Genomic DNA, 115343 nt, shown 5'->3' with positions numbered 1-115343 from the left:
GGCATGATGCCCTCGATGGGCGACAGACCGTCCACGTCGCGGTCGGGCCGCGGAATCGACCCGAGGAGCGCCTCGGTGTAGGGGTGTTTCGTGTCGTGAAAGAGGTCGTCGACGGTCGCCTGCTCGACGATTTCGCCGAGGTACATCACGGCCACGCGGTCGCATATCTCGGCGACGACGCCCATGTCGTGGGTGACCCAGACGAACGACGTGTCGTAGCGGGCCGCGAGGTCCTTCACGAGGTCGAGAATCTGCGCCTCGACGGTCACGTCGAGCGCGGTGGTCGGCTCGTCGGCGATGACGAGGCTCGGTTCGCACGCGAACGCCATCGCGATGAGGACGCGCTGGCGCATCCCGCCGGAGAACTCGTGGGGGTAGTCGTCCATCCGGCGTTCGGCCTCGGGGATACCGACCTCGCGGAGGCGCTCGACGGCGATGGCCTCGGCCTCGGCCGCCGACACGTCGCGGTTGAGCCCGATAATCTCGCTCAACTGCTCGCCGACGGTGAACACCGGGTTGAGGCTCTCCGTGGGGTCCTGAAATATCATCGCGATTTCGCGGCCCCGAATGCGCTCGCGAATCTCGCGGCTCGACAGCATCTCGGGGTCCTGCCGCGGTTCGTCGTCGGGGTCGTCGCCGCGCTCGACGCCGACGAGCAGGTCGTCTTCGAACCGGACCTCGCCGTTGGCGATGACGCCCGGCGAGTCGATGAGGCGCATGATGCTCCGCGCCGCGACGCTCTTTCCGGCGCCGCTCTCGCCGACTAGGCCGAGCACTTCGCCGCGCTGTACCTCGAACGAGATACCGTCGACGGCCCGGACGGTCCCCGCGTCGGTGCGGAAGTGGGTGTGCAGGTCGCGGACGGTGAGTAGCGTATCAGACATTGGTCGTGGAGTGGTGGGGGGCGTCGGTGCGTGAGATGGGTGCCTCTGCAGAGCCGCGAGAGCGAGTTCCGACGCCGTCCCGGGGAGGGAGCGATAGTTCGGCGGGCGAGCGAGCGGCGGAGACCGGGCTACTCCCGGCCCCGCGGCGGACGGTCGGTGAGACGTGTGGTCCGTTCATCGTCAGTCGTTCGACCGCGGGTCGATTGCGTCGCGCAGGCCGTCGCCCAGCAGGTTGAAGCCGATGACCGTCGCGAGAATCGCGAGGCCCGGCCAGATACTGAACCACGGGTTGACGATCATGTACTGCCGCGAGTGGGCGAGCATCTGCCCCCACGACGGCGTCGGGGGTTGGACCCCGAACCCGAGGAACGACAGCGACGCGACGATGAGGATGTTCACGCCGACCTGCAGCGTCGACTGGACGAGCACCGGCGCGAAACTGTTGGGGATGATGTGGCGGAAGATGATGTGGCGGTCGCGCACGCCGGCGGCCTTCGCGGCCTCGACGTACTCCATCTCCCGGACGCTCAGCACCTGCGAGCGAATCAGTCGCGTGAACACCGGAATCGTCGTGATGGAGACGCCGACGATAGCGATGCCGAGTTCCTTGCCGAACGCGGACATGATTGCGATGACGAGGATGAGGAACGGAATCGCGTACAGCGATTCGACGAACCGCTGAAGCACGTCGTCCACCCAGCCGCCGTAGTAGCCGGAGACCGCACCGACGACCGTCCCGATGGTCATCCCGATGCCCGTCGCGATGAGACCGACCTGGACGGCGATGCGGGTGCCGTAGACCAGCCTGACGAGGATGTCGCGGCCGCGGTGGTCCGTCCCGAGCGGATGCGCCCACGACCCCGTCCCGAAGCTGTTTTCGATGCCAACCGGCGGAAGCAGGATGGTGCTTCCCGCCGGGTCGTTCTCCGGGTGGTACCAGAACGTCGCCGCGAACTGGTAGTCGAACAGGTCAGCGTCGATAGTCGTCAACAGCGCGACGAGCGTCACGAGCCCGATGACGTAGAGACCGACGCGCGACGCCGAGTTGCGCTTGAGCTGTCGAAGCACCTGCGAGGTGCGCGAGACGGCCGAGCGCTCGTCGGCGTCCGCGACGCCGCCCGTGCGGGCCGAGTCGCCGACGGCGGCCGTCGAATCACTCACCGGCACCACCCCCGTAGGAGATGCGCGGGTCGATAACCGCGTACAGCACGTCCACGACGAGCACGCCGAGGACGAACACGATGGCGAAGAATATCGTCGTTCCCATGATGAGCTGGTAGTCCTGCGCCCGAACCGCGGTGATGATGAGGTTCCCCATCCCGTTGATGTTGAAGACCGTCTCGGTCAGCACCGCGCCGCCGAGGGCGGTCGTCATCTGGATGCCGATGACGGTGAGCACCGGCAGTTGCGCGTTTTTGAACGCCTGTCGCCGGAGAATCGTCCGCTCTGAGACGCCGTAGGCGCGGGCGAGTTGGACGTAGTCCTTGTTGAGCACTTCGAGCATCGACGACCGCTCGATGCGCGTGATGGCCGCCATCTGGAGCGTCCCCAGCGTGATAGAGGGGAGTACCAGATGCGACGCCGCAGTCACGAGCACGTCCAGTCTCGACGTCGCCCCGTCGACCGACGCGGGGTCGGCCCACGGCATGATGAGCCCGCTCGGCGGCAGGAGGTCGCCGTAGTACGCGAACACGATGATGAGCAGCAGGCCGACCCAGAAGCTCGGGGTGCTGACGCCGATGAGCGACGTGACGCGGGCGAGGTGGTCGTAGCCGTTGTTACGGTTCTTGGCGGCGAAGATGCCCAGCGGAATCGCGGTGCCGATTGCGAGGGTGAAACTCGACGCGAGCAGCAGCAGCGTCACCGGGAGCCGCTCGAAGATTTTCTCCGTCACCGCGACCCCACCGTAGTGGATGCTCGTCCCGAAGTCGCCCGTCGCAACCGCCGCGAGGTACCTGACGTACCGGACGTACAGCGGTTGGTCGAGGCCGTACTTCGCGCGGGCGGCCTCGATAGCCGCCGCGTCGGCGGCCGGCCCGACGAGGATGCGAACCGGGTCGCCGGGTATCGAGTTGATGAGGACGAACGTGACCGTAACGACGAACAGCAAGACCGGAACGATTTGGAGTAATCGCCGTCCGATGTAACCGGTTGTCGTCATGGGTGGAGTGGATGGGGAGTGAGCATATAACGTTTGGTAACTGTTACCGACAGTACAACATCATCTGTCGACCGAGACGTTGTTGTAGCCGGTGAGGAGCCGCGGATTCTGCGGCGAGACCGGGTGGACCTGGAAGTCGCTGACGGCGGACTTCACGCCGTAAGAGTTCTTGTAGTTGAACGCGGGGAGGTGAACTTTGTCCTCCAGAAGCGTCGAGATGGCGGACTGGTAGAGCTGTTGGCGCTCGTCGCGGTCGGTCGATTCGCGCGCGCCCTTAATCTGCTCCATCACCTCGTCGTTCTTGTAGTAGACGCCCTGGTTCACGCCCTCGGACTCCTCGTGGAACAGGTTGAACATGAAGTCGTCGGGGTCGGGGTAGCGGACCCACCCGAGGACGTAGATGTTGTAGTCCGAGGCGTTGCCGGTGTACGCGCGGCTGAGCATCGCGCCCCAGTCGAGCCGTTCGACGTGGGCCTCGTAGCCGGCCTCCTTGATGCCGTTGGCGATGGAGAGGCCGATGTTCTCGCGGTTGTCGTCCGGCGGGACGATAATCTTCGCGTCCCAGTCGGCGGGGACGCCCGCCTCCTCGAACAGCGCCGTCGCCTGCTCGACGTCTTTGTCGTTCGGAATCTCCATCCACTCTTCGAGCGGCATGTCCCACTCTTCGACCATCGGCCCCGGAAGCGGGCCGTACTGGCGGAGTCCGGCCGGGTCGATGTAGCGGTCGACCGCGTCGTCCATCGAGAAGCTGTAGTCGATGGCCTCGCGGACGCGCTTGTCGGCGGTCGGGCCCTCGTTGCAGTTGAACGCGACGTAGAAGTACCCGACGCTCTCGATTTCGGAGATGCTCGTGTCTTCGGTGCTCTCGACGGTGTCCCAGAGCCGGGGCGGAATCGTCTCGATGACGTCCACGTCGCCCGTCCGGAGGTTGGTGACGCGCGTCGTCGACTCCGTGATGGGCGTGAACTCGACGCCCGCGACGTTGGGCAGTTCGTCGCCCCAGTAGTCGTCCCAGCGTTCGAGCGTGACGTAGTTGCTCTCTTCCCACTCGACGAACTTGAACGGCCCCGAACCGATGGGCTGTTGGGTGCTGAACGCCTCTTTGTCCTCCTCGCGGACGGCCTCCGGCACGACCTGGTGGGTGAGGACGTGCTGGAACATCGCGTAGGGGTTCGAGAGGTCGAACTGGACCGTCGTCTCGTCGATGGCCTCGACCGAATCGATGACGCTAAAGATGCCCAAGAGGGGCGTCTCCTCTTCTATCGGCGCGCGGAACGAGTAGGCCACGTCCTCGGCGGTGACCGGGTCGCCGTTGTGGAACATCGCGTTGTCGACGATTTCGACGACGTAGCGGGTGTTGTCCCGCTCGATGGTCGGCATGCTCGTCGCGAGGTTCGGAACCACGTCTGTCCCCTCGCCGTAGGTGTACAGCTGACTGAACACCCGGTTCGCGACGAGCGCGTCGGGGTTCGAAAGCTGCGTTATCGGGTCGAATCGGACGGGGTTCAGCGACTGTCCGATGTTTATCGTCGCGTCGGGGCTCCCGGAGGTCGTCTCCGTCCCGCCGCTCGTGGTCGTTCCGCCGCCGCCGTCGCCCTCGGTCGTCGTTTCGGAACCGGAGTCGGACGTACAGCCGGCGAGTAAGACGGGTATCGACGCACCCGTCGCTTTCAGTATGTTTCTACGCGAGACACTCTCTCTCATCATTGACGCCGAATCATTTCGGCATCACCATCATAAGCATTTGCATACTGTACATTCGTTTCCTCTTGTCCCCTCATACTGCCGCTTCGTGAAGTATTATATACGGCAACTGTGCGTATCTCCGTATGGACTCAACGGAGTCACAGTCACTCCTAGCGGAGATGACGTGGCAGGAAGCCGAAACCGCGTTCGACGAGGCGGACTTCGTCGTGCTCCCCTGCGGAGCAACCGAACAGCACTCGACGCACCTCCCGACCTCAGTCGACTCCATCCGGGCGGAGAACCTGACCGCGGAACTCGCCGCGGCGGCCCCGGAACACGACCTGAATCTCCTCGTTCTGCCGGTCCTCCCGTACGGCTACTCGGAGCACCACATCAACTACGCGGGGACCGTCTCGCTCGGAGCCGACACGTACCAGGAGATAATCATCGACGTGGGCCGGTCGGTCCAGCGCCACGGCGCGACCCGGTTTCTCGTCGCCAACTTCCACGGTGGCAACATCGAGCCGCACAAGCTCGCGCTCGACCGACTCCAGCGCGACCACGGACTCGACTCGTACTACGCCCACTGGACCGACTTCGCCCGCGACCAGTTAGAAGAGCGGTTCGGCACCGAGTGGGGTCACGCCGGCGAGTACGAGACGAGCGTCATCGAACACTACCGCCCCGAACTCGTCCACGGCGACCGCAAGACGCCGCAGACGAAGAAGAACCGCTACGAGGTCCGCCAGTACGTCCACTTCGACGACCTGACCGTCGAGGGTGGCCTCGGCGACCCGACGCAGTCCGACCCCGAGTTCCTCGAAGAGGTCATCGAGGCGACGACCGAGCGCATCCTGACGCATCTCCAGTCGGAATTGGAGTGACGCGAACCTCGGCGGCGAGGAGACGGACTGTAGCGAGCGAAAATGCGAACCGAAACGAGAGCTGATTTTCCCGACGACTACCGCTTACAGCGTGAGGTGGAACGGCGGTTCCGTCCCCTCCGGAAGCGCCGACTCGTACTCACCGGGCACCGATGCCTCGAACTCCTCGCGGGCCGACGCCACCAACGCCTCGTCCGAAAAGAGGTCGAGCGTCGTCGCCGCGAGGACTTTCGCGGCGTACACGGCCGCCTTCGACCCGAAGCTCCCGTTTGCGGCGACCGCCTGCCACGTGTGCGACGGCGTCCCAACCGGCCACGACGCCGCCCAGAACTGCGCGGTCGGCGTAATCCAGCTCACGTCGCCGACGTCCGTGGAGCCGTTGAGCACTGTCCCCACGTCGTAGGAGGGTTGGGCGTCGGGATACAGCACCGACGAGCGCGCCGCCTCGCGTCGGTCCTCCGGAAGTTGCGTCGTCCGCGCCTCGATGGTCTCGGCCGAGAGCGTCTCCTGAAGCTCCGCCGCGAACTCGCGGTCCTCGTCGGTGTACGGGATGGGACCGGCAAGTCGCATATTCTCCAGCAGTGTATCCGACAGCGCGTGATTCGCCACGTAGTCGTAACAGCCGGTGTGGAACCGCCGCGACACCGTCGTCTGGGTCATGAGCGCCGCGCCCTCGGCCACGTCGTCGAGCCAGTCGGTGATACGGTCCACCTCGCCGCGGGTCGGCGCGCGAACGTAGAACCACGCCGTCGCCTCCGCGGGGACGACGTTCGGCGCGCCGCCGCCGTCGGGGATGGTGTAGTGGATGCGGGCGTCGTCGGAGACGTGCTCGCGCATGAACTCTGACCCGGTGTTCAGCAGTTCGACCGCGTCGAGCGCGCTCCGACCCGACTGGGGGCTGTCGGCGGCGTGGGCCGACTCGCCGTGAAACGTGTACTCGACGGAGTTCATCGCGAGCGTCTGAGCCATGAACGGGGCGCTGAGGTGGCTCGGGTGCCACGTGAGCGCGGCGTCGAGGTCGTCGAACGCCCCGTCGCGGGCCATGAACACCTTGCCGACGAGTATCTCCTCGGCAGGACAGCCGAAGAACGTGACCGTCCCCTCGGCCCGGCCATCGTCGATGGCGCGCTTCGCGGCGAGGGCAGCACCGACGCCGGCGACTCCGAAGAGGTTGTGTCCGCAGCCGTGGCCCGGCGCGCCGGCCTCGACAGGTTCCCTGCTCGACGACACCGTCTGCGACAGTCCGGGGAGGGCGTCGTACTCGCCGAGGATGCCGACGTGCGGTTCGCCCTCGCCGTAGGTCGCGCTGAACGCCGTCGGCATCCCACCGAGACCCTCGGTGACGTCGAACCCGGCGTCGCGGAGAACCGACGAGAGCAACTCGGCTGACTCGGTCTCGTGAAGCCCGAGTTCGGGCGTCTCCCAGAGCGACTCGGTGAGCGAGACGAGTTCCGCCTCCAGCGACTCGACCGTCTCGAACGTCTCGTTGTGATTCATTGCGTCTCGTGTGCTTCGACTGGAGAAACCATAATAACACTTCCGGAGCGGTGGACGTTCAGGCGCCATATTCGGGTTAGAGATTGTGATTCACGAGGAGCGAATGTAAACGGTGGGAGACGCCGAAACCGAGAAAGCGGCGTAGCACCGGATATCCGGAACGTTCGAGCCGCTGTCCCCCGGTTTCGATTGTCTCGCTCGCCGAACCAACGACGGGGTGATATCCGCCGAATCGAGCACATATCGTGCGTATCGTTCACAAACGACTCGTTCCGGCGTCGGTACGCCCCAGATTCGTCATCTAGAAAATATCATTCGGGAGAGCCGAAAATACTATGTGTCGTGGTGACGACCCGCAGGTAATGACCACAAACGCGAACGACCGCTCGCTCAAAACGACGGTTACAACCCTCAGAATCGTCGAATTACTCCGGGAACGCGACGGTGCCGGCGTGACCGAAATCGCCCGTGAACTCGACATCGCTCCGAGTACCGCACACACCCACGTGACGACCCTCGAAGCACAGGAATACGTGGTCAAAGAGGGCGATACCTACCATCTCGGGCTTCGCTTCCTCGGTCTCGGGAACTTCGTCCGGACGCGGAAACGCCGTTTCGGGAAAGCCGAACACTACACCAACGTGCTCGCCGAGGAGTCCGAGCGGCGCTCCATCTTCACCGTCGAAGAGCACGGCCGAGGAGTGTACGTCCACACCTCGCCCGGAAAACACGGCGTCTGGACGCAGTCGACCGTGGGAAAGCGCGTCTACCTCCACTCGACGGCGAGCGGGAAGGCTATCCTCGCCAACATGCCGACAGAGCGGGTCCGCGAAATCGTCGAGCGAGTCGGACTTCCGAAGGAAACCGACCAGACGATTCACGACGAGGAGGCGCTGTTCGACGAACTCGCCGAAATCAGAGAGCGTGGCTACGCGCTGAACGTCGAAGAACAGATTGACGGCGTCCGCGCGGTCGGAGCCCCGGTCATGGGGCCGGACGGCGACGTGTTCGGCGCGCTGAGCGTCGCCGGCCCGTCCAATCGGATGAAAGGCGAGCAGTTCGACCGTCTCACCGAAGTCCTCCTCGGCATCGCCGAGGAACTCGAACTGAGCATCGCGCTCTCTTGAGCGCGGTCCGCGGCCTTCGGATTCACCCGACTCGTGACACACCTAATAGTGTAAATCGAAACAGGGCGCTCCGCTCGGAGTGCGTCTCGACGCGGGTGCGAAAAAACGAGAGATAAACCCGGCGGCGGCGACGTTACGCCGGTGAGTAGCGCGGGTAGTCGCTGTCGACGGCCTGCGCGTCCTCTTCGAGGAGGGCGACGGCGAGGTAGTCGGCGTAGTCCGCGAAGTAGTCGACGAGCCGCGAGATGCGGTTCGAGTCGATGGCCTCCAGCGAGTCGAGGACCATGAACGGAACCGTCTCGTAGACGTCGTGGATGAGGTAGCCCGCGAGCGCGAACACGAGGCCGGTCACCTCGCGCTCGGACTCGGAGAGGTGGGCGACGGAGTCCTCGTAGCTCACGCCGTCTTCGTTCGTCCGGATGACGTGGAGGTCGAACACCGACTTCTTGACCTTCTTTCGGCCCTCCCGAACCCGCTTTTCGGTGCGCTCGATCCAGATGCGGTCGAGGTTGTCGTACTCGAGCACGTCGAGCACGTCGTCCATGTGGGTGTTGAACTCCTCGACGGCCTCGGATTCGAGGCGCTTGATGCGCGTCCGAAGCTCCGCGAGTTCGTCTTCGATGTCCTCGCGGGCCGCTTCGAGTTCGTCGCGCTCGTCGAGTTTGCGCTCGATGTCAGCGATTTCGTCTTCGACGTCCTCGAGGTCGCTGCGGAGGCGACCGAGGTCGTATTCGAGCTGGTTCGCCTCGCGGTGGAGGTCGAGCAGGTCGCCGTGTTCCTCGCTTTCGAGTTCGTCGACGGTCTGTTCGAGCGAGTCGATTTCGTCTTCGAGGTCCGAGCGGTCGGATTTGAGCTCCTCGATGCGCTCTTGGCGCGTCTCGCGCTCGCTTTCGATTTCGGACAGGCGGCGCTCGATGCGGTCGCGCTCGCGCTGGCGACGCTCGTAGGTGGACTTCTCGTCTTCGAGTTCGGAGAGCTGTTCCCGGTGTTCGCGGTTGTCCTCGAGTTTGTCCTCGCGGAGCGTTCGGAGGCGTTCGAGCGTGCCCTCGATTTCGGACTTATCGACCTCGGAACCGCACGTCCAGCAGACGACCTGGTCGTCGCCGAGCAGTTGGTCGGTGACGCTGCCGCCGGAGTCGTCGGCGTCGCGGAGCGCGTCCACGACGTCCGAGGAGGTGCCAGAGAGCATCTCCTCGTTGAACTGAATCACGGACTGGAGCTCGTTGACGGTCGACTGAATCTGCTGGCGACGTGTCCGGAGGCGGCTGATTTCGGACTCGATTTCGTCGATTCTGCCGCCCGCGACTTCGGGGAGGTCCTCGGCGTCGTCCTCGAGTTCGTCCTCTTCCGATTCGAGCGCGTCGAGGCTCTGTTTTTCCGTCTCGATGCGGCGGTCCACGTCGTTGATGTCGCGGCGCTTGCTCCGGAGGTCGCCGAGCTTAGATTCGAGCTCGCTCTCGACTTCCTGCCGCTCGCTCACGCTGGCGTCGTACTCTTCGACTTCCTGTTCCTTCTCGGCGAGTTCGTCTTCCTTCTCTTCGATTTGGTCTTCGAGTTTCGTCCGCCGGCGTTCGAGTTGCGGCAGGCGGTCCGAGAGGTTGCTGAGCGTCGAGAGCTCGTCGGCGATGTCGCGTTTCTCCTGCTGGAGCGATTCGATCTGCTCGTTGATGGACTCGACGTCCACCGGACGCATGATGAGGTCGCGGAGGTCGTCGCCACGGGCGACGGCCTGTCGTGCGTCGTTCGTCTCGAGCAGGAATGCGAACAGGTCCGCGAGGTCCGGGTCGTCGAGGACGGGGTTCCCGCCGGAGATGACCGTGTCGCCCTGTCGCTCGAACGTTCGGGTGTACGTCTCGTCACCGATGGTGAGTTCGACCGACCCCTCGTCGGCGTCGCCCTTGAGCGCCACGTCGTCGCTGCCGTGGGCGGCCATGATAGACCGCAAAAGCGACGTTCGGTTCGTAGCGTTTCGACCCGCCAAGACCGTCACGCCCGGCTCAAACGACGTTGACAGGTTGTCGATGCCACCGATGTTCTCGACCGAAAGGTGGACTTTGGATTTCGACACTTGTTCTGAACTCATACCTTGACCCAATAGGTACACCAATATAAAATCATCCGTTGAATCGAACAGAATGTGACAGAACTAATTATGTAAGCCGCTAGTTCGACACGTCCTCGTCGCAGTCGCATCCACCCCGCCGGAGCAGTTCGATGACCTCGTACTGCGTCCCGCAGTCGCGGCAGTACACCTGCGTGTCCACGAGGACGTCGAAGTCGCCGAGCCGGAGCTTGCTCGTGTTACGGAGCGAACTCAGGCTCTGTTCGATGACCGCGACCAGTCGACCGCGGAGCCGCTGGATGGACTCGACGACGTTGTCGATTCTGTTCCCGGACGAGGACTCTTTCGAGACGCCGCGAATCTCCGTCAGATAGGTGTAGACCGCCTGGTGAGAGACGAAATCGGAGAGCAGTTGGTCGACGTCGACGCCGCGAGATTGGAGTGTGTTCTTCGCCTGAACGCGCATCCCTTCAGTAGTCTCGTCCCCGGTGAGGAGCGTGTAGAGGTTCTCTACCTCACCTTCGAGAACGTCCTCGCCCGCCTCGCGGAGCGCGGCGTCGAGCACCTTCTCGTTCATCAGGTCCGCGAGGTCACGGAGGCTGTCGCTGTCCTCGGGAGCCGTCCAGCGGTCGGCGAGGCGCTCGCCGAATCCGTCCAAGTCGTACGTCTCGATGACCCGTTCTACCTTGCTTAGGCGACGGTTCGTGCTTTGGTCGGTACCCATTACCCGTGATTCACACGGTAACGTAAAATATCTTCAGGTTTGGAGAGCGATTCGCCACACTCGGTGAGGCGCGTTCGTCAGAATTGAGCCGGACATGTCCGGTAATGTCGGATGAGATGGGATCGGATTGGGCGACTCACGCGAGACCGAGCAGTAGCGTGAAACGTGAGTCGAGAATGCAGATGCTACGTAACCGACGGGAAACAGCCGAAAAATGGAGCATCAATGGGACGTTGTGCTCGATGAGGTAGCCACCCCACGCGTTCATGAGTACCAGTTGGGCAGGCGTACTCGGTGGGGGCTACCGCGCGTACAGTATGACTGACGTACTGATGGCTATCGTGCTGGTTGCACGGGATGCTGATCACACATGGGTCAGATTGCTCCGACCATGTGCTACTATGAATCACACCTATATAATAATTATGTACTTGGCAACCGTTGTGAATCGGGTGTGAATCCCCGCCCGAATCCGCCGGTTCGACGCCGATGCTCGAAGGCGACCGGGAGACACCGCGGCGTCGGCGACGTTCCGCGGGCGGGTCGATACTGCTCGGCACGGATATTTCGAGCACCCCGGCTCCGCGCCGTCGCGTCAGTTCGCGTCGGGCCTCCGGAGCGACTGACTGCCGGGGGGTACTACGCAAAAGACGTCCGACGATGCCGGATGAGAATCGCCCGTAGTGACCGCCGATGTGAAACCGACGTGTTGAAAGCTAAAGCACCGATCTCGGCCGTACCAGTGTCCCGGACAGCAGTCGACGAAGGGGACGTATCGAAGCGGGTGAAACGGGACGCGGGCGGTGATGGTGGTGGTGGTGGTGGTGGTGGCGGTGAAACGCCTCGAAACCCGTCGAAATGCGCGCTATTGCTTGAGGTAGCCGCCGTCGATGGCGATTGACTCGCCGGTTATCCAGTCACCCTCCTCGGAGAGGAGCAAGACCGCGACGTGACCGACTTCTTCAGGCTGGCCGATTCGGTCGAGGATGTGCACGTCGAGCGTCTCCGCGAGGATTTCGTCCGGCGACTTGCCCGACTGCTCGGCGTGTTCGTCGAGCCACGCCTCGACCATCGGCGTCTCGACGGTGCCGGGCTTGAGCGCGTTGACGGTGATGCCGTGGTCGCTCAGTTCCTTCGCCAGCACGGTCGTGAAGGCGAGAACGGCCGCCTTGGACGCGCCGTACGCGCCCTGTCCGGCGAAGGGCCGCTCCGCGCCGACCGACGAGATGTTGACGATGCTCCCCTCGATTTCGCGGTCGACCATCCGGGCGGCGACGGCCTTGGAGACGAGAAACGTCCCCTTGGCGTTCACCTCGAAGTGGAGGTCCCAGTCGTCTTCGGTCGTTTCGAGAAGCGGGATGGCCTGCTGAACGCCCGCGTTGTTCACGAGGCCGTGGATGTCGCCGAGCGACTCGACCGCGGCGTCGACGGCGGTTTCGACGCCCTCGGCGTCGGTCACGTCGACCTCGTACACCTCGGCCTCACCGCCCGCCTCGCGGACGAGTTCGGCCGTCTCCGCGGCCACCTCGGGCTTCGTGTCGAAAATCGATACGTCGGCTCCCGCGCGGGCGCAGCGGACCGCGATACCGCGGCCGATGCCACGCGCGCCGCCGGTGACGACGATATGCCTATCTCTCAATCGGGTGTCTGTGTGCGTGCTCATAGTCGGTAGTACCGGGATATCGTATAAATAATTGCGCTGTACGGCGGCCGGTTACTCGTCGCGCTCGGCGACGACCGGGTTGGTAAGCGTGCCGATGCCCTCGATTTCCACGTCGACGCTGTCGCCCGGCGCGAGCAGTTCCGGCGGGTCGCGGAAGATGCCGACGCCGCCGGGCGTGCCGGTAGAGATCACGTCGCCGGGTCGGAGCGTGGTGATGTTACTGATGTACTCGACGACCTCGTCGACGCCGAAGATGAACTCGGAGGTGTTTGACTCCTGTTTCGTCTCGCCGTTGACGCGGCAGGCGACGTCGAGGTTGTGCGGGTCGAGGTCGGCCTCGGGAACGAACGTCGGCCCCATCGGGGCGAACGTGTCGTAGCTCTTGCCGCGGAAGAACTGTCCGTCGTCGAACTGGGCGTCGCGGCCGCTCACGTCGTTGATGGCGGTGTAGCCCGCGACGTAGTCGAAGGCGTTCTCGGCGTCCACGTTCTTGGCCGTCTGGCCGATGACGACGCCGAGTTCGACCTCGTAGTCGACCTCGTCGATGGCCGCCGGGTGGACGATGGGGTCGCCGGGGTTCGTGACGGACGTGCCGGCCTTACCGAACAGAAGCGGACGTTCGGGCACCTCTTCGTCCTGTTCTTCGGCGTGGTCGTGATAGTTGAGCCCGACGCAGACGATTTTTCCGGGGCGCGGGACGGGCGCGAGGAGCTTTACGTCCTCGACGGGGACCGACTGGTCCTCGGCGGCGTCCGCGGCGTCCTCGACGACGGTGAGGAAGCCGGGGCTGTTCAGGTTCTGGACGGTGACGTCTTCGCGGAGGCCGGAAAGCGGGACGACGTCGTCGTCGCGGTGGACGCCCCATTCGGGGGCACCGCCCGCGGTGTATCGAACGAGTTGCATCGTTACACTCTGCCACACCGTGATACGTAACTGTTGCGCTCTACGCAGCATTGCGACGGCGGGGATGGGTCCGCGGCCCGCCGACTACGAGTACGTCAGGTTCACCTCGATGACGTTCGCGCTCTTGAGGATCTGGTTCGGCAGTTCCTCGGTGAACCGCTCCTCGCGCATCCGGCTTTTCGGCCCCGAGACGCTCACGGCGGCGATGGCGTAGTCGTCCTCGTTGAGTATCGGCGCGGCCACACAGCGCATGCCCTTGACGCGCTCTTCGTCGTCGTACGAGTAGCCGCGCTCGCGGACCTGCTCCAGCACGTCGAACAGCTCCTCGCGGTCCGTGATAGAGCGGTCCGTCACCGCCTCTAACCCGTGGCGGTCGAGGATTCGCTCGACTTCCTCCCGCGGCCGGTTCGCCATGATAGACTTTCCGAGGGCCGTCGTCTGCAGGGGGACACGCATCCCCGAATGGGTGTCTAGCCGGACGGCGTCGGGGCCCCGCGACCGGTACAGGAAGACGCCGACACCGTGTTCCTCTATCATCAGGTTCGCGTGCTCGCCGGTCACCTGCGCGAGTTCGTTTATTTCGGGACGGGCGATTTTGAACACCTTCTGGCGGGACCGCGCGTGAGCGCCCAACTGGAGGAACCGCGTGCTGACGTAGTACGTGTCGCCCTCCTTGACGAGGTACTCCTGTTGCTCCAGGGTCCGCAGGTGGTCGTGAATCGTGCTGGTCGGCTTATCGAGCCGCTTGGCTACCTCCGAGACGCCCGCCCCGTCGAGTTCCCGCAGGAGGTCGACGAGTTCGAGCGAGATTTTGACCGCGTTGACCGGAACGTCCTTCGCCATAGTTGGTTATGAATCCTCATCCCTGAAATGTCTTTCCGCTATGGCCGGAAATAGCGTAGCCGTTACGAGCGACGAGCCGATGTGAGGAATATCTGAATTATCTGAATCATTTAGATAATTCAGATATTGTGGGTAGTCAGGTAGACGTATGACGCGAGGGTGGCAAAAAGAAAACGAGTGCCCGAGGGAGACGCGAGCGCGACCCGCGGGGCGTCTCAGCTGAACTGCGGGATGACTTCGTCCGCGAACAGCTCCATCCCGTCGGTGTCGGGGAAGTCGATGAACCAGCCTTGGAACTTCGTCACGCCCGCGTCGATGCGGCGCTCGATGGCCTCCGCGCACTCCTCGGGCGTTCCCATGATGAAGTACTCCCGAGCGTCTTCCTCGGTCACGATGGGCGCTTGGTCCTGATACTCCGCTTCGAACTGGATGGGCGTCATCAGATCGAGCAGGCGGTCGAACTTCTCCTCGTCGCGGGTGCAGATGACGTGGCCGTCCCACGAGTACTCGATTTCGTCGGGGTCGCGGCCGACGGTCTCGCAGTGGTCTTCGATGACGCCGATTTTGTGTTCGAGCGTCTCCACGTCGCCGTTGAACACGTCGGTGTTCCACACGTCGGCGTGCTTGGCGACGAGTTTGAGCGTGACCTCCTCACCCTGCCCGCCGACGAGGATGGGCGGGTGGGGGTCCTGTACGGGCCCGGGGACACAGTAGGCGTCCTCGATCTGGTAGTGCTTCCCGTCGAAGCTCGCGCCGTCGGTCCCGGCGGCCCACATGCGCTTCATGAGGCGGATGGACTCGTCGAGCCGCATCAGGCGCTCGAAGCCGTCGCGGTACTCCCAACCGTAGGCGTCGTACTCCGGCTCGTGCCAGCCCGCGCCGAGGCCAAGTTCCAGCCGCCCGTCGGAAATCACGTCGAGCGTGGCCGCCATCTTGGCGACGAGCGCCGGGTTGCGGTAGTCGTTACAGAGGACGAGCGAGCCGAGGTTGATGTCCTCGGTGAAACCGGCGATGGCCGACAGCAGCGTCCAGCACTCGTACTCGGCGTGGTCGCGGCCCAACAGCAGGTGGTCGGGTGCCCACACCGCGTCGAAGCCGAGTTCCTCCGCCTTCTGGACGCCCATCTTGGTCGTCTCCCAGTCGAGCGCCTCGTACTCCGGGGTGTCGCGGTGCGTCGGCTCGGTCCCCTCGTCGGGCGCGCCGGCGAAGACGGGGACGTTGTACTCGAAGCTGATGTCAGACATCGTTACTCGATGGCGAAGTGTTCGAGCGCTTCGCGGTTCAGTTGGGTGCTGACACCGGGTTCGTCAGGGAGCGGAATCGACCCGTTTTCGGGCGACGGCGGGTTCTGGAAGATGGCGTCGGCGTAGGTCGACTCGCGTTTCTCCTGACGCTCCTCGAACCACTCGGGGGTCGGGAAGTACTCCGCCATCGGCATGTTCGTGTGCCCGGCGATGGCGTGGAGCGTCGGGTTCGTACCGGCGTGCGGGATGACGGGCACGTCGTGGACTTCGGCCATGTCGGCGACTTTCTGCAGTTCCGTGATGCCGCCGACGCGACCCACGTCGGGCTGGAGGATGTCGACCGCGCCCTCCTCGAGGAGGTCCTCGTGGCCCCAGCGGGTGAACTCGTGCTCGCCGCCGGAAATCGGCATCGGCGCGGCCTCGCGGACCTCGGCGTAGCCGGAGATGTCGTCGGCGATGACCGGCTCCTCGACCCACGCCATATCGTACTTACCGAGGCGCTGGGTCATCTCCTTAGCGTACTTGACCGACCAGCCCATGTAGGCGTCGCCCGCGATTTCGATTTCGTCGCCGACGGCGTCGCGGACGGTCGCGACGATTTCCTCATTCTTCTTCATGCCCGCGCGGCCGTCCTCGGGGCCGTGGAGGAAGCGGAGCTTCATCGCGTCGAATCCTTCCTCGACGTACTGGATTGCCTCGCGCTCGAGTTTCTCCATGTCGACGGGGTGGAGGTTCGACGCGTAGGCGGGAATCTCGTCTTTGGTGGGGCCGCCGAGCAGTTCGTACACCGGCTTGCCGGCGTCCTTCCCGGCGATGTCCCACAGCGCCTGGTCGACCGCGCTGATGGCCATGACCGCGACCCCCTTCCGGCCGAACGGGAGCGTGGCGCGGTACATCTGTTCCCAGAGCAGTTCGCGCTGCATCGGGTCCTCGCCGACGACGATTTTCGAGAGCGTCTCCTCGACGACGGTGGCGATGGCACCGGTTCCCCAGTTGCCGACGCCGACGCCGGTGATGCCCGCGTCCGTCTCGACCTCGACGACCACGTCACCCACGGGGCCCATCCACTTGCGGCGGGCCTGCGGGTTCTCGCCGTCGACGTTGCGGTACTCGTCGTACTTGGACATGATGGTGACGAGCGGGAATTCGATGAACTCGCCCCACGACTCGTTACTGATTTTCGTCGCTGAGATGTCTGTAATCTCCATGATTTGTTTGGTACGACTTCACATCCAATCGGCACGGGTAAAATAGTTTCTGTCGTTGGGCGACCTGTGGCCCGGAGAGGCCGCTGGTTCGTCGGTCGGTCGGCCCGCCGTCAGTCGGTCGGTGAGACTCGAATCGGTCGGTGACGCGGCGGCGCCGCCTCGGTGGGATGCCTGCTGTCGTGTCGCTTCAGCCGTCGAACTGGAAGACCGGCTTGCAGGTCTCCGAGTCGAGGAACGCCTCGAACGCCTCGGCCGGGTCGTCGACGCTGTAGGAGGTGTCGATAATCTTGTCGACCGCGATTTCACCGCGCTCCATCAGGCGAAGCGCCTGCTCGAAGTTGGTCCACGTCGAGCCGTAGGAGGTGTTGATGTCGACTTCACCGCGGACGGTCGACGTGAGGCTGAGTTCGCTCGGGGAGTTCGGGATGCCGACGACGACGATTTGGCCGCCCTTACGGACCACGTCGTTCCCGGAGACGACGCCGCTGTGGTGGCCCGTCGCGTCGAAGACCACGTCGAAGCCGATGCCGTCGGTCTGGCTCTCGACCCGCTCGTCGAGGCCGCCTTCCTCCTGGAGGTTCACCGTGTCGATGCCGAGGTCTTCGAGCAGCGGGAGGCGATACGCCGCGTCCTGTCCGAGCCCGGAGACGACGACGTTCGCGCCGAGGGAGTCGGCGACGGCGGCGACGAGCATGCCGATGGGGCCCGGCCCCTCGACGAGGACGTTGTCGCCGGGCGTCGTCACCGACTGGTCGAGGACCGCGCGCGTGGCGATGCTCGTCGGCTCGGTGATGGCGGCGTGCCGGAGGGGAACGCCCTCGGGCACCGCGTGGACGTGCTCGGGCGTGACGGTGACGTACTCCGTGTACGCGCCGTCGCGGTGCATGCCCGTAATAGAGAAATTCTGGCAGACGTTGGGCTGGCCGTTCTGACACTGGAAACAGTGGCCGCAGTCGTGAATCGGCTCCTCGACGACCTTGTCGCCGACCTCGAACGTCTCGACGTTCTCACCGACTTCCGTGACCGTCCCGGAGTACTCGTGGCCCATGATACGCGGGATGGGAATCCACTCGTAGCCGCCGTCGTACTTGTAGGCGTGGGCGTCACTGCCGCAGAGGCCCGCCGTGTGGACCTTGATGAGCAGTTCGTCTGCACTGGGGGTGGGGACCTCTCGCTCCTGTGTCTCTACCGAGCGCGGCCCGGTCTGAATAATGGCTTTCATAGTTGCGAATAACTGTGTGGGTTCGTCTCGTTTACACCATGTGAACACACCGATTAATATGTTTGGGTGCGGGCGGAGAATTTCGGTGATGGCGCGGCTGAAGCCGCGGCTAAGTGGGCTTCGAAAGCCCGTACTATTCACGCGAGACTGGTGTCTCCAGACGTTCAACTCAGATTTCGACGCCGTCAGACTCGGACGACTGGGACTGCGACTGGACAGACGCGCGGTTCTCGATGCGCCGCCCCTTGCGCAGCGCTTCCGTCTCGGCGTCGAACAGGTAGACGTGTTCGGGCGCGATAGAGAGCGACAGCGTGTCACCGGACGACAGCCCATGGAAATCGCCGATTTCAGCTGTGACGTCGCCCATCGGTCCGTTCCCGTGGACGACTGCTTTCGTGCCGACCGGCTCGACGACGCGGACCTCCACGTCGAACGTCAGCCCGTCGGCGCGGCGCTTGCTCGTCTGGTAGAAGTCCTGCGGACGGAACCCGACGTTGACGCGTCCGGGCGGCACCTCCGTGTCGAGGACGTCGCTCGGCAGTTCGAAGCTCACGCCATCGAGTTCGACGCGAACGCCGTCGTCGGCGTCGGCGACGACGCCGTCGTAGATATTCATGTCCGGACTGCCGACGAACTGCGCGACGAAGAGGTTCGCGGGCTCGTTGAACACCTCTTCCGGACGCCCCAGTTGCTGGAGCGCACCGTCGTTGAGAACGGCGATTTTGTCGGCGATAGTCATCGCCTCCTCCTGGTTGTGGGTCACGTACGCGGACGTGATTCCGACCTCAGACTGCAGTTCGTCGATTTCGGTCCGCATCGTCTTGCGGAGCTTGGCGTCGAGGTTCGCCAGCGGCTCGTCGAACAGGAACAGCCGCGGCTCGCGGATGATAGCCCGGCCGAGAGCGACGCGCTGTTTCTGCCCACCAGAGAGCTGTGCAGGCTTGTTGTTCAGGAGCTGTTCGATTTCGAGCATCGTCGCGACCTCCTCGACGCGCTCGTCGATGTCCGCTTTCGACATTCCGTTGTCCTCCCGCTTGAGGCCGAACCCGAGGTTCTCCCGGACAGTCATGTGCGGATAGAGCGCGAAGTCCTGGAACACCATCGCCACGTCGCGGTTTCGGGCTTTGACGTCGTTGACGACGACGTCGTCGAAGCGAATCTCTCCGGAGGTCGGCGTCTCCAGTCCGCCGATCATCCGGAGCGTCGTCGTCTTCCCGCAACCGCTCGGTCCGAGCAGAACGAGGAACTCCCCGTCTTCGACGTCGATGTCGAGGCTGTCGACCGCGACGACACCGTCCTTGTCGGGGTCGCCGAAAATCTTCGTGACACCGTCTACTGTGAGGTGTGTCATTGTAAAACATTACCGTAGTGCGCCCCTTAAACCTAGCGACTGAGGTCGAAAATTGACCGCGTTGTGCGGCACCGAGAGACGGCGGACGGAAAGGGTGTTATCCCTTGATAGCGCCGCCGGTGAGTCCCTGCACGAAGTAGCGCTGGATGTAGGCCAGTCCGAGCAGGACGGGAAGCGAGATGATAATCGAGGCCGCGGCAACGACGTTCCACTGGGTGTTGAACCCCTGCACGAACGTCAGGAGCCCCGGGGGAACCGTATACCGCGAGTTGTCGAGGAGCGTCAGCGCGAACACCAACTCGTTCCACGCGAGGAGGAACGCGAAGATGAACGACGCGATGAGCGAGTTCCGCGCCATCGGCACGATGACGTACCAGAACGTCTCTATCGAGCTACACTGGTCGATGCGGGAGGCCTCGATAATCGAGTCCGGGAAGTCGTCGAAGAAGCCCTTCATCAGCCAGACGACGAACGGCGCGGTCATCGCGCCGTAGATGAGGATCAACACGAGGTGCGTGTTGAACAGGCCGAGCGCCGAGACGAGTTCCCACTCGGGGACCATGATGGCAGTTCCCGGGAACATCAGCGACGCGAGGAAGATACTCATGAGCGCGTTCTTCCCGACGAAGTCGCGGCGCGAGAGCACGTACGACGCGGCCGTCCCGAGGACGAGCGCGATTGCGCCCGCGCCGACGGCGACTTTCAGGCTGTTCAGCACGAGCGACAGGATGTCGATGTCGATAGCCGACGACGCCTGCCAGCCGAACAGGTTGGCGAATAGCGAGGTGTAGCCGCCCGCCTGAATCGACGACTCGACGACGAGCCGGAAGCCCTCCAACGAGAACTGGTTCGGGAAGACCGTCGGCGGAATCTGTTGAATCTCCGCGGTGGTTTTGAACGCCGTCACGACCATCCAGTACAGCGGGAAGAGGACGAACGCGAAGACGACGAGCGTGAGTAGCGCGACCGCCGTCTTACGGACGTACGTGCCCGCCGTGGTGTCGAACAGCCACGACTCGTTCCGCCGGAACTCGGCGGCCGGGTCGGAGTCTTGCGCCGCCATCAGACGTCACCCCGCACTTGGTCGTACACCTGGATGTAGTAGTACGAGAACACCAGCAGGACGACGAACAGGATGAGCGAGAGCGCCGACGCCAGCCCCACGTCGAAGTCGACGAACGCCGTCCGGTAGATCATGACCGGGAGCGTACTGCTGGAGACGCCGGGGCCGCCCTTCGTCATCACCCAAATCATCGAGAAATTCCTGATGTTGTAGATGAGCATCAGGAGGAACCCGATTGCGAGGTTGTACCGCATCATCGGGATGGTGATGAACCGGAACTGCTCCCACGGCGTCGCGCCGTCCATCCGCGCGGCCTCGTAGAGGTGCTCGTCGATACCCTGCAAGGACGTGAGCGTCAACAGCGCGAAAAGCGGTGCGAGCCGCCAAATCATCCCGATGATGGGCGGCCACAGCGAGAGCTCCGTCGAGCCGAGCATGACGATGTACTCGTCGACGACGCCGAGTTGGACGAGTAGTTCGTTGATGATGCCCTGCGACCCGCCGAACATGAACTGCCAGATGGACGCGCCGACGACCCGCGGGAGGACCCACGGGATGAGCACGATTGCGCTCGCGACGCTCGTGTACGGGAGCTTCTCGTGGAGGAGCCAGCCCATCAGGAAGCCGAGGACGATAGCGGCGGAGCTGCCGACGACGACCCACACGAGCGTGTTCCACAGGACCTGATGGATGGTCGGACTCGACCAGATTTCGGCGTAGTTCGCCAGTCCGATGAACTCGGCCTCACTGGGCGCGAGCAGGTCTTTGTTGAAGAAGCTCGAGTAGATTGCCTGCGCGATGGGGTAGAGGATGAACAGCCCGACGAGCGCCGTCACCGGCAGGACCGGGAGGTACACCTTGACCCCATCCGGAATCCGCTCGGAGACGCTCTCGAACGACCCTCTCGCCTGCTTCGAGTAGCTCATGGCCTCGTCTCACCACCACGGGCCCGCGGTCGTTCGAGCGACGGTTCGAGTCGCATGGTCAGGCCAGCTCCTCGTCGATGACTTCCTGAACCGATTCGTTGGCGGCGCTACAGGCCTCTTCGGCCGTCGCGTTGCCGAGGACGACTGGCTGGATGACCTCGGTGTTGATGATGCTCTGGACCGACGCGATGCCCGAGAACGACGGGAACCGCGAGGTGCGCGTGAACAGGTCGTCGTTCTCGTACAGCGTCACGAGGTCGCCGAACTGGCTCCGGAAGAGGTCACTCGGGTCCTCGAAGGCGCTTTCGAGCGTCGGGACGCGCCCGCGGATGCCCACGTCGTTCTCCGCGTCGTAGGTCCACGGCGCGAGCTGTTCTTCGGAGTTCCACCACTCGGTGAAGTCGAAGGCGGCCTGCAGTTCGGCCTCCGAGTCGGTGCCGTTGCCGAGCATGAACCCCTGCGCGTTCTGCAGGAGCAGGTCGCGGGGTTCGAAGCTCCCCGACGGGCTGTCCGGCAGCGGCGCGCGGGTGACGGTGTGACCCTCGCCGTCGAGCCACGCCTGCGGCGCGCCGGTCGTCTGGTAGACCGCGTTGGCGTGGGAGTACGTGATGAAGATGCCGGACTCGCCCTCGCGGAGGAGCCGTCCAGCTCCGATGTGGTCGTTCTCGGCCATCGAGTCGGGGAACAGCCCGGCCTCGGCGATGTCCTGATAGAGCCTGACGGCGTCGACAAAGCCGGGTTGGTCGACCGTCGCCTCCAGCGTCTCGGGGTCGAAGTACCGACCGCCGTTGGCGTAGACGAAGCCGATGAAATACCCGGTCGTCAGGCCGAAGTCGGTCCCCGGAGCGGTAATCGCCGCCGACACCTCGTCTAGCTCCTGCATCTCCTCGCCGAGTTGGATAAGTTCCTCCCAGTTGCGCGGCGGGCTGTCGAAGCTCGTCTGTTCGAGGTAGTCGGTTCGGATGTCCACGAACGGACCGAGGTCGGCGTAGCCGCCGGGGAGGCCCCACTGCCGCTCCCCTTCGGTGTCGCCGAGGCTGTCGTAAATCTGCGTGTCGACGTTCGCCTGGATGAACCGGCTGTTTATCTCCTCCAACTGGTCGGCAAACTGCTCTTGGTCGAGCGGCTGGATGGCGCTCGCACCGACGTAGTCCGGAATCTGCTGCGTCTGGCCGGCCATCACGTCCGGGAGGTTGTTGTTGGCCGCCGCGGACGCGATAATTTGGTACTTCTGTCCCCACTCTTGGTGCTGGTAGGTGACGTCGTGTTCGCCGTAACCGCTGTAGTGGTTACTGATGTACTCCCGTTCGGCAGGGATGCCGCCGAATAGCCAGAAGTCGAGCGACTGGGAGCCCGAACCGCCGCCACCTCCGCCGTTGCCACCGTCGTTTCCGCCACCCATACAACCTGCCAGCGCCGCGGTGAGACCCGCTCCGAGCCCAGTCACATAGCGCCGCCTGCTGAGCCGGTTCGATGAACTACTGCCTGTCATGGTGTGCCATTACAAACCAATATATTCATTATAATAAATATACCGGTGCAATCCGAGAGGCCGGGGGACCTAGTCGCCGGAAAGACGGTGAAAACACGCGACAGAGCGACGACGACACTCACCCGAGGTCGACGTGCCGCCGGAACGACTTCCCGGTCAGCCACGACCGGTCGGCCTCCGACAGCGAGTCGATCTGCTTGAGCCAGTTACACGCCTCGGCGTAGCTGGCAACGTCGCTGACGTTGGGGTAGTCCGAGCCCCAGACGACCCGCTCGCGCCCGAAGGTGTCGAGGAGCCACCGGACGTGGTCATGCATGTCGGCGTAGGGAAACGCCGAGTCCGACATGTGGACGATTTCCGAGACCTTCACCGCGACCGAGTCGTGTTCCGCGAGGTCGGCGAACCGGCTGAACGTGCCCTCGTCGGTGGGCGTCTCGGGACCGGCGTGAGCGAAGTGGTCGAACAGGTAAGTGAGTTCGGGATACGCCTCGACGAGTTCGAGCGCCTGGTCGAGTTGGCCGTGGTCGCAGAGAATCTGGACGGCGGCGTCGTGTTCGACCGCGGCCTCCCAAAAGGCGGTCTCCTCGATGCTCTCTCGGAGCCACGTCACGCTCGAGTCGAACGTCTCCCACATCCGGTCGTACGGGCAGGCCGCGCCGAGTCGGAAGCCGAGGACGCCGTCGGTCTCCATGCAGCGGTCGAGGCGCTCGACGGCGTCGTCGGCGAACGGGTCGAGCATCACGATGCCGTGGAGTCGGTCGTACTCGGCGGCGACCCGTCGGGTGTACCAGTTGTCCGTCCAGTCGCAGATAGGGTAGCCCACGACGACCGCCTCGTCCACGCCGTTTCGGTCCATGTCGGCGAGCAGGCGCTCGGCGGTGTAGACGGTGTGCACGTCGAAGCTGTCCACGAGGTCCAAGATGGGGCCGTTGGTCCACGGGTGCTCCGGGCTCGCGGCTCCCCACGCGTGGGTGTGGGTATCTATCATTACAGTCGATGACGGGCGACCCCGTACTAAATCTTACCCGCCGAAGAGCTAAGACGGGTGCCGTCGAATCGGGGGTCGTATGGCGCGAATCGCGTTCCACCTTGAGATAAAGGACGGCAAGCGAGAGGAGTACCGAACGAAACACGAGAACGTCCCCGAGGCGCTCGAATCCGCCTATCTGGACTCCGACGCCGGGCTACAGACCTACAGCGTCTTCGAGAAGGACGGCCACGTCTTCGGCTTCATGGAGGTCGACGACCCAGAGGCCATCCAAGAGGTAATGGACAACAGCGAGGCGCAAGCCGACTGGGCAGAGGTCATGAGCGGCATCACTGTCGAGACCGACGACAGTTGGATGGACGAAGTCTACCGGATGATCTGACGCTCGAAGGAGACAGTTGTCCGGCCATGGCGGAGCGCCCGCCATCCACAACGAATTTCTCACCGAGAATAGTACTGGACGAATTACCCCAAAGTCGAATTTACCCCGGAGTAGCGGCGCACAAATGGCCGTCTCCCGGAATAACCGTTCGCTCCGGTCCTTCCGGATACGTATCCGCCACTGGCGGAAACCCGGTGAGGCTCGAATCGACCGTGGAGCGTCACCCGCTAACCGAGTGGTACGACGGCTCGATGTACGCGATTGCCGTCCAAACGGGTTGCACGCCCCTAATCATTACTACCATAGAATTGTAATTTGGAATTATTTCTATGCGGAGTGTCACGGATATATGTTGGAGCACAGATTCGACCGGCCAGACGAGAAGACCACTGCGGGAGAGAGCAATAGAAAACCCGATACTGCACTATTTGGGCCTCTATCCTCGATATACGTCCGATTCAGCTCGATCCCCGGTGCCAGAAGCTCTTCCGGCCATGCCGGAAGACTGTCCGGCGTGAGCGACTGACCGACCGACCGCGGCTCACCACGACGTGATAGGGACCTCCCGGAGCGGCCCCGGAAGCGGGATATCGACCGTCGAATCGGTGTAGTGCGAGAGGTAGAACCCGACGATGATTTCGAGCGAGCGGGTCGCCGCGACGCCGGGCGAGTAGTTCTCCGCCGTCCCGTCGAGGAGGTCCTGCACGTGGGCCGCCGCGTTGGCGAACGACCCCTTGTAGTCCGATTCCCACGTCCACGCGCCCTCGATGCCGGGGAGCGGTCGCTCGACGTGTTCGCCGTCTTCGAGCGACCAGTAGCGCCACTCGCCGTCGTCGTTGTTCATGTAGAGTTTGCCCTCGGTGCCGATGAAACTCAGCGTCATCGAGGAGATGTCCCGCGGAATCGTGCAGTCCACGGTGACGAACGTGCCGTCGTCCATGACGACGTGTCCGCCGCCGCCGGCGTCGACGACCGACTCCGTGGCGTCCAGCGCGTCGAGCACCTCGTTCTCGCCGGTGATGTGGCCGCTCACCCGCGACGCCCGCGCGTCGAGGAGGTAGACGAGCGTGTCGAGGACGTGCGTGGAGTTCCGCATGAGTTCCATGCGGTACTGCGCGCTCACGGACTTCACGTCGCCGAGGATACCCTCATCGCGGACGAGGTCGCGGAGTCGGCGAAGCTTGTCCGTGAACCGGAAGGAGTGGTTGATGACGAGTTCCGTGTCGGTCTCCTCACAGACGGCGACCATCTCCTCGGCGTCGCTGACGGACGACGCGATGGGTTTCTCGCACCAGATGACCGAGGGGTCGGCCACGGAGCGCGCGGCGTCGACGACGTGGTCGCGGTGGAGGAACGACGGCGTGCAGACCGACACCGCGTCGAGGTCCTCGGCTTCGAGCATCGCCTCGTGGCCGACGTACCGGCGGTCCGCGGGGATGTCCCACGCCTCGCCGAAGGTGTCCAGCTTCGACTCGTCCACGTCGGCGACGGCGACGAGTTCGATGTCGTCGGTCGCGGCGTACCCGCCCGCGTGGCTCGCGTCGATTTTCTCTCTGCCGATGGCCTCCTCGTCGTGCATGCCGAGGATGCCCATCCCTGCGATGCCGCCCGTGCCGATGATGCCTGCGTGGTAGGTCATGTGTCTTCTGTCGCTCGCGTTCGTTCGTCAATGTTCGCCGGAGCGCATAACTGTGGTGCCGGCTCCGAAAGCGCCGAGAAGGATACCGGGGGTCGAGAGGTTCAGTCGAGCGCGGCCGCGGCCATGAGGAACCAGCCCTGCCCGTAAGGCGTGTCCGTCAGGGGTGCTTCGGGACCGCCCGGCGGCCCTGCGACGCGGTTGACCGCGCCCTCTTCGCCGACGACGCGGGAGACGGCCGCGAGCCCGTCTTCGGCGGATTGGCGGTAGGTCTCCTCGTCGAGGATGCCGAGGTCGATGCCGCGGGCGAAGGCGTAGGCGAACATGAGCGTCCCCGACGACTCCAGCGGCGTGTGGGGGTCGTCGACGAGGTTGTGCCAGAAGCCGCTGCCGTCCTGCAACGGGAGGAGCGCCTCGCAGTGCGACCGGAACAGGTCGAGGAGGTCGTCGCGCTTCGGGTGGTCTTCGGGGAGCCGTTCGAGCACGTCAGCCGACGCGGCGGCGGCCCAGCCGTTGCCTCGGGCCCAGAACGCGCCCTGCGGGTAGTGGTTCGGCTGTTCGACCCAGATGTGTCGGAACAGGCCCGTGTGACTGTCGCGGAGGTGCGCCGCGTGAATCAGAATCTGCTCGACCGCCTCGTCGAAGGCGTCGTCGTCGCCCGCGGCCGCGCCGTAGCGCGCGAGGAACGGGCACATCATGTAGACGGAGTCGATCCACAGCGACTTGATGCCCGCGAGTTCGGGGTCGTGGTGGGGGATGCCGCCGTCTTCGGTCCGCTCGAAGGAGAGAAGCGATTCGTAGGCGCGCTCGGCCGCGTCGAGGTAGCGGTCCTCGCCCGTGCGGTCGTAGAAGTCGAGGACGCCGTGACCGATGGCGGTGCTGTTGTTCGTGTTCATGCACTTCTTGACGGTCAGCTCCCAGCTCGCCTCGTACTCGCGGCCGTGGCTGAAAACCTCAATCGGGTAGCTCGGGCCGTAGCTCAACTGCCCGGCGTCGTTCTGGGTCGCCACCGCGGTGTCGACGAAGTGCTTCGCGCGCTCGACCGACTCGTCTCCGCCCTCGGCGAGCAGGCCGTTGATGGCGACGCCGGTAATCCACGATTGACCGTCGATGTCCAACGACCGGAGATACGACGCGGCGCGCTGGACTGGTGTAAGCTCGTCTGCTGGCATGGGTACAGTACCCACACGAATACGTGCGAGGATGAAAAATGTATCCCATGGCATCGCGCCACCACCGGACGGCGGCCGTGCGCGCCAGTCGGTCAGCCGGTCGGAAACCGAGGAGCGCTCGTTCGTCGCAGCAGACTCGTTCCCCAGGCGGGAACAAATATATACGGCTCGGGTTCGACTGTCACACCATGAGCCCCCAACCGAACAAACGCCCCGGCCGAACAATCCGCTCGGTCCAGATAGCGTTCAATATCATCGACCTCCTCCAGGAGGAGGCTGGCATCGGGGTGACGCGAATCGCCGACGAACTCGGCCACTCGAAGAGCACGGTCCACAGCCACCTCCGAACGCTCGAAGAGCGGCGCGTCATCGTCCGAGAGGGCGACGGTTACCGCCTCGGTCTGCGCTTCCTCGACGTCGCCTCGCACGTCCGCGACCAGATAGGCAACTTCGACATCGTCCAAAAGGAGGTCGACTCGCTGGCCGAGGAGACGGGTGAAATCGTCCAGTTCGGCGTCGAGGAGTACGGGATGGTCTCGTACCTCCACAAGGCGCAGGGCGAACACGCCGTCGAGACGCTGTCGCGGGTGGGAACCCAACAGCCGATGTACTCCACGTCGCTCGGCAAGACGATTCTCGCGTACCTCCCACCCGAGCGCATCGAGGAAATCGCGGCGGCGATGGAGTACGAACCCAAGACGGCGAACACCATCACCGGGCCCGAGGAGCTGTTCGAGGAACTCGAAACCATCCGCGAGCAGGGGTACGGTATCGACGACGAGGAGAATATCAACGGCCTGCGCTGCGTCTCCGCGCCGGTCAAGAACGACGAGACAATCCTCGGCGCGATTAGCATCACCGGCCCGTCGAGCCGGTTCACCGAGGACCGCCTGCACGGCGAACTCGCGGACTACGTCCGAAGCGCCGCGAACGTCATCGAACTGAACACGAAGTTCTCCTGAGCGCGCGGGGGCCCGCGGCTCAGTAGTTCTCGTAGATGGTCTTCACCGACGAGAAGAAGTCGAGGCCGGCGTCGCCCTGCTCGCGGTACGTGTTAGTGGACGAGTCCTTGTAGCCGCCGAAGGGGACGTGGAGTTCGAGACCGGTCGTCTTCTCGTTGATTTTCGCGACGCCCGCTTCGACCTCGTTGACGAAGCGCTTGCCCTCGCTGAGGTCCTGCGTGACGATGCTGGCCGACAGCCCGTAGTCAACGTCGTTGGCGAGGTCGAGCGCGTCCTCGAAGGAGTCGGCCTTGACGACCGCGAGGACGGGACCGAAAATCTCCTCTTGAGCGATACGAGCGTCGTTTTCGACGCCGGAGAACACGGTCGGCTCGACGAAGTAGCCGTCGTCGTAGTCGTCGCCGGAGAGTCGGCTGCCACCGGCTTCGAGCGTCGCGCCCTCCGAGGAGCCGATGTCGATGTATTCGAGCGTCGAGGACAGTTCGTTCTCGGAGACGTGCGGGCCCATGTCGGGGTCGTCGAGTCCGTCGCCGACGACGAGCGACTCGGCGTAGTCGGAGACGGCCGCGACGAACTCGTCGTACACGTCCTCGTGGACGATGGCGCGCGAGGTGGCCGTACACGACTGGCCGGTCGTGCCGAACGCGCCGACGCCGACGGTCTCGGCGGCCGCCTCGATGTCCGCGCTGGGCATCACGACGGTCGGGTTCTTGCCGCCCATCTCACACTGGACGCGCTTGAGGTCGACCGCGGCCGTCTCGGCGACCATCGTCCCCACGGCGGTGCTGCCGGTAAACGAGACGCCGTCGATGCGCTCGCTCTCGATGAGCGGACCGCCGACCTCGCTGCCGGAGCCGGTGATGGTGTTCGCCACGCCGGCCGGGAGTCCCGCGTCGTCGAGACATTCGAGGACGATGGAGACGACGCCCGGAGCTTCGGACGCCGGCTTGAGGACGACGGTGTTACCGGCCGCGAGCGCCGGGGCGAGCTTCCAGACCGGGATGGCGATGGGGTAGTTCCACGGCGTGATGAGCGCGACCGTCCCGAGGGGTTCGTGCTTCGTGTAGAGGTCCTTGCCGGGGGCGCTCGCGGACTTGACGGTGCCGCCGAAGTCCCGCGCCTTCGCGCCGTAGTAGTGGAAGATGTCGATGGCGCGCTGTACCTCGCCGCCCGCCTCGGAGCGCGTCTTGCCCTCCTCGCGGACGAGCACCTCGGTCGCCTCTTCCTTGCGCGCTTCGAGGTTGTTGCCGGCCTCGCGGAGAATCGCGCCGCGGGACGGGCCGGGCGTCGACGCCCACTCGTCCTGTGCGGCGACGGCCGCGTCGAGCGCCGCCTCGACGTCCGCTTCGGAGGACGCCGGGTGGACGCTGACGACTTCGCCGGCCGCCGCGGGGTTCGTGACTTCGAACGTCTCTCCCGACTGGGAGTCTGTCCATTCGCCGTCGATGAAGTTACCGTAGGTTCTCGACATTCGACCTAGCCATGCACACCCATCACTAAGTAAGCTTCTCATGCCGGCGGCGGTGGCCGCCACGCGTTCGTGACCGTCACAAGGCGCGAGAGAATCGAATTCGGGCGTTCGGAAGAGCTACCCACGAGCCGCCACCTCAGAGAAGGAACTGGAGGACGACGAAGAGCGTCACGACCGAGACGGCGGTGGTGGCGAACACGTTTATCGACGCGAGGTCGGCGTCGCCGCCGAGTTCGTTCGCGTAGATGAACGACGAGACGGCAGTCGGCGTCGCGAGCATCGTCACGCCGGCTTGGACCGTCGTCCAACTCGACGCGAGCGTCGAGAACACCGCGAAGGCGACGAGCGGCATCAAGATGACCTTGCTACCGACGACGGCCCCGACGGTGCGGAGGTCGAGCGACTCGGCGGAGACAGTGAGCGACGCGCCGATGGAGAGCAGCGCCACGGGGAGCGCGAGCGAGGCGAGCGCGTCGAGGCCCGTCACGAGAACCCCGGGGACGCCGAGACCGAGCCCGGAAAAGGAGAGCCCCAACACGAGCGCCGGGATGACCGGCGTCTTGAGCACGCCGATAAACTCCTCTTTGAACGACACGTCAGCGCCGTTGACGAGGACGAGAACGGTGATGGAGAGCGGGACGTGGGTGAGCGCGCCGACGCCGAGGATGACGCTCGCCTTCGCCGTCGTCAGCGAGCCGAACGTCGAAGCGACGAGCGGGAGGCCGAGGAAGCCGAGGTTAGAGTAGTACGACTGGACGATGGCGACGCTCCGAACCGAGTCCGGCGACACCCGGCGGTGGACGACCCAGCCGACGGCGAGCATGGTGAAGAGGACGAGCCAGAAGCCCAGAAGGAGCGTCGGCTCGATGACCTCGCGAATCGGCTGGTCGTACGTCGAGGTGAACACGAGCGCGGGGAGCGCGAAGGCGAACGCGAAGAACGTGAGCTTGTCGCGGCGGCTACTGTCGAGGAGGCCGAGACGCTTCGCTAGCGCCCCGAGGCAGAGCACCCCGAGCATGTAGCCCAGATTTGCGGCGACGGTCATACCCTCCCATCGAACAGGGGGGTCCTTCCGTGTTACGCTCGCGGAGATTTCGTTCGGAAAATTCGACTACGAGAGCGTCTGAGTCGCGCATATCCCGGTCAATCGTCCATGAGAGATTCGAGCTCGCGCGCGAGGCGCTCACCGATGCGAACCATCGCGTCGTCGCCGGGGTGAACGAGGTCGGTCGTCATCCCGCTGGCGGTCGGCAGGAGGTCGGGACCCTCCACGAGGTGGACGTTGTCGTAGCCGCACTCGGCGACCACGTCGCGAAGGTGCTGGCGGAACGTCTCGGAGAGCGTCGCTTCCTCGTGGTTCCGTTTGTATTCGCGCACGTGCGGGAACAGCGTGATGCAGGCGACGGGTTTCGTCGGGTTCGCCGCGGCGACGGTCTCGACCATATCCGCGGCCCGGTCGCGGAACTCGTCGGGCGAGAACCGACCGACCATGTTCACCGAAAGCGAGAGCGTCGCCACGTCCCAGTCGTCGCGGGCGGCGATGTGCTCGGCCATCGCGGGGTCGCAGTAGGCGGTCCCGCAGGAGCCGAGGTTTATCGGGTCCGCGCCGAGTCGCCGCGCCGTCTGATTGACGTACGTGAGCATCTCCGCAGAGGGGGCTTCGCCCTCGGTAATCGACGTGCCGTACGCGAGGTATCGGAGGCTCGGCACCTCGTCGGCGGTCGGCGGCCGCCGCGTGCCCTCGACGTCGTGGTAGTAGATGTGGCCGCCGCGGTGGTCGCCGGGGAAGACGAGTCGACACACGTCGGGCGCGTAGCGCATCTCGCCGGTCGCTTCGGGGTCGAGGTCGGAAAGCGACTCCGGGGGAGACAGTTCGACCGTCTTCGGTTCCGGCCCGAGCGTGAACTCCTCGCCTGTCGCCTGAAAATCCCCCCAGAACGGACGAACGAGGCTGTTTCGCTCCTCGGAGGAGAGCGTGATACGGACCGTCTCCTCCGGGACGAACCGAATCTCGGTCCCCGCCGGATGAGACATCCGCGTCTGCGCGCCGGTGTTCAGGCCGCTCCTGACTGCCTCCGGAACGCGGAGCAATCGAAGTCCCTCGCGGGGCCGAACCCGTTGGAGCGCCCTGACGTTGTGGAACTGAATGTCGTCGTGCTGGATATCGTCGTGCTGCATACCGTGTGAGTCTCGCACACGCCGCACCTACTTATCGCTACCTCCAGCGACCGACACGCGGCGGCGAGCGCGGCGAGATTCGGCGCGAGACGAGCCCTCGTCCGGCAGTCGGGTTCCCGAGGCGGGAAAATTACAGACATATGTTTGTAATTTATCAGTGGCTATAGCGCCGAATTCGCGCGTTCGCCGTTCGGAGCGGCGAGCCAAAAAGAACCGCAAACCAGCTACACCCCCGATTCAACGCAGTTAGAGGCTCGAAACGACCCGTTCGCAAGCAGGGAACGGGGAACCCATCGAGAGTGAACAATGAGGCACAATTCGGCGATTGTTCGTTCGCTAGTGGCGAACAAAATTGGGTGGGACGCGGACCGCGCGGCGCTCAGTCTCCGGAGGACTGTCCGCTCGGCTGCCCGAAGTGAGGAGTAACGCAGTTGTCACGGGTCGAGAGCCGGTGGTTACAAACGGACCGGTGAGCCGTGAAAACGGCTCGGCAGCGGAGTGATGACGGCGAGACGACGAAAAGTGGTGGTGGGGTGCGTCCGACCGATGCGGCCGGGTGCGTCAGACAGGTGTGGTGAGCGTGGTCAGTCGGTGTCGGTGCGGTCGGAGCCGTCGGTTCGCGCTCCGGTCGCAGTCGTCGGTTCAGTCGATGACGCGGGCGATACCGTCGTCGAGTTCCTCGTACAGTTCCTCGGCGCGGCGCTCGTCGGCGGCCGACAGCGACCGAATCGGCTCGCGGACGTTCCCGCCGTGCAGGCCGGCCAGTTCGAGGCCTTTCTTCACCGCGGAGACGCTGATCGCGCCGGGGAGGTCGTTGTCCTCGCCCGTCTCGCCGCGGAAGTCCTGGAACGGAAGCGTCAGGTCGCGAATCTCGCGGGCGTGCTCCCAGTTCTCCTCGGTGAGTGCCTCGAACAGCGCGAGGCCGATTTCCGGCCGGAAGTTACTGACGCCCGCGGAGAATCCCTCGATACCCTCGTTCCAGAACGAGACGGCGTACGGTTCCGCGAGGCCGTCCACCCAGACCACGTCGTCGTCCGCGGCGGCGACGGCGGAGCCGAGTTTGACCGGGTCCTCGATGGCGTACTTGACGCCGACGACGCCCTCGATGCGCGAGAGGTCGCGGAGGAAGGAGACCGAGGGGTCGAAGCCGCGGACGTAGGGAACGAGCGGCGTGTCGGTCGCGGCATCGAGCTTCTCGTAGTAGCGGAGCAGTCCGCGCTCGTGGACGTAGGTGTGGTCCGGCGGCATGACCATCATCGCGTCCACGCCGATGCGGTCGTAGGCTTCCATCAGGTCGGTCGCGGCCTTCGTCGACCCGCCGACGCCGGCGAGGACGCAGGCGCTGTCGGGGAGCGCTTCGACGCTCGTCTCCGTCACGTCGACGCGCTCCTGTTGGGACAGCGAGTGGTATTCGCTGATGTTCGCGGCCGCGAGGAACGACGAGATACCGTCGCCGGAAAGCGACTTCGCGTTAGCTTCGAGTTTGTCGTGTTCGATCTCCAGGTCGTCGTCGAACGGCGTGAGCAAGCCGACGGCGACGCCACGGAGACGACTACGTACACGGTCGTCTGCGAGTGGCATGGTACAGTCAATCTGAGTCAACCGTGATAAAGGCATCGTCAACCCCTGAATCCGATGTTCGCGCGCGAGAGCGCCCGCGAGTGGTCCATCCGCGAGTCAACAGTCAGGCGTTGTGAACTATCGAAACGGTCGGGGGTCGATTCCCGGTGGGCGAGAGACGCCGGCTCGAAGTCGGATTTCGCGGTCACCCATCAATTTATTACGATTTGGTCAGAGTAGATTCGTATGGACGTCTTGATGACCGGCGTCTATGGCCGGTGCGGCACCGCAGTCATAGACCACCTGCACGACGACGACGACTACGACTTCACGTACTTCAACCGCTCCGACCGTCCCGACGACCACCCCTACGGTGGCTACGACACCGTCGTCGGCGACGTGTCCGACTACGACGCCCTCAACGACGCCGCGGAGGGACAGGACGCCATGATCCACATGGCGGCGTACCCCTACACCGACGGCACGTGGGAAGACATCTTCGAGCCCAACATCATCGGGATGTACAACGCGCTCGAAGTCGCCCGCGAGAACGAAATCGAGTCGTTCGTCTTCCTCTCGACCAACCACGTCATGGGCGGCTACGAGGACGAGTTCTCCCCCGAGATTTACGAGCCGGGTCACGGCCTCGTCGTCGGCCACGACGACCCCGTCCGCCCCGACTCGTTCTACGGCGCGTCGAAGGCCTACGGCGAGGACATGGGCCGATACTACGTCGAGAACTACGAATACCCCAAGCAGTTCTACGCCCTCCGGGTGTGCAGCGTCCGGATGCCGGAGTACGACCACCCCTACGGCGACGCCGAGCAGGCCGTCGAGAACGGCGAGTTCGAGCGCGGGAGCGCCGAGTACGAAGAGACTGTCGGGCGCATGAAGGCGATGTGGCAATCCCGCCGCGACTTCGCCCACGAAATCGACTGCTGTCTGCAGGACGACAACGTCGAGTTCGGCATCTTCAGCGGCGTGAGCGACAACCAGCGCCGGTGGTACGACCTCGAACACGCCCGCTCGCAGATCGGGTACCACCCGCAGGACGACGGCGAGGAGTGGGATAGCCCGCCGGAGTAGTCCCGAACGTCCGAGCCACGTCCCGCTGTCTGTCCCGTCTGTCCCATTTTCGATTCTTCTGCCGACGCGTCGACGCTGACGCAAGCGAATCTGATTCTGCAATTAACTTTATGTGTATTTGTTAAAAACAGAGTCATGGGTATGAAAGACACACCCACAGCCAGCGATTCGAACCGAGCCTCGCTCACCAGACGAACCGCACTCGCGCTCCTCGGGGGCACGGGTGTCGCGGCGCTGTCCGGCACCGCGGCCGCCCAGTCCGACGACGAACGCGAGGGCGACGAGAGTCACGGGAACGGTCGCGGAAACGACGGAAAGCCGTGGAATCGAGACGTCGACGCGAACGGGAACGGCCTGTATAACCTCGCGTCGCTCGACGTGGACCACCTCTACACCTCGGCGCGCGACGCCGACGTCATCGTCTGGAAGGACGACGACGGGACGTTCCACGCGGACGGCGCGGACGGCGAAGTCGCGTCGGGAGACGGCGTCGTACCGGTCGCGCAGGCGGCCGTCGACAGCCTCACCGAGGGGCGGACGTGGAACGAGAAAGTGCTCATCGCCTCGCCCGGCGAGATTACTGGCGCGGACGGCAACCTCGAACTCCCGAGTTACACGACCCTCGACGCGCCGGCCACGCTCTCGATTCCGGACGGGGAGTCGGTGCCGCCGGTCGTCAGGGCCGTCGGCGCGGAACACGTCGAGGTAGAATCCCTCGTCGTCGACGGGCCCGCGGCGATGGGTATCCGACTCACCAGTTGTTCGAACGTCCGACTCGGCGACATCCGCATCACGGGCGTGACGAGCGACGGCATCCGTATCGACGGGCGGGGCGACGCGCCCCGGTCGACCGACATCCAGATGGGACAGATATACATCGAAGGGAACGGCCACCACGGCGTCGAGACCTACGGCGTCGACCGCATCCAAATCGAGCAGGTCGTCGGCAACGACCCCGCGAGCTGCGTCGTCCTCCTCAATGACACCGTCGACGCGACGGTGAACAGCGTCGTCGGCCTCGAACCCGGCGGGCCCGCGGGCTACGCGACGTTCCGCGTCGCCAACGGCGCGCACGACGTGACGGTCGGCGAGGTCGTCAGCCGCGGCGGAAATCGGGGCGTCTTCGGCGTCTCCGAGTGTTACGACATCACCATCGGCCACGTCAACATCGAGGGCGCGGAGGACCAGGGTATTCTCATCCAGAACTGCCGGGACTTCACCGTGCAGGGCGGCGTCGTCAAGAACACGAACGGCGACGGCGTCCGCATCGACTCGCGGAACGACGGCGAACAGCTTCCCGCGGAGGGTATCTCCATCAGCAATCTCCGGGTCTACGACGACCGCGACGAGCCGAAACAGACGTGGGGCATCCTCGAAACCGGCCCGGCGTGCAACCACAACCGCATCGTCAACAACGACGTTCGGGGCGGCGGGACGACCCGGAACATCGGGATTTTCTCGAACACGACGGTCGTTCGGGACAACGTCGGCGGCGGCTTCACCGACGGCGAGGTGACGCTCTCGGCGGGCGAGTCGCCCGCGGCCCGCGTCGAGGGAATCAGCGAGTTCCCCGACGTGACCATCCCGGGGAGCGTCGACGAACCGGAGGACTTCGAGGCGTCGGCGCTCTCGGTCCGCGCGAAGCCCGCGACGACGGGGTCGTCGGAGACGTACGCGTGGGAGAGCTACGTGGAGTGGAACGGTTCGGCCGGGAGTTGGGACCTCGTCTTCGAGTGGCGCACCGACCCCGGCGTCGACGTGACGCTCGACTACGTCGTGGACAAGACGCGCTGAAGCGGCCGTCGCACTCGGCGGCTGACGGCCGACGTAGACGACTGCCGACGGCTGATGACGAACGACTGCGCGGGTCGATAAATCCGAAAAAACAGGTGACGGGTCAGGCCGCCTCGACGACGCTCACTCGGTGTGAAGCGTCACGTAGCCGTCGAAGTTGAGAATCACGAACTGCGCGAGGTCGCCGAACAGCGCCTTCCCGGTCGGCGAGCGGTTCCGACCGAGGATGAACACGTGGTCTGCGCCCTCCTCTTCTGCGACTTCGATGACCGTCTCGGCGCGCTCTTTCTCACTAGCGATTCGCGGGACGATTTCGTAGGACACCTCGTCGTCGGCCCCGAAGACCTCTCGGGCGACTTCCTCGGCGTCGTTCATCGCGCCCTTGAACGCGTCCTGTTCCGTGTACGACGTGTGCTCGACGTCGCCGATGGTGTCGAGGACCTCCTGGGTCTCCTCGAACTCGTCTTCGGTGAGCGTGACGAGGAGGACGAGGTCGGCGTCCGCGCCGAGCGCGTGTTCTCTGGCCTCCCGGAGGAGGTCCGCGTGTAAGTCAGTGTTCTCGATGAGTACTAATCCTCTGTCCATGCACCTGCATTTCGTCTCGTCTTATCTAAGTCTACCGCAGGAACGGACGGCGCGGGCGGGGGTGGCGGGAGTGCGCGCCACCGGACCGCGCTCCTCTCCCCCGCGTGCGACGCGCGACTCGTCACCTGGCGGGGCAGTATACTGAAATACACCGCGGTACTCTACGTAGGCATGCCCGAAACGAGTCTCGCCGACGTGCTCCGCGACTACGAGACCCGGATGAAGTTCGTCCTCGTCATCTCGCTGGCCTCTATCGTCCTGCTACTCATCTCGCTCCCGTCTATCGAACCGGGAACGACGACCCACGCGCTCGTCTACCTCCAGCTGACGACGTTCGGCGGGTTGGCGGTCCTGATGCTCGGACTCCTCCTGTGGACGGCCAGAAGCGCGTGAGGGACGTTCATCGAACCCTGAAAGTCAGGAATCACAACTATGATAGTTATTTTCTCTGGCACGGCCAGTATGGACAAATCCAGTATCTATATTAACCGGGAGTATCATGATAGATGATACCGCATGGCTGGAAAGCGTTCAACCAACTGGAGTAGACGAGACCTTATCAAATACGGGGCAGTCGCTGGCACAGCGGGTCTGGCAGGCTGTTTCGATAGCTCAGGGCAGACGACGACCGAGGAGAGCACCGAAGGCGGCACGGACGGCGGAACGAGCACCGAGGGCGGGGCGACCCTCGCCGACGACACGCTCGACTACCCCGCGGGCCGACCCGCGACGGACGTGCAGTTCAACCGCTACAGCCTCGGCAACTACGCGCACACCCTGCAGGACCAACTGTTCGAGGAAGTCGCGCGCGGCTACGCCGACGGGACGGTCCGACCCGACCTGCTCGAAGACATGACCGTCGACGGGCGGACGCTCACGCTGACGTTCCCCGAGGGGTTCAAGTGGTGGAACGGCGACGACCTGACGGCCGAGGACTACTACATCGGCCTCGAAATCGACCGCCTGCAGTCGCCCGAGCAGTCGCCCATCGAGAGCAACACGCTGGTGGACGACTACACCATCGAGCGGACGTTCAAGACGGCCGTCTCGCCCAACCTCATGAAGGCGAACGTCGCCGAGACGTTCGTCAACACCCCGCGGTCGATCTACCGCGAATACCTCACGCGCTACGAGGAGGCATCGAGTGACAGCGAACGTGAGAGCGTGACGAGCGACCTCCTCGACATGAGCATCACGACCCAACAGCTCATCGACGAGGGACTCGGCAACGCGCTGTACCGCGTCACCGGCTTCAACTCCTCGGAGACCATCCTCGAGAAGTTCGAAGACCACCCGTACGCGAGCCGCACGGACATCCCGAACGTCCGCATCATCCCCGAGACGACCTCCGACGTGGAGTCGCTGTCGGTGAACGACCAACTCGACATGAACCCCGACGTGCTCATGTCGGAGTCCCAGCAGTCCCGGTACCCGGACAACATCGAGAACGTCTACCGGCTCAACTGGTTCCGCACCCAGAAGTTCACGTTCAACTTCAAGAACGAGCACATCGCGAGGCTTCCCGTCCGACGCGCCATCGTCAACGCGGTGGACTTCGAATCGATGGTCGCCGCGATGCGGCAGGCCGGAACCGTCGGCGCGCCCGCCGAGAACCAGACGGCGCTGCGCTCGACGATTCACGAGGAGTACCTCGGCTCGGACTTCGTCGACCAGCTCATCGACTACCCGGTCGGCAAGGACCTCGAAACCGCGACGCAGCTGCTCGAAGACGCCGGCTACACCAAGGAGAACGGGACGTGGGTCGACCCTGACGGCGAGTCCTTCACGTTCACCGTCCTCACGCAGAACAACAACACCCAGGTGCAGGCGACGAAGGTCTTCAACGACCAGCTCAACGCGTTCGGCATCCAGACGAAGATTAGCACGGTCAGCTCGACCGACTACTACCAGCGCCTCCAAACGTACGAGGCGGACATCTTCTGGATATGGCACGTCGCGAAGGCGCTGTGGCACCCGACGGCGTACTTCTCGAACAACTTCTACGGCATCGAGGTCGGCGACCCGTCCAGCGGGAACGAGACCGGCCCGACGGGCAAGCCGTTCACGACGACCATCCCGAGCGAGGTCGGCGCGACCGAGGTTTCGGGCAGCGGCAAGGAGATCCAGCCCGCACAGCTCATGAACGACCTGCCGAACTCCGAGTCGGCAGAACAGGTCAAAGAGCGGACCCGCGACCTCGTCCAGTGGTTCAACTACGCGCTTCCGGACTTCGTCTTCGTCGAGGAAGACTCCGGCTACTGGGGCGACACGCAGGACTTCTCCATGCCGACGGGCGACGACTACGAACTCAACACCAACCGGCCGGGCGAGTTCTCGTTCAAGAACGGATGGATTAGCTCGAACTCGGAGTAAGACGGCACCCCCAACGGGCTTAACCACCACAATTAAGCCCTCTCACGCTAGAAGCCAAACTATTAATAATGACACCAAAGTATTTGTTGAAACGTCTCGGGCAAGCGATACTGACGTTTCTCGTCACGATGACGGTCTCGTTTCTGCTGTACCAAGCCATGCCGGGTGGTCCGACGGAGGCGATGCGGAGCGTGATTCTCTCGCAGAGCGGCGGGAGCGTCGACATCGACCGACTGAACAGGATGATACAGCTCTACACGAACGTGAATCCGGACCAGCCGATGCACGTACAGTACTTCAACTACGCGTCTGACGTGATTCTCCGGCAGGACCTGGGCACTTCGTTCTTCAAGAACGAGAAGGTCACGACGCTCATCATGCAGCGCATCCCGTGGTCGATGTTCATCAGCGTCTACGCGCTCGCACTGGGCTACTCGCTGAGTATCTTCCTCGGCGTGATGACGGCCTACCGAGAGAAGTCGCGGTTCGACTCCACGGTGTCATCTCTCATCATCGGACTCAACTCGATTCCGTACTACATCGTCGGCGTCGTGCTCATCTACTTCCTCGCCATCCAGAACAACTACTTCCCGACGGGCGGCCGAATCGGCTCGGGAATCGCGGCGGGGTACAACCCCGAGTTCATGCTTAGCCTCGTGAAGCACGCGGCGCTCCCGGCGATTTCGATGGGCGCGCTCGCGACCTCCGGGGCGCTCGCCATGCGCGGCAACGCGATTCGCGTCCTCGGCGAGGACTACATCCGCGTGGCGCAGCTCCGCGGGCTCCGCGAGACCCGCATCGCCACGCAGTACCTCGGGCACAACTCCATCCTCCCGATGTACACGCAGTTTATGATCGGCATCGCCGGCGTCTTCAGCAGCGCCGTCATCGTCGAGGAGGTCTTCGCGTACCCGGGCATGGGTCTCCTGATGTTCGAGGCGGTCAAGACGCAAGACTACCCGCTGTTGATGGGCACGCTCCTCGTGTTCACGGCGATTTCGCTGACCGCCATCTTCATCGCCGACCTCACGTACACGCTCATCGACCCGCGCATCTCGGTGGGTGAGGAGTAACTATGAGCGAAACACATTCCGACTCGTTCGACCTGAAGGACCTCTACGACGAGGACATCGACCCGGACCCCGAATCGCGGGCCGACCGCGCAAAGCGGTTCCTCGAGATGAACGTCGTCGCCCCCGCGCGCATCGCAGTCGCCGACTGGCGCGCGCTCGTCGGCGGCGCGATTCTCGCGTTCTTCCTCCTCATGGGAAGCGTCGGCGTCTGGCTCGTCGAGCGGCCGACAAGCGGTGACGCTCCTGTTCTCGCCGCGCCGTTCGAATCGCTCGCGTACCCGCTCGGTACCGACGTGTTCGGCCAGCCGATTCACGCCCAGCTCATCCACGCGACGCCGGGCATGTTCAAGATGATCTTCGCGGGCGCGGTCGTGAGCGTCGGCTTCGCCGCCCTCGTGGGCGTCGTCGCCGGCTTCGAACACGGCACGCGCATCGACTCGTTCCTGATGACCGTCACCGACGTTGTCATCACGATTCCGGGCCTGCCGCTCATCATCGTCATCACGGCCATCTTCCAGCCCGAGAACCCCTACATCGTCGGGGTGTTCCTCGGCATCGACAACTGGCCGGGACTGGCGCGGACCGTCCGCTCGCAGGTGCTGAGCATCCGCGAAGAGTCCTACGTCGAGGCGTCCGAAATCATGGGCATCCCGCTGTCGTCGATTCTCCGGCGGGACATCCTCTCGCAGCTCATGCCGTACGTGATGATTAACGGGGCGCTCACCTCTCGACGCATCATCTTCGAGTCCGTGGGCCTGTACTTCCTCGGCATCCTGCCCTTCACCACGTTCAACTGGGGCGTGATGATGAACCTCGCGTACGAGGGCAACGCGCTCACCCGACCGGATATGCTCCCGTGGATGGTCGCGCCCATGGTCTGTATCTTCCTGCTGTCGTTCGGGCTCGTCCTGCTATCGCAAGGGCTCGACAGCCTGTTCAACGTCCGCCTCCGGGCACGCCACGCGAAAACCTCGAAGAAGAAAGGCACCTCGAAGAACAACCAATCGCAGGCGACCGGCGGGGACTGACCCCGTGCCAACACCTATTACCAGACGATGACTACCAATCAAACAATGCGAACGTCGAATCAGAACGACTCGGACCCGGACCAAGACGTCGTGTTCGAAGTCCGCGACCTGGAGGTCACCTTCGGGACCAACCGAGGCGAATCGAGAGTCGTCCGCAACGTCGACTTCGACATCTACCGCAACGAGACGCTCGGCATGGTCGGCGAAAGCGGCAGCGGGAAGTCGATGACGTCCTCCGCGTTGATGAACGCGGTCGTCAGCCCGGGCGAGACCTCCGGTGAGGTCACCTACTACCCGCCGGACGGCGGCGAGCCGATTTCCGTGCTCGACCTCGACGAAGAGGAGCTTCGGAAGTTCCGCTGGGGCGAAGTCGCCATGGTGTTCCAGGGCGCGATGAGTTCGTTCAACCCCGTCAAGAAGGTCCGCGGCCACTTCAAGGAGACCCTCGAAGACCACAACCGCGACGTTGAGGCTGGGCTCGAACGCGCTCGCCAGATTCTGGGCGACCTCTACTTAGACCCCGACCGCGTCCTCGACTCGTACCCCTACGAGCTGTCCGGCGGGATGAAACAGCGCGCGCTCGTCGCGCTCGCGCTCATCCTCGAACCGGAGGTGCTCGTGATGGACGAGCCGACCGCCGCGCTCGACCTCCTGATGCAGCGCTCTATCGTTTCGCTGCTCAAGGACCTCAAAGAGGAGTACGACCTGACTATCATCTTCATCACGCACGACCTGCCGCTTCTCACTAAGCTCGCGGACCGGCTCGTCGTGATGTACGCGTTCGACATCGTCGAGGTCGGCTCGACCGAAGAGATTCTCTACGACGCGGCGCACCCGTACACCCGGTCGCTCCTCAACGCGACGCCGGACTTGAACGCCCCCATCGAGGAGATGCAGTCGATTTCGGGCTCGAAGCCCGACCCGGTGACTAACATCCCGGGCTGTTCGTACCGGCCGCGGTGCCCGATGGCCGACGAGTCCTGCGCGGAGGCGGAACCGCCGATGGCGGACCGCGGCAACGGCCACCGAACCGCGTGTTTCTACCACGACGACGTGTCCGACGAAATTCCGATTCCCGCGATGGAAGCGGCCGAAGAGGGCGGTGAGGGCGAATGAGCGTCGATAACTCCATCCTCTCGGTGGACGACGTGTCGGTCCACTTCACCGATAGCGGCGGCTTCCTCGGCCTGTTCGGCGAGCGGCAGACGGTCCGCGCCGTCGACGGCATCTCGCTCGACATCGGCGAGAACGACGTGGTCACGCTCATCGGAGAGTCCGGCTGCGGCAAGTCGACGCTCGGAAAGGCCATCATCGGCGCGCAGGAGCCGACCCACGGCTCGATTACCTACCGCGGACAGGACATCTGGGAGGCCAAGAACAGCCGCAACCCGGACATCCCGTTCTCGGAGATTCGGCGGTCCCTCCAGATTATCCACCAGGACCCCGGCAGCGCGCTGAACCCGAACCAGCGCATCCTCACCTCGCTGATGCTCCCGCTGAAGAAGTGGAATCCGAACCTCGGCGAGGAAGAGCGCAGAAAGCGCGTCTACGCGCTCCTCGAACGCGTCGGGCTCACGCCCGCCGAGGACTTCGTCGAGCGGTTCCCCCACCAGCTCTCGGGCGGCGAGAAACAGCGCGTCGTACTCGTTCGGTCGCTGCTCTTGAACCCGGACGTTATCCTCGCCGACGAGGCCATCAGCGCCCTCGACGTGAGCCTCCGGGTGGAGATGATGGACCTGATGCTCGAACTGCAGGACCTGTTCAACACCTCCTACGTCTTCATCAGCCACGACCTCTCGAACGCCCGGTACATCGCCGAGAAGTCCGGCGGCCGCATCGCCGTCATGTACCTCGGCCGCATCGTCGAAGTCGGACCGATAGAGCAGGTCATCGGCAATCCCCAACACCCCTACACGCAGGCGCTGAAGTGGGCGACGCCGAACCTCTACGAGGGAGAAGGCGACGACGACCTCCCGATTCGGAAGATCGACATCCCCGATCCGACGAACCGACCGAGCGGCTGTCACTTCCATCCGCGCTGTCCGAAGGCGCGTGAGGTCTGTGAGACCAACGACCCGGGCGCGTTCGAAGACGAGGACGGCCACGCCGCGCGGTGCTTCCGCGCCGACGACACCCACGAGTACTGGGACAGTCCGAGCATCGTCGACGACTGAGCCATCCGCTCGGGACGCCGCGACCCAGTTTTCAACTATCCGTTTTCGACCCGCAGAGCCGTTCGAACCGGGCGAACGACGCCCGCACGAACAGTATCTATTTGTGTGCGGAGAGCTACCGTGTGAGTACGTATGTCAGTCAACGCATCGCGCGTGCCTTCGCTCCGGAAGGCCGCGTCGTCGAACCGGAGTTTCATCATGACCGTGCTCGCTGGCGTCTTCATGATTGCCCTCGCGCGCTTCGTCCTCGACGGGACGCTCGCGGGGATGTTCGGCGTCTGGGGAATCTCGCTCATCGGCGTCGGTATCGGTGCCTTCCTACTGCTCCGACTCTGGGGTTCGTACAATTGACCGCGGAGGTCCGCCACCCGCACCGAGCGTCGAACTAACACACCGAAAAACAGCGCGCAACGCCGCGCCAGCGACCGCCGTCGATTCTGTTTCGTAGCGGCCCTCGTCAGTTGTTCCGTACTCCGTTTCGCCGCGCGTTCTCGCGCGGTTACTCGACGCGGTTGGCGTCGATGTAGTCCCAGTCGAACGCGTAGCCGAGCCCCGGCGTCTGCGGGAGTTCGACCACGCCGTTCTCGTCGATTTCGTCCGGCGGGTGTTCGAGGCCGGGGAAGTACGTCTCGTAGTCGTGTTTCGGGTGCAGGAGGCCGCGCTCGTAGTACCGACCGGGGAACGCCATCGTCCCGAGCAGTTGGAGATTGGGCGCGTCGCGGCCGTGAATCTCGCACTCGATGTTGAACGACTCGCAGAGGCCGACCGCCTTCAGCGCCGGCGTGATGCCGCCCACGTCGTAGACGCCGACGCGGATGATGTCGGCGATATCCCGCTTTATCCACTCGGCGCGGGTGTGCATCCGACCCTCGGCGGTCTCGGGGCCGACGACGGCGATATCGAGTTCGTTCGAGAGCCACTCGTAGGAGGACATCGAGTGTTCGTCCATCGGCTCCTCGATCCAGCGGAAGTCGAGGTCTTCGAGCGCCTTCCCGATCTTCTTGGCCTCGCTTCGGCTGTAGAAGTGGTGGGCGTCGAGCATGAGGTCGATATCGTCGCCGACGCGCTCGCGGACCGCCCGGCAGGCGGCGATGTCCTGTTCGGGGTCGTCGCCGAACGGCGGCATCCACGTGTGGAGCTTGACGGCCTGATAGCCCTCCTCGACGAGTTCCTCGGCGAAGTCGGCGTACGCCTCGGGCGAGCCGAGTCCGTCGGGGTCGTCGTCACCGACCATCGTACTGCCGTAGGCCGGGACCGAGTCCCGCGCCGCGCCGATGAGTTGATAGACCGGGAGACCGGCGTCCTTGCCGGCGATGTCCCAGAGCGCGCAGTCGATGGGCGCGACGCGCTTGTCGGTGAGCGTTCCCTTGTTCAGTCGCTCGGCCCGGCAGAGCAGTTGCCAGAGCTTCTCGCGGTACAGCGGGTTCTCGCCGACGAGGTGCTTCTTGGCGAACTCGTTGGCCGCCTCGTGGCCGCCGCGGCAGTAGCCGTCGGGGCCGCCGTCGACGACGACGTGCGTGATGGTCCGCGTCGACTCCCTCGGCTCGCCGGGGTGGCCGTGGCCCTTCTCGTCGGGGTCGATGTGGGACTCACAGCTGAACCGGATGGTACGGATGTCGCTGATCTCCATTCGTGATAGTCGGTTACGCGGAACGCTCATAAAAGTACGGCGGGACCGGCGATTTCGGGGACTGGACGGCGCGGAGAGCGAGGGAGAGAACCCAGTGACGCCGGTCGGTCAGTCCAGCACGTCGGCCGGCTCCTCGGGGTACGGCTCGCGGACGAGCCGACCCATGTCGATTTCCTGGTACGGCGCGCGCCGGAGCGTCCCGTTCTCGACGAACTCGTTCGCGCCCGCGTCGGTCAGCTTCTCCGCCAGCGCGGCGCGGAGTTCGGCGACGACCTCGGGGTTGTCGGCGGCGCACTCGTCGAGTTCGTTCGGGTCGGCCGCGAGGTCGAACAGCTGTTCGCGGCCGCCGTTGCGCATGAACACGTACTTCCAGCGACCCTCGCGGACCATCCCGGTGAAGTTCGGGGGGAGCCGCGGCGTCCGGTGGTAGCCGAACAGCCGCTCGCGGGGCTCGGCGTCGCCCCGAATCGTCCCGAGCACGTCGACGCCGTCGCGGAGTTCCTGGTCGCCCGCGGCGGTCGTCGCGATGCCGAACAGGTCGGTCAGCGCCACGAGGTCGTCGCGGCGGTCGCCCTCCGGAAGCTCCGCGGGCCAGCTCACGAGGAACGGGACGCGACACGACGACTCGAAGAACGACGACTTCTCCCAGCCGCGGTGGTCGCCGAGGAGTTCGCCGTGGTCCGAGAAGAAACAGATGAGGGTGTTGTCGGCGTCGTCGCGGGCCTCGACCGCGTCGAGCAGGCGGCCGATGCGGCGGTCGACCTCCGATATCATCCCGTAGTAGTACGCCTTGATGACCCGGACGGTGGTGTCGTCGATGCCGCCTTCGCGGGTCGTCCAGAAGTGGTGGTTCTGGGTGGGAATCTTCTCGTCCATGTGGTCGGTTTCGAGGTCGCCTTTCACCGGGTTTTCGAGCCGCTCGGGGTCGTACATCCGGTCGAAGGGCGGCGACGGCGCGAACGGCGGGTGCGGCGGTTCGTACGAGACGAGGCCGAAGAACGGTTCGTCGGTGTCGCGGCCGATGAGGTCGACCGCGCGGTCGGTCATCCACGCCTCGTAGTTGTCGTCCGGCGGGAGCCGGTTCTGTTGGGGAAGGTGGACCATCGAGCCCTGTCGGGCGGTCGTCTTGACCTCGTGGCCGGTCTCCTCGCGGAACGCCTCGAAGCTCAGGCGGTGGTCGTAGCCGAGGTCGATGTCGCGGGGATGGGCGTGATACTTCCCGACGAGGAACGTCCGGTAACCCCGCTCGCGCATGCTCCGGGCGAGGAAGGGGCCGCACCGGTCTTCGAGGTGTCGCGCGTCGCGCTTTTCGTTCCCGAGGTAGCCCGTCGAGACGGCCTCGCAGCCGGTTCGGATGGTGTGTCGCGCTGGGATACAGATTGGGTCGGGCGAGTAGGCGTTGGTAAAGGAGACGCCGCGGTCGACGAGTCGGTCGATGTTCGGGGTGTGGATTCGACTGTTTCCGAGCGCCTGAATCGTGTCCGACCGTTGCTGGTCAGTCATCACGAACAGGACGTTTGGGCGAGCATCACTCACGGCCGAACTCCGACCACCAGTAGTATAAAGATAGGCCACCGCGACGGTACGGGTACATGCCACCCGCAGCGAGTGCCTTCGACGTGACAGCCTACGCCGACTCGACCGACGACCTCCAGACCGAGGCGTTCCAGACGGCCATCGACGACTGCTCGGAGTCCGGCGGTGGAACCGTCACCGTCCCCAGCGGGACGTACACCGTCGGAACCGTCCATCTCCGAAGCAACGTGACGCTCTATCTGGAGGCCGGCGCGGTCGTCAGCCCCGCGAAGGACGAAGCCGAGTACACGGACAAGTTCATCGGCCCCGACAACGAGCGCATCTTCTTCCTCGCCGAGGACGTGGAGAACGTCACCATCGCCGGCGAGGGCGAGTTCGACGGCCTCGGAACCGAGTTCATGCGGATGGACACGCCGATTCAGGGCCACTCCAACGAGAGCGCGTCGCACCCGCTCATCTCGAACGGTCCCCACGAGGCGCGACAGGGCGACGCCTACCTCTCGCGGACGAAGGGGACCGAGGGCTGGCCCGTCGCGAAGCCCGACTTCCGCCCCGGTCCGATGTTCCGGTTCAACAACTGTACGAACGTCCGCATCCGCGACGTGACCATCCGCGACATGCCCGCGTGGACGCTGTCGTTCCACGGGACCGAGGAGGTCGACATCCGCGGCGTCGACATCCTCAACCACCTGCTCATCCCGAACTGCGACGGCATCGCGCTCGGCGACACGAAGAACGTCCACATCTCCGACTGCACCATCCAGTCGTGCGACGACAGCATCACCTTCGGCGCGCGACCCGACGAGCCGGTGACCTGCGAGGGCATCGTCGTGACGAACTGCACGCTCCGGTCGAGCGCCTGCGCCATCAAGTTCGGGTCGGGCACCGACGACACGATTCGCGACTGCCTGTTCCAGAACATCGTCGTTCAGGAGTCGAACCGCGGCCTCGGCATCCAGCACCGCGACTCGGGCGTCGTCGAGAACGTGCTTTTCACCGACATCGTCGTCAACTCCAACATGCTCCCCGGCCCGTGGTGGGGCAAGGGCGAACCAATCTACGTCACGTCGGTTCCGCGCGACGACGACACCGACCTCGGCGGGATTCGGAACGTGCGCTTTTCGAACATCGTCGCGCGCAGCGAGAACGGGGCGCTCGTCTACGGCTCCGAGGGCTCCGACATCGAGACCGTCGAGTTCGACAACGTCCGTATCGAACTCACCGGGAGCGAGCACGCCGACGAGGTGGGCGGTAACTTCGACCTCCAGCCGAGTTCTGTCGTCACGCCAATCTTCGCCAACGACATCGCCGGCGTCCACGTCGAGAACGCCCGCGACGTGACGATGCGCGACGTGACCGTCGAGTGGGACGACAGCGGCGACCTGCCCGACTACTACCGGAGCGGGCTGGCCTGCGAGGACGTTGACGGCCTGCTCGTCGACGGCTTCGTCGGCCGACAGGCCCACCGCGACGACGACGCGGCGGCGATTTCGCTCGTCGACACGACGGACATCACGGTTCGGAACTCCCGGGCGACAGAGGGGACCGAGACGTTCCTCTCGCTTTCGAACACGGACGGCGAACGCCTGTTCGTGAACAACGACCTCATCGACGCCGCCGACGCCGGCGACGTGGAGTCGTTCGAGCGGTCGGGGAACGCCCTCCCGCGGTAACCCGTACGTTCAAGCCGACGCGACAACGATAGACGAACGCGAAAACGCGTAGGCGAGTCCGCGGCGTTCGATTCGGTTCAGATAGCCGTATCACCGGCTGTGTCCGCTAAGACGGCTGTTCTCCCCGTGAACGGTGGTTTTTTGCCCCGAGCGGTCGACGGTCGAGTCGATGGTTCAAGAGCTAACGCTAGCCGAAGCCAAGACGATTCTCGACGCGGCGGAGGAGAAAGCCGAAGAACTCGGCGTCCCGCTGAACCTCGCGGTGACGAACAGCGAGGGGAACCTCCTCGGGTTCCGCCGGATGGACGGCGCGAAGCTCGTCGCGAGCAACATCGCACAGAACAAGGCCTACACCGCGGCCGCGGTCAAGAAGCCGACCCACGAACTGAAGGAAGGTGCCGAACCCGGCGGCGACGTGTACGGCCTCCACACCACCGACAACGGTCGCGTCGTCGTCTTCGGCGGCGGGTTCCCCGTCGAACACGACGGCGTCGTCGTCGGCGCGGTCGGTGCGAGCGGCGGAGCGGTGTCCGAAGACATGGAAGCGTCCCAAGCGGGGCTCGAGGCGTTCGAACCGCTCCGCTGAGACGCCCGCGTCGGAGTCGCCGAGTTCGGGTTCGGTTCCGACGACACCCAATCCAGCGTATCTGTCCTCACGGTCCCGTTTCGGTCAGAAGCGAACGTACGCCGAGCGGTCGGTCTCGGCCGCGTAGAGACACCCCGTCATGTCCGCGACGTAGAGCGTCGAACCGTCCGGACCGCCGAGCGTGCAGTTCGTCGGGCGGTTCTCGGGGAACGGGTGGCGTTCCAGCACCTCGCCCGACGGGGAGAAGACGTAAATCGATGGCCCCGGGCCGCTTTTTTCCCATCCGGCGCAGGCGACGATTTCACCCGACGCCGTGAGCGTCATGCCGTCGATACCCCGGTGGTCGCCGAAGTCGTGTAGTATCTCGCGGGGGCCGAGCGACCCGTCGTCCCGAATCGGGTAGGCTCGCAGGTCGGTCTCTTGGTCCGGGCCGTAAGTGCATTCTGCGACGTACAGTCGCGTCTCGTCCGGCGAGAGGAGGATACCGTTCGGACGGTCCATCTCGTCGGTGAGCTGGACGAGTCGCCAGTCGTCACCCGGGTCCGGTCGCTCGGCCCGGAAGACGGAAGTGTGGCCGAGCAACCCCCGGTCCTTGTCGTCGGGGTCGGTGAACCAGACGTCGCCGTCGCGGTCGATTTCGAGGTCGTTCGGCCCGTTGAGCGGCGTTCCTTCGAACTCGTCGACGACGACCGACGCGGGCTCGTCCGGGGCGAGCACGGCGATGCGGTGGCCCTCGGACCCACAGGCGTACAGCTCGCCGCCGAGGCCCTCGTGAAGCCCGACTGCGCCGGCGGTCGAGTCGATGTAGACGCCGGTCTCCCCCGTCTCGGGGTCGTATTCGAGGACCTGATGCTCCGTTATCTCCGTGAATCGAACCGCGTCGCCGGTCCAAATCGGACCCTCAGTCGCCCGGAACGGACCCGCGACTCGCTCGAACTCCCATGCCATCGAGTGGTCGTTCTTTCCACGGAGACTTAAACGTCGTCCGACGGGCTCGAAGTCGGTCGCTCGGTCGTTGGGTTCCATTTTGTCAATTCTAATTCCAATTTTAGAAACAAGACGGGGAGAACTGTCGCAACAAAATCGACGCAGCACTGTCCGAATTCCGGATCCCGTCACAGAACAGAACCCGAAAAATAGTACAAATATCTTGATAATTTTCAAAAACAACCATAAATACATCATGTTGATTTTCCGAGTGGAATATATTTTAGAAATATTTTCCCACATATAGGCCTTAATTAAATTATTTTATCCATATTAAGTCAGTTTTGTATTCCAAATATATTGTTTTTGCAAGTATTTATTCTGATTTAGATATGTCTCGCATAGAAATACCAATTAAGATTTTAACATAGTATTTTGATAAGAATTCGTGAGTCACCAACCGGTAACGATATCCTCGGAAATCGCGACTCGTCGCGGAGGCGAAGGTGAATCGCGGATGCGCGTGTGAGAGAGTAGTCGACGGCGGAGAAACCGACCCCGGTCGTTCCCCGCGACAGGACGTGGTTCCGTAGAGGTGGGCGGTGTCGGTCGATTACCACCGCAAGCCGAGTGGTGTGCTAGAAGACACACAACCACGTTGTTCCATATTGTTCATACAGCATTCCACTTTGAACCTAGAATATTATTTTAGGTTACTATACGGTGCCTTTATGTGCCATTGCAACTCTGTGAGAATGAGTAACGTATGTCGAGAAAGGACATCACACAGACGCGGTCGCAGGTGGGGTCGAAATCGGAGTCAATCCGCGCTCGGTTCGGAGACGCGGCGAGTCGTCGGAACTTCCTCAAGGTCCTCGGGACGGCCGGCATCGCCGGCCTCGCCGGCTGTTCCGGGGGCGGTGAGAGCTACAACGGTGAAGAGCAGACGACGGCCTCGGGCGGCGACGGCGAGGGGACGGGGACGGAGACGACATCCGGCGGTGACTCGAGTAGTTCGACGCTCCGCATGAGCGCGACCCAGCGCTTCGGGACCGTCGACCCCGCGAAGGGGACGGACTACACGCAGGTGCTCGCGTTGGTCAACCTCTACGACCCGCTCGTGTTCCCCGACACGGAGGGGAACCTACAGGGACACCTCGCCGAGGACTGGACCGTCTCGGACGACAACCGGACCTACACGTTCACGCTCCGCGAGGGCGCGACATTCCACAGCGGCAACCCCGTCACGGCGGAGGACGTGCAGTTCTCTGCCGAGCGGTTCCTCGATATCAACCAGGGCTACTCGTCGCTGCTCGGTAACGTGCTCTCGAAGGAGAACGTGACCGTCGAGGACGAGCGGACCGTGTCGTTCACGCTCGACCGCGTCCACTCGCCGTTCCTCGCGACGCTCGTGTTACTGTTCGTCGTCGACAAACAGCAGGTCCTCGACAACGCCGAGGACGGCGACTTCGGCGACCGCGGCGACTACGCCCAGTCGTTCCTCAACGACAACGACGCCGGCTCCGGCCCGTACGAGCTCGCGGGCTTCGAGCGGCAGGCCCAGATCTCGTTCAGCCGCTACGCGGACTACTGGGGCTCGTTCAAAGACGGCGCGTACGACAACGTCGTCGTCCAGATCATCACCAACGACCCGACGGTTCGCTCGCTGATGAAGACGGGCGAACTCGACATGTCGAGCCAGTACCAAAGCGAGGAGACCTACGAGGCCCTCGCGGCCGAAGACGACATCCGCGTCGAGTCGGTCCCGACGGTGACGACGTTCTACTTCAAAATCAACACCCAGAAGGCACCGACCGACGACCCCGCCGTCCGCGAGGCGATGGCCTACGGCTTCGACTACGAGACGGCGCGTAACGAAATCGCGCCGGGGTCGCTCCCCGCGCAGGGGCCGCTCCCGACGTCGTTCGGCGTCCACAACGACGACATCGTCCAGCCGACCTACGACCCCGAGAAGGCGCGGCAGATTCTCGCCGACGCCGGCTACGAGGAGGGCGACATCACCGTCCAGAACACCTACGTGAAGGACTACGGCCTCGAAGAGAAGATGGGCCTGCTCTTCCAGCAGAACATGGACGAAATCGGCATCAACGTCGAGTTGAACCCCCAGACGTGGGGAACGATGACCGAACTCGCGACGAGCGTCGAGGGGACGCCGCACATCAACCAGGTGTTCTACGGTCCGGTGTACCCCTCGCCGGACACGGTGTTCTACAACCAGTACCACTCTGAAGCCGCCTCGACGTGGATGAGCATGGAACACCTCGAAGACGAGGCGGTCGACTCCCTCATCGACGAAGCGCGCTCGACGGTCGACGCCGACGCCCGCGCCGAACTGTACGCCGAGGTGCAAGAGCGCATCGCGAACCAGTTCCCCGCCCTGTTCATCTTCGTCCAGTCGAAGAAGCACGCCTTCGCGGACGACGTGAAGGGCTACACGTTCCGGCCGTCGATGAGTTTCGACTACTGGTTCCCCGACTTCTACCAAGAATGAAGTACTGGCAGTACCTCGTGCGCCGGCTCGCGGGCATCCTCGTGAGTCTCATCGGCCTGTCGATAATCATCTTCACCACGTCACGAGTGCTCCCCGGGAACCCCGCGCGGATGGCCCTCGGCGCGCTCGCATCCGAAGAACAGGTGCAGGCGCTCGCCGCCGAGATGGGACTGAACAAGCCGATTCCCCTGCAGTACCTCGACTACATGCGAGGGCTGCTCGTCGGCGACCTCGGGACGAGCCTCGAGACCAAGCGCGCGGTCAGCACCGACATCGTCTACTACCTGCCGGCGACGCTCGAACTCATCACGGTGTCGATGTTCCTCACCGTCGTCATCGGGATTCCGCTCGGCGTCATCGCCGCGCAGAACAAAGACGGGCTCACCGACAACGCGACGCGGCTCGTCGCGTTCTTCAGCGTGAGCGTACCCGGCTTCTTCATCGCAATCATGTTCCAGTTGCTGTTCGGCTACCTGCTCGAATGGCTCCCCATCACGGGGCGGCTCGGCTCGGAGTTCGGCTCGGGCGTCTCGCGGTTCACGGGCTTCCTGCTCGTGGACACCCTGCTGTCCGGGAACCTCGCGGCCCACGTCGACGCGTGGGCGCACATCATCCTCCCGGCGCTTGCGCTCTCGCTCGCCGGTATCGGACAGGTGATGCGCATCACTCGGTCGAGCATGATAGACGTGAAAGACCAGGACTACGTCGAGGCCGAACGCGGCTTCGGCCTCCCCTCGTGGCTCGTCACGTACAAGTACACGCTCAAGAACGCGTTCATTCCGACGCTCACGATTCTGGGGCTGTTGTACGCCTCGCTTCTGGGGAACGCGTTCCTCATCGAACTCGTCTACTCGTGGCCCGGTCTCGCGTCCTACGGCGTCACCGCGGTGCTGAACAACGACTTCAACGCCGTCGTCGGCGTCACGATGACCATCGGCGTCGCGTTCGTGAGCATCAACTTCCTCGTCGACGTGCTGCTGGGTCGCGTTGACCCGCGCATCAGACTGGCGATGGAGGAGGCGACATGAGCGCCGAGTCCGCGGGCGTCCTCGACCGGTTCGTCTCGGCCGAGCGCCGCGAACTCTGGCAGCGGTCGTGGAAGCGCTTTACGAGCAGGCCGATGAGCGTCATCGGTCTCGGAATCATCATCGCCATCATCTTGCTCGCCGTCTTCGCGCCCGTCGTCGCGCCGTACCCCGAACACGCCGGGAAGTTCACCGACTTCTCGAACACGCTCCAGCCGCCGAGCCTCGACCACCCGCTGGGGACCGACCACGTCGGCCGCGACGTGCTCTCGCGAATCCTCTTCGGCTACCGGCTGTCGCTCATGCTCGTGGGCGTCGTCCTCGGCTTCGGCGTCCCCGTGGGCGTGCTGCTCGGCCTCGTCGCCGGCTACTACGGCGGCTGGGTCGAGACGATTATCATGCGGGCGACCGACACGGCGCTCGCCTTACCGCCGCTCGTGATGGCGTTGGCCATCACCTCGGCCTTAGAGCCGACGCTGACGAACGCGATGATAGCTATCGCGGCGCTGTGGTGGACGTGGCACGCCCGCCTCGTCCAGAGTATCGTCGCCAGCGAGCGCGGCGAGGAGTACGTGCAGGCCGCGAAGCTCGCCGGCGCGAGCACCCCGCACATACTCTTCCGGGAGATTCTCCCGAACACGCTGTCACCGATTCTGGTCAAGGTGACCCTCGACGCGGGCTTCGTCATCCTCATCGGCGCGGGCCTGTCGTTCATCGGCGTCGGCGTCCAGCCGCCCCAGCCCGGCCTCGGGACGATGGTCAGCCAAGGAACGTCCTACCTGCCCGACTCGTGGTGGGTAAGCGTCTTCGCCGGGCTCGCCATCTTCGTCCTCGTGATGGGGTTCAACATGCTCGGCGACGGGCTGCGTGACCTCTTCGACGTGGAGGTGAACCGATGAAACTCGACGAGCCGGTCGCCGAGAACCCGCTTTTGACCGTCGAGGACCTCGAAGTCGGCTTCGAGTCGTTCGACGGCTTCGCGGAGGTCATCGACGGCGTCAACCTCTCTATCGGCAAGGGCGAGGTCGTCACCATCGCCGGCGAGACCGGCTGCGGCAAGTCGGTGACGATGAAGTCCATCCTCCGCCTGCTCAACCAGCCGCCCGCCCGCGTCAGCGGCGAAATCACGTTCGACGGGACGGAGCTGCTGTCGCTTTCGGACCGCGAGTTCGAGCGCGTCAAGGGCCAGCGGATGAGCCTCGTCTTCCAGGACCCGATGTCGAGCCTGAACCCGACGTTCACCATCGGGGAACAGCTCACCGACACCGCGCAGTTCGGCGGCGACAGCGACACGGGCGTCGTGGAGTTCTTCCGCCGCCGCTTCAGCGGCGAGCGCAACGAGGCGCGCGAGCGCGTCTTGGAGATGCTCCGCGAGGTTCAGATGCCGGACCCCGAGAACATCATGGACTCGTACCCGTCGCAGCTGTCCGGCGGGATGCGTCAGCGCGCGCTCATCGCGCAGGCCCTGCTGAACGAGCCGGACCTGCTCATCGCCGACGAAATCGGTACCGCGCTGGACGTGACGATTCACGACCAGATTCTCGACCTGCTGAAGGACCTCATCGAGAACCACGACCTGAGCGTCCTGATGATCACCCACAACCTCGGCGTCGCTCGACAGGTGAGCGACCGCGTGTACGTCATGTACGGCGGCCGCATCGTCGAAACCGCGCCGACAGACGAGCTGTTCGAGAACCCGAAACACCCCTACACGCAGGGGCTCATCGCGTCGATTCCGCGCCTGACGGGCGACGAGATGGCGACCGGTATCGACGGCTCGATTCCCGAGTACCTCGACCCGCCGCCGGGCTGTCGGTTCGCGCCGCGGTGTCCCTACGCCACCGCCGAGTGCGAGCAGGCCCGCCCGGAGATGTACGAGCGCGGCCCGCAGACCGGTGTCGAGTGCGTTCTCTACGACGAGGCCGTCCCGGCGTCCGAGCGGCCGACCGTCGAAGAGACCCGGAGCCACATGACCCGGCGACCGGGCAAGCAGAAGGGGGGTGACTGACGTGTCCGAACCCCTGCTCGAAGTCGACGACCTCGAGAAGTACTTCCCCGTCAAAAGCGGCATCATCAAGCGCACGTCCGACTACGTGAAGGCGGTCGACGGCGTCTCGTTCGACATCGAGCGCGGCGAAACCCTCGCGCTCATCGGCGAGTCCGGGTCCGGAAAGAGCACCGTCGCGCGGACAATTATCGGCCTGACCGGCGCGACCGGCGGGACCGTCAGGTTCGACGGCGAGGACATCACGAACGCGACCGACGAGCAACTGGCTCGCCTCCGGTCGCGCGTCCAGATGGTGTTTCAGGACCCCACGTCGAGTCTGAACCCACGGCGGACTATCGGCAAGTCGCTCGCGGTCCCGCTGAAGGCCCGCGGCGTGGCGACGTCCGACCTCCGGGAGCGCGTGGTCGACCTGCTCGAACGCGTCGAGTTGAACGACGAGTACTGGAACAAGTACCCGCACGAACTCTCCGGCGGGCAGAAACAGCGGGTGAACATCGCCCGCGCGCTCGCGGTCGAGCCGGAACTGCTCTTGCTCGACGAGCCGACGAGCGCCCTCGACGTGAGCGTGCAGGCGAAGATTATCGCGCTCCTCGAGGACTTACAGGAGGAGTTCGGACTCACTTACCTGTTCATCACCCACGACCTCTCTCTGGTCCGCAACTTCGCCGACGAGACGGCCGTGATGTACCTCGGCGAGATTCAAGAACGCGGCCCCACGGAGGAGGTCTTCCAGCGGCCGCGACACCCCTACTCGCGGGCGCTCCTCTCCGCGATTCCCGTCACGACCGACGAGGAAGAGGCGTACAAGCCGCGACACGAACCGCTCCGGGGCGAAATCCCGAGCCCGCGGGACGTTCCCACGGGCTGTCGGTTCCACACGCGGTGTCCCTACGCGACGGACGCGTGTTCGACCGACGAACCGCAGTTCGTCGCGGTCGACGCCGGACCCAGCGTCCGGTGTCACATCTACGACGAGGCGTACGCCGACGCGTTCGACGACGTGCCCGAGGTGGCCGTCGCGGCGGTCGCCGACGAGACAGTCGCATCGAACACCCACGAACCATGAAGATAACCACAGACAACATCGACGACTTCGCCACCGGCGCGACCGTCCTCGGGACCGGCGGCGGGGGCGACCCCTACATCGGGAAGCTGATGGCACAGCAGGCAATCGAAGAGCACGGCCCCGTCGACCTCATCGACCCGCGGGACGTGCCCGACGACGCGCTCGTCATCCCGAGCGCGATGCTCGGCGCACCGACCGTGATGGTCGAGAAGATGCCGAAGGGAACCGAGGCGCTGGCCGCCTTCGAGGCGCTCGAAACGCACCTCGGACAGGAGGCCTACGCGACGATGAGCATCGAGGCGGGCGGGCTGAACAGCACCGTCCCCATCGCCGTCGCCGCCGCGCTCGGGCTTCCCCTCGTGGACGCCGACGGCATGGGCCGGGCGTTCCCCGAGGTGCAGATGGTGACGCTCACGATGGGCGGCGTCAGCGCCACCCCGATGAGCATCGCCGACGAGAAGGGCAACTCGCTTCTCGTGAACACCGTCAGCAACGAGTACGCCGAGGCGTTCGCCCGCGTGACGAGCATCGAGATGGGCGGCGCGTGCATGATAGGCACCTACGCGCTCTCCGGCTCGGAGGTCCGCGAGCACGCGATTCTCGACTCGATGTCCCTCGCCCACGACATCGGCGAGGCGATTCGCACCGCCAAGCACCGCTCGCAGGACCCCGTCGAGGCGGTCCTCGACCTCACGGACGGCTACGAACTGTTCGCGGGGAAGATAACTGACGTGGAGCGCCGGACCGAAGGCGGCTTCGCGGTCGGCGAGGCGACCCTCGACGGCATCGACGACTGCGAGGGCCGGACGTTCACCCTCGACTTCCAGAACGAGAACCTCGTCGCCCGCGACTCGGAGCGCGGCGTCGTGGCGAGCACCCCCGACCTGATTACCGTCCTGGACGCCGAGACGGGCGACCCCGTCACCACCGAGCGACTCGCCTACGGCCACCGGGTGCGGGTCATCGGGATGCCGTGTTCGCCGAAGTGGCGGACCGACGAGGGACTCGACCTCGTCGGGCCGGGGTACTTCGACTACAGCATCGACTACGAACCAATCGAAACTCTCCAGCAACCCAAACATGACTGACTACCGAATCGGAATCGACGTCGGCGGCACCAACACGGACGCCGTCGTCATGGACGGCGACGACAACCTCCTCGCGAAGACGAAGACCCCAACCACGGAAGACATCACGTCGGGCATCCTCAACGCCCTCGACGTGGTCCTCGACGACAGCGGTGTCTCCGAGGACGAACTCGACTACGTGATGCTCGGCACCACCCACGCGACGAACGCCATCACGGAGCGCCGCGGCCTCAACGAGGTCGGCGTCATCCGCATCGGCGCGCCCGCGACCCAGAGCATCCGGCCGCTCTTGGAGTGGCCCGACGACCTCGCCGAGGCAATCGGCAACAACGTCGCCATCCTCGACGGCGGCCACGAGTTCGACGGCCGCCTCCTCAACGACCTCGACGAGGAGCAGGTCAGAGCGCAGGTTCGCGAGTTCGCCGACGTGGACGCCTTCGCCGTGACGAGCGTCTTCTCGCCCGTCCGCGACGACCACGAGACGCGGGTCGCCGAACTCATCCGCGAGGAGGTCGGCGACGACGTACCCATCTCCGTCTCGAACGAGATCGGGAGCGTCGGCCTGCTCGAACGTGAGAACGCGACAGCGCTCAACGCCGCGCTCACCAGCGTCGCCTCGGAGGCCGCGAACGCCTTCGTCGACGCGATGAACGAACGCGGCATCGACGCGAACCTCTACTTCGGCCAGAACGACGGGACGCTGATGAGCGTCGACTACGCCATCCGCTACCCCATCTTCACGGTCGCCAGCGGCCCCTCGAACTCGGTCCGGGGCGCGGCGTACCTCTCCGCGGTCGAAAACGGCATCATCGTCGACGTGGGCGGCACGACCACCGACGTGGGCGCGGTCACCGAGGGCTTCCCCCGCGAGAGCAGCGTCGCCGTCGAAATCGGCGAGGTGAAGACCAACTTCCGCATGCCCGACATCATCGCCATCGGCATCGGCGGCGGCTCCATCGTCTCGACCGACGACGGCGTCACCGTCGGCCCCCAGAGCGTCGGCTACAAACTGACCGAGGAGGCGAAGTGTTTCGGCGGGGAGACGCTGACCGCGACCGACCTCGAAGTCGCCGCCGGCACCATCGACATCGGCTCCGAGACGCCGGACGTCGACGGTGAAATCGTCGAGGCCGCCCGCGAGTACGTCAGAGAGCGCGTCGAGCGCGAGGTCGACCGCATGAAGACGAGCGCCGACCCCGTCCCCGTGGTCATCGTCGGCGGCGGGAGCATCCTCGTCCCCGACGACATCGCGGGCGCGAGCGAGGTCCACAAGCCCGACCACTACGAGGTCGCCAACGCCGTCGGCGTCGCCATCGCGCAGGTCTCCGGCGAGGTCGACCGCATCTACAGCCTCGACGAGATGGACCGCGAGGAGGCCATCCAGCACGCGAAAGACGAGGCCACCGACAACGCGCTCGCCGCCGGCGCGGACGCCGACAGCGTGGACATCGTCGACGTCGAGGAGGTCCCGCTTTCGTACCTGCCCGGCAACGCGGTGCGAATCAAGGTGAAGGCCGCCGGGGCGCTCGACCACTGATGACGGTCGAAATCGGCGTCGAGGAGATAGAAGACATCGCGCTCGGCGCGACTGTCCTCGGCACCGGCGGCGGGGGCGACCCCCACGTCGGCAAACTCGTCGCGAAGCAGGCCATCGAGGAGTTCGGCCCCGTCGAACTCCTCCCCCCGGACGAACTGGACGCGGACGACTTCGTCATCCCGACCGCCCAGATGGGCGCGCCGACCGTCTCGGTCGAAAAGCTCCCGAGCGGGCGGGAGGCCGTCGCCTCGATGGAGCGAATCGAGCGCGAACTCGGGAAGACCGCCGACGCGACGATGCCGATCGAGTGCGGCGGCATCAACTCGACGTTCCCCTTCGCCGTCGCGGCCCGCCGCGGACTTCCCGTGGTAGACGCCGACGGCATGGGACGCGCCTTCCCCGAACTCCAACACGAGACGTTCAACATCTACGGCGTCAGCGGGACGCCCGCGGCCGTCAGCGACGAGCAGGGGAGCACCTGCCTCATCGAGACGGAGGACAACGACCAGTTGGAGTGGCTGGCCCGCGGCGTCACCGTCAGGATGGGCGGCGTCGCCTACGTCTCGGACTACCCGATGACCGGGACGCAGGTCAAAGAGACCGCCATCCCCGACACGATGTCGCTCGCGAAGAACCTCGGTCGCGCGCTCCGACTCGCCGAAGACGACGCGATGAGCGCCATCCGCGAGGTGACCCGCGAGTCGATTTACGGCGAGGCGCGGTCGCTGTTCGAGGGGAAAATCGTAGACGTTCAGCGCCGCACCGAACGCGGGTTCGTCTTCGGCCACGTCGATATCGACGGCCTCGACGGCGACGAGGGCTCGACGATGCGCATCGAGTTCCAAAACGAGAATCTCGGCGCGGCGGTCGACGGGAGCTACGTGGCGACCGTCCCCGACCTCATCACCGTCCTCGACCGCGAGACGGGCGGTCCGATTCCGACCGAGAGCCTCCGGTACGGGGCGCGAGTCCGCGTGCTCGGCATCAGGACGCCCGAGATAATGCGGACGCCCGCCGCGCTCGACGTGTGGGGGCCGGCGTCGTTCGGCCTCGACGCGACCTACGAACCACTCGCGGACCACCCATGAGTTTCGACATCCCACACCTGACGGAGATAACGCTCGACGACCTCGAAGCGCTCGGCACCGGCGCGGGCATCCTCGGCACCGGCGGCGGCGGCAACCCCCGCCTCGGCCGACTGCGCCTGCAGACGCTCCTCGAAGACGACGCCTACCCCGACTCGGTCGAACTGGTCGACCCGCGGGACCTGCCGGCCGACGCCACCGTGGCGAGCGTCGGCGGGATGGGCGCGCCCACCATCAGCGTCGAGAAGTTCGCCGGCGGCGACGAGGAAGTGCAGTCGCTTCGGGCCATCGAGGAGCTTTCCGGCGAGACGGTCGACGCGCTCATCCCCGGCGAAATCGGCGGCGCGAACAGCATGGCCCCGCTGTGCGTGGCGGCGATGACCGACCTCCCCGTGGTCGACGCCGACGGCATGGGCCGGGCGTTCCCCGAGCTACAGATGGACACGTTCTTCATCTACGGGACGCCCGTGAACTACGCGGCGACGACCGACGAGCGCGGCAATCAGGTCGTCTACCGAGACATCGACTCGGCCAAGCGCCTCGAAGACCTCGCGCGGGCCATCACCGTTCAGATGGGCGGCCGCTCGGGCTACGCCTTCCCGCTCATGACCGGCGCGTTCGTCTCGGAGTACGCGGTACCCCACACCGTCTCACTCGCCACCGAACTCGGGCGGACGGTCGAACGCGCCCGCGACGCCGGCACCGACCCCGTCGACGCCGGCCGCGAACTCCTCGGCGGCGAGGAGCTGTTCGCCGGCAAAATCGTGGACGTACACCGTCGCAACCGCGACGGCTTCGCTCTCGGGAGCGTCACGCTCACCGGGTTGGACGAGGACGCGACCCTCGAAATCGAGTTCCAAAACGAGTTCCTCGTCGCGCGGGACGACGACGGCGAGCTTCTCACGACCGTCCCCGACCTCATCTGCCTCGTCGACACCGACACCGGCGCGCCGGTCATGACCGACGCCCTGCGGTACGGCCAGCGCGTCCGCGTCCTCGGCGTGCCCGCGCCCGAACTGCTCACGACGCCCGAGGCGCTCGACGTCATCGGCCCCGAAGCGTTCGGCTACGAGATCCCCTACGACCCACTCCCGCGGGACGAGACCGGGTGGTGACGACGCAGTCGCCGCAGTCCCACCGCCGTCCGAACCGCTGAATCGCCCTCGACGCCGCGTTTCGCGCGGCGTCCCGCGACCGAACTAACTCGTACCACCACCCCGCCCCGACGCGTTGACTAGCCAATTCGGCACAACTTACGTGTCGTTTTGATTCGATTACGCCACCAGCAGTTTCAAATCGCACCCCCGAATACATCCGACCATGGAAAACCCCGACCTCACGTCCGCCGACGCCCCGTCCGACCCGAACACGCCGGAGGCGGTCCTCGAAAACTACCTCGACGAGCACGACTACGAGATATTCCGCGCGCTCAACGAGAACGGCCGCATCTCAGACACGGAGCTCGCCGAGCGCGTCGGCCTCTCCCGGACCGCGGTTCGTCGCCGCCGCGAGAAGCTTCAAGAGAGCGACGTGCTCGAAATCCTCGCGGTCATCGTCCTCCAGGAGGCCGACCTCGCCGACGCACAGGTGCTCGTCTCGTTCAACCAGCACGTCTCTTCGGACGTGCGGACCGAGTTCATCACGATGCTCATCGACGAGGGACTCGTCTACAACACGAGTTCCTGTCTCGGCGAGTACGACCTCGTCTTCAGCGCGTGGCACACCGACCTGAACGCGCTGAAGGAGTACGTCTGGGACCTCTTCGACGGTGAGGAAATCGTCGACGACTACACCATCATCCCGCTTCTGAAGACGTGGAAGGCGTGGGACAAAGAGCTGGACCGCCCCTGAATCGGTCGGTAGCGCGGGAGGGAGGACTCTTTTCAGGCCAGGTCGTCCAGCGCGACTCGGAGCGCGTCGACGGCCTCGCCGAGTTGCGCCTGCGAAATCGTCAGCGGCGGCTGGAAGCGCATGACGTTCTTGTAGTAGCCGCCGACGCCCATGACGACGTTGGACTCCTCGCGGAGGTGCTCGCCGACCGCGGCGGCGAGTTCCTTGTCGGGGGCGGGAGCGACGTGCTGCGGGCCGGTCGTCTCCGGGTCGACGAGTTCGATTCCCTGCATCAGTCCGAGGCCGCGGGCCTCGCCGACCACGTCGTAGTCCGATTCGAGCGTGGCGAGTTCGGCCGAGAGCCACTCGCCGTTCTCGCGGGCGGTGTCGATGATACCGTTCTCCAGTTCCTCGATAGTCGCCAGTGCGGCCGCGCAGGCGACGGGGTTGCCGCCGAACGTCGAGAGGTGGTCGCCGGAGCCGAACGCGTCGGCGATTTCCGCGGGGGCCGTGAACGCGCCGAGGGGCAGACCGTTGGCGATGCCCTTCGCCTGCGTCAGGATGTCCGGTTCGACCCCGAAGTGCTCGCTGGCGAACAGTTCGCCGGTGCGGCCGTAGCCGGTCTGGACCTCGTCGGCGATGAGGAGCGCGCCGTGGTCGTGGGCGATGTCCCGGACGCGCTTGAGCCACGCCTCCGAGGGGACGACGATGCCGGCCTCGCCCATGACGGGTTCGACGACGACCGCCGCGAGGTCGCCGCTGGTGTGCGAGCCGATGACCCGTTCGAGCGCGTCGGCGCAGTCCGCGCCGCAGGTGTCGCCGTCGCAGCGGGGGCAGCGGTAGGCGTACGGCGGCGCGGTGTGAGCCACGTCGTTAATCGTCGGGGCCATGTCCTGCTTGTAGGCCCTGTTGCCGGTGAGCGCGAGGCTTCCGAGGGTTCGGCCGTGGAAGCCCATCTCCAGCGAGATGACCTCCTTGGAGCCGGTGTACTTCCGGGCGAGCTTGATGGCCCCCTCGACCGCCTCAGTGCCGGAGTTGCAGAAGAAGGACTTCTGGAGGTCGCCCGGCGTCACCTCGGCGATAGTCTCCGCGAGGTCGGCTACCGGCCGGTTCGGGTGGACGTACGAACAGCCGTGAACGAACTCCTCTAACTGCTCGGTCGCGGCCTCGACGACGGCCTCGTTGTTGTGTCCGACGTTCGTCACCGAGATGCCGGAGAACACGTCGAGGTACTCGTTGCCGTCGAAGTCCTCGAGGGTGCAACCGGACGCCCGCTCGACCGGGACGTTCAGCGATTTCCAAATCGGCATGAGGTAGTCGTCGTACGCCGCCTCGACCGACGAGTTCGTCTCCCGTTCTCTCATGAACACAAAGTCTAAACTGAATCCTAATAAATTATTCTGTATGGGATAAAGTTCAAATCTACTCGTCGGCTTCGGTCACGAAACGGTCGCGCGGAACCCGAACGTGGCTGGATACCTCGTACTCGACTCCGTTCGCCACCGAGGACGTGTTGAACACAGTCCAAATAATCCCACTCTACTGGAACATTTATCAATATATGGGACGACAGTCGGGGCAAGCGGGAGTCGCGAGCGACCGCCGCGCTCCCGAGAGCCGACCATGAAATCCATCAACCCCGCAACCGAGGAAGTCATCGAGACGCACGAGGAACACGACGAGGCGACGGTCGACGCGCGCTTGGACGCCGCGTGGGACCGGTTCGAATCGTGGCGCGAGACCCCGATTTCGCGGCGCGAGAAGTTGCTCGCGTCCGCGGCCGACGTGCTGCGCGAGCACAGCGAGGAGTACGCGAGCCTGATGACAGAAGAGATGGGCAAGCCCATAGCGCAGGCGGTCTCCGAGGTCGAAAAGTGCGCGTGGGTCTGCGACTACTACGCCGAACACGCCTCCGAGTTCCTGCAGGACGAGCACATCGGCACCGTGCCGGGGTCGAAGACGTACGTCTCCTCCGAGCCCATCGGCCCGGTGCTCGCGGTGATGCCGTGGAACTTCCCGTTCTGGCAGGTGTTCCGGTTCGCGGCCCCGCACATCACCGCCGGCAACGTCGCCGTGCTCAAGCACGCGCCGAACGTCTTCGGCTGTGCCGACGCCATCGCCTCCGTCTTCGAGCGGGCGGGCTATCCCGACGACGTGTTCACCTCGCTGCAGATTCCCGCCGAGCGCGTCGCCGGCGTCATCGAAGACGACCGGGTTCGGGGCGTGAGTCTGACCGGAAGCACCCGCGCCGGGCGGGCCGTCGCGGAGACGAGCGGCCGCGAACTCAAGCCGACGGTGCTCGAACTCGGCGGGAGCGACCCGTTCATCGTCCTCGACGACGCGCCGCTCGAAGCGACCGCGAAGCAGGCCGCGCGGGCACGAACCCAGAACAACGGCCAATCGTGTATCGCCGCGAAGCGCTTCCTCGTCCACGAGGGCGTCTACGACGAGTTCGTCGAACGCTTCACGGAAGAGATGCGCGCGCTGACCGTCGGCGACCCAACGGACCCCGAGACTGATGTGGGGCCACAGGCGAGAGCAGACCTCATGGAGACGCTCCACGAACAGGTCACGGCGTCCGTCGACGCCGGCGCGACGCTCCGACTCGGCGGCGAACCGCTCGACCGACCCGGCCACTACTATCCGCCGACGGTGCTGACCGACGTGCCCGACGGCGCGCCCGCGAGGACCGAGGAACTGTTCGGTCCCGTCGCCACCGTCATCAGGGTCGAAGACGAGGAGGACGCGGTCCGCGTGGCGAACGACACGCCCTTCGGCCTCGGCGCGAGCGTCTGGACGGCCGACGCCGAACGCGGCGAGGCGCTCACGACGAGGCTCACCGCGGGCAACGTCGCCGTCAACCACATCGTCGCGTCGGACCCGCGGGTCCCGTTCAGCGGGACGAAAAACTCGGGCTACGGGACCGAACTCTCCCGACACGGGATTCGAGAGTTCGTCAACACGAAGACGGTCTGGGTCGAGGACGCGCCCGCCGACGAGTAACCGAACAGGAACTCGGCGCGACAGCCGCGACAACACCGGCGGCGACGCCCGGAAGGCGAATCAAACCGAATCGAACGCGGACGCTTTTTTTCGATTCTGCGAGTTGACTACCATTCGAACCGCCGGCCGTTTGCCGATTTTCCGGTGAATCGTCGGCCAGTTTGTCGTTCCAGACCATGATTCTCTATTGAACTGTGTTCCTTATTTCCTCTAAAAATTGAACACAGTAAGATATATAGTGAGTAAGTTAGAATGTGGTGATGTCAATCATAACCATGACAGGAAAACTCTCACGCGTCCTCTCGAAGCGCGACGTGTTCGTGCTCGCGCTCGGGGCGATGATCGGATGGGGTTGGATCGTACAGACGGGGTACTTCATCGACCAGAGCGGCGTCACCGGCGCGATTTCGGCGTTCGTCCTCGGTGGGTTCATGGTGTTCGTCGTCTCGCTCATCTACGGCGAACTCGCCTCGGCGATGCCCTTCGTCGGCGGCGAACACGTCTACAGCATGCGGGCGTTGGGGCCGGCCGGCTCGTTCGTCTGCACGTGGGCGATAATCTTCGGCTACATCAGCGTCGTCGCGTTCGAGGCGGTGGCGCTCCCGAGCGCCCTCGCGTACATCGTCCCCGGTTTCAACGTGTTCGAACTCTGGACGGTCGCCGGCCAGCCGGTCTACGGCACGTGGGTGGCGACGGGCGTCATCGGCTCCGTGGTCATCACGTACCTCAATTACCGGGGGGTCCGCCCGGCCGCGCAGTTCCAGGCGATTCTCGCGCTCGTCATCACGCTGTCCGGCCTGACGCTCCTCCTCGGCGCGCTGTTCAACGGCACCTCGCCGTCGTCGCCGCCGCTCGCGGGAGCCGGCATCGGCGGCGTGTTCACGGTCGCCATCATGACGCCGTTCATGTTCGTCGGCTTCGACGTGATTCCGCAGGCCGCGGGCGAGGCCGACGTGTCGCCGAAGCTCCTCGGCGGGCTCATCGGCCTCTCGGTCGCCTGCGCCGCCGCGTTCTACATCGCCGTCATCTGGGCGGCCGGACAGGTCGCCACGGGCGCGACGCTCGTCGAGAGCTCGCTCCCCGCGGCGACGGCGATGGAAATCGCGTTCGACAGCGTGACCATCGGCCGCATCATGGCGCTGGCCGGCCTCGCGGGCATCCTCACGAGCTGGAACGGCTTCGTCCTCGGAGCCAGTCGCGCCATCTACGCGATGGCCGACTCGAACATGCTCCCCGAGCGGCTCGCGACGATTCACGACGACCACGACACGCCGTCGACCGCAATCGTGCTCGTCGGCGGCCTCGCGGCGCTCGCGCCCCTGTTCGGCGAGCAGATGCTCGTGTGGGTCGTCAACGCCGGGGGCCTCGGCATGGTGTCGGCGTGGTTCCTCGTCGTCGTCTCGTTCCTCGTGCTCCGGTACCGCGACCCCGACTTCGACCGGCCGTTCAAGCTCCCGGCGGGCTACGCGGTCGGCGCTCTCGGCCTGCTGCTGACGGTGTTCTTCGTCGGCCTCTACCTCCCCGGCTCGCCCTCGGCGCTGGCGTGGCCCTACGAGTGGGCGATGGTCGGCGGCTGGTGCCTGCTCGGCGTCGTCCTGTTGGCCGTCGCCGGCGGGCTTCCGACCCGGACGGAGGCCAAGGCGCACCTGAGCGCCCAGCAACTCGAAGACTAAGCCGCCTCCGGCGGTCGAAGCGCGGTGCGGTAGAATTCGGATGCGACGCGGACCGCGTTACGACACGTCGGGAAGCAGCGCGTCTTTCAGTTCTTCGAGTTCGTAGTCGTTCAGCGGGTTCGGCTCGTCCTTGATGGTCGTGATGACGAACGTCGAACTCGTCCGCGAAATCTCGTCTATCTCCTCGAACTCCGAGATGAGGTCCTCGACCATCGCGCGCGAGGCGAGGTGCGAAATCAGGACGAAGTCGGTGTCGCCGAGCGTGAAATACACCTGGTTGACGCCGGGCACCTCGCCGAGTTTGTCGCCGACCTCCTTGTGGTACTCCGAGCCGTACTCGGCCCAGACCTCGGTGATGAGCGTGAGATTCAGTCCGGCCTTCTCGAAGTCGATGTCGAAGATGTCGTTCTTGATGATTCCCTGCTCTTGGAGCCGTTCGAGGCGGTAGTGAACGGTCGACTTCGGGATGCCGGTCTCCTCGGTTATCCGGTCGGGACTCCCCGATTCGAGCGTCCCGATAGCCTTGAGGATTCGAAGGTCCTTCTCGTCCATGAACCGTAATCAGAAGTGCAACGATATTATTGTTCTGCGTCCAATCCCGGCCTCGTCACGGAGATAGCGGCAAGACGGTGGTGAGACGGGCGCGGCGCAGACGCCGGAGCTCGTCGCCGAGACGGTCAGCGATTGGGTCGAACGCCGAGGTTCGACGCGTCGGGACCGAACTCGTCGGCCAACAGCGCCGGCACGTCGTCCGGACGAACGTCGGAGTACCACCGGTTTCGCGGGTGGATGGCGACCGCGGCCCCCTCGGTGCTACAGAGCCCGAGACAGCTCGTTTCGGCGACGTGGACCCGCGACCAGAAGACGCCACGGTCGCGCAACCACGAGGTCACCGCGTCGTACACCGCCGTGCCGTCGGCCTCGGCGCAGTCGGCGTAGTCGGACTCTCGGCTGTTCGTACAGACCAGCACGTGGTCGGTAAAGCCGTGCTCGCGGACCTCGTCGGTTCGGTCGCGCATCAGTCGGCCGCGGGAGCCGCGTCCCGGCCCGCAATCGGGGTCGCCGACTCGGACTCGCCCGACGACCGGAACTGGGCGTGCGCCGCCGCGAGGACCAGCCACAAGAGGAGCTGTCCAAAGGCGAACAGTCCGGCGAGTCCGGTTTCGAGCGTCGGCGACAGCGCCCCGTGAACCGCGTTATCGGGGGCGACGACGGCGACGGCCGCGAGCAGACCGAACGGAACGACCGCACCGACGGCGGCCGCGACGAGGCCGCTCGACTCGCGCAGGCGGACGTAGGCGTAGCCGGCCGAGAGACAGGCGAGCGCCCCGGCGAGCATCATCCCAGCGTAGAGCGGGAGCCGCGTCGCCGCCGAAAGCGACTGCTCCGCGCCCGGCGCGGCCGGCGGGAGGACCAGCCACGGCGCGCCCGAGACGGTGACAAACCCTGCGAACCCCATCAGGTAGCTCTTCGCGGCGTTGGGACCGGGTATCGCCGGTTCGAGGAAGAAGAACGCGACCCCGAAGAACGCGCCGCCGAGCACGACGCCCCACAGCCCGCCGGCCGCGACGCTCACGGCCTTCGTGACCGCCATCGACACCGCGGTGTCGTGATGGCCGCCGCCTTCGCCGGCGTGGGTGCCTCCGGACTTGTGGCTGTGAGCGCCGTCGGACTCGTGGCTGTGAGTCCCCTCCGCGTCGTGGCTGTGGGCGCTCTCCGCCTCGTGGCTGTGGGCGCTCTCCTCGACGGCGGCGTGGTTCAGTTCGTCCGCGTAGGCGACGAGGGGGTTGGCGACGATGGCCATGAACAAGCCGAACACCAGTCCGGCGACCAGTCCCGCCTTCACTCCCCGCGTCAGGTACTCGGCGAACATCGTCAGTGGCAGGCGATACCGGCCGCGTGGCGGAAGTTGTGCAGCGAGTCGTGGACGAGCGGGTCCTGCACGAACAGGAGCGTAAAGCCCAACGCGGCGATGAAGAGGAGTCCCGCGGCCATCTGCGTGGGAGACAGTTCGGTTCGGGCGCGTTCGATTCGGCCGTTGACGGTGTTCGCCGTAGCCATGATAAACTCAGATTGATGAAAACCAAGTCCGGTTGTAAAACTTTCGAAGACAAGCCAGATTGTGTTTCGACAACTTAGATTTAATAACTCGGCGGGGCGATTTTATGAAAGTTAATTTGCTGTACTCCAAGCACAATTGTTTTCAAACCGCGCCCGGATTGTCGAGTCGAATGTCACAGGTAACGCTCCCGCACGACGCCAAGGCGGGACCCACGAAACCGGAGGTGAGAGCGGTCACGCTCGACAAACTCGGCTTGCGGCCGACGGACCACTTCGTCGACGTCGGCTCCTGTACCGGCTCGATCACCATCGAGGCGGCCCGGCGGGTCGAGCGCGTGACCGCCGTCGAACGGAAACCGAAGCGGCTGGACGTGACGCGGAAGAACCTCGGGGCGAACGAGTACGACGCCGACGTGACGCTCCGCGACGCGGAGGCTCCCGACGGCCTCCCGGCCGACGCCGACGCGATGTTCATCGGTGGCAGTCGAAACTTCGAGGCCGTCCTCGACCACGCCGTCGAGACCGGCGTGGACCGGGTCGTGATGAACGTTTCGCGGGTCGAGCCCGCCGGCGACGCCATCGAGGCGTTCCGCGAGCGCGACCTGCTCTCGGAGGTCGTCCAGCTGCAGGTGAGCCACGGCTACGAACTCGCCGGCGCGACGAGCTTCCGGTCGAACAACCCGGTCTACGTCGTCGTCGGCCGACGCGACGCGGAGGGGTTATGACCGTCTACGGCATCGGTCTCGGCCCCGGCGACGCCGACCTCGTGACCGTCAAGGGGAAACGCCTGCTCGAATCGGCGGCGGTGGTCTACTCGCCCGGCCGACTCTCGCGGACGGTCGCGCTGAACCACGTCCCCGAGGAGCGTATCGGCGACCTCGATTTCCCGATGACGCGCGACCCCGACGAACTCCGCCGCGCGTGGAAGGAGGCGGCCGCCGAGGTGGCCGCCCGCGCCGAGTCCGAGGACGTGGCGTTCGTGACCCTCGGCGACCCCAACGTCTACTCGACGTTCGGGCACCTCCGCCGCACCCTCGACGCGTTCCACCCCGAGGTCGACCTCGAAGTCGTCCCCGGCGTGAGCGCGATGACGGCCTTCACGACCGTGCTCGGCGTCGAAATCGAGTCCGGGACAGGGCTCGCGCTCCGCGAGGCCGCGAACGGCTCCGCGCCGACCGGCCCCGACCGCATGGTGCTGTTCAAGGTCACCGACGCGCCGACGACCCACGAGAAACTGACCGAGGCGGGCTACGACGTTCGGTTCGGCCGCCGCCTGTTCATGGAGCAAGGCGAGACGGTCGTCACCGACGACCCCGACGAACTCGCGGAGCGCGACTACTACACGCTGGCCTACGCGGAGCGCGAGGGCGTCGAGCGCGAGGTGGCGACCGCCGCGTTCGACGGCGTCGAATCGGGAGGGTCGGCGTGAGCGTCGACGGCGACGCGGACACCGGCTTCACCGACGAGGAGGGAATCCCCTTCGTCGGCGCGGGACCGGGCGACCCGGACCTGCTCACTGTCGCCGGAAGAAAACTCGTCGAGGACGCCGACCTCGTGGTTCACGCGGGGTCGCTCGTCAACAGCGAGCTCTTAGACGAGTTCTGCGCCGACGCCGAACGAGTCAACAGCGTCGGCAAGGACCTCGAAGAGCTGATTCCCCTGATGGCGGAGGCCTACGAGTCGGGCCGGACCGTCGTCCGACTCCACAGCGGCGACCCGGCGATTTACGGGGCCGCCTTGGAGCAGATGGACGCGCTAGCCGAGGCGGGCGTTCCGAGCTACCTCGTCCCCGGCGTCACCTCCGCGTTCGCCGCGAGCGCGACGCTCCGCACCCAGTTGACGCTGAACGAGGTCTCGAACCACGTCGTCTTCACTCGACCGCGGGGTCGGACGCTCTCGCCCGAGGAAGACCACATCGGCGACTTCGTCGGCTTCGGCGACACCACGGTCTGCATCTACCTCGGCACCCACGCCGTCGCCGAGACGATGGACCGACTACTGGACGAGGGCCACGACCCCGACACGCCCGTCGCGGTCGTCTACCACGCCTCGTGGCCTGACGAAGACGTTATCGAGGGGACCATCGAGACCATCGGCCAGCGGGTCGAAGACGCGGGCTACCGCGCCTCGGCGCTCGTCATCATCGGCGAGGCGGTGAACGGCTCGAACTACGAGCGGTCGTTCCTCTACGGCGACTGGGCCCGCGGCGGCGACGCGCCGAACGACGAACCCGATTCTGAAACAGAGGGGCAGACACAATGAGCGGCAACTCGACAGACTCCGAAAGCGGCCACTGTAGTACTCCCGACAGCGACGGCGAGGTCGCCGACGAAATCGCCATCGTCAGCTTCGAACGAAAGCTCGACACGGCGGAAGAAATCAAGCGCGACCTCGCGGACGACTACGACCGGATAGACGTGCTCACCTACCACGGCGACGTGTTCGCCGACCACTGGGGCGAGTACGACTGCTTCGTCGGCCTCATGGCCAGCGGCATCGCCATGCGGAAGACCGCGGGCCTCCTCGACGACAAGTGGGAGGACCCGGCGGTCGTCGTCGTCGACGAGGAACTGACGTGGGCGATTCCGCTCACCGGCGGCCACCACGGCGCGAACCAAGTCGCCTACGACCTCTCGAAACTCGGGGCCGTCCCGGCGATGACGACCGCCTCGGAGGCCGCGGGCAAACAGGGCGTCGAGAGCAAGGCGAAGGCGCTCGACTCCCACGTCGTCAACGGCGATTCGACCGTGGCGACGAACCTCGCCGTCCTCAACGACGAACTCGGCCCGGTCGCCCGACTCGACGGCCCGAAGGCGGTCCTCGTCGGCGACGACGTGACAGTCCTGAAGCGCAACGGCGACGACGGCGTCGTCCTCGGGACCGGGAGCGTCTCCGGCGCGAAGAAAGCGCAGTTCCTGACGGCGTGGGAGCGGGCGCTCGACGACGCCGACCGCGACTGGGACGACGTGGAGTTCGTCGCCACCGGCACGCGAAAGGCGGACGAACCCGGTATGCTCGACGCTGCCGAGGAAATCGGCGCGGGCGTCGTCTACTTCGAAAAGGAGACCCTCTCCGAGTTCGAGGGGCCGACGCCCTCGCGGTCGAAGGAACTCATCGGCTGGCCCGGCATCGCCGAGGCGAGCGCCATCGCCGGCGGCCGCGACCACGAACTGGTCGTCGAAAAGCGGCGCTACGACGACGCCGTGACCGTGGCGGTGGGACGATGAGCGACGGCGGCGAACCGGCGTCCGGCTCCAGCGGCCGCGACGAGGTGCCCGACGACTACGGGACGCTCTACGTCGTCGGCATCGGCCCGGGCCTCCCGGACCACATGACCCAGCGGGCGAAGGAACTCGTTTCGACCTCGGACTGCGTGGTCGCTTCGAACCTCTATCAGGAGTTCCTTCGCGACGACGGAACGCTCCCACCCGAAGAAAGCGACGAGGGGCCGGAAGTCGTCCGCTCGTCGATGGGAAAGCAAGTCGAACTGACCCGCGAGGCGTTCGGGCGCGTCCGCGACGGCGAGGACGTGGTCCACGTCTCCGGCGGCGACCCGAACGTCTACGGGAAGTCCGACCTCGTGTTCACGATGGCGGAGACGGACGAGGCGACCGACGTGCCAATCGAAATCGTCCCCGGCGTCACCGCGGCGCTCGGCGGCGCGGCCATGATGGGCGCGCCGCTGTCGAACGACTTCTGTACGGTCTCGCTGTCCGACAAGTGGCGCGGCTGGGACGAAATCGAAGAGAAACTGCGCGCGGCCGCCATCAGCGGCTTCGTCATCGTCCTGTACAACTGCTGGCGGAACTACGAACGCGCCATCGACGTGGTCCGCGAGGAGCGGGCCGACGACGTACCGGTCGGCATCTTCAACGACGCCGGCCGCGGCGAGGCGGGCCGCAATCTGGACGACGAGACGTTCTCGGTGACGACCCTCGGCGACGCGAAAGCCCACGACGACGACGTGGGCGGGATGGGAACCTCGATTCTCATCGGCACCCACGAGACCGAACCCTGGAGCAACGACTACGAAACGTATCTCGTCACGCCCCGCGGCGGGCGCGACGTCGACGACTTCTAACGCATGAGCAAATCAGACACGGAATCCGAATCGAAGTGCGGCGGAGCGACGGCGGAATCGACTGACGCAGCCGACTCAGAATCGAGGTGTGGCGCGTCGTCCTCGAAGGGCGACGGCGACGCTGCTTCGAAGTGCGGCGGCAGTTCGGGCGGTTCGAAGAAGGGACAGACCGCCGAGAAGGTCGAAGCGACCATCGAGGACTTCGACGGCGAACCGGGGCAACTCGTCGCCGTCGGCCTCGGTCCCGGTCGCGCGAGCGAGATGACCACGCTGGCGAAAGACACCCTCCGCGAGGCCGACCACATCGTCGGCTACACGACTTACATCGAACTCCTCCCAGACGACATCGTCGAGGGCGCAGACGACATCTACTCGACGCCGATGTGCGGCGAGGTCTCTCGGACCGAGGAGGCGGTCGACCGAACGCTCGCCGGCAACGACGTGGCCATCGTCGGGAGCGGTGACCCCAACGTGTACGCGCTGGCCGGGCTCGCGCTCGAAATCCTCGAATCGAAGGGCGCGACCGCGAGCATGGTCGACTTCGACGTGGTCGCCGGCGTCCCGGCGGCGCAGTCCTGCGCGGCCCGACTGGGCGCGCCGCTCGTCAACGACACCGTGACCATCAGCCTCTCGGACCACTTGACCTCGATGCCGACCATCGAGTCGCGCCTCCACGCGGCCGCCAAGGAGGGCTTCACCATCGCCATCTACAACCCGTGGAGCCGCAAGCGCCGGGCGAACTACGAGAAGTGCTGCGAGATTCTCCTCGAACACCGCGCGCCCGACACGCCGGTCGGCATCGTCCACGACGCGGGCCGCGACGACGAGGAAGTCGAAATCGTCGAACTCCGCGAACTGCCCGACCTCGGCGAGACCGACCTCGTGGACATGACGACGACGCTTCTGGTCGGCAACGAGGAGACGTACGTCTGGGACGACCGGATGGTGACGCCGCGGGGCTACGAGCAGAAGTACGAGTACTGAGATGTTCGAAATCGCAATCGACCGAGACGCCTGCGACGGCATCTTCGCCTGTCTCGCCCGCGACGGGCGGTTCGTCGAGGACGACGACGGGCTCGCCACGATCGACCCCGACGCGGCCGGCGTCGTGCGCGTCGAGCGCAGCGACGAACGCGTCGTCGCCCTCCTCGAAGGCGACGCCGAGGCGGATGACGACGCGACACTCGCGGCGCGAGCCTGTCCGCCCGGCGCGATTTCGGTACGGGAGGTGGACGCGTGAGCGACGCCGGCGTCGACCCTGCGGACGACCTCCTGAAGAGCGCGCCCGAGACGGCCTACCTGTGGGGCCACGTCGCCGGCGGCGGCCGCGTCGAGCGGGGGCAGTTCACGGCGCTGACGAACGACGAGACCTGCGCGAACCGCCTCGCGGCCATCGCCGGCGGCGGCGACATCGACCGCCGAGAGACGGAGCGAGAATACGCGCACAACACCGCCGTCACCCGCGTCAAAGACGAGTACCACGTCATGGTCGAAGGCGACGTGGTCAGACGCGCGAGCGCCGCGTTCGGTCTCCCCGTCGGTGACGACGCCGGCGGCTACCGCTTCGATGTGTTCGAAGACCGGCGAAAACAGCTCCTTCGGGGGCTCCTCGAATCCTGCGGGACGGTCTGTTTCAAGTCCTCGGCGGGGACGGTCGGCATCTCGTTCGTCCACCACGACCGGGCGCTCCTCGACACCGTGGACCGACTGCTCGACGCCTGTCCGGTCGACGCGCCGACCGGCCCGATTCAGGAGACCTCGTCGGGTGGCTACTGGTTCGGTATCGACGACGACGCGGCCGCCGGCTTCGGCGAGTGGGTCTACGAGGGCAGCGACGAGACGAGCCTGTTCGCGCCGACGCGGCGCCGAAAGCTCGTCCGCAGTCTCGAAGAGGCCGAGAACGCATGAGCCTCGAACGGCCCGACCCAGCGCTCGACGACGACGCCGTCCTCCTCGTCGGCCACGGCTCGCGCCGCGAGGAGTCTAACGAGCAGGTGCGGACGCTCGCCGCGAAGTTGGAGTCGCGGCTGTCGGTTCCGGTCGACGCGGCGTACATCGAACTCGCCGAGCCCTCGATAGACGACGCAATCGAGACGATGGCACCGACCTGCCGGACGATGACCGTCGTCCCGCTCTCGCTTTTCGCCGCGAGCCACGTGAAAAACGACGTGCCGCTGGCGGTCCAGCGGGCCCGCGCGACCCACGACGACACCGAGTTCCGGTTCGGGTCGCACCTCGGCATCCACCCCTCGCTCGTCGACCTGCTGGACGAGCGGGCGCGGGCGGTCGAGTCCGACCTCGGCGTCGACCGCGAGGACGACGACGTGGCGGTCGTGCTCTGCGCCCGCGGGTCGAGCGACCCCGACTCGAACGGCGACGTGCACAAACTGGCGCGCCTGCTGTACGAGGGCCGCGGGTTCACCCGCGTCGAATCGGCGTTCATCGGCGTCACCACGCCCCGGTTGGAGGAGACGCTTCACACCGTCGCCAAGGACCGCCCGGACGCGGTCGTCGTCCTCCCGTACATGCTCGGCGACGGCGTGCTGACGGGGCGAATCGTGGACACGGCCGAGACGTTCGACGAGGAGTACCCCTACGTCGACGCCGGCGCGTCGGGACCGCTCGGCGCGGACGACCGGGTGGTCGAGACGCTCGCCGACCGGTATCGAGAGGCCCGCACCGGGAGCGTCGAGATGTCCTGCGACACCTGCAAGTACAAGGTCGAACTCACCGGCTACGAGGACGACGAGGGCGGCGCGCGCGCGATGCTCCGCTCGCTCGTCCATCAGGCCGAACACGCCGACCGAACCGACGTGGACGACGACCCGCACGTCCACGACGCCCCCGAGAAACACGTCGCGGTCTGCACGAACCAGACCTGCGCCGCCAGCGGCGCGGCGACCGTCCTCGAAGAGCTCAGACAGGGCGTGCGCGACGCCGATGACTGCGACGTGCACGTCTCTCGAAGCTCGTGTCTCGGCCAGTGCGGCGACGGCCCGATCGTCGCCGTCTACCCCGACAGCGTCTGGTACGGCGGTGTGACGCCCGACGACACCGACCGCATCGTCTCGTCCCACCTCGAACGGGACCGCATCGTCTCGAACCTCGTCCACCAATCACTCTAATCATGGCCTGCGCAGAACTCGAAGCGCTCCGACTCGCGCTGTTAAACATCACCGGAACGACCGACGAACACGCGAAGCGACACGCGGAAGCCGAACTCGAGGACTACCTCGACGACGCCGGCCCGATTCAGGCGCTCGCGAACGCGACTACCCTCGACGAGGCCCAGCGGCATCTCGACGCCGCGCTCGTCGACCTCGAAGAAGAGGCGACGCGAATCGACGACGACGACCCGCAATCGGGCTACCTCCGGGGACGGCTCGTCGCCGTCCGCGACGCAGAGCGGTCGCTTCGCCGCATCCGCGAGGGAGCCGATGCGTTCCTCGACGACCTCGGAGAGGCGCACCACACGCTCCACGACGCCTTTCCCGTCGAGGACTGAGCCCGATGGCACCGTCCCCACTCACGGTCTGCCGCGACCTCGGGGAAGTCGAGCCCGCGAGCAGTCGCCACAACTGGGCGCGCTCCGCGGTCGAAGCGACCGACGACGCCGTCTTCGTCGGGACCGCGGACGGCCGCGTTATGGCGCTGGAGACTACTGCCGACGCGGCCAGTGCCTCCGACGCCGCGCCCGACGCCGGCGAGCGCTGGCGGACGCGCGGCGAGCACTCCGTGGTGTCGATGGCCGGGAGCGACGAGCTGCTCGTCGTCGGCGAGCGCGGCGGCGACGGGCTGGTTCGCGTCCTCGACGCCGAGACGGGCGTCACCCGCTGGACGTACGCGACGGCTGACGACGTGGGCACGGCGACGAAAGACTCGCTGTTCTTCCGACCGTACGTCGTCGACCTCGCGGTGACGGGCGACAGGGTCGTCGTCGCCGCCCGGCGCTACGAGCGGGACGGCGAGGACAGGGTCTGGCGGAGCGTCGTCCTCGGGTTCGACCGAGGCGGGCGACTCGCGTGGCGCAGACACGTCCACGCGTCGCCCATCGCGGTCGCTGCCGAGGGGGACCGCGTCGCCGTCGCGTACAACCGCTGTCCGAACCCCGAACAGGACGGCCTCATTCTCCTCGACGCACACTCCGGGGCGCGGGTCGCGTCGTGGGACCCCGACACCGACGGGGACCGACGCGTCGGCGACGTGGCCTTCGCGGGCGACGCGCTGGCCGTCGCCAGCCACGGCGACAAACGCGGCTACCTCATCGATTTCGACGGGGAGACGCGGTGGCGACTCGACCTCGCGACCGAGCGCCGCGTCGGCGACGAGACCGTCTACGCCTACCCGAACCACGTCTGCGTCGCCGACGGAACCGCCGTCTTCGTCACGGGGAACACGTTCGCCGAGTCGACCCGCGACCCGGACGCGCGACACCCCGACGAACACACCGCGGTCGGCGTCTCAGTCGCCGGAGGCGACCGTCTGTGGACCCGCGACACCGGCGGATTCGCACGGGCGGCCGCCGCCACCGACTCGCGGGTGTTCGTGCCGTCCGCCCAGCACTTCCGAGAGCGGGAGGCAGAGCGCCACGGCGTCCACGTTTTCGCCCCCGACGCGGGACACGTCGAAACGGAGGGACTCCCCGGAATCCCGACCGCCGTCGCCGCGGGCGGGGGCGTCCTCGCGGTGGTCGAAGAGCCGGTCGAGTACCACGACGAGGGCGTCACTCGCGGGGCGTATCGACTCCACACGCGACCGATTCGATAGGAACACACCATGCCAAAAGAGACGACCGAGTCCCCGCTACTGCCCGTCCGCGGAGCGCGCGGCCTCGGCGACCCGCTCGGCCGACAGGTCGGACAGCGGGATGCGCCGCGCGCCCGTCTCGGAGACGAGGATGTCGGTCACTCCGATACCGCCGTCGCCGGCATCGACGACGACGACCGAGGCGTCGGCGGTGGCGAGGTTCCGCGCCGCCGACCGGGTCTGTCCGGTGGGACTGCCGTCCGCGACGTTGGCCCGGCCGTCAGTGACGACGACGACGAGCGCGCCGGCGGCGTCCGAGCGGTCGATGACCCGACGGGCGGCGTCCAGCCCGGACGGAAGCGGCGTCCTGTCGCCCGTGGGGAGTTCCTTCAGGTGCCGCGCCGCCAGCGTGACGCTGTCGGTGGGCGGGAGCAACACCTCGGCGTCGTCGCCGGCGACCGCGACGAACGAGACCTCGTCGCGCTGTTCGTAGGCGTCTTCGAGGAGCGACAGCACGGTGCCTTTCGCCCGCCGCATCGCGGCGCGCATCGACGCGCTCGCGTCCACGACGAACACGACGAGCGTCGCGGCCGACCCGCGGGCGACCGCGGTTCTGAGGTCAGACCGGGTGACGCGGGACCGACCGGCCGAGGCGGCGGCCCGGACCGACGCCGGCACGTCGATGTCGTCGGTCTCGGTCGCCGGTTCGGTCCGCACCCGCGAGCCTCGCCCCTGCCGCGACTCCCGAACTGCGGCGCGGCTCCCGTCGCCCGGCGTCTCCGCGTCGAGGGCCGCGTCCTCGACCGGCGGCCGCTCGACGTCGCCGATGGCGGCCCGGCTCTGCCCGGGGAGAAGCGGCGTTGCTTCGTCGGGGTCGTCGTCTGCGGAGTCGTCGGTATCGCCGTCTCCGGAAGTCCCGTCTTCCGAATCGCCGTCTTCGGGTCCGCTCTCGTCGGCTCCGCCGACCGCTCCACCTCGGTCGTCGCCGCCGGCATCGTCCCCGTCATCGCCGTCCCCAGCATCGGAATCGGAACCCTCTCTCGCGGCGTCGGAACCGGCTTCCTCGCCACCGTCGTCGTTGCGGCCGTCGCCTCCACCGTCGCCACCGGCACCTTCGCTCCCGTCACCGCCACCGTCCTGCTCTCCGTCGCCGTCGTCCCGGCCGTCCGCCTCGTCGAAGTGGTCGTCGAGCACGTCGTCGACGTCCGGGTCGTCGTCGAACGGGCGGCTCTGGAGTCGGTGCGGGAGCGCGAGCGCGGCCGCTTCGCGCACGTCGCCTTCGAGCACCTTCGTCCGGCCGTCGAGCGCCGCGAGGGTACGGGCCGCGCGGGCGATGGCGATGTCGGCGCGGTGGCCCTCGACGCCGGCGTCGACGCAGAGTTCGGCGATGTCGCGCTTGAACTCGACCGGGAGCGCGACCGAGTCGAGGCGGTCCGTCGCCTCGCGGAGCGCGGTTTCGAGCGCCGCGGTCCCCTCGCGGTGGGCGTCGGCGACCGTCTCCGGGTCGTCGCCGCCCGCCAGCGCCCGGTCGATAATCTCCACGCGGTCGTCGACGTCGCGGCTGCCGACGACGGTCGCCTGGAGGGCGAAGCGGTCCCGGAGCTGAGGTCGGAGGTCGCCCTCCTCGGGGTTCATCGTCCCGACGAGGGTGAACTCGGCGGGGTGTTCGACGCTCACCCCGTCGCGCTCGACACGGTTGACGCCGCTCGCGGCCGCGTCCAAAAGCAGGTCGACGAGGTGGTCGTCGAGGAGGTTCACCTCGTCCACGTAGAGGATACCGCGGTTCGCGCGGGCCAAGAGCCCGGGGTCGAACGACGCCTCGCCGTCGAGCGCGTCGGCGACGGAGAGCGTGCCCGCGACCCGGTCGCGAGTCGCGCCGAGTGGGAGCGTCACGAGCGGGACCGACCGGCGCTCGACCGCGGGGTCGTCGCGGCCGCGACACGAGTCGCACTGGCGGGCCGGGTCGTCCGGGTCCGGCGGACAGCCGTACGGACAGCCAGCGACGACTTCCTGTTCGGGCAGGAGGTCGGCGAGGGCGCGGACCGCGGTCGACTTCGCGGTTCCCTTCTCGCCGCGAACGAGGAGTCCGTCGAGGTCGTCGTTGGCCCCGACGGCCAACAACGCCCGTTTCAGTTCGTCTTGCCCGACGATAGCCGAAAACGGCAGCGTCTGAGTCGTCATCGAATACGAAATCGTACTTGCAGTAAGACAATAACACTTTATCAATGACACCGACAATCGGACTGTACACAGCGACGGAAAACGAGTTGGGCGCGGTCCAGCGGGCCGCGCGCCGACTCGACGGAATCGACCTCGTCGTCCGCTCCGCGAGCGATTTGGACGACGTGACCGACGCGGACGCCTTCGTCGACGAGTTGGAGTCGACGACGGCGGCCGTCTTCTGGCTCCACGGAGCCGAAGACAGCATGCCCGGCTACGACCACGCGGTCGAACGACTCGAAGCGGCGGGCGTGCCGCTCGTCGTCGAGGCCACCGGCGACGCCTTCGCGCGGCAGGACACGACCGTCGCCGACGCCGACCGCGAGCGCGTCTGCGAATATCTCGACCGCGGCGGCGCGGTGAACGTCGAGAACCTCTGTCGGTTCCTCGCCGCCGAGTACGCCGGCGTCGAGACCGAAGTCGACGACCCGGTCGAACTCCCGACTGAGGGCGTCTACCACCCGGACTACCCCGGCGTCGAGTACGACGAACTGCTCGATACTCACGACCCCGACAAGCCGACCATCGGCGTCTGGTTCTACGAGTCCCACTGGACGCACGCGAACACTCGGTACGTGGACGCGCTCGTGGAGCGACTCGAATCGCTCGGCGCGAACGTCCTGCCCGCGTTCTGCAACCCCGCGACCGACGAGGAGGGACAGGAGAACGCCGAGTGGGTCGCGCGGAACTGGTTTTCAGACGACGACGGCCCCGTCGTGGACGCGGTCGTCAGCTCCTTCATGTTCTCGCTGTCGATGAGCGAGCGCGGCCGCGACGCCGACGACGAGGGCGCGGACGCCGAGGACGTGTTCCTCACCGAACTCGGCGTTCCCGTCTTACAGGCCATCACGACCATGCGCTCCCGAAGCCGGTACGAGTCGAGCGACACGGGCGTGATGGGCTTCGAACTCGCGCTGTCGGTCGCGCTCCCCGAGTTCGACGGCAACGTCATCACCCACCCGATAAGCGGGAAAGAGCGGATGGAAGACGAGGCGGGCGTCGGGAGCGCGCCGAAACAGCACTTCCCCATCGAGGACCGCGTTGACCACGTCGCCCGGCTCGCGGTCAACTGGGCGCGGCTCCGCCACCTCCCGAACGACGAGAAGCGCGTCGCGGTCGTCCTGCACAACTACCCGCCGAGCGACGACGGCATCGGGACGGCCTTCGGGATGGACAGCCCCGCGAGCACGGTCAACCTCCTGTCCGAACTCCGGAGTCGGGGCTACGCCGTCGGCGACCTCCCCGCGGACGGGCAAGCGCTCATCGACGACCTCACCTCGCAGTTGACGCTGGACGACCGCTGGGTCGCGCCCGAAGACGTGCGGGACCTGAGCGTCGACGTGGTCTCACCCGACCAGTACGCCGACTGGTTCGCCGACGCCGACGACCGCTTCCGCGACAACGTCGTCGACGAGTGGGGCGACCCGCCGGAGCGACCCTTTGCGATTCCGGGCGTCGAGTTCGAGAACGTCCTCGTGACCGTCCAGCCCCCGCGCGGGTTCGGGATGGACCCCTCGAAGGTGTACCACGATTCGGACCTCCAGCCGCCGCACGACTACGTGGCGTTCTACGCGTGGCTCCGCGAGGCGTTCGAGGCCGACGCCGTGGTCCACCTCGGCACCCACGGCAGTCTCGAATGGCTCCCCGGCAAGACCGTCGGGCTGAACGGCGAGAGCGCCCCGGACCAACTGGTCTCGGCCCTTCCGAACGTCTACCCGTACATCATCAACAACCCCGGCGAGGGGACGCAGGCCAAGCGCCGGTCGTACGCGGCCATCGTGGACTACCTCACGCCGGTTATGCACACCGCGGGAACGTACGACGACCTCGCGGACCTCGAAGAACTCGCCCGCGAGCACCGCGAGGCGGGCATGGACGAGGCCCGCCCAGAGCGCGGTGACCAACTCCGCGAACTCCTCCTCGACGCGGTCGACGACCTCGACCTCGCGGTCGAACTCGGGTTCGAAGACGCCGACGCGGTCGGTGACGCAATCGGTGACGCGGATGCCGACGTCGGTCCCGAAGCCGTCGATTTCGACGAACTCGTCGAGCGCGTCCACGAGTACCTGACCGACGTGAAGACGACGCAGATTCGGATGGGCCTCCACACGATGGGCGAACCGCCCGAGAGCGACCGCCTCGTGGAGTACCTCGTCGCGCTCACGCGCCTCCCGAACGCCGACACGCCGAGCCTCCGCGAGAGCGTCGCGGGCGTCATGGGCGTCGATTACGACCGAATGCGAGACGAACCGGGGACGTACGACGACGACCTCGGGATGTACCTCTCGGAGGCCGCAGACCACGTCTACGACCAGTGCGTCGAACTGGTGTCGGCCCTCGCCGAACGCGACTTCGACGTGCCCGAGTCGGAGGTCGACGCCGCCCCCGACGACGAGGTGAACATGAACCTGCTCGTGGTCGATATCGACCAACTCGGCGACGCGCGAGCCAAGCGCGGCGCGCACGACGACCTCCGCGAAGTGCTGGCGTTCATCTGCGACGAGGCGGCCCCGCGGGTCGCGGCCGCGGAAGCCGAGATTCCGCAGACCGCCGACGCGCTGGCCGGCGAGTACGTCCGCCCCGGCGGCTCCGGCGCGCCGACCCGCGGCGGGGTGGACCTGCTGCCGACCGGGCGGAACTTCTACACGCTCGACCCGCGGAAAGTCCCGGCCAAGCCGGCGTGGAGCGTCGGCGGGCGGGTCGCCGAGGGCGTCCTCGACCGCCACTACGGCGACCACGACGAGTACCCCGAGGAGTTCGGGGTCGTCGCGTGGGGGACGCCGACGGTCAGAACCCGCGGCGAGACCATCGCGCAGGTGCTCGCGTTCATGGGCGTCGAACCGGTGTGGACCGACGCGGGCCGCGTCGACGGCGTGGAGCCGATTCCGCTGGACGAACTCGACCGCCCGCGAATCGACGTGACCACCCGCGTCTCGGGGCTGTTCCGCGACGCGTTCCCGCAGGCCGCGAGCGTCGTCAACGACGCCGTCGACGCGGTCGTCGAACTCGACGAACCCCACGAGATGAACTACGTGAAAAAGCACGTCGAGGAAGACGCCGCCGAGTTCGAGGCTGATGGCGTCGCCGCCGACGAGGCCGAGAAACTGGCCAAACACCGCGTGTTCACGACGACGCCCGGCGGCTACGGCGCGGGGACGAACAAGGCCGTCGACGAGGGCGAGTGGGACGACCGGAGCGACCTCGCGGACGTGTTCGTCCAGTGGGGCGGCTACGCCCTCGGGAGTCGCGGTAGCGTGACCGAGGCCCACGACGCCTTCGAGCGCCGCTTGAGCGGGGTCGAAGCCACGGTGAAAATCGAGGACACCGCCGAGCAGGACGAGTTCGACTCCTCCGACTGGTACGCCTTCCACGGCGGGTTCGTCTCGGCTGTCGGCGAGATTTCCGGGAGCGACCCGGCCTCGTACGTCGGGGACTCCAGCGACCCCGACAACGTCAGCATCTACACGAACGAGGAGAAGGTCCGCAAGGCGATGCGGGCGCGCGTCCTCAACCCCGACTGGCTCGACAGCATGGAGGAACACGGCTACAAGGGCGCGGGCGACCTCTCGACCACGGTCGACGTGGCGCTCGGCTGGGACGCGACGACGGGCGTCGTCAGCGACACCCTCTGGGAAAGCCTCGCCGACGCCTACGCCTTCGACGAGGACCGACAGGAGTGGCTGCGCGACGTGAACCCGTGGGCGCTCGAAAGCATCACCGCAACGTTCCTCGAAGCCATCGACCGCGACCTGTGGGATGCCGACGACGACGTGAGAGAGCGGTTGCAGGACATCAACCTCTCCGTGGAGGGCGACCTCGAAGCGAACACGACGAACGCCATGGCCGGAACCCAATCAGATGACTGAACGAGACGCCTACGCCGACCTCGGCGCGACGACGCGGGACGCGATGGACATCGCGGAGACGAGCATGGACATCGTCCGGACGTTCGTCCCCGACGAGACGCTGAACGACCGACTGCGACAGAAGGCGGTCCACTCGACCGGCGACATCGAGTTCCAGCACCTCCTTCGCTGTCAGAACGGCCCGGTCGTCGCGGGCGCGAGGGCCGTCCTCGACGAGCGACCCATCGTGACCGACATCACGATGGCGAAGGCCGGCGTCACGGGCCGCGGCCACGACTGCCCGGTGCGGAAGGCAATCGGCAACGGCGCCGAACTCGCCGCCGAGACGGGCATGACTCGGACCGCGGCCGCGGTGCTCGAACTCGACAAGCAGGGCGTCTACGACGGCGCAATCGCGGTCGTCGGCAACGCGCCGACCGCCGCGTTGGCGCTCTGCGACTGCATCGAAAACGGGACCCGACCGGCGGCCGTCGTCGCGACGCCCGTCGGCTTCGTAAAGGCCGAAGAGAGCCGAACACGCGTCCGCGAAATCGCCGACGAGTACGACATCCCCGCGGTGACGAACGTCGGAAAACGCGGCGGGAGCGGCCTCGCGGCCGCGCTCACGAACGAGTTGATTCACGTCGCGAGCGACGTTCGCAACGGCGACGTCGACCTCGAAGACCATGAGTGAGGACGACCCGTACGACCTCGATTCGGGGGCGGACCCGGCGACGTTCGCCGCGGCCGCGCCCGAACCGAGCGTCGGCGAAATTGGTGGAGGCAGCGAGGACGCCGAGGACGCCGCCGCGCCGGTCTACGCGGTCGGAATCGGCCCCGGCAACTCGGAGTATCTGACGCCTCGCGGGCGGCGAGCGATTCGGGAGGCCGACGTGGTCGTCGGCTTCGAGACGGTCGTCGACTTCGTCGCCGACGAGACCGACGCCGACCTGCTCACCTGCGGCTACGCCGACGAAGCAGAGGCGCTGTCCGAGTTCGGGAGGCGCGTCGCGGCCGGCGAGCGCGGGACGGCGGTCCTCATGGGCGATCCGAACCACTCGGGCTACCAGTTCCTCGGGAAGGTCCAGCGGGCCGTCGAGCCACCGGTCAGGGTGATTCCGGGCATCTCGTCGCTCCAGATAGCCGCGAGTCGCGCCCGGACGCCGATGGAGGACACGCGGTTCGTCACGCTCCACAAGAGCGGGTCGCTCGACGCCGACCTCGACCGACTGGCCGAGGCGGTGGGCGAACGCCACCTGCTCGTCTTGCCGCGGCCGTTCGACTGGATGCCCGGCGACATCGCGGAGTTCCTCCTCGATTCGGGCGCGGACGAATCGCTGGACGCCCTCGTGCTCGAACGCCTGACCCACGACGACGAGCGAATCACCCGAACGACGCTCGGCGACCTGCGCGACTCGGCCGGCGGGAGCGGCCCCGACTCGACGCCGTACTCGGACCTCACGGTCCTCGCCGTCAGGGCCCCCGTCGACGCGACGGACTGAGCCGTCCCACACGGGGGAGTTAGGCTCGCCTAAATTTCGAAGACGTTTTAAGCATTTAGGGAAGCCTAAAATACATGGCAAACGACGGACACAGCGGTCGAGAATCGACGCGGCGCGAGTACCTGCAGTACGGCGGCGCGGTCGTCGCGGGCGGTCTGCTCGCCGGCTGTACCGGTGGCGGCGGGTCGGAGACGACGACGACGGAGTCCGAGACGACCACGGCGACGGCGACCGAGACGGCGACAGAGACGGAGACGGAAACCGAGACGACGACCGAGGCGTCGGAATCCTACTCGGTGTCGATAGAGCCGGTCGGCGAGGTCACGTTCGACTCGGTCCCGGAGACGTGGGTCGCGAACAACGGCAGTTGGGCCGACATGGGCGTCGCGCTCGGCCTCGACGCGCCGATGGGCGTCTGGCTCCCCGGCCGGTACCACACGCAGTACTACGACGAGATTCCGGACGTGAGCGTCGACAAGTCGTCCATCCGTCAGCTGTGGGGCGACAGCGGCGTCGGCAAAGAGCAGTTCTACGACATGAACGCGGACGTGCACATCGCCGACCCGAACTTCCTCCTGAACCGCGGCCAGTGGAGCGAGGGCGATATCGAGGAGATCAGCACCCAAGTCGGTCCGTTCTTCGGCAACAGCATCTTCTCGCGCGGCTACGCGTGGCACGAGGACTACCGCTACTACAGCCTCTACGAGGCGTTCGAGAAGCTCGCGCAGGTGTTCCAGCGCGAGGACCGCTTCGAGGCGTTCGAACAGGTCCACGAGGAGTTCCAGGCGAACCTCGCGCCGGTCGTCCCCGCGCAGGGCGAACGACCCTCGGCCGCCGTCGTCTGGGGCGGCGGCGACGAGCCCGAGGAGTTCTACCCCTACATCATCGACGAGGGGACGAGCTTCAAGCACCTCAACGACCTGAAGGTCAACGACGCGCTCGCGACGACCGACGTGAAGGACTTCTACAGCAACCGCGGCGCAGTCGACTTCGAGACGCTCCTGGAGGTCGACCCCGAAGTGCTTCTCCTGCGCGGACAGGAGGCCAAGACCCGCGAGGAGTTCCAGAACACGGTCATCTCGTTCATGGAGAGCCACGAAGTCGCGAGCGAACTCACCGCGGTCAAGAACGACGACGTCTACCGCGCCGGCGCGCTCTACCAGGGCCCTATCACGAACCTCGTCGTGACTGACCGCCTCGCGCAGACGCTGTACGACGCCGACGAGCGCCTGTTCGACGCCCAGCGCGTCAGCGACATCGTCAACGGCGACCTGTAGTTCGGTCCCGCTTCGCGGCCCCGCTTTTCCCGTTTCGCTCCGCCGTCGAGCGGCGCATTCCGCCAGAATTCTTATATGTTTTTAGGCTAGCCTAAAACACATGGCGACAAGCCGAGATGTCGGGCGGACACCGGATGCCGACGTGGCCCCGGACGACCGCGCCGCGTCAGCGACGTTGCACAGTTTCCTCAACTGCTACCTCCACGAAATCGGCGGTCACGAGGTCGTCAACGCGGCCGAAACGCCGCTTGTGACCGACTGTAAACGAGGAGTTCGACTCCCGCTTCCGGAGCAGGGAATCGAGGTGTTCGTGCCGCTTTCGTACTATTCCGCCGGGGACCGACACCTGTTCGGCGGCCCCGGCGTCTCCGTCCTCCCGGACGGCCGGGCCGTCGACCTCGACTACCTCCGACTTGCGCGATTGCTCCTCGAAGAGCTGTCGCTCGCCCGCGACGCGCCGGGTGCGGTGGACGAACTGCTCCTCCGGGTCGTCGAGAGCTGTCGGAACACCGCCCGGGCGGTCGAGGCCCGCCGCGGCGACGAGGAGCGACTCTACGGCTTCGAGACGACGTTCCGCGACGCCGAGCAGTCACTCGTCTTCGGCCACCACAGACACCCGACGCCCAAGAGCAGGCAGGGCATCGCGCCGCACGACGAACCGCGGTTCGCCCCGGAGCTACGCGGGTCGTTCCGGCTCCACTACTTCCGGGTCGCGGCCGACCTCCTCGACCACGACTCGACGCTCGACCGGAGCGCCCCGGCGTGGATAGCCGACGCGCTCCGGGCGGACGAGTCGGTGCCCGAGTCGTTCGTCGCCGAACACGTCGACGGCGACACCGACGACGGACTCGTCCCGGTCCATCCGTGGCAGGCCGACTACCTCCTCGCACAGCCGGCGGTTCGAGTGCGCCTCGGCGACGGTATCGAGTCGCTCGGCGAGGTCGGCAGGGAGTTCTACCCGACCTCCTCGGTTCGGACGCTGTACTCGCCGGACGCACCGTTCATGGTCAAAGGCTCGCTGAACGTCAAAATCACCAACTCCGCGCGGGTCAACAAGCGGCACGAACTGGTCCGCGGCGTCGCCGTCAGCGAGCTGCTCGACGCCGGCCTCCGCGACGTTATCGACGCCGAGTTCCCCGAGTTCGATCTCATCGACGACCCGGCCTACGTCACCGTCGACCTCGGCGACGGCGAGTCCGGCTTCGAGACCGTCCTCCGCGAGAACCCCTTCCGCGGCGACGCGGCGACGAACGCGACGCCCGTAGTGGCGCTCTGTCAGAACCCCATCGGCGGCGGTCGCTCCCGACTCGGGACGATTGTCGAGACGCTCGCAGAACGCGAGGGGCGGTCGGCGGGCGCGGTCGCCGAGTCGTGGTTTCGGCGGTACCTCTCGGTCGGGGTCCGGCCGGTGCTGTGGCTCTACCTCCGGTACGGCTTCGGCGTCGAGGCCCACCAGCAGAACAGCGTCGTCCTGTTGGAAGACGGCTATCCGACCGCGTTCCGCTACCGCGACAATCAGGGCTACTACTTCCCCGAGTCGCGGTACGACCGACTCGACGACTTCCTCCCCGGCGTCGGCGAGCGCACGGACACCGTCTGCGGCGACGACATCGCGGACCAGCGCATGATATACTGGACGGTTCTCAACAACGCGCTCGGCGTCGTCAGCGCGCTCGGGCGGAGCGGGCTGGTCGACGAGCGGCGACTGCTCGCGGTGCTCCGCGAGGAACTCGAATCGCTCCGCGAGGTCGACGCACCGGGGTCGTCGCTCCTCGACCAGTTGCTCGCCGAGCCGACGCTGACCCGCCAGTCGAACCTCCTGACGCGGTTCCACGACATCGACGAACTGGACGACTCCCTCGACGACGCGCCGCTTTTCGTCGAGGTCGACAACCCGCTGGTGACGGCGTTCGACGGGGAGCGCTGAGCTAACGCGGCGGCGACGCGAGCGGCCGACGCGAGCCCGAGCGTCCGACTCGACCCGACGCGGCCGGCGTGCGGACGAAAACCGCCGAAAGCGGGGGAAGGCGGCTCGTCGCGGACGCTCCGCGGCGACCGCGTAGCGGCCGCGCTGTCCCGTTATTATTCAGACAGGTCGTTCCTGCAGTAAACTTTTTGTATTTTTAGGCTAGCCTAAAACTGTATGCTCGACAGCGACAGACCGACGACGAACCGACGGAGGACAGCCCGATGACCGACGCAACGGCCGGCAACGAGGCGTTGCTCGAACAGCAGGCCGCCCGCGAGTCGAGCGCGCGGACCTACCCTCGGCACCTCCCGCACGCGATACGGGAGGCCTCGGGCGTCACCGTCACCGACATGGACGGCGAGGAGTACTACGACTGCCTCGCGGGGGCCGGCACGCTCGCCCTCGGGCACAACCACCCGAAGGTGATCGAATCGATGGAGCGCGTCCTCGCAGAGGACCGCCCGCTCCACACCCTCGACATCACGACGCCCGTCAAGGAGCGGTTCGTCGACACGCTGTTCGACAGCCTCCCCGACGAGTTCGCCGACAACGCGCGGGTGCAGTTCTGTAGCCCCGCCGGGACCGACGCCGTCGAGGCCGCGCTCAAACTCGTCAAGACCGCGACGGGCAACCGGAGCGTCCTCGGGTTTCAGGGCGGCTACCACGGCATGACCAACGGCGCGCTGAGCCTGATGGGCGACACCGACCCGAAGGAGGACGTGCCGGGACTGATGCCCGACGTACACCACCTGCCGTATCCGTACGAGTATCGGTGTCCGTTCGGCGTCGGCGGCGAGGAGTGTCACGAACTCGCCGCCCGGTACGTCGAACGCACCCTCGACGACCCCGAAAGCGGCATCACGGACCCCGCCGGGATGGTGGTCGAACTCGTGCAGGGCGAGGGCGGCGCGATTCCCGCGCCCGACGACTGGACCCGCGAGATTCGGCGGATGACCCGCGAGCGCGACATCCCGCTCGTCGTGGACGAAATTCAGACCGGCCTCGGCCGGACCGGCGAGCTGTACGCCTTCCAGCACGCCGATATCGTCCCCGACGCGGTCACGCTCTCGAAGGCCATCGGCGGGTCGCTCCCGCTTTCGGTCGTCGTCTACGACGAGTCGCTCGACGTCTGGGAGCCGGGCGCGCACGCCGGGACCTTCCGGGGGAACCAACTCGCGATGGCCGCCGGCATCGCCACCATCGAACACGTGCTCGAACACGACCTCGACGACCACGCCGCGCGCATGGGCGACCGACTCCGCGGCCACCTCGACGCGACGAAGCGCGCTCACGACGCCGTCGGCGACGTGCGCGGTCGCGGGCTGATGCTCGGGGTCGAACTCGTCGACCCCGCGGGAGCGCCCGACGCCTGCGGGCGCTTCCCGACGCATCCGGACCTCGCCGACGCCGTCCGCGCGGCGTGTTTCGACCGCGGACTCATCGTCGAACTCGGCGGCCGCCACGGAAGCGTCGTCCGGTTCCTCCCGCCGCTCGTCGTCACGCCGAGCGACGTGGACGCCATCGGGAGCATCTTCGCGGACGCCGTCGAGGCCGCGGTCGAGGAAGTCGGCTCCGACGGCCGGCGGGAGGTCGCCGCATGAACGGCGTCGGCGGCGTCGACGGCGTCGGCGAGCGGCGCGACCCGCGACCGGACGCCGCGAAGTGGTTCCTGAGCGGCGACGGCGACGACCGAGCGCGCTACCGGGACGCGATTCGCCGGGCGTGCGACCTCGTCCTCGACGAGTTCGCCGACGAGGCGACGCCGTACTCGGGGGCGACGCCCGAGAAGCTCGACGACGCGCTCGCCCGGTTGGAGATGTTGCCCCACGAGGGCGACGGCGTGGCCGCGGCGCTCGACCGCACCGAGCCGATTCTGCGAAACTCCGTCGGCGTCTCGGACCCGACCTGCGTCGCGCACCTCCAGTGTCCGCCGACGATTCCGGCGCTCGCGGCCGAGGTGCTCCTGACGGCGACGAACCAGTCGATGGACTCGTGGGACCAGAGCCCCGCCGCGACGCAGCTCGAACGGCGGTTCGTCGACGAGCTGTGCGAGCTGTTCGGCTACGAGGACGGCGACGGCGTGTTCACCAGCGGCGGCACGCAGTCGAACTTCGTCGGCCTACTCCTCGCCCGCAACAAGGCCATTTTGGAGGAGTACGGCGTCGACGTGCAACAGGCCGGCCTCCCGCCGGAAGCGAGGGACCTCCGAATCCTCTGTTCGGCCGACGCCCACTTCACCGCCAAGCAGGCCGCCTCGCACCTCGGTCTCGGCGAGAACGCCGTCGTCACCGTCCCGACCGACGACGACCGCCGCCTGTCGATGGAAGCGTTCGACGAGGCGATCGCTGACCTCCGCGAGCGCGGAAAGCGCCCGTTCGCAATCGTCGCGACCGCCGGGACGACGGACTTCGGCAGCATCGACCCGCTGGGGCCGCTGGCCGACCGCGCGGCCGAACTCGACTGCTGGTACCACGTCGACGCCGCGTGGGGCGGTGCGCTCGCACTGAGCGACGACCACGCCGACAAACTCGCGGGCGTCGAGGCCGCGGACTCCGTCGCGGTCGACTTCCACAAGCTGTTCTACCAGCCGATTAGCTGCGGCGCGGTCCTCGTGCGCGACGAATCGGCGTACGACCTCATCGACCGCAACGCGGCCTACCTGAACCCGGAGCGCGACGACGACGCGGGCGTACCGAATCTCGTCTCGAAGTCCGTCCAGACGACCCGGCGGTTCGACGCGCTCAAACCCTTCGTCACGATGCAGGCGCTCGGCCGCGAGGGGCTGGCGTCGATGGTCGAGTACACCATCGACCTCGCCGACGACGCCGCGAGGCTCGTCGAGGCCGACCCCGACCTCCGCCTCGTCCACGACTCCGAACTGAACGTCGTCGTCTTCCGGTACGTCCCCGGCGACGGACGGGACGATGACCCCGACAGACGCAGCGCCGACGAGGTGAACGAAGCTATCCGCGACTCCCTTCTCGACGACGGCGAGGCCGTGGTGGCCCGGACCACCGTCGACGGCGAGACGTGCTTGAAGCTGACGCTCCTGAACCCTCGAACGACGCGCGAGGACCTCCGAGAACTCCTGCGCGAGATTTCGACCCGCGGCACCGCACTCGAAACGACGACCGACGACCGACACGCATGAATCCGAACGACACGGCCGAGTCAGCGACGATGCACAGCTTCCTGAACTGCTACCTCCGGGAGACGCGCGACTACACCGTCGTCCCCGCCGGGGACGCACCGGTCGAGACGGACGCCGACGAAGTCGTCCACGCGCCGCTGTTCCACCAGGGCGTCGACCTCTACGTCCCGCTTTCGTACCGGTCGCCGACGGACCGCCACCTGTTCGACCTCCCCGGCGTCTACCGGCTTCCCCGGGGCGAAACGCTCCCGCTCGAGTACACGATGCTCGTGACGCTCGTCACGACCGAACTCAGACTCGACCGCGGCGACACCGGCGCGGCCGACGAACTCCTCTTGCGAGTCGTCAAGAGTTGTCAGAACATCGAGCGGTTCGTCGAGGCCCGCCGCGGCGACGAGGAGCGACTCTACGGCTTCGACACCACCTTCCGCGACGCCGAGCAGTCGCTCGTGTTCGGCCACCCGCTACACCCGACGCCGAAGAGCAGACAGGGCATCCCCGACCACGAGTCGCGGACCTACGCGCCCGAACTCCGCGGGTCGTTCCCGCTGGCGTACTTCAGCGCCGACCCCTCGCTCGTCTCGCAGGACTCCGCGCGCGGCGAGTCGGCGGCCGAGTGGGTCGCGTCGGCGCTCCGAGCGGACGAGTCGGTCCCCGAGTCGTTCGTCGCCGAACGCGTCGACGCCGACGAGGTGCTGATTCCCGTCCACCCGTGGCAGGCGGACTACCTCCGCGCGCAACCCGAAGTGCAGGCGCACCTCGGGGACGGCCTCGAATACGTCGGCCAGGTCGGCAGAGAGTTCTACCCGACCTCCTCGGTTCGGACGCTGTACTCGCCGGACGCGCCGTTCATGGTCAAAGGCTCGCTGAACGTCAAAATCACCAACTCCGAGCGGACGAACAAACTCCCCGAACTGGAGCGCGGCGTCGCCGTCACCGAACTGCTGGACACCGAACTCGGCGACGACCTCGAAGAGCGGTTCCCGGCGTTCGACGTCGTCCGCGACCCGGCGTACCTGACGGTCGACCTCGGCGACGGCGAGTCCGGCTTCGAGACCGTCCTCCGCGAGAACCCCTTCCGCGGCAACGCGGCGGCGAACGCGACGCCCGTGGTCGGCCTCTGTCAGGACCACCGCGGCGACGGGTCGTCGCGGCTGGCGACGCTCGTCGAGGGAATCGCCGAGCACGAGGGCAGACCGACCGATGCGGTGGCTGAAGACTGGTTCCGCCAGTACCTCGAACTGTCGGTTCGGCCGGTGCTGTGGCTCTATCTCGAACGCGGACTGGGCGTCGAAGCCCACCAGCAGAACAGCGTCCTGACGCTCGACGGCGGCTATCCCGAGACGTTCCGCTACCGCGACAATCAGGGCTACTACCTCCCCGAGTCGACGTACGACGAGGTGGACGCGCTCCTGCCCGGCATCGGCGAGCGCGCCGACACCGTCTGCCCGGACGCCGTCGCCGACGAGCGCATCCGGTACTACGTCATCATCAACAACGCCCTCGGCCTCGTCAACGCCTTCGGCACGGCCGGACTGGTCGACGAGCGACGCCTCTTGGGCGTCCTCCGCGAGGAACTCGAATCGCTCCGCCGGTACGACCGGCCGTCGTCGTCGCTGCTCGACGACCTCCTCACCAGGGAGACGATTCCCTGCAAGGCGAACCTACTCACGCGGTTCCACGACATGGACGAACTGGAGGGCTCGCTGGCGAACCAGTCGGTGTACGCGGACATCGACAACCCGCTGGTCACGGAACTGGAGGTGCCGACGCCATGACCGGCTCGAACGCCGACTCGGCGACCGCGACCGTGGCGGCGCGAGCGGGCGCGGGCCGCGAGTACGCGTATCGGGTTCGAAACGAGCGTATCGACCGGACCGTCGCGTTCGCCGAGGTCGACCCGACTCTCGATTTCGACCGGCTCCGCGCGTGGTTCGGCTCCGACCACGTCAAGCCGTACTGGCAACTCGACCTGCCGGAGGCGGCGTTTCGGGCGAAGCTCGATTCGAAGCTCGGCGACGACCACCTCACGCCCTACGTCGGCCTGTTGGACCACACGCCGATGAGCTACTGGGAGGCGTACCGCGCGGCCGACGACGTGGTCGGCGAGCGCTACGACGCGGAGCCCGAAGACCGCGGCGTCCACCTACTCATCGGGCCGCCGGAGTACCTCGGACACGGCTACGCGGTTCCCCTCCTGCGGGCGATTACCGCGTTTCAGTTCCGCGCGACCGACGCGGGTCGCGTCGTCAGCGAACCGGACGTTCGCAACGAAATCGCCATCCGCGTCTTCGAGCGGTGCGGCTACGAGCCGCAGGGGCGCATCGACCTCCCCGACAAGGAGGCGCTGTTGATGCACTGCGAGCGCGAGCGGTTCTTCGACGCGGTGGCGGAACCCGCGGACGCGAACACAGACGGGGACACCGATAGGTGTGTCGACGTCGCGGCCGACGCGGAGACGGAGGTGGGGCGATGAGCGACACCCCCGTCCACGACGTGGTCGGCGTCGGCCTCGGGCCGTTCAACCTCGGGCTGGCCGCCATGCTCGACGGCGCGCCCGACGACGTGGACGCGGTGTTCCTCGAACAGGACGCCGAGTTCGCGTGGCACGAGGGGATGCTCATCGAGGGGACGACCCTCGAAGTGCCGTTCCTCGCGGACCTCGTGACGCTGGCCGACCCGACGAACCCCCACAGCTACCTCAACTACCTGCGGGAGACCGGCCGCATCTACGAGTTCTACTTCTACGAGACGTTCCAGATTCCCCGGCGGGAGTACGACGACTACCTGCGCTGGGTCAGCCGGCGACTCGACGCCTGCCGGTTCGAACGCCGCGTGACGAACGTCGAGTGGGTCGAAGACGGCTACTTCGAGGTGACCGCCCGCCACCCCGAAAGCGGTGCGGAGCACCGCTACCGGGCCGAGGACGTGGTGTTCGGCGTCGGAAGCCGGCCGCACGTCCCCGATAATCTGGGGGGACACCCCGAGCGTGACGTGTTCCACACCGCGGCGTACCGGAGCCGAAAAGAGCGGTGTCTCGACGCCGACTCGATAACCGTCGTCGGGTCGGGCCAGAGCGCCGCGGAGGTGTTCTTGGACCTCTTGGAGGCGCAGGCCGACGCGGACTACCGACTCGACTGGCTCACGCGCTCGGAGGGGTTCTTCCCGATGGAGTACTCGAAGCTCGGACTCCAGCACTTCACGCCGGAGTACACGTCGTACTTCAACGACCTCCCGCAGGAGACCCGCGACGAGGTGTACCCCGAACAGGACCTGCTGTACAAGGGCATCGACGTGAACACCAGCGCGGAGATATACGACGCGCTCTACCGTCGCTCCATCGGCGACCGCGACCCCGACGTTGGACTGTTCGCCATGACCTCGGTGGAGGGCATCGAGCGGGTGTCCGGTCCCGACGGGCCGCGCTACCGCCTCGATTGCGAGCAGTGGCAGTCCGGGACGCCGTTCGCCCACGAGAGCGAGGTCGTCGTCCTCGGGACTGGTTACCACCGGCCGACGCCGAGTTTCCTCTCGTCGCTCGAATCGCGCATCGAGTGGGACGACGAGGGTCGCTACCGAGTCACCGACGACTACCGACTGCGCCTCGACGACGACGTGACGGGGCGCATCTTCGTCCAGAACGCGGAACGCCACACCCACGGCGTCGGCGCGCCCGACCTCGGCCTCGGCTGTTATCGCAACGCGCACATCGTGAACCGACTCTGCGACCGGACGGTCTACCCCGAAGACGAGGACACCGTGTTTCAGGACTTCGCCGTCGAGCGGTTCCTCGAAACGACCGGCGGCGCGACTGCGGCGGCATCGACGGCGGAGGAAGACGAATGAACGGACCGGAACTGCGGACGAACGGACGGACAGGACGCACAGGACAGATAGACGGACTGGAGACGCTCCAGACTGCGCTCGACGCGGACCGGTGGGCGGACGTGAGCCGCGACCTGCTCACGAAGCTGTTCGAGGAGTTCCTGTACGAGGAGCTGATCAACCCCGAAGCACGCGGCACCGACGGCGAGTGGACCCGGTACCGGCTCGACTACGACGGCGTCGTCTACCGGTTCGCGGCCCAATCGCGGCCGTTCGACAGTTACCGGGTCGACCCCGACAGCATCGAGCGACGGGACGGAGACGTCGGCGGCGAGGTGGAGAGCGAAGACGCCGACGAGAACCCGAACGGAAACGGAGACGGAGAGGGCTGGCGGCCCGCGACCGACCCCGTCCAGTTCCTCCTCGACGCGCGGGGGTCGCTCGGCGTGGCCCCCGAGACGGCGAGTCACCTCGTCCGGGAGTACAACAACACGCTGGTCGCCGACGCCCACATCGACGCCCGCAAGGCCGATGCCGACGAGAGCCTACTGGACATGCCGTACGCCGCGGTCGAAGGCGAGATGGAGGGTCACCCGTGGTTCACCATCAACAAGGGTCGTATCGGCTTCGGCTACGACGACTACCGGGCGTACGCCCCCGAGCGCAAGACGCCGCAGTCGCTCGTCTGGGTCGCTGCACACCGCGACCGCGCCGACTTTCGGAGCGTCGAGGGCTTGCGGTACGAATCGCTGATGGCCCAGCAACTCGGCGAGGCCGCGGCGGAGTTCGACGCGACGCTCCGGGCCGGCGGTCACGACCCCGACGACTACTACTACCTCCCGGTCCACGAGTGGCAGTGGAAAAACACCGTCGCGCAGCTGTTCGCCAAGGACATCGCGGCCGGCGACATCGTCCCGCTGGGGACCGGTCCCGACAGCTACCTCCCGCAGCAGTCGGTGCGGACGTTGACGAACCTCACGGACCCAGAAAAGCCGCACGTCAAGGTCCCGATTCGCGTGCTGAACACCATCGTCTATCGGGGACTGCCCGGCGAGCAGGCGCGCGCCGCGCCCCGGGTCACGGAGTACGTGCAGTCGATTCGCGACGACGACCCGTTCCTCCGCGACGACTGCGAGTTGGTGCTGCCGGGCGAGATTGCGAGTCTCAACTACGACCACCCCGAGTTCTCGCAACTGGACGACGCGCCGTACCAGTACCACGAACTGCTCGGGGCGGTGTGGCGCGAGAGCGTCGAAGCCCTCGTCGACGACGACGAGCAGGTGCTCACGCTCTCGGCGCTCATGCACGAGGACGCCGACGGCACGCCCGTCGTCTCCACGCTCGCCGAGCGGGCCGGCTGTTCCATCGACGAGTGGCTAGCCGACTGCTTCGACGTGCTGCTGCCGCCGCTGTTGCACTACCTCTACCGCTACGGGATGGTGTTCATGCCCCACGGGACGAACACGATGCTCGTCCTTCGGGACGGCCGGCCGACCCGGCTGGCGGTGAAGGACTACGTGGACGAAATCGCGGTCAGCGAGACGCGACTGCCGGAACTCGACAGACTCTCCGACGACCTGTACGAACACGACGACATCGTCCACCGGAAGTCGCCGGACGGGATGTGCCAGCACATCGTCGGCACGCTGTTCGTCTGCGTCCTGCGCTACGTGGCCGACCGACTAGAGCGCCGCGAGGGCTACGACGAGACACGCCTGTGGCGGCAGGTCCGCGCGAGCATCGAGCGGTACCACGAGCGGTTCCCGGAACTGGAAGACCGCTTCGAGCTGTTCGACCTGTTCAAACCGGAGTACGACAAGCTCTGTCTGAACCGGAATCGGCTCGTGGAGTACGGTTACGACGACGACCACGCGCCGCCGGCGGTGACGGCCCACGGGACCGTCTCGAACGCGCTTTTCGACCTCGAACCGGCGACGCGGGCGGGAATCGAGGACGGAGACCGGGTCCCGGAGAGCGACGCGAGAGGCGACCGATGAGCGACGAACTGTTCGCGCGCGTCGATTCGAACCACAAGCCGGACCCGTGGGGCGAGTACTGCGCCGCGGCGACGTTCACGTTCGACCTCGACGCCAACGAACTGTGGCGCGCGGCCGCCGCGCTCGACCCGGAGTTCGCCCGGTTGGACTACCGCGGCGACTACGGGCCGGAAGTCGGCGTGCCGCGGCTCGTCGAACTGTTCGAAAAGTACGACGTGAACTGCACGTTCTTCGTCCCCGGCAAGGTCGCAGAAGAGTGGCCCGAGGCGGTGAAGCTCCTCCACGAACACGGCCACGAAATCGCCCACCACGGCTACACGCACGTCTCGCCCCGCGAGATGTCCGCCGAGCGCGAGGCGACCGAGTTCCGGCGGACCATCGAGGTGGTCGAAGACCTCACCGGCGAGCCCCCGGTCGGCTACCGGACCGTCGGCGGGATGCGCGACCAGACGCTCGACCTCGTCGAGGACGCCGGGATGCTGTACGACGCCTCGTGGCAGGACACGGATATGCCGTACCTCCGCGAGGACCGCGACCTCGTGGAGATTCCCAACGACTACCTGTTGGACGACTTCGTCTACTGGGGGTTCAACATGGGTCCGACGTTCGAGTTTCAGTCGGGTATCTCGCCGCACGGTCCCGTCTTCGACACGTGGGAAGCCGAGTTCGACGGCATTCGCGAGCGCGGTCGGCTGTTCGTCTTGACGATGCATCCGCAGATTGTGGGCCGAGCGAGCCGCGTCGACGCGCTCGAGTCCCTGCTCCAGCGGATGCTCTCGACCGGCGACACGTGGCTGACGACCTGCGCGGAACTCGCGCGCTACTGGCGCGACCGATACGACTGATGGGTCGCGTGACGAAGCTCCGAGCGTGCCTCGACGGCCTGTTCGTCGGACCGTCCGAACTCGAGTTGACCGAGGGAGGCATCGCGAGGCCGCTTTGCTACCTCGCGGCACCCATCGTCGTCACGAACCTGCTCCAGACGGCGTACAACGTCGCGGACACGCTCTGGCTGGGGCGCTACAGCACCGAGGCGCTGGCGGCCATCTCGTTCGCGTTCCCGCTGGTGTTCCTGTTCCTCTCGCTGGGACTGGGACTCTCTATCGCCGGGAGCGTTCTCGTCGCCCAACACACCGGCGCGGGCGAATCGCTCGACGCGGAACGGGCGGCGGCGCAGACGCTCACGTACGCGGCCATCGCGGCCGTCGGCGTCGGCGCTGTCGCCTACGTCGCGGTCGACGACGTGCTCGCGTTCATGGGCGCGTCACCCGCAGTCCTCCCGCTCGCGACCGCCTACATGCGCATCGTCTCGCTGGGGATGGTGTTCGTGTTCGCGTTCTACGCGTTCATCTCGCTCATGCGGGGCCGCGGCGACACCGTCACGCCCATGCTCGTCATGGCGGGGTCGGTCGCGCTCAACGTCGTCCTCGACCCGATTCTCATCTTCGGCTGGTGGGGCGCGCCGGAACTCGGCATCCGCGGGGCGGCGATAGCGACGGTGTGCTGTCGCGGGCTGGCGGCCGTCGTCGGCGTCGGCATCCTCCTCGACGGACGACGCGGGCTTCGGCTCCGACCGGGACAGTTCGTCCCGAGCGCCGCGGCCGCGAGGCGGCTGTTCCGACTCGGCCTGCCGACCGCCCTCGAAGAGACCGGACGGGCGGTCTCAATCAACCTCCTCTTGGCCGTCGTCGGGCTGTTTTCGACCGGCGTGGTCGCCGGCTACGGGGTCGGGACGCGCATCTTCTCGGTCGTCGTCCTCCCGACGGTCGCGTTCGCGAGCGCGGTCGAGACGATGACGGGACAGAACCTCGGCGCGGGAGCGACCGACCGCGCGACGGCGACTAACCGCTTCGCCGCGGCGTTCCTGTTCGGCGCCATGAGCGCCTGCGGCGTCGTCGTCTGGGTCGCCGCCCGTCCGCTCGTCGGCCTGTTCGCGGCCGACGCGACCGTCGTCGACGCCGGCGTTTCCTTCCTCCGAACGATTGCCCCCTCGTTCGGATTCGTCGGACTGATGCGGGTGTTCACCGGCGGACTGCGCGGGGCGGGGCGGACGACAGCAGCGTCGCTCATCGTTATCCTCGCCCTCGGCGTCGTGCGAATTCCGGCCGCGCTGTGGGGGGCGAGCGCCCTCGGTCCCGGCGGCATCTGGGTCGCGTTCGCCGCCTCGAACGTCGTCGGCGGCGGCGTCGCATCGCTGTGGTTCTACCGGACCGCCCGGCGGCGCTCGCTCGCTCGAAGCGGTGTGAGGGGGGCCGTGACCGGCGACGACTGACGCCCGCGGGGCGGCCGAGGACTCATCGACGAAATCACAGATTGAATATATTTTGGGGCAAGATATCTGACACGTTTACGCAGTAGGGGTAGACGAGATTATTCGCAGACTCACTTGTAGCCCAGACATCCTGTAAGAGCCCATTCCCAGCGACAAAAACGACTATTCAGATATGAGTCAAACGGGACCGAATCATCGAGATTCGTTGACTATTTTATAGGAACTATGTAAATATCCATAAATAAATTCGGTCGATAATCGAGGTGAGCGTCGGGGAGGTACCACCGGTCGCGACGGCAAACCGGTCGCGCCGAGGAGACGACCGCCGGGCAAGCTCTACACCCATGCCAAAAAATATCATGCTCCGGCACGAGGTTACGCGTGGTCGGCGCGAGCGGTCCGACCGTGTGACGTGTCAGTCATACCAGTACGCGCGAGGCGGCGGCGGACGCCGTGACAAGTCCAACTCATGAACGCCCACCGCCGACTCTCGCGTTACGCTCAGCATCAACCATCGAAAGCGGTTTTCCGAGTCGAACGGGACGCCTTTCTGCGACTCGGCGTCACCGTTCTCCGGACCAGAACACTTATTCAGATACTTGACAACGAGTAGCTATGGACGCCAAACATCCGGTGCGAACCACCGAGAAGACACTGGCGCTCGTCGAGGAGTTGATGGAGAAAGGACCCTGTGGGGTCACGGAGTTAGCGAGCGACCTCCACATGGGAAAGAGCGCGGTCCACAACCACTTGACGACCCTCCAGAAACACGGGTACGTTCTCAAGGACGGCGACGACTACCGCGTCGGTCTGAAATTCCTCGAAGTCGGCGGTCACAGTCGGAAGTCGATGGAGGTGTATCAGGTCGCCGAACCCGAGGTCAAGTCGCTCGCCGCCGACACGGGTGAACTCGCCAACCTCCTCGTCGAAGAACAGGGGATGGGCGTCTACCTGATGCGGGCGAAAGGCGACGACGCCGTCGACCTCGACACCTACGCGGGCCTCCGAACGAACCTGCACACGACCGCCCTCGGGAAGGCGATTCTCGCGAACCTCCCGGAGTCGCGGGTGGACGAGATAATCGAGCGTCACGGTCTCGAACAGAAGACGCCGAAGAGCATCGGCACGCGACAGGAGCTGTTTCAGGTGCTCGAAGCGGTTCGAGAGCGGGGCTACGCCATCGACGACGGCGAGCGCCTCGAAGGGCTGCGCTGCCTCGCGGCACCCATCAAATCGTCCTCCGGCGAGGTGCTCGGTGCCATCAGCGTCTCGGCACCCGCCAGCCGGGTCAGCGACGAAGACCTCCACGGGTCGCTCCCCGAACGCGTCCTGAGCGCGGCGAACGTCGTCGAGCTCAACATCAACTACTGACGCACCCTGTTCGCTATCTCGGAACAGACCGCGAACCCCTCGAATTCTCGATTTAGAGCCGTGTTAACACAGCTCTCGGCGTGTGATTACGAGTGAAAATTACACAGCTAGTCGTGTAACCCATACTGTAGTCACCCGTAGAGTGCCGTTCTGTTATAGAGAATCGTGTTTGGAGCGGGCTGAGCCAACAGTCTCGGCCGGGTGAGGGTGCGAATGACGGGTGAGAAAACGACAGCAGAGGAAACGAGAGGAGACGAGAGAAAAGAACGAGACGATTGCAGACGGTCGCTGTCGACGACCGTCGGGAGCCGCTCAGTAGTTGTCGTAGACCGTCTTCTCGATGGTGTAGAAGTCGAGACCGGCGTCGCCCTGCTCGCGCCACGTCTCGGACGAGGAGCGCTTGAACCCGCCGAAGGGGACGTGGAGTTCGAGGCCGGTCGTCTTGTCGTTGACCTTCACGACGCCGGCTTCGGCCTCGTCGACGAAGCGGTTCGCCTCGGTGTGGTCGTCGGTGACGACGCTGGCCGACAGGCCGTAGTCGACGTCGTTCGCGACCACCAGTCCCTCGTCGAAGTCACTCACTTCGATGACGGCGACGACCGGACCGAAGACCTCCTCCTGTGCGATGCGCATGTCGGGGTCGACGTCGGTGAACACCGTCGGCTCGACGAAGTGGCCCGTCTCGACTTCCTCGCCCTCGGGGACGCCGCCGCCGGCGACGAGGGTCGCGCCCTCGCCCTCGGCGATATCGATGTATTCCAGCGTCGAGGAGAGCTCGGACTCGCTGACCTGCGGGCCCATCTCGTGGTCGGTTCCGGGGCCGACGTCGAGGGATTCCGCGCGGTCGACGAGTTCGGCGACGAAGTCGTCGTACACGTCCTCGTGGACGATGGCGCGGGAACACGCCGTACAGGACTGGCCGGTGGTGCCGAACCCGCCGTTAGCGACGATGTCGGCGGCCTCGGCGGGGTCGGCCGAGTCGGCGACGAGCGTCGGGTTCTTCCCGCCGAGTTCGGTCTGAACGCGCTTGCCGGCGTCTGTGGCCTGCTCGTAGACCATCTCGCCGACCTGACTGCTACCGGTGAACGAGACGAGGTCCGTGCCCTCGTTGCCGATGAACTCGCTACCGACCGAGCTACCGGGGCCGGTGACGACGTTGAGGACGCCGTCCGGAAGGCCGGCCTCGTCGAGCGCGCGGGCGATTTCGACGACGACGCCGGGCGCGATGGAGGCGGGCTTCAGGACGACGGTGTTGCCGGCGGCGAGCGCCGGGGCGAGCTTCCACGCGGGGATGGCGATGGGGTAGTTCCACGGCGTGATGAGCGCCGCGACGCCGACGGGCTCCTGCCGCGTGTAGAGGTTCGTGTTCGGTCCGCTCGCACCCTTCCTCGCGCCGCCGAGGTCGGCGGCCTTCGTCGAGAAGTAGTGGAAGATGTCGATTGCGCGTTGTACCTCGCCCGCCGCTTCGGGCCGCGCCTTCCCCTCCTCGGCGATGAGAATCTCCGTCAGTTCGTCCTTCCGCTGGGCGAGGAGCGTGCCCGCCTCGCGGAGGATGCGCCCGCGCTCGGGGCCGGGCGTGTTTCGCCACTCGTCTTCGGCCGCCACGGCGGCGTCGACGGCCGCCGCAGCGTCGTTCTCGTTCGAGTGCTGGTACGTCGCGACTACCTCGCTCGGGTTCGCGGGGTTCGTCACCTCGGCCGTCTCGCCGGTCTCCGAAGCGACCCACTCACCGTTGACGTAGTTTTTACTGGGTTCCGTCATCGGTCGTGTGTTCTCTCTTCCGACATACAATTCTTGCGAAATTGTCACCATTTGTAAGCCGTCAACGACGACCGGTGCTCGGGCGACAGCGACGGTTACTGCTCGGGGAGTACACGCGAACTGAGCGACGAACTACCAACCCACACACTTTTGTAGTGGCTTTCGAGATATACGTGCGCAATGGTTGAGCAAGCGAAGCTTAGCGACCCGAACGCGGAGTACACGATGCGCGACCTGTCCGCGGAGACGATGGATATCACGAATCCGCGAGGCGGCGTCCGCGACGCCGAAATCACGGACGTACAGACGACGATGGTCGACGGGAACTACCCGTGGATTCTCGTCCGCGTCTACACCGACGCGGGCGTCGTCGGCACCGGCGAGGCCTACTGGGGCGGCGGCGACACCGCCATCATCGAGCGGATGAAACCGTTCCTCGTCGGCGAGAACCCCCTCGACATCGACCGTCTCTACGAGCACCTCGTCCAGAAGATGTCGGGCGAGGGCTCGGTTTCGGGCAAGGTCATCTCCGCCATCTCGGGCATCGAAATCGCGCTTCACGACGTCGCCGGGAAGCTCCTCGACGTGCCCGCCTACCAGCTCGTCGGCGGGAAGTACCGCGACGAGGTGCGCGTCTACTGCGACCTCCACACCGAAGACGAGGCCAACCCACAGGCCTGCGCCGAGGAGGGCGTCCGCGTGGTCGAGGAGCTCGGCTACGACGCCATCAAGTTCGACCTCGACGTGCCCTCGGGCCACGAGAAGGACCGCGCGAACCGCCACCTCCGCAACCCCGAAATCGACCACAAGGTCGAAATCGTCGAGGCCGTCACCGAGGCCGTCGGCGACCGCGCCGACGTCGCGTTCGACTGCCACTGGTCCTTTACCGGCGGGAGCGCCAAGCGCCTCGCGTCCGAGCTGGAAGACTACGACGTGTGGTGGCTCGAAGACCCCGTGCCGCCGGAGAACCACGACGTGCAGAAGCTCGTGACCCAGTCCACGACGACGCCCATCGCGGTCGGCGAGAACGTCTACCGGAAGTTCGGCCAGCGGACGCTGCTCGAACCGCAGGCGGTGGACATCATCGCGCCCGACCTGCCCCGCGTCGGCGGCATGCGCGAGACGCGGAAGATTGCGGACCTCGCGGACATGTACTACATCCCCGTGGCGATGCACAACGTCTCGTCTCCCATCGGGACGATGGCCTCCGCGCAGGTCGCCGCGGCCATCCCGAACTCGCTTGCCCTCGAGTACCACTCCTACCAGCTCGGCTGGTGGGAGGACCTCGTCGAGGAGGACGACCTGATTCAGAACGGTCGCATGGAGATTCCCGAGAAGCCCGGCCTCGGGCTGACGCTCGACCTCGACGCCGTCGGAGAACACATGGTCGAAGGAGAGACCCTCTTCGACGAGGAGTAACCCGAGAAAACTGTCCCACAGCGGCCGCATCAGCCTGACATAACACACCGACTGGACGCGACACCGCAGCCGAGAGAAGTGAGCGTCTCACCGCTCGCGGCGCGTCCGCCGTGGCCGCCTTTTACCCGCAGTCGTTCGACACCGGAGCGGCGCGACTCGCGCACGTCGCTACCGCGCTGCCGGGAGGCGAGTACTGACGACTACCGGAGCAGCGCTTGCGAACAAAAGATGAGAGAAGGTGTGGATGGTCAGTCCGAGGAGGTGGGGTGCCTGGAGGGCCCGCAGGGGTGAAAGAACGAACGGCGACAGGGGGTGTCGACCGAGTCGTCAGTCGGAGATGAACGCGCCGATGGCGCGGTTCGACGGGAGCTCTCGGTTCTTCAGCGCGTTGCCGGTCTCCCCGTCGAACAGGTGAATCGCGTCCTCGGGGAACGAGACGGACGTCCGGTCGCCCGATTCGACCCTCGACCGTCCAGTGGTGGTCGCGGTGAACCGAGTCCCCTCGCGGCCCTCGGCGAACCGCAGGTGGACGGTGTTCTCGTTACCCTGCGGCTCGACGACGACCACCTCGGCGTCGAAGGTTCGGTCGCCGGAGCGCCGCTCGCCGACCTCGATATCCTCGGGTCGAATGCCGAGCGTGAGGGCGCTCGCGCCGCCGAGTTGGTCTCTGGTCGCGTCCGAAAGCGGGTAGTCGAAGCCGTCGCCGCGGAAGGTGCCACCCTCCAGCGACCCGTCGAAGAAGTTCATCGACGGCTCGCCGATGAAGCCCGCGACGAACAGGTTGTTCGGCCGGTGGTAGCAGTCCAGCGGCGTCCCGACCTGCTGGAGTTCGCCGTCGTCGAGGACGGCGACGCGGTCGCCCATCGTCATCGCCTCCGTCTGGTCGTGGGTGACGTAGATGGTGGTGACGCCGAGTTCCTCTTGGAGGCGCTGGAGCTCCGTCCGCATCTCCGCCCGGAGCTTGGCGTCCAGGTTGGACAGCGGCTCGTCCATCAGGAACACCTCGGGGTCGCGTACGATGGCGCGCCCGAGCGCGACCCGCTGTTGCTGGCCGCCCGAAAGCTGTCTAGGCTTGCGGTCGAGCAGGTCGGAGATGCCGAGCATATCGGTCGTCTCCTCGACCCGTTGGCGTATCTCGTCGTCCGGCAGGTCGGTCGATTCTTCGAGGCCGAACGACATGTTGCCGCGGACGCTCTTGTGCGGGTACAGCGCGTACGACTGGAACACCATCGCGATGTCCCGGTCCTGCGCGGACACGTCGTTGAGGACGCGGTCTTCGAGTCGGAGTTCGCCCTCGGTGACGGTTTCGAGTCCCGCCATCATCCGGAGCGTCGTCGATTTCCCGCACCCCGAGGGACCGACGAGCACGAGGAACTCCCCGTCGTCGATGTCGAGCGATATCTCTTCGACGGCGACGATGTCGCCGCCGCCGTCCTCGGTGTAAACCTTCGTTACGTCGTCGAGTGTCAATCGTGCCATAGCTACTGTTCGAGTTCTGTGAGGTCGGCTTCCTGGTCGTGTCGGCGGTTGTGTACCGCGGTTCCGGTCTCCGCGTCGAACACGTGAATCGTGTCCGGCGGAATCCTCACCGTGACGCGGTCGCCCCGCGTGACGAGGTGCATTCCCTCCGTGACCGCCTGTAACGCGTCGTCGTCGGAAGGTTGGTCCGGGTGCGAGAGGTGGAGGACGTTCTGGTCGCCGTGGGGTTCCACGACAGTCACGTCCATCTGGAGTTCGTGATCGTCGAGCGCGGCGTCGTCGGGGGCCGCGTCGGCGACTTCGATGTCTTCGGGGCGCACCCCCAAGACGAGGTCGTCGCGGTCGTCGACGGACTCCATCACGTCCTCGTCGAGCGGGTACGAGAAGTGTTCACCGACGAACGTCGACTCCGAGCGCGTTCCGCGGACGAGGTTTATCATCGGCTCGCCGATGAACTCCGCGACGAACAGGTTGTTCGGCTCGTGGTAGCACTCGAAGGGAGAGGCAACCTGCTGGAGTTCGCCGTCGTCCATGACGGCGATACGGTCGGCCATCGTCATCGCCTCCGTCTGGTTGTGGGTGACGTAGACGGTCGTGACGGCGAGTTGGTCCTGCAGGTTCTGGAGCTCGGTGCGCATCTCCGCCCGGAGCTTGGCGTCCAGGTTGGACAGCGGCTCGTCCATCAGGAACACCTCGGGGTCGCGTACGATGGCGCGCCCGAGCGCGACCCGCTGTTGCTGACCGCCCGAGAGTTCGTCGGGCTTGCGGTCGAGCAGGTCGGCGATGCCGAGCGTCTCCGCGACTTCGACGACGCGCTCGTCGCGCTCCGCAGACGTGTATCCCTCCTCTTCTTCCAGCCCGAACCGGATGTTCTGCCGGACGGTCATGTGGGGGTACAGCGCGTAGTCCTGGAACACCATCGCGATGTCGCGGTTCTGCGGGACGCGGTAGTTCATGTGGTCCCCGCCGATGTAGATGTCCCCGCTGGTCGGGGTCTCCAGGCCGGCGAGCATCCGGAGCGTCGTCGACTTCCCACAGCCCGACGGGCCGACGAGCACGAGGAACTCCTCGTCGGCGATGTCGAGCGACAGGTCGTCGACGGCGACCGTGTCGCCGAAGCGCTTCGTCAGGTCGGTGAGTTGAATCTGTCCCATAGCTTAGGCCTCCGTGCGAAGTCCCTTGGCGAACTGCTCGGCGAACGCGACGTACAGGATGAGCGTCGGAACCGCGGCGAGGAACGCCGCGGACATCCTGATACCGAAGTCGATGCCGGAAGTCGACGCCCCGATTGCGGGCAGCACCAGCGTGACCGGTGCTGCGGGCGCGTCGGACCCGGTGACGAGCGTGAACGCGAAGAGGAACTCGTTGTAAATCTGCGTGAACTGGTAGATGAACACGACGCCGAACATCGGCTTCGAGATGGGCAGGATGATGCGCCGGTAAATCTTCGTGATGCTCGCGCCGTCGATTTTACCGGCCTCCACGAGCGAGTTCGGGAGGCTCTGGTAGTACGACCGGAACAGTATCGTACAGATGGGAATCCCGTAGGCGATGTGGGTGATGACGAGGGGGACGAGTTCCGCGTGGTACCCCTGGAAGAAGGGTATCGACGCCACCATCGGCTCTATCATCCGCGCGAGCGGGAAGATGTTGTTCCAGAAGCGCGCGAGCGGGACCAACACGGCCTGGTAGGGGACGAAGACGCCGACGACGAAGAGCATCAGCACGCCCATCTGGGCCCGCCAGTTGACCATCGTGAGGCCGTAGGCGGCCATGCTCCCGAACAGGACGCTCCCGATAGTCGCCGGAATCGACATGATGAGCGAGTTGAAGAACGACCCCGAGAGCTGTTCGAGGGCGAACTGGATGTTACCGAGGGTGAAGCCCTCGCCGACCGGCGGCGCGAAGGGGAGCGAGCGGGCGACCGACTCGTTCGTCTTGATGGCGGTCATGATTCCCGTCTCTAGCGGGACGAGGAAGAAGCCGAGGAAGAACACGACGAGCGCGTACTGGGCGACGCGCCGGAGGTTCACGTCCTCAACGAGCGATGCGACGTCGAAACTGCCTGTGGATGACGACTGTGACATGGTCAGAGACTCCCCTGTTTGTACTGGTAGTAGAGGTACGGTCCGATGACGCCGAGCGCCATGACGAGGAGCATGGTCGCGATGGCGGCCGAGTAGGCCCACTCACCGAACTTGAACGCGCGGCGCACCATGAGCGTCGCCAGGATGTCCGTCCCGTTCGGCGGGCGGTAGCGTCCGACGAGAGCGTACAGGAAGGTGAACGCCTTCAGCGCGAACACCATCAACACGACGGCCGCGCTGACGGACGCTTCCTTCAGTTGCGGGACGATGATGCGGAGGTAGGTCCGAGTGATGCTCGCGCCGTCGACGCGGGCCGCCTCGAACTGGTCGTCGGGAATCGACTGGAGCCCCGCGAGGTAGACGACCATCGTGTACCCGCTGAACTGCCAGATGAGGGCGAATATCACCGCACCGAGCGCGATTGATGGGTTCCCCAGCCAGTCCACGGGATTGAACCCGAGGGTCGTCACGACGAGGTTGAGGATGCCGCTTTCGACGTTGAACATCCAGAGCCACAGTTGTGCGGTGACGACGAACGAGAGGCTCATCGGGAGGAGATAGACCGTCTGGAACTTCTCGGAAAAGCGGATGCCGTGGTCCAACAGGATTGCGAGGAACAGTCCGAGTACCAGACAGATAGTCGTAAAGCCTACCAGGAGGACCAAGTTGTTCTGCGCGGCGGCGATGAACGCGTCGCTCGACAGCGCCTGGGCGTACATCTCCAGGTCGAGAACGGAGTAATCGGGGGTTCCGAGGCCCTCGTAGTCCGTAAACGAGATGGCGAAGTTGTAGCCGATGCCACCGTAGACGGCGATGCTCATGAGGACGAACGGGATTCCCCAGTACGGCGCGGAGCGAACGAAGTCGCTGTTGAGGAAATACTGGAGCTTCGACTCCCACCCGACCGCCTCGTCGGTCGCGTCGGAGACGTGCTCCGTGTTGTCGTGTGTGGCCATGGATATACCTATATTTTATTTGTGAGTGATAAAGGTGTAGTTTCGACCGAAGCCCTACTCGGAGACCGCTTCGATGAGCGCGTCGGCGGTGGCCTCGACCTTGAACGGCCCCATGAAGTTGTCGCCGAAGGCGGTCTTACACGCGCCCATCGTCTTGGGCGTGACTGCGAGCCCGTGGGCGATGGTCGGCGGGTAGGCCTCCGAATCGGTGAGGTCCTCGTACGTCATCGCGAGGAAGTCGGTCAGTTCGCTCGGGTCGATGTCGGTGCGGAGCGGAACCGACCCCTTGGGGTTGTTGAAGGCGATCTGGGCCTTCTTCGAGCCGACGAACTTCTGCCACGCGATGGTCTCCTCGCGGCTCGGGTTGTTGCTCGGCGCGACGATGGAGTCGACGTGGTAGAAGTAGATACCTTCCGTGCCCGGGAACGGTATCCAATCCCACTGCTCTTTGTAGTTGAAGCTGTCGTCGGCGCGGAACATGCCGTAGACCCAGTTCCCCTGGTGGATGGTGGCCGCCTTCCCCGAGATGACCTTCTGGCCCGCCGTCGTGAAGCTAATGGACGAGGCGTCGGCGGTGATGTAGTTCTCGTTGATAGTCTTCAGCGCCTCGAGCGCCTCCACGACGGCCGCCCTGTCGGGGTTGCCCTCGATGAAGTTCGTGTACGCCTCGACGCCGCTTTGGCTCGTCAGAATCTGCGCCCAAAGCTGGAGGTTCGTCCACGGCGCGACCATCGCCTGCGCCATCGGCGTCACGTCCGTGTTCTGGTCGATGGTTTCGAGCGCGTCGAGGAGCGCGTCGACGCTATCGAGGCTCGACGCGTCGATGCCGGCCTCCTCGAAGACGGCGGTGTTGTAGAACAGGTTGTTCATCCGGTGGGACCCGATTGGGACCGCCGGCATCTTGTCGTTGAACTTACACAGTTCCACCGCGCGGGACTGCATGGTGTCTTTGAATCCCTCGGCGTCCCACACGTCGGCTTCGAGGTCCATCAGTGCGCCCGAGTACCGTTCGAGGTTCTTCCCCGGCCAGTTGGCGAACGAACTCATCGGGTTGTTGTTCGCGAGCCGTCGAAGAATCGTCGCGTTGAGGTTCACGTTCGCGCTGGCCCCGACCGCCTGGAAGTTCGTATCCATCTCGGGGTGCTCCTCCTCGAACGCCTCGATGAGCGCGGTGACCGCCGCCTCGCCGTCGCCGCCGGCCCAGCCGTGAAGGACTTCGAGTTCCGAGTCCCACGTGCTGCCTGAACTGTCCCCACCGGTCTCGGTGTCGCCGCCGGACCCGTCGGAACCGCTCCCGCTCTCGGTGGCCTCGGTCTCGGAGCCGCCACCCCCGGTACATCCAGCGAGGCCGGCAGCGGCACCCACGGACAGGGCTTTCAGGTACTTTCGGCGGTTCACACTTTCATCGCTACAGCCATGCTCAGCCATGTTGTACCCATGTTATCTTCCCTCATATATAGGTTGTGAATGACTGATGATGATATAAAAACGGAGGGGTCGAATCAACTCGTCTCGAAAATGTTTCGCGTTCGTTCTCCTGAATAATAGTTCGGAACCGCGTTCGACGGGTGAACCAACCGGCGAGCGGGGACGGGCGTCGTCAGCCGCGGCGCGCCTCGCGACAGGTCGGAACCTCACTCACAGTTCGCTCCGGTCCCCGCTCACTCCACGACAGTCGCCGAGTTGTCCCGCGGGCGGTAGCCGATGGCGCGCATCGTCTCCGTGAGCGAGAGGTACCGGTCGTCGTTCGCGGAGACGAGGTTGACCGCGAGCGGCGAGTCCGGGAGGGGAGCCTCGACGGCCCGGCGCATCCCCTGTGCGCAGTCGTCGGGGCTGAGCCACATCGCGCGGACGTAGCGCGCGACGTCTTCTTCCTCGTCCATCTTCTCGCGGACCTCCTCGGCCGTCAGGAGCCACCCGATGCGGAGGTTGAGCACTTCCAGTCCGTGTCGGTCCGCGTAGTAGTTGCCCAGCGCCTCGCCGAACACCTTGCTCACGCCGTAGTACGAGTCGGGACGCGCCGGGTCCGACACGCCGACCGCCTCGGCGTCGGCGGCCAGGGTCTCCGGGCGGGTCGGGTCGGCGATGTTGTACATCTGGTGGACGTGGTTCGTGCTGGCGAAGACGAGTCGGTCGACGTCGGCCGCCAGCGCCGCCTCGTAGACGTTGTACGTGCCGCCGATATTGACCTCGTAGACGCTGTCCCACGCCGCGTCGGGGTTCGGATTGGCCGCGAGGTGAACGACGATATCGTGGCCCTCGAACGCCTCAGTCAGCGCGTCCTCGTCGCGCACGTCGAGGATGATGCTATCGAGTCCCTCGCGTTCTCGGTGCGTGATGGGCGTCACGTCGTGGTCCGAGTCCAGCGTCTCGACCGTGACTCTTCCGACGTTGCCAGCCGCTCCGGTAACCGCAATACGTGCCATACAATGACAATCGACGGAAGTCTAATAAACGTGTTCCAAGCGCCCGTCGCCGGATTGCCACGGGGAAAACACGTATGCGACAGGGTCACAATCACGGTGTATGGTCGACCGACCAACCGCTTTGGAAGACCCGCTCGACGGGCGGGCGGCGCTCGTCACGGGAGCGAGTTCGGGAATCGGCGCGGCGACGGCGCGCGTGCTCGCCGAAGACGGCGCGGACGTATGTCTCGCCGCCCGCAGAGTCGAGCGACTGGAATCGCTCGCGGACGAGATTCGCGCGGCGACGGACGCCGCCGTGAGCGTCGTGCCGACCGACGTGACCGACCCCGACGCGGTCCGGGCGCTCGTCGACGCGACCGTCGAGCGGTTCGGCTCGCTCGACATCGTCGTCTGCAACGCCGGTCTCGGCGTCGACAAGCCGGTCGCTGAACTCACAGACGAGGAGTACCGGCTGATGACCGGCGTCAACGTCGACGGGATGTTCTACACGGCGAGAGAGGCGATTCCGCACCTCGTGGAGACGGAGGGCAATATCGTCTTCCTCGGGAGTATGTCCGGGAACCACCCGCGACCCCACAACCCGGTGTACGCCGCGACGAAGTGGTGGGTCCGCGGGTTCGCGTCGAGCCTGCAGGGGTCCATCGGCGAGGAGAACGTCGGCGTGACCTGCGTCAACCCGACCGAGGTCAGGACCGAGTTCGGCTCCGAGAGCGGCGAGACGCAGGCGGAGTCGTTCGACGAGGGCGAGGTGACGGAGGCGATAGAGGTCGCCGACGCCATCGCCTACGCGGTCCGGCAGCGGTCGCCGAACACGGTGCTCTCGCTCGACCTCTACCGGCGAGACAAGATTTCGCACTTCTGAAGGCGTCGACGAGAGTGGCGGCGACCCCCGCGAACTCGGGGGAAGCGTATTTTGCGGTCGATTGCGAACGAACGGCCATGACTGTCACACGAGCGGTCGACACGTCGTGCCGGCTCGGCGAGGGGCCGGTCTGGCACCCCGACGAAAAGCGGCTGTACTGGGTAGACATCGAAGCCGGGCGGCTCCACCGCTACGACCCCGAGACGGGAGCGCACGACTGTCCCGTCGAAACGTCGGTTCTCGCCGGCGTCACGCTGCAGCGCGACGGGTCGCTGTTGGCGTTCATGGACCGCGGTCGCGTCGGCCGCGTCGTCGATGGCGAACTCGAAGCGGTGACGCGAATTGTCGACTCGCCGACCCGGTTCAACGATGTCATCGCCGACCCCGCCGGGCGGGTGTTCTGCGGGACGATGCCCACGGAATCCGCGGGCGGGCGGCTGTTCCGCCTCGACACCGACGGGACGGTGACGACGGTCGAGACCGGCGTCGGTATTCCGAACGGGATGGGCTTCACCCGCGACCGCGAGCGGTTCTACTTCACGGAGACCGAGGCACACACCATCTATCGGTACGGCTACGACGAGGAGACGGGAGCCGTCTCGGACCGCGAGCGGTTCGTCGAATCGCCGGACACCCCCGGACTGCCGGACGGTATGACGGTCGATTCGGCGGGCAACATCTGGTCCGCCCGCTGGGAGGGGGGCTGTGTGGTCAAGTACGACGGCGACGGAACCGAACTCGAACGGTTCGACGTGCCGACGGAGAAAGTGACGAGCGTCGCGTTCGGCGGGTCCGACCTCGATACGCTCTACGTGACGACCGCCGGCGGCGACCCGGACGGGAGAGCAGGCGACGCGGCCGGGGCGCTGTTTCGCCTCGACGTGGAGGCGACCGGTCGCCCCGAGTTCCGCTCTGACGTTCGGCTGGACTGAGCCGAAGCGGACACCGCCCGCGGGCGGTCAGTTCAGGTCGACCGCGCGCCCGGTGTCGGCGCTCTCGTAAACCGCATCGATGGTCCGCATGAGGTCGACGGACTCCTCGCGGTCGATTCGCGGCGTCTCGCCGGTCTCGACGGCGCGGGCGAACGCCTCGACCTCGCGTCGGTAGTTATCTATCGGGTCGAACGTCTCGGTGACGACGCGGCCGTCGGTCGCATAGGTGAGTTCGGCGGACGCCGTCGGCTCGATGTTGAACGCGGTCTTCGCCTCCAGCCAACCGTCGGTGGTCTGGACGCGGTAGTACTGCGTCTCGGGCGTATCGAACGATGACTCGACCCGGGCGGTCGCGCCGGAGTCGTACTCCAAGACGCCCGACATCCGCGTGTCGACGCCGCAGTCGCGCGTGTCGGTCGTGGTCGCGTACACCCGGTCGGGCGTCCCGAGGAAGAGTCGCGCCGCGCTGATGGCGTAACAGCCGACGTCCATGACGCTCCCGCCCGCGAGTTCGGGCTCGATGCGGATGTTCTCCGCCCCGTCGGGCAGCCGGAACGAGAAGTTCGACGTGACCGAGACGACCTCGCCGAGTTCCGAGGCGACGAGTTCCGCGGCCCGCTCGGTCCGCGGGTGGAAGCGATACATGAACCCCTCCATCAGCGTGACGCCCGCGTCCTCGCAGTAGTCGAAGACGGCGGCCGTCTCGTCGGCGCTGGCGGTCAGCGGCTTCTCGCAGAGCACGTGCAGACCGTGGTCGGCGGCCGCCCGAACCCAGTCGGCGTGGAGGCTGTTGGGAAGCGGGATGTAGACCGCGTCGAGGGAGTCGTCGGCCAACAGCGCCTCGTAACTGCCGTACGCGGTGGGAATGCCGACCTCGTCGGCGACCGCGCTCGCCCGCGTCTCGTCGCGGGACGCGATGGCGGCCGCCGCGTGGTCGCTCGCCTGAATCGCCGGAATCACCGATTCGATACCGATACCTGCGGTGCCGAGGATACCAAACTGCATGCGGGGAGGTGCGGCGACCCCGATAATAAAACTCCGGGCGAAAACGCGTCGAATCGGGGCTTACGCCTCGTCGGAGGCGGAGTCGACGTCGACGTCGACCGGGACGTCGGTGCCGCGCTCCGCCGCGGCGTAAATCGCATCCATCGCGCGCATGTCTACGAGCGCGTGGTCGCCGTCAGGCTCGGGGTCGGTCTCCGTTAGGAGGCGGGACGCGAAGTAGTCGAACTCCTCGGTCATCTGGTTCACCTGCTCGAAGTCGTAGTCGGCTGACTGGTCCCCCCACGACAGCCGGAAGCCGCGCTTCTGTCGGTTGTAGAACGCGGGCTCGATTTCGAGTTCTCCCTCGGTGCCGGTCACCCGGAGGTGGCTCGACTGGTAGGCCGACTGGCTGGCGGTGCAGACCGCGAGCGTGCCGTCGTCGAAGTCGACGCCGAAGCTGACGTGTTCGTCGCCGACGGCCTCGAACGCCTCGTCGTCGACTCGGGCGCGCGCCCTGACGCGGACGGGGTCGGCGTCGAGGACGAACCGGGCGGTGTTCAGCGGGTAGAGCCCGATGTCCATGACGGTCGCGCCGCCGGAGAGTTCTGGGTCGAGTCGCCACTGGTCGGGGTCGGGGACGACTTCGTCTAGCAGGCGCTGGGACATGTGCCCGTGGACGAACACCGGGTCGCCGACGACGCCGGCTTCGACGAGTTCGCGGGCGCGTCGGACGGCCGGTTCGGTCTGCATCCGATAGGCGACCATCAGGGGCACGTCGGCGCGGTCGCAGGCGGCGACGAGTTTCTCGGCCCGCTCGACCGACGCTTCGAGCGGTTTCTCGCAGAGGACGGCCTTCCCCAACTCGGCGGCGGTCTCGACGTACGGGAGATGTAATCCATTCGGCGTGACGACGTACACCGCGTCGTAGGTGTCGGCCGCGACGCCCTCGTGGAACTCGTCGTAGGTGAGCCCGTGGGTTATCGACCCGGCCAGCTCTCTCGCGCCCTCGGCTTTCTCCTTCGAGCTACTGACGACGACCGTCGTCTCGCAGAACTCGGACTCCTCGACCGCGGGAATCGCCTCGTCGCGGGTCCACCAGCCGAGGCCGATCATGGCGAGCCTAACGGTTCCCGTCACGTCGTCGCCCTGCCAGTCGCGGCGCGTGAACTCCTCTGTGATATCGGTGGGTGTGGGTGTCATACGGTGGTGACGCCGTTCGAGAGGGTGCCGATATCTTCGACGGTGATGTCGACGCGGTCGCCTTCTTGGAGGTCGAACGGTTGTTCGGGGACGAGCGAGGTGCCCGTGAGGATGACCGCCAGTTCGGGGACCGTGTTGTGGCGCGTGAAGTACGACACGAGTTCCTCGCAACTGCGGACCATCTCGCTGGTGTTCGTGGCGTCGTCGTAGACGACCTCGCCGTCGCGCTCGATAGTCATGCTCATCTCTAACTCGTGAGGGTCGTCGATGTCATCGGGCGTGACCACGCACGGGCCGAGCGAACAACAGCGGTCGTAGACCTTCGCCTGCGGCAGGTAC

General features: G+C 66.0%; 99 protein-coding genes (1 of these 99 running past the window's edge). 55 read left to right on the top strand and 44 right to left on the bottom strand.

Features of this window, described 5'->3' with window-relative positions; genetic code table 11:
• The 4 genes from C5B91_RS23025 to C5B91_RS16650 all read right to left on the bottom strand — a co-directional run.
• Positions 1–884: the 5' end (the start) of an ABC transporter ATP-binding protein gene (locus C5B91_RS23025; protein WP_008096924.1), read on the bottom strand. 1588 nt of this gene lie to the left of the window's left edge; only the first 884 of its 2472 coding nucleotides appear in the window; it begins with the start codon at positions 882–884; its stop codon lies beyond the left edge, outside the window.
• 180 nt (positions 885–1064) lie between these two features.
• Positions 1065–2045, bottom strand: a complete 981-nt coding sequence (locus tag C5B91_RS16660; RefSeq protein ID WP_181950717.1) for an ABC transporter permease — start codon at positions 2043–2045, stop codon at positions 1065–1067.
• On the bottom strand, positions 2038–3045 hold the full coding sequence (locus C5B91_RS16655; protein WP_008096928.1) for an ABC transporter permease: 1008 nt from the start codon (positions 3043–3045) through the stop codon (positions 2038–2040). Before C5B91_RS16655 ends, C5B91_RS16660 begins: the two co-directional genes overlap by 8 nt.
• Positions 3046–3105: 60 nt before the next feature.
• Positions 3106–4749: an ABC transporter substrate-binding protein gene (locus C5B91_RS16650; protein ID WP_049913721.1), complete on the bottom strand. Its 1644-nt coding sequence runs from the start codon at positions 4747–4749 to the stop codon at positions 3106–3108.
• Between the two features lie 161 nt (positions 4750–4910).
• On the opposite strand from C5B91_RS16650, the gene C5B91_RS16645 reads away from it, so the two are divergent.
• Positions 4911–5615, top strand: a complete 705-nt coding sequence (locus tag C5B91_RS16645; RefSeq protein ID WP_049968828.1) for a creatininase family protein — start codon at positions 4911–4913, stop codon at positions 5613–5615.
• Between the two features lie 84 nt (positions 5616–5699).
• Here the strand turns inward: C5B91_RS16645 and C5B91_RS16640 are convergent, their stop codons facing one another.
• The gene (locus C5B91_RS16640; RefSeq protein WP_049968695.1) at positions 5700–7112 is read right to left on the bottom strand and encodes an amidohydrolase; all 1413 of its coding nucleotides are present in this window, start codon (positions 7110–7112) and stop codon (positions 5700–5702) included.
• A gap of 362 nt (positions 7113–7474) precedes the next feature.
• Between C5B91_RS16640 and C5B91_RS16635 the strand changes: the two genes are divergently transcribed.
• Positions 7475–8239: an IclR family transcriptional regulator gene (locus C5B91_RS16635; protein ID WP_008096933.1), complete on the top strand. Its 765-nt coding sequence runs from the start codon at positions 7475–7477 to the stop codon at positions 8237–8239.
• Positions 8240–8372: 133 nt separating this feature from the next.
• Here the strand turns inward: C5B91_RS16635 and C5B91_RS16630 are convergent, their stop codons facing one another.
• The 13 genes from C5B91_RS16630 to rhcC all read right to left on the bottom strand — a co-directional run bounded on the left by C5B91_RS16630 (position 8373) and on the right by rhcC (position 23928).
• Positions 8373–10322 (bottom strand): archaea-specific SMC-related protein, encoded by a 1950-nt coding sequence (locus C5B91_RS16630; RefSeq protein ID WP_008096934.1) that lies wholly within the window; start codon positions 10320–10322, stop codon positions 8373–8375.
• Between the two features lie 79 nt (positions 10323–10401).
• Positions 10402–11025 (bottom strand): rod-determining factor RdfA, encoded by a 624-nt coding sequence (gene rdfA / locus C5B91_RS16625; RefSeq protein WP_008096935.1) that lies wholly within the window; start codon positions 11023–11025, stop codon positions 10402–10404.
• An 865-nt stretch (positions 11026–11890) separates the two neighbouring features.
• Complete coding sequence (rhcB, locus tag C5B91_RS16615) at positions 11891–12688, bottom strand: L-rhamnose 1-dehydrogenase (RefSeq protein WP_008096936.1); 798 nt, start codon at positions 12686–12688, stop codon at positions 11891–11893.
• Between the two features lie 51 nt (positions 12689–12739).
• Positions 12740–13591, bottom strand: a complete 852-nt coding sequence (rhcF, locus tag C5B91_RS16610; protein WP_008096937.1) for a 2,4-diketo-3-deoxy-L-rhamnonate hydrolase — start codon at positions 13589–13591, stop codon at positions 12740–12742.
• Between the two features lie 84 nt (positions 13592–13675).
• Positions 13676–14434 carry an IclR family transcriptional regulator gene (locus C5B91_RS16605; RefSeq protein WP_004972025.1) on the bottom strand — a complete coding sequence of 253 codons (759 nt, stop codon included), beginning with the start codon at positions 14432–14434 and terminating at the stop codon, positions 13676–13678.
• Positions 14435–14649: 215 nt separating this feature from the next.
• Positions 14650–15678 carry a TIGR03560 family F420-dependent LLM class oxidoreductase gene (locus C5B91_RS16600; RefSeq protein ID WP_008096939.1) on the bottom strand — a complete coding sequence of 343 codons (1029 nt, stop codon included), beginning with the start codon at positions 15676–15678 and terminating at the stop codon, positions 14650–14652.
• A 2-nt stretch (positions 15679–15680) separates the two neighbouring features.
• Positions 15681–16886, bottom strand: coding sequence for an L-rhamnonate dehydratase (gene rhcD, locus C5B91_RS16595; protein ID WP_004972028.1), 1206 nt, complete (start codon positions 16884–16886; stop codon positions 15681–15683).
• Between the two features lie 187 nt (positions 16887–17073).
• Positions 17074–18108 carry a 2-keto-3-deoxy-L-rhamnonate dehydrogenase gene (gene rhcE, locus C5B91_RS16590; protein ID WP_008096940.1) on the bottom strand — a complete coding sequence of 345 codons (1035 nt, stop codon included), beginning with the start codon at positions 18106–18108 and terminating at the stop codon, positions 17074–17076.
• Between the two features lie 169 nt (positions 18109–18277).
• Complete coding sequence (locus C5B91_RS16585; protein WP_115820043.1) at positions 18278–19459, bottom strand: ABC transporter ATP-binding protein; 1182 nt, start codon at positions 19457–19459, stop codon at positions 18278–18280.
• A 97-nt stretch (positions 19460–19556) separates the two neighbouring features.
• On the bottom strand, positions 19557–20522 hold the full coding sequence (locus C5B91_RS16580; RefSeq protein WP_115820044.1) for a carbohydrate ABC transporter permease: 966 nt from the start codon (positions 20520–20522) through the stop codon (positions 19557–19559).
• Positions 20522–21448: a carbohydrate ABC transporter permease gene (locus tag C5B91_RS16575; RefSeq protein WP_115820045.1), complete on the bottom strand. Its 927-nt coding sequence runs from the start codon at positions 21446–21448 to the stop codon at positions 20522–20524. The genes C5B91_RS16580 and C5B91_RS16575 overlap by 1 nt, the downstream gene beginning before the upstream one ends.
• 58 nt (positions 21449–21506) lie before the next feature.
• Entirely contained in the window at positions 21507–22850 is a 1344-nt protein-coding gene (locus tag C5B91_RS16570) for an ABC transporter substrate-binding protein (RefSeq protein ID WP_115820046.1), read from the bottom strand.
• Between the two features lie 208 nt (positions 22851–23058).
• Positions 23059–23928 (bottom strand): L-rhamnono-1,4-lactonase, encoded by an 870-nt coding sequence (gene rhcC / locus C5B91_RS16565; protein ID WP_115820047.1) that lies wholly within the window; start codon positions 23926–23928, stop codon positions 23059–23061.
• A 79-nt stretch (positions 23929–24007) separates the two neighbouring features.
• On the opposite strand from rhcC, the gene C5B91_RS16560 reads away from it, so the two are divergent.
• The gene (locus C5B91_RS16560) at positions 24008–24310 is read left to right on the top strand and encodes an L-rhamnose mutarotase (protein ID WP_004041051.1); all 303 of its coding nucleotides are present in this window, start codon (positions 24008–24010) and stop codon (positions 24308–24310) included.
• A gap of 541 nt (positions 24311–24851) precedes the next feature.
• On the opposite strand, the gene C5B91_RS16555 is transcribed toward C5B91_RS16560, so the two are convergent.
• Positions 24852–25949, bottom strand: a complete 1098-nt coding sequence (locus C5B91_RS16555; RefSeq protein ID WP_115820048.1) for a Gfo/Idh/MocA family protein — start codon at positions 25947–25949, stop codon at positions 24852–24854.
• A gap of 101 nt (positions 25950–26050) precedes the next feature.
• The gene (locus tag C5B91_RS16550; RefSeq protein ID WP_115820049.1) at positions 26051–27118 is read right to left on the bottom strand and encodes a glycoside hydrolase family 105 protein; all 1068 of its coding nucleotides are present in this window, start codon (positions 27116–27118) and stop codon (positions 26051–26053) included.
• Between the two features lie 188 nt (positions 27119–27306).
• On the opposite strand from C5B91_RS16550, the gene C5B91_RS16545 reads away from it, so the two are divergent.
• Positions 27307–28080 (top strand): IclR family transcriptional regulator, encoded by a 774-nt coding sequence (locus tag C5B91_RS16545; protein WP_008096945.1) that lies wholly within the window; start codon positions 27307–27309, stop codon positions 28078–28080.
• Between the two features lie 19 nt (positions 28081–28099).
• Here C5B91_RS16545 and C5B91_RS16540 read toward each other — a convergent pair whose 3' ends face one another.
• From C5B91_RS16540 to C5B91_RS16525, 4 genes are all read right to left on the bottom strand, one after another.
• Positions 28100–29551, bottom strand: coding sequence for an aldehyde dehydrogenase family protein (locus C5B91_RS16540; RefSeq protein ID WP_008096947.1), 1452 nt, complete (start codon positions 29549–29551; stop codon positions 28100–28102).
• 136 nt (positions 29552–29687) lie between these two features.
• Positions 29688–30596, bottom strand: coding sequence for an AEC family transporter (locus tag C5B91_RS16535; protein WP_115820050.1), 909 nt, complete (start codon positions 30594–30596; stop codon positions 29688–29690).
• A 98-nt stretch (positions 30597–30694) separates the two neighbouring features.
• Positions 30695–31729 (bottom strand): SGNH/GDSL hydrolase family protein, encoded by a 1035-nt coding sequence (locus tag C5B91_RS16530; protein WP_008096949.1) that lies wholly within the window; start codon positions 31727–31729, stop codon positions 30695–30697.
• 642 nt (positions 31730–32371) lie between these two features.
• Entirely contained in the window at positions 32372–33310 is a 939-nt protein-coding gene (locus C5B91_RS16525) for a dihydrodipicolinate synthase family protein (protein WP_081909243.1), read from the bottom strand.
• Between the two features lie 225 nt (positions 33311–33535).
• Here C5B91_RS16525 and C5B91_RS16520 point away from each other — a divergent pair, with 225 nt between their 5' ends.
• Together C5B91_RS16520 and C5B91_RS16515 are read left to right on the top strand one after the other, a co-directional pair.
• Positions 33536–34375, top strand: coding sequence for an NAD(P)-dependent oxidoreductase (locus C5B91_RS16520; protein ID WP_004972056.1), 840 nt, complete (start codon positions 33536–33538; stop codon positions 34373–34375).
• A 141-nt stretch (positions 34376–34516) separates the two neighbouring features.
• On the top strand, positions 34517–36169 hold the full coding sequence (locus tag C5B91_RS16515; protein ID WP_049913722.1) for a right-handed parallel beta-helix repeat-containing protein: 1653 nt from the start codon (positions 34517–34519) through the stop codon (positions 36167–36169).
• 123 nt (positions 36170–36292) lie between these two features.
• On the opposite strand, the gene C5B91_RS16510 is transcribed toward C5B91_RS16515, so the two are convergent.
• On the bottom strand, positions 36293–36754 hold the full coding sequence (locus C5B91_RS16510) for a universal stress protein (RefSeq protein ID WP_008096952.1): 462 nt from the start codon (positions 36752–36754) through the stop codon (positions 36293–36295).
• A gap of 171 nt (positions 36755–36925) precedes the next feature.
• Here C5B91_RS16510 and C5B91_RS16505 point away from each other — a divergent pair, with 171 nt between their 5' ends.
• The 7 genes from C5B91_RS16505 (at position 36926) to C5B91_RS16475 (ending at position 43753) form a co-directional block, all read left to right on the top strand.
• A complete protein-coding gene (locus tag C5B91_RS16505; protein ID WP_004041061.1) occupies positions 36926–37147 on the top strand; it encodes a hypothetical protein in 222 nt (73 codons plus the stop codon).
• 123 nt (positions 37148–37270) lie between these two features.
• Positions 37271–39127, top strand: a complete 1857-nt coding sequence (locus C5B91_RS16500; RefSeq protein ID WP_049968700.1) for an ABC transporter substrate-binding protein — start codon at positions 37271–37273, stop codon at positions 39125–39127.
• Positions 39128–39195: 68 nt separating this feature from the next.
• Positions 39196–40200 carry an ABC transporter permease gene (locus C5B91_RS16495; protein ID WP_222114939.1) on the top strand — a complete coding sequence of 335 codons (1005 nt, stop codon included), beginning with the start codon at positions 39196–39198 and terminating at the stop codon, positions 40198–40200.
• A 2-nt stretch (positions 40201–40202) separates the two neighbouring features.
• Positions 40203–41228: an ABC transporter permease gene (locus tag C5B91_RS16490; protein ID WP_008096955.1), complete on the top strand. Its 1026-nt coding sequence runs from the start codon at positions 40203–40205 to the stop codon at positions 41226–41228.
• Positions 41229–41273: 45 nt separating this feature from the next.
• Positions 41274–42344 (top strand): ABC transporter ATP-binding protein, encoded by a 1071-nt coding sequence (locus C5B91_RS16485; RefSeq protein WP_008096956.1) that lies wholly within the window; start codon positions 41274–41276, stop codon positions 42342–42344.
• Positions 42341–43402, top strand: a complete 1062-nt coding sequence (locus tag C5B91_RS16480; RefSeq protein ID WP_008096957.1) for an ABC transporter ATP-binding protein — start codon at positions 42341–42343, stop codon at positions 43400–43402. The genes C5B91_RS16485 and C5B91_RS16480 overlap by 4 nt, the downstream gene beginning before the upstream one ends.
• A gap of 132 nt (positions 43403–43534) precedes the next feature.
• A complete protein-coding gene (locus C5B91_RS16475) occupies positions 43535–43753 on the top strand; it encodes a hypothetical protein (protein WP_008096958.1) in 219 nt (72 codons plus the stop codon).
• Between the two features lie 148 nt (positions 43754–43901).
• On the opposite strand, the gene C5B91_RS16470 is transcribed toward C5B91_RS16475, so the two are convergent.
• A complete protein-coding gene (locus C5B91_RS16470; RefSeq protein ID WP_058567741.1) occupies positions 43902–45032 on the bottom strand; it encodes an enolase C-terminal domain-like protein in 1131 nt (376 codons plus the stop codon).
• Between the two features lie 108 nt (positions 45033–45140).
• Complete coding sequence (locus C5B91_RS16465) at positions 45141–46568, bottom strand: sulfatase (RefSeq protein ID WP_115820051.1); 1428 nt, start codon at positions 46566–46568, stop codon at positions 45141–45143.
• Positions 46569–46624: 56 nt separating this feature from the next.
• Here C5B91_RS16465 and C5B91_RS16460 point away from each other — a divergent pair, with 56 nt between their 5' ends.
• Both C5B91_RS16460 and C5B91_RS16455 read left to right on the top strand, forming a co-directional pair.
• Entirely contained in the window at positions 46625–48241 is a 1617-nt protein-coding gene (locus tag C5B91_RS16460) for a glycosyl hydrolase family 28 protein (RefSeq protein WP_304999689.1), read from the top strand.
• Positions 48242–48410: 169 nt separating this feature from the next.
• Positions 48411–48827 (top strand): heme-binding protein, encoded by a 417-nt coding sequence (locus C5B91_RS16455; protein ID WP_004972082.1) that lies wholly within the window; start codon positions 48411–48413, stop codon positions 48825–48827.
• 84 nt (positions 48828–48911) lie between these two features.
• Here C5B91_RS16455 and C5B91_RS16450 read toward each other — a convergent pair whose 3' ends face one another.
• Positions 48912–49775, bottom strand: coding sequence for an SMP-30/gluconolactonase/LRE family protein (locus tag C5B91_RS16450; protein ID WP_049968831.1), 864 nt, complete (start codon positions 49773–49775; stop codon positions 48912–48914).
• Between the two features lie 745 nt (positions 49776–50520).
• Here C5B91_RS16450 and C5B91_RS16445 point away from each other — a divergent pair.
• The 10 genes from C5B91_RS16445 to C5B91_RS16400 all read left to right on the top strand — a co-directional run bounded on the left by C5B91_RS16445 (position 50521) and on the right by C5B91_RS16400 (position 61926).
• Positions 50521–52266 carry an ABC transporter substrate-binding protein gene (locus C5B91_RS16445; protein WP_008096973.1) on the top strand — a complete coding sequence of 582 codons (1746 nt, stop codon included), beginning with the start codon at positions 50521–50523 and terminating at the stop codon, positions 52264–52266.
• Positions 52263–53294, top strand: a complete 1032-nt coding sequence (locus C5B91_RS16440) for an ABC transporter permease (protein WP_008096974.1) — start codon at positions 52263–52265, stop codon at positions 53292–53294. Before C5B91_RS16445 ends, C5B91_RS16440 begins: the two co-directional genes overlap by 4 nt.
• A complete protein-coding gene (locus C5B91_RS16435; protein WP_008096975.1) occupies positions 53291–54190 on the top strand; it encodes an ABC transporter permease in 900 nt (299 codons plus the stop codon). Before C5B91_RS16440 ends, C5B91_RS16435 begins: the two co-directional genes overlap by 4 nt.
• Positions 54187–55299 (top strand): ABC transporter ATP-binding protein, encoded by a 1113-nt coding sequence (locus tag C5B91_RS16430; protein WP_049968702.1) that lies wholly within the window; start codon positions 54187–54189, stop codon positions 55297–55299. The genes C5B91_RS16435 and C5B91_RS16430 overlap by 4 nt, the downstream gene beginning before the upstream one ends.
• Positions 55292–56365: an ABC transporter ATP-binding protein gene (locus C5B91_RS16425; protein WP_008096977.1), complete on the top strand. Its 1074-nt coding sequence runs from the start codon at positions 55292–55294 to the stop codon at positions 56363–56365. Before C5B91_RS16430 ends, C5B91_RS16425 begins: the two co-directional genes overlap by 8 nt.
• Positions 56362–57453, top strand: coding sequence for a DUF917 domain-containing protein (locus C5B91_RS16420; RefSeq protein WP_008096978.1), 1092 nt, complete (start codon positions 56362–56364; stop codon positions 57451–57453). The genes C5B91_RS16425 and C5B91_RS16420 overlap by 4 nt, the downstream gene beginning before the upstream one ends.
• Complete coding sequence (locus C5B91_RS16415; protein ID WP_115820052.1) at positions 57446–58990, top strand: hydantoinase/oxoprolinase N-terminal domain-containing protein; 1545 nt, start codon at positions 57446–57448, stop codon at positions 58988–58990. The genes C5B91_RS16420 and C5B91_RS16415 overlap by 8 nt, the downstream gene beginning before the upstream one ends.
• Positions 58990–60078 (top strand): DUF917 domain-containing protein, encoded by a 1089-nt coding sequence (locus tag C5B91_RS16410; protein WP_049968705.1) that lies wholly within the window; start codon positions 58990–58992, stop codon positions 60076–60078. Before C5B91_RS16415 ends, C5B91_RS16410 begins: the two co-directional genes overlap by 1 nt.
• Positions 60075–61190, top strand: coding sequence for a DUF917 domain-containing protein (locus C5B91_RS16405; RefSeq protein WP_115805588.1), 1116 nt, complete (start codon positions 60075–60077; stop codon positions 61188–61190). Before C5B91_RS16410 ends, C5B91_RS16405 begins: the two co-directional genes overlap by 4 nt.
• A 205-nt stretch (positions 61191–61395) precedes the next feature.
• Positions 61396–61926, top strand: a complete 531-nt coding sequence (locus C5B91_RS16400) for an Lrp/AsnC family transcriptional regulator (RefSeq protein ID WP_007274222.1) — start codon at positions 61396–61398, stop codon at positions 61924–61926.
• Positions 61927–61958: 32 nt separating this feature from the next.
• Here the strand turns inward: C5B91_RS16400 and C5B91_RS16395 are convergent, their stop codons facing one another.
• Positions 61959–63269, bottom strand: a complete 1311-nt coding sequence (locus C5B91_RS16395; RefSeq protein WP_008096995.1) for an aspartate aminotransferase family protein — start codon at positions 63267–63269, stop codon at positions 61959–61961.
• A 259-nt stretch (positions 63270–63528) separates the two neighbouring features.
• On the opposite strand from C5B91_RS16395, the gene C5B91_RS16390 reads away from it, so the two are divergent.
• Together C5B91_RS16390 and C5B91_RS16385 are read left to right on the top strand one after the other, a co-directional pair.
• Positions 63529–64908, top strand: coding sequence for an NAD-dependent succinate-semialdehyde dehydrogenase (locus C5B91_RS16390; RefSeq protein WP_049968707.1), 1380 nt, complete (start codon positions 63529–63531; stop codon positions 64906–64908).
• Positions 64909–65168: 260 nt separating this feature from the next.
• Positions 65169–66581 (top strand): APC family permease, encoded by a 1413-nt coding sequence (locus tag C5B91_RS16385; protein ID WP_115820053.1) that lies wholly within the window; start codon positions 65169–65171, stop codon positions 66579–66581.
• Positions 66582–66638: 57 nt separating this feature from the next.
• On the opposite strand, the gene C5B91_RS16380 is transcribed toward C5B91_RS16385, so the two are convergent.
• The 4 genes from C5B91_RS16380 to C5B91_RS16365 form a co-directional block, all read right to left on the bottom strand.
• Positions 66639–67133 (bottom strand): Lrp/AsnC family transcriptional regulator, encoded by a 495-nt coding sequence (locus C5B91_RS16380; RefSeq protein WP_008096998.1) that lies wholly within the window; start codon positions 67131–67133, stop codon positions 66639–66641.
• Between the two features lie 125 nt (positions 67134–67258).
• Entirely contained in the window at positions 67259–67600 is a 342-nt protein-coding gene (locus C5B91_RS16375) for a ferredoxin (RefSeq protein WP_049968708.1), read from the bottom strand.
• Positions 67600–68454 carry a CbtA family protein gene (locus C5B91_RS16370; protein ID WP_115820054.1) on the bottom strand — a complete coding sequence of 285 codons (855 nt, stop codon included), beginning with the start codon at positions 68452–68454 and terminating at the stop codon, positions 67600–67602. Before C5B91_RS16370 ends, C5B91_RS16375 begins: the two co-directional genes overlap by 1 nt.
• Before the next feature lie 2 nt (positions 68455–68456).
• Positions 68457–68642: a CbtB domain-containing protein gene (locus C5B91_RS16365; RefSeq protein ID WP_008097001.1), complete on the bottom strand. Its 186-nt coding sequence runs from the start codon at positions 68640–68642 to the stop codon at positions 68457–68459.
• Between the two features lie 170 nt (positions 68643–68812).
• Here C5B91_RS16365 and cbiT point away from each other — a divergent pair, with 170 nt between their 5' ends.
• From cbiT to C5B91_RS16310, 11 genes are read left to right on the top strand one after another with little or no spacing between them, the layout of a single operon-like run.
• Positions 68813–69367 carry a precorrin-6Y C5,15-methyltransferase (decarboxylating) subunit CbiT gene (cbiT, locus tag C5B91_RS16360; protein WP_115820055.1) on the top strand — a complete coding sequence of 185 codons (555 nt, stop codon included), beginning with the start codon at positions 68813–68815 and terminating at the stop codon, positions 69365–69367.
• Positions 69364–70071 carry a cobalt-factor II C(20)-methyltransferase gene (locus C5B91_RS16355; RefSeq protein ID WP_049968711.1) on the top strand — a complete coding sequence of 236 codons (708 nt, stop codon included), beginning with the start codon at positions 69364–69366 and terminating at the stop codon, positions 70069–70071. The genes cbiT and C5B91_RS16355 overlap by 4 nt, the downstream gene beginning before the upstream one ends.
• A complete protein-coding gene (cobM, locus tag C5B91_RS16350; RefSeq protein ID WP_008097005.1) occupies positions 70068–70904 on the top strand; it encodes a precorrin-4 C(11)-methyltransferase in 837 nt (278 codons plus the stop codon). The genes C5B91_RS16355 and cobM overlap by 4 nt, the downstream gene beginning before the upstream one ends.
• Positions 70901–71869 carry a cobalt-precorrin 5A hydrolase gene (gene cbiG / locus C5B91_RS16345; protein WP_049968712.1) on the top strand — a complete coding sequence of 323 codons (969 nt, stop codon included), beginning with the start codon at positions 70901–70903 and terminating at the stop codon, positions 71867–71869. Before cobM ends, cbiG begins: the two co-directional genes overlap by 4 nt.
• Positions 71866–72723, top strand: coding sequence for a precorrin-3B C(17)-methyltransferase (locus C5B91_RS16340; RefSeq protein WP_049968713.1), 858 nt, complete (start codon positions 71866–71868; stop codon positions 72721–72723). Before cbiG ends, C5B91_RS16340 begins: the two co-directional genes overlap by 4 nt.
• 3 nt (positions 72724–72726) lie before the next feature.
• Positions 72727–73707, top strand: coding sequence for a precorrin-3B C(17)-methyltransferase (cobJ, locus tag C5B91_RS16335; RefSeq protein ID WP_115820056.1), 981 nt, complete (start codon positions 72727–72729; stop codon positions 73705–73707).
• Position 73708: 1 nt separating this feature from the next.
• Positions 73709–73963: a ferredoxin gene (locus tag C5B91_RS16330; protein ID WP_008097009.1), complete on the top strand. Its 255-nt coding sequence runs from the start codon at positions 73709–73711 to the stop codon at positions 73961–73963.
• A complete protein-coding gene (locus C5B91_RS16325; RefSeq protein ID WP_115820057.1) occupies positions 73960–74631 on the top strand; it encodes a cobalamin biosynthesis protein in 672 nt (223 codons plus the stop codon). The genes C5B91_RS16330 and C5B91_RS16325 overlap by 4 nt, the downstream gene beginning before the upstream one ends.
• Positions 74628–75848 (top strand): CbiX/SirB N-terminal domain-containing protein, encoded by a 1221-nt coding sequence (locus C5B91_RS16320; RefSeq protein WP_115820058.1) that lies wholly within the window; start codon positions 74628–74630, stop codon positions 75846–75848. The genes C5B91_RS16325 and C5B91_RS16320 overlap by 4 nt, the downstream gene beginning before the upstream one ends.
• Positions 75849–75850: 2 nt before the next feature.
• Positions 75851–76228 carry a DUF3209 family protein gene (locus C5B91_RS16315; RefSeq protein WP_008097013.1) on the top strand — a complete coding sequence of 126 codons (378 nt, stop codon included), beginning with the start codon at positions 75851–75853 and terminating at the stop codon, positions 76226–76228.
• Between the two features lie 5 nt (positions 76229–76233).
• Positions 76234–77490 (top strand): PQQ-binding-like beta-propeller repeat protein, encoded by a 1257-nt coding sequence (locus tag C5B91_RS16310; RefSeq protein ID WP_115820059.1) that lies wholly within the window; start codon positions 76234–76236, stop codon positions 77488–77490.
• 36 nt (positions 77491–77526) lie between these two features.
• Here C5B91_RS16310 and C5B91_RS16305 read toward each other — a convergent pair whose 3' ends face one another.
• On the bottom strand, positions 77527–79650 hold the full coding sequence (locus C5B91_RS16305) for a VWA domain-containing protein (RefSeq protein ID WP_115805595.1): 2124 nt from the start codon (positions 79648–79650) through the stop codon (positions 77527–77529).
• Between the two features lie 44 nt (positions 79651–79694).
• Here C5B91_RS16305 and cobN point away from each other — a divergent pair, with 44 nt between their 5' ends.
• From cobN to xacR, 14 genes are all read left to right on the top strand, one after another.
• On the top strand, positions 79695–83555 hold the full coding sequence (gene cobN / locus C5B91_RS16300) for a cobaltochelatase subunit CobN (protein WP_115820060.1): 3861 nt from the start codon (positions 79695–79697) through the stop codon (positions 83553–83555).
• Positions 83548–84228 (top strand): precorrin-8X methylmutase, encoded by a 681-nt coding sequence (locus C5B91_RS16295; RefSeq protein WP_115820061.1) that lies wholly within the window; start codon positions 83548–83550, stop codon positions 84226–84228. The genes cobN and C5B91_RS16295 overlap by 8 nt, the downstream gene beginning before the upstream one ends.
• Positions 84221–85036, top strand: a complete 816-nt coding sequence (locus C5B91_RS16290; RefSeq protein ID WP_115820062.1) for a cobalt-precorrin-7 (C(5))-methyltransferase — start codon at positions 84221–84223, stop codon at positions 85034–85036. The genes C5B91_RS16295 and C5B91_RS16290 overlap by 8 nt, the downstream gene beginning before the upstream one ends.
• Positions 85037–85110: 74 nt before the next feature.
• On the top strand, positions 85111–86313 hold the full coding sequence (locus C5B91_RS16285; protein ID WP_008097018.1) for an ABC transporter substrate-binding protein: 1203 nt from the start codon (positions 85111–85113) through the stop codon (positions 86311–86313).
• A 142-nt stretch (positions 86314–86455) separates the two neighbouring features.
• On the top strand, positions 86456–88240 hold the full coding sequence (locus C5B91_RS16280; RefSeq protein ID WP_115820063.1) for an IucA/IucC family siderophore biosynthesis protein: 1785 nt from the start codon (positions 86456–86458) through the stop codon (positions 88238–88240).
• A gap of 212 nt (positions 88241–88452) precedes the next feature.
• Positions 88453–89883 carry a diaminobutyrate--2-oxoglutarate transaminase gene (locus C5B91_RS16275; protein WP_255563891.1) on the top strand — a complete coding sequence of 477 codons (1431 nt, stop codon included), beginning with the start codon at positions 88453–88455 and terminating at the stop codon, positions 89881–89883.
• Entirely contained in the window at positions 89880–91433 is a 1554-nt protein-coding gene (locus C5B91_RS16270; RefSeq protein WP_115820064.1) for an aspartate aminotransferase family protein, read from the top strand. Before C5B91_RS16275 ends, C5B91_RS16270 begins: the two co-directional genes overlap by 4 nt.
• On the top strand, positions 91430–93211 hold the full coding sequence (locus tag C5B91_RS16265; RefSeq protein ID WP_115820065.1) for an IucA/IucC family siderophore biosynthesis protein: 1782 nt from the start codon (positions 91430–91432) through the stop codon (positions 93209–93211). The genes C5B91_RS16270 and C5B91_RS16265 overlap by 4 nt, the downstream gene beginning before the upstream one ends.
• Entirely contained in the window at positions 93208–93909 is a 702-nt protein-coding gene (locus tag C5B91_RS16260; RefSeq protein ID WP_049968725.1) for a GNAT family N-acetyltransferase, read from the top strand. The genes C5B91_RS16265 and C5B91_RS16260 overlap by 4 nt, the downstream gene beginning before the upstream one ends.
• Positions 93906–95279: a lysine N(6)-hydroxylase/L-ornithine N(5)-oxygenase family protein gene (locus tag C5B91_RS16255; RefSeq protein ID WP_115805599.1), complete on the top strand. Its 1374-nt coding sequence runs from the start codon at positions 93906–93908 to the stop codon at positions 95277–95279. Before C5B91_RS16260 ends, C5B91_RS16255 begins: the two co-directional genes overlap by 4 nt.
• The gene (locus C5B91_RS16250) at positions 95276–97255 is read left to right on the top strand and encodes an IucA/IucC family siderophore biosynthesis protein (RefSeq protein WP_115820066.1); all 1980 of its coding nucleotides are present in this window, start codon (positions 95276–95278) and stop codon (positions 97253–97255) included. Before C5B91_RS16255 ends, C5B91_RS16250 begins: the two co-directional genes overlap by 4 nt.
• The gene (locus C5B91_RS16245) at positions 97252–98100 is read left to right on the top strand and encodes a polysaccharide deacetylase (protein ID WP_049968728.1); all 849 of its coding nucleotides are present in this window, start codon (positions 97252–97254) and stop codon (positions 98098–98100) included. The genes C5B91_RS16250 and C5B91_RS16245 overlap by 4 nt, the downstream gene beginning before the upstream one ends.
• Positions 98100–99527 (top strand): MATE family efflux transporter, encoded by a 1428-nt coding sequence (locus C5B91_RS16240; protein ID WP_049968729.1) that lies wholly within the window; start codon positions 98100–98102, stop codon positions 99525–99527. The genes C5B91_RS16245 and C5B91_RS16240 overlap by 1 nt, the downstream gene beginning before the upstream one ends.
• 615 nt (positions 99528–100142) lie before the next feature.
• Positions 100143–100898 (top strand): HTH-type transcriptional regulator XacR, encoded by a 756-nt coding sequence (gene xacR, locus C5B91_RS16235; protein WP_008097029.1) that lies wholly within the window; start codon positions 100143–100145, stop codon positions 100896–100898.
• Between the two features lie 312 nt (positions 100899–101210).
• Here xacR and C5B91_RS16230 read toward each other — a convergent pair whose 3' ends face one another.
• Positions 101211–102659: a 2,5-dioxovalerate dehydrogenase gene (locus C5B91_RS16230; protein WP_008097030.1), complete on the bottom strand. Its 1449-nt coding sequence runs from the start codon at positions 102657–102659 to the stop codon at positions 101211–101213.
• A 180-nt stretch (positions 102660–102839) separates the two neighbouring features.
• Here C5B91_RS16230 and C5B91_RS16225 point away from each other — a divergent pair, with 180 nt between their 5' ends.
• Positions 102840–104078 carry a xylonate dehydratase gene (locus tag C5B91_RS16225; RefSeq protein ID WP_004972176.1) on the top strand — a complete coding sequence of 413 codons (1239 nt, stop codon included), beginning with the start codon at positions 102840–102842 and terminating at the stop codon, positions 104076–104078.
• 327 nt (positions 104079–104405) lie between these two features.
• Here the strand turns inward: C5B91_RS16225 and xacK are convergent, their stop codons facing one another.
• The 6 genes from xacK to C5B91_RS16195 all read right to left on the bottom strand — a co-directional run bounded on the left by xacK (position 104406) and on the right by C5B91_RS16195 (position 111026).
• On the bottom strand, positions 104406–105557 hold the full coding sequence (xacK, locus tag C5B91_RS16220; RefSeq protein ID WP_115820067.1) for a xylose/arabinose ABC transporter ATP-binding protein XacK: 1152 nt from the start codon (positions 105555–105557) through the stop codon (positions 104406–104408).
• A gap of 2 nt (positions 105558–105559) precedes the next feature.
• Positions 105560–106711 carry a xylose/arabinose ABC transporter ATP-binding protein XacJ gene (xacJ, locus tag C5B91_RS16215; protein ID WP_115805605.1) on the bottom strand — a complete coding sequence of 384 codons (1152 nt, stop codon included), beginning with the start codon at positions 106709–106711 and terminating at the stop codon, positions 105560–105562.
• A 3-nt stretch (positions 106712–106714) separates the two neighbouring features.
• Complete coding sequence (gene xacI, locus C5B91_RS16210) at positions 106715–107644, bottom strand: xylose/arabinose ABC transporter permease XacI (RefSeq protein WP_004972182.1); 930 nt, start codon at positions 107642–107644, stop codon at positions 106715–106717.
• Positions 107645–107646: 2 nt separating this feature from the next.
• Positions 107647–108600, bottom strand: a complete 954-nt coding sequence (xacH, locus tag C5B91_RS16205) for a xylose/arabinose ABC transporter permease XacH (protein ID WP_008097040.1) — start codon at positions 108598–108600, stop codon at positions 107647–107649.
• 54 nt (positions 108601–108654) lie between these two features.
• Positions 108655–109965, bottom strand: a complete 1311-nt coding sequence (locus C5B91_RS16200; protein ID WP_181950722.1) for an ABC transporter substrate-binding protein — start codon at positions 109963–109965, stop codon at positions 108655–108657.
• 296 nt (positions 109966–110261) lie between these two features.
• The gene (locus C5B91_RS16195) at positions 110262–111026 is read right to left on the bottom strand and encodes an L-arabinose 1-dehydrogenase (RefSeq protein ID WP_008097042.1); all 765 of its coding nucleotides are present in this window, start codon (positions 111024–111026) and stop codon (positions 110262–110264) included.
• Between the two features lie 100 nt (positions 111027–111126).
• On the opposite strand from C5B91_RS16195, the gene C5B91_RS16190 reads away from it, so the two are divergent.
• A complete protein-coding gene (locus C5B91_RS16190) occupies positions 111127–111888 on the top strand; it encodes an SDR family oxidoreductase (protein ID WP_162832780.1) in 762 nt (253 codons plus the stop codon).
• 77 nt (positions 111889–111965) lie between these two features.
• Entirely contained in the window at positions 111966–112820 is an 855-nt protein-coding gene (gene xacC / locus C5B91_RS16185) for a pentonolactonase XacC (protein ID WP_115805606.1), read from the top strand.
• 27 nt (positions 112821–112847) lie between these two features.
• On the opposite strand, the gene C5B91_RS16180 is transcribed toward xacC, so the two are convergent.
• From C5B91_RS16180 to C5B91_RS16170, 3 genes are all read right to left on the bottom strand, one after another.
• On the bottom strand, positions 112848–113825 hold the full coding sequence (locus C5B91_RS16180; RefSeq protein WP_008097046.1) for a D-xylose 1-dehydrogenase: 978 nt from the start codon (positions 113823–113825) through the stop codon (positions 112848–112850).
• Between the two features lie 60 nt (positions 113826–113885).
• Positions 113886–115004, bottom strand: a complete 1119-nt coding sequence (gfo6, locus tag C5B91_RS16175) for a D-xylose 1-dehydrogenase Gfo6 (RefSeq protein ID WP_115820068.1) — start codon at positions 115002–115004, stop codon at positions 113886–113888.
• Positions 115001–115343, bottom strand: a 343-nt coding sequence (locus tag C5B91_RS16170) for a fumarylacetoacetate hydrolase family protein (RefSeq protein ID WP_199519539.1), incomplete at its 5' end; no start/stop codon positions are given. The genes gfo6 and C5B91_RS16170, both read right to left, overlap by 4 nt.

It is taken from the genome of Haloferax sp. Atlit-10N (genome assembly GCF_003586325.1).
GTDB lineage: Archaea > Halobacteriota > Halobacteria > Halobacteriales > Haloferacaceae > Haloferax > Haloferax prahovense.
This window is presented reverse-complemented; position numbering and strand designations above follow the sequence as displayed.

Bases quoted from the DNA above. Each gene is read 5' to 3' on its own strand.
- C5B91_RS16655 (WP_008096928.1), bottom strand. From the start codon at position 3,045: ATGACGACAACCGGTTACATCGGACGGCGATTACTCCAAATCGTTCCG.
- C5B91_RS16650 (WP_049913721.1), bottom strand. From the start codon at position 4,749: ATGAGAGAGAGTGTCTCGCGTAGAAACATACTGAAAGCGACGGGTGCG.
- C5B91_RS16645 (WP_049968828.1), top strand. From the start codon at position 4,911: ATGACGTGGCAGGAAGCCGAAACCGCGTTCGACGAGGCGGACTTCGTC.
- C5B91_RS16640 (WP_049968695.1), bottom strand. From the start codon at position 7,112: ATGAATCACAACGAGACGTTCGAGACGGTCGAGTCGCTGGAGGCGGAA.
- C5B91_RS16635 (WP_008096933.1), top strand. From the start codon at position 7,475: ATGACCACAAACGCGAACGACCGCTCGCTCAAAACGACGGTTACAACC.
- C5B91_RS16630 (WP_008096934.1), bottom strand. From the start codon at position 10,322: ATGAGTTCAGAACAAGTGTCGAAATCCAAAGTCCACCTTTCGGTCGAG.
- rdfA (WP_008096935.1), bottom strand. From the start codon at position 11,025: ATGGGTACCGACCAAAGCACGAACCGTCGCCTAAGCAAGGTAGAACGG.
- rhcB (WP_008096936.1), bottom strand. From the start codon at position 12,688: ATGAGCACGCACACAGACACCCGATTGAGAGATAGGCATATCGTCGTC.
- rhcF (WP_008096937.1), bottom strand. From the start codon at position 13,591: ATGCAACTCGTTCGATACACCGCGGGCGGTGCCCCCGAATGGGGCGTC.
- C5B91_RS16605 (WP_004972025.1), bottom strand. From the start codon at position 14,434: ATGGCGAAGGACGTTCCGGTCAACGCGGTCAAAATCTCGCTCGAACTC.
- C5B91_RS16600 (WP_008096939.1), bottom strand. From the start codon at position 15,678: ATGTCTGACATCAGCTTCGAGTACAACGTCCCCGTCTTCGCCGGCGCG.
- rhcD (WP_004972028.1), bottom strand. From the start codon at position 16,886: ATGGAGATTACAGACATCTCAGCGACGAAAATCAGTAACGAGTCGTGG.
- rhcE (WP_008096940.1), bottom strand. From the start codon at position 18,108: ATGAAAGCCATTATTCAGACCGGGCCGCGCTCGGTAGAGACACAGGAG.
- C5B91_RS16585 (WP_115820043.1), bottom strand. From the start codon at position 19,459: ATGACACACCTCACAGTAGACGGTGTCACGAAGATTTTCGGCGACCCC.
- C5B91_RS16580 (WP_115820044.1), bottom strand. From the start codon at position 20,522: ATGGCGGCGCAAGACTCCGACCCGGCCGCCGAGTTCCGGCGGAACGAG.
- C5B91_RS16575 (WP_115820045.1), bottom strand. From the start codon at position 21,448: ATGAGCTACTCGAAGCAGGCGAGAGGGTCGTTCGAGAGCGTCTCCGAG.
- C5B91_RS16570 (WP_115820046.1), bottom strand. From the start codon at position 22,850: ATGGGTGGCGGAAACGACGGTGGCAACGGCGGAGGTGGCGGCGGTTCG.
- rhcC (WP_115820047.1), bottom strand. From the start codon at position 23,928: ATGATAGATACCCACACCCACGCGTGGGGAGCCGCGAGCCCGGAGCAC.
- C5B91_RS16560 (WP_004041051.1), top strand. From the start codon at position 24,008: ATGGCGCGAATCGCGTTCCACCTTGAGATAAAGGACGGCAAGCGAGAG.
- C5B91_RS16555 (WP_115820048.1), bottom strand. From the start codon at position 25,949: ATGACCTACCACGCAGGCATCATCGGCACGGGCGGCATCGCAGGGATG.
- C5B91_RS16550 (WP_115820049.1), bottom strand. From the start codon at position 27,118: ATGCCAGCAGACGAGCTTACACCAGTCCAGCGCGCCGCGTCGTATCTC.
- C5B91_RS16545 (WP_008096945.1), top strand. From the start codon at position 27,307: ATGAGCCCCCAACCGAACAAACGCCCCGGCCGAACAATCCGCTCGGTC.
- C5B91_RS16540 (WP_008096947.1), bottom strand. From the start codon at position 29,551: ATGTCGAGAACCTACGGTAACTTCATCGACGGCGAATGGACAGACTCC.
- C5B91_RS16535 (WP_115820050.1), bottom strand. From the start codon at position 30,596: ATGACCGTCGCCGCAAATCTGGGCTACATGCTCGGGGTGCTCTGCCTC.
- C5B91_RS16530 (WP_008096949.1), bottom strand. From the start codon at position 31,729: ATGCAGCACGACGATATCCAGCACGACGACATTCAGTTCCACAACGTC.
- C5B91_RS16525 (WP_081909243.1), bottom strand. From the start codon at position 33,310: ATGCCACTCGCAGACGACCGTGTACGTAGTCGTCTCCGTGGCGTCGCC.
- C5B91_RS16520 (WP_004972056.1), top strand. From the start codon at position 33,536: ATGGACGTCTTGATGACCGGCGTCTATGGCCGGTGCGGCACCGCAGTC.
- C5B91_RS16515 (WP_049913722.1), top strand. From the start codon at position 34,517: ATGAAAGACACACCCACAGCCAGCGATTCGAACCGAGCCTCGCTCACC.
- C5B91_RS16510 (WP_008096952.1), bottom strand. From the start codon at position 36,754: ATGGACAGAGGATTAGTACTCATCGAGAACACTGACTTACACGCGGAC.
- C5B91_RS16505 (WP_004041061.1), top strand. From the start codon at position 36,926: ATGCCCGAAACGAGTCTCGCCGACGTGCTCCGCGACTACGAGACCCGG.
- C5B91_RS16500 (WP_049968700.1), top strand. From the start codon at position 37,271: ATGGCTGGAAAGCGTTCAACCAACTGGAGTAGACGAGACCTTATCAAA.
- C5B91_RS16495 (WP_222114939.1), top strand. From the start codon at position 39,196: ATGACACCAAAGTATTTGTTGAAACGTCTCGGGCAAGCGATACTGACG.
- C5B91_RS16490 (WP_008096955.1), top strand. From the start codon at position 40,203: ATGAGCGAAACACATTCCGACTCGTTCGACCTGAAGGACCTCTACGAC.
- C5B91_RS16485 (WP_008096956.1), top strand. From the start codon at position 41,274: ATGCGAACGTCGAATCAGAACGACTCGGACCCGGACCAAGACGTCGTG.
- C5B91_RS16480 (WP_008096957.1), top strand. From the start codon at position 42,341: ATGAGCGTCGATAACTCCATCCTCTCGGTGGACGACGTGTCGGTCCAC.
- C5B91_RS16475 (WP_008096958.1), top strand. From the start codon at position 43,535: ATGTCAGTCAACGCATCGCGCGTGCCTTCGCTCCGGAAGGCCGCGTCG.
- C5B91_RS16470 (WP_058567741.1), bottom strand. From the start codon at position 45,032: ATGGAGATCAGCGACATCCGTACCATCCGGTTCAGCTGTGAGTCCCAC.
- C5B91_RS16460 (WP_304999689.1), top strand. From the start codon at position 46,625: ATGCCACCCGCAGCGAGTGCCTTCGACGTGACAGCCTACGCCGACTCG.
- C5B91_RS16455 (WP_004972082.1), top strand. From the start codon at position 48,411: ATGGTTCAAGAGCTAACGCTAGCCGAAGCCAAGACGATTCTCGACGCG.
- C5B91_RS16450 (WP_049968831.1), bottom strand. From the start codon at position 49,775: ATGGCATGGGAGTTCGAGCGAGTCGCGGGTCCGTTCCGGGCGACTGAG.
- C5B91_RS16445 (WP_008096973.1), top strand. From the start codon at position 50,521: ATGTCGAGAAAGGACATCACACAGACGCGGTCGCAGGTGGGGTCGAAA.
- C5B91_RS16440 (WP_008096974.1), top strand. From the start codon at position 52,263: ATGAAGTACTGGCAGTACCTCGTGCGCCGGCTCGCGGGCATCCTCGTG.
- C5B91_RS16435 (WP_008096975.1), top strand. From the start codon at position 53,291: ATGAGCGCCGAGTCCGCGGGCGTCCTCGACCGGTTCGTCTCGGCCGAG.
- C5B91_RS16430 (WP_049968702.1), top strand. From the start codon at position 54,187: ATGAAACTCGACGAGCCGGTCGCCGAGAACCCGCTTTTGACCGTCGAG.
- C5B91_RS16420 (WP_008096978.1), top strand. From the start codon at position 56,362: ATGAAGATAACCACAGACAACATCGACGACTTCGCCACCGGCGCGACC.
- C5B91_RS16415 (WP_115820052.1), top strand. From the start codon at position 57,446: ATGACTGACTACCGAATCGGAATCGACGTCGGCGGCACCAACACGGAC.
- C5B91_RS16410 (WP_049968705.1), top strand. From the start codon at position 58,990: ATGACGGTCGAAATCGGCGTCGAGGAGATAGAAGACATCGCGCTCGGC.
- C5B91_RS16405 (WP_115805588.1), top strand. From the start codon at position 60,075: ATGAGTTTCGACATCCCACACCTGACGGAGATAACGCTCGACGACCTC.
- C5B91_RS16400 (WP_007274222.1), top strand. From the start codon at position 61,396: ATGGAAAACCCCGACCTCACGTCCGCCGACGCCCCGTCCGACCCGAAC.
- C5B91_RS16395 (WP_008096995.1), bottom strand. From the start codon at position 63,269: ATGAGAGAACGGGAGACGAACTCGTCGGTCGAGGCGGCGTACGACGAC.
- C5B91_RS16390 (WP_049968707.1), top strand. From the start codon at position 63,529: ATGAAATCCATCAACCCCGCAACCGAGGAAGTCATCGAGACGCACGAG.
- C5B91_RS16385 (WP_115820053.1), top strand. From the start codon at position 65,169: ATGTCAATCATAACCATGACAGGAAAACTCTCACGCGTCCTCTCGAAG.
- C5B91_RS16380 (WP_008096998.1), bottom strand. From the start codon at position 67,133: ATGGACGAGAAGGACCTTCGAATCCTCAAGGCTATCGGGACGCTCGAA.
- C5B91_RS16375 (WP_049968708.1), bottom strand. From the start codon at position 67,600: ATGCGCGACCGAACCGACGAGGTCCGCGAGCACGGCTTTACCGACCAC.
- C5B91_RS16370 (WP_115820054.1), bottom strand. From the start codon at position 68,454: ATGTTCGCCGAGTACCTGACGCGGGGAGTGAAGGCGGGACTGGTCGCC.
- C5B91_RS16365 (WP_008097001.1), bottom strand. From the start codon at position 68,642: ATGGCTACGGCGAACACCGTCAACGGCCGAATCGAACGCGCCCGAACC.
- cbiT (WP_115820055.1), top strand. From the start codon at position 68,813: ATGTCACAGGTAACGCTCCCGCACGACGCCAAGGCGGGACCCACGAAA.
- C5B91_RS16355 (WP_049968711.1), top strand. From the start codon at position 69,364: ATGACCGTCTACGGCATCGGTCTCGGCCCCGGCGACGCCGACCTCGTG.
- cbiG (WP_049968712.1), top strand. From the start codon at position 70,901: ATGAGCGGCAACTCGACAGACTCCGAAAGCGGCCACTGTAGTACTCCC.
- C5B91_RS16340 (WP_049968713.1), top strand. From the start codon at position 71,866: ATGAGCGACGGCGGCGAACCGGCGTCCGGCTCCAGCGGCCGCGACGAG.
- cobJ (WP_115820056.1), top strand. From the start codon at position 72,727: ATGAGCAAATCAGACACGGAATCCGAATCGAAGTGCGGCGGAGCGACG.
- C5B91_RS16330 (WP_008097009.1), top strand. From the start codon at position 73,709: ATGTTCGAAATCGCAATCGACCGAGACGCCTGCGACGGCATCTTCGCC.
- C5B91_RS16320 (WP_115820058.1), top strand. From the start codon at position 74,628: ATGAGCCTCGAACGGCCCGACCCAGCGCTCGACGACGACGCCGTCCTC.
- C5B91_RS16315 (WP_008097013.1), top strand. From the start codon at position 75,851: ATGGCCTGCGCAGAACTCGAAGCGCTCCGACTCGCGCTGTTAAACATC.
- C5B91_RS16310 (WP_115820059.1), top strand. From the start codon at position 76,234: ATGGCACCGTCCCCACTCACGGTCTGCCGCGACCTCGGGGAAGTCGAG.
- C5B91_RS16305 (WP_115805595.1), bottom strand. From the start codon at position 79,650: ATGACGACTCAGACGCTGCCGTTTTCGGCTATCGTCGGGCAAGACGAA.
- cobN (WP_115820060.1), top strand. From the start codon at position 79,695: ATGACACCGACAATCGGACTGTACACAGCGACGGAAAACGAGTTGGGC.
- C5B91_RS16295 (WP_115820061.1), top strand. From the start codon at position 83,548: ATGACTGAACGAGACGCCTACGCCGACCTCGGCGCGACGACGCGGGAC.
- C5B91_RS16290 (WP_115820062.1), top strand. From the start codon at position 84,221: ATGAGTGAGGACGACCCGTACGACCTCGATTCGGGGGCGGACCCGGCG.
- C5B91_RS16285 (WP_008097018.1), top strand. From the start codon at position 85,111: ATGGCAAACGACGGACACAGCGGTCGAGAATCGACGCGGCGCGAGTAC.
- C5B91_RS16270 (WP_115820064.1), top strand. From the start codon at position 89,880: ATGAACGGCGTCGGCGGCGTCGACGGCGTCGGCGAGCGGCGCGACCCG.
- C5B91_RS16265 (WP_115820065.1), top strand. From the start codon at position 91,430: ATGAATCCGAACGACACGGCCGAGTCAGCGACGATGCACAGCTTCCTG.
- C5B91_RS16260 (WP_049968725.1), top strand. From the start codon at position 93,208: ATGACCGGCTCGAACGCCGACTCGGCGACCGCGACCGTGGCGGCGCGA.
- C5B91_RS16255 (WP_115805599.1), top strand. From the start codon at position 93,906: ATGAGCGACACCCCCGTCCACGACGTGGTCGGCGTCGGCCTCGGGCCG.
- C5B91_RS16250 (WP_115820066.1), top strand. From the start codon at position 95,276: ATGAACGGACCGGAACTGCGGACGAACGGACGGACAGGACGCACAGGA.
- C5B91_RS16245 (WP_049968728.1), top strand. From the start codon at position 97,252: ATGAGCGACGAACTGTTCGCGCGCGTCGATTCGAACCACAAGCCGGAC.
- C5B91_RS16240 (WP_049968729.1), top strand. From the start codon at position 98,100: ATGGGTCGCGTGACGAAGCTCCGAGCGTGCCTCGACGGCCTGTTCGTC.
- xacR (WP_008097029.1), top strand. From the start codon at position 100,143: ATGGACGCCAAACATCCGGTGCGAACCACCGAGAAGACACTGGCGCTC.
- C5B91_RS16230 (WP_008097030.1), bottom strand. From the start codon at position 102,659: ATGACGGAACCCAGTAAAAACTACGTCAACGGTGAGTGGGTCGCTTCG.
- C5B91_RS16225 (WP_004972176.1), top strand. From the start codon at position 102,840: ATGGTTGAGCAAGCGAAGCTTAGCGACCCGAACGCGGAGTACACGATG.
- xacK (WP_115820067.1), bottom strand. From the start codon at position 105,557: ATGGCACGATTGACACTCGACGACGTAACGAAGGTTTACACCGAGGAC.
- xacJ (WP_115805605.1), bottom strand. From the start codon at position 106,711: ATGGGACAGATTCAACTCACCGACCTGACGAAGCGCTTCGGCGACACG.
- xacI (WP_004972182.1), bottom strand. From the start codon at position 107,644: ATGTCACAGTCGTCATCCACAGGCAGTTTCGACGTCGCATCGCTCGTT.
- xacH (WP_008097040.1), bottom strand. From the start codon at position 108,600: ATGGCCACACACGACAACACGGAGCACGTCTCCGACGCGACCGACGAG.
- C5B91_RS16195 (WP_008097042.1), bottom strand. From the start codon at position 111,026: ATGGCACGTATTGCGGTTACCGGAGCGGCTGGCAACGTCGGAAGAGTC.
- C5B91_RS16190 (WP_162832780.1), top strand. From the start codon at position 111,127: ATGGTCGACCGACCAACCGCTTTGGAAGACCCGCTCGACGGGCGGGCG.
- xacC (WP_115805606.1), top strand. From the start codon at position 111,966: ATGACTGTCACACGAGCGGTCGACACGTCGTGCCGGCTCGGCGAGGGG.
- C5B91_RS16180 (WP_008097046.1), bottom strand. From the start codon at position 113,825: ATGCAGTTTGGTATCCTCGGCACCGCAGGTATCGGTATCGAATCGGTG.
- gfo6 (WP_115820068.1), bottom strand. From the start codon at position 115,004: ATGACACCCACACCCACCGATATCACAGAGGAGTTCACGCGCCGCGAC.